General features: G+C 61.4%; 88 protein-coding genes (1 of these 88 running past the window's edge). 24 read left to right on the top strand and 64 right to left on the bottom strand.

What is annotated here, in order from left to right; all coding sequences use genetic code 11:
• Positions 1-730 carry the 5' portion of a pyruvate dehydrogenase (acetyl-transferring) E1 component subunit alpha gene (gene pdhA / locus J4G38_RS01255; RefSeq protein ID WP_226163095.1) on the bottom strand. 275 nt of this gene lie to the left of the window's left edge, so 730 of the gene's 1,005 nt are visible here — the first part of the coding sequence; the start codon lies at positions 728-730; the stop codon falls past the left edge of the window.
• A gap of 97 nt (positions 731-827) precedes the next feature.
• Between pdhA and J4G38_RS01250 the strand changes: the two genes are divergently transcribed.
• The 3 genes from J4G38_RS01250 to J4G38_RS01240 all read left to right on the top strand — a co-directional run bounded on the left by J4G38_RS01250 (position 828) and on the right by J4G38_RS01240 (position 2,484).
• On the top strand, positions 828-995 hold the full coding sequence (locus tag J4G38_RS01250; RefSeq protein WP_210514903.1) for a hypothetical protein: 168 nt from the start codon (positions 828-830) through the stop codon (positions 993-995).
• Positions 985-2,100, top strand: coding sequence for a DNA replication/repair protein RecF (gene recF / locus J4G38_RS01245; protein WP_210514415.1), 1,116 nt, complete (start codon positions 985-987; stop codon positions 2,098-2,100). Before J4G38_RS01250 ends, recF begins: the two co-directional genes overlap by 11 nt.
• 72 nt (positions 2,101-2,172) lie before the next feature.
• Entirely contained in the window at positions 2,173-2,484 is a 312-nt protein-coding gene (locus J4G38_RS01240; RefSeq protein WP_226163053.1) for a DUF721 domain-containing protein, read from the top strand.
• A gap of 373 nt (positions 2,485-2,857) precedes the next feature.
• Here J4G38_RS01240 and J4G38_RS01235 read toward each other — a convergent pair whose 3' ends face one another.
• Positions 2,858-3,301, bottom strand: coding sequence for a helix-turn-helix domain-containing protein (locus J4G38_RS01235; RefSeq protein WP_210514413.1), 444 nt, complete (start codon positions 3,299-3,301; stop codon positions 2,858-2,860).
• A 217-nt stretch (positions 3,302-3,518) separates the two neighbouring features.
• The gene (locus J4G38_RS01230) at positions 3,519-4,379 is read right to left on the bottom strand and encodes a glycerophosphodiester phosphodiesterase family protein (protein WP_210514411.1); all 861 of its coding nucleotides are present in this window, start codon (positions 4,377-4,379) and stop codon (positions 3,519-3,521) included.
• A gap of 147 nt (positions 4,380-4,526) precedes the next feature.
• Between J4G38_RS01230 and J4G38_RS01225 the strand changes: the two genes are divergently transcribed.
• Complete coding sequence (locus tag J4G38_RS01225; RefSeq protein ID WP_210514409.1) at positions 4,527-5,147, top strand: hypothetical protein; 621 nt, start codon at positions 4,527-4,529, stop codon at positions 5,145-5,147.
• 97 nt (positions 5,148-5,244) lie between these two features.
• Here J4G38_RS01225 and J4G38_RS01220 read toward each other — a convergent pair whose 3' ends face one another.
• The 12 genes from J4G38_RS01220 to J4G38_RS01165 all read right to left on the bottom strand — a co-directional run bounded on the left by J4G38_RS01220 (position 5,245) and on the right by J4G38_RS01165 (position 26,006).
• Positions 5,245-5,535 carry a PLD nuclease N-terminal domain-containing protein gene (locus J4G38_RS01220; protein WP_210514407.1) on the bottom strand — a complete coding sequence of 97 codons (291 nt, stop codon included), beginning with the start codon at positions 5,533-5,535 and terminating at the stop codon, positions 5,245-5,247.
• 103 nt (positions 5,536-5,638) lie between these two features.
• Complete coding sequence (locus J4G38_RS01215) at positions 5,639-6,304, bottom strand: rhomboid family intramembrane serine protease (protein WP_226163051.1); 666 nt, start codon at positions 6,302-6,304, stop codon at positions 5,639-5,641.
• 6 nt (positions 6,305-6,310) lie between these two features.
• Complete coding sequence (locus tag J4G38_RS01210) at positions 6,311-7,282, bottom strand: polyprenyl synthetase family protein (RefSeq protein WP_210514405.1); 972 nt, start codon at positions 7,280-7,282, stop codon at positions 6,311-6,313.
• 236 nt (positions 7,283-7,518) lie between these two features.
• Positions 7,519-10,008, bottom strand: a complete 2,490-nt coding sequence (gene rnr, locus J4G38_RS01205; protein WP_210514403.1) for a ribonuclease R — start codon at positions 10,006-10,008, stop codon at positions 7,519-7,521.
• Positions 10,009-10,244: 236 nt separating this feature from the next.
• Entirely contained in the window at positions 10,245-12,230 is a 1,986-nt protein-coding gene (locus J4G38_RS01200; protein ID WP_210514401.1) for an ABC transporter ATP-binding protein, read from the bottom strand.
• A gap of 150 nt (positions 12,231-12,380) precedes the next feature.
• A complete protein-coding gene (locus J4G38_RS01195; RefSeq protein ID WP_210514400.1) occupies positions 12,381-12,704 on the bottom strand; it encodes a hypothetical protein in 324 nt (107 codons plus the stop codon).
• Positions 12,705-12,813: 109 nt separating this feature from the next.
• A complete protein-coding gene (locus J4G38_RS01190) occupies positions 12,814-13,485 on the bottom strand; it encodes a lipoprotein signal peptidase (RefSeq protein WP_210514398.1) in 672 nt (223 codons plus the stop codon).
• Positions 13,486-13,764: 279 nt separating this feature from the next.
• Complete coding sequence (locus J4G38_RS01185) at positions 13,765-14,433, bottom strand: lipoprotein signal peptidase (RefSeq protein ID WP_210514396.1); 669 nt, start codon at positions 14,431-14,433, stop codon at positions 13,765-13,767.
• 301 nt (positions 14,434-14,734) lie between these two features.
• Complete coding sequence (ileS, locus tag J4G38_RS01180) at positions 14,735-18,220, bottom strand: isoleucine--tRNA ligase (protein WP_210514394.1); 3,486 nt, start codon at positions 18,218-18,220, stop codon at positions 14,735-14,737.
• Positions 18,221-18,370: 150 nt separating this feature from the next.
• Positions 18,371-20,812: an efflux RND transporter permease subunit gene (locus J4G38_RS01175; protein WP_210514392.1), complete on the bottom strand. Its 2,442-nt coding sequence runs from the start codon at positions 20,810-20,812 to the stop codon at positions 18,371-18,373.
• Positions 20,813-20,945: 133 nt separating this feature from the next.
• Entirely contained in the window at positions 20,946-24,371 is a 3,426-nt protein-coding gene (locus J4G38_RS01170; RefSeq protein WP_210514390.1) for a DUF7948 domain-containing protein, read from the bottom strand.
• Between the two features lie 132 nt (positions 24,372-24,503).
• Positions 24,504-26,006: a glycine--tRNA ligase gene (locus tag J4G38_RS01165; RefSeq protein WP_210514388.1), complete on the bottom strand. Its 1,503-nt coding sequence runs from the start codon at positions 26,004-26,006 to the stop codon at positions 24,504-24,506.
• Positions 26,007-26,180: 174 nt separating this feature from the next.
• Between J4G38_RS01165 and J4G38_RS01160 the strand changes: the two genes are divergently transcribed.
• Positions 26,181-27,584, top strand: a complete 1,404-nt coding sequence (locus tag J4G38_RS01160; protein WP_210514386.1) for an inorganic phosphate transporter — start codon at positions 26,181-26,183, stop codon at positions 27,582-27,584.
• A gap of 185 nt (positions 27,585-27,769) precedes the next feature.
• Here the strand turns inward: J4G38_RS01160 and J4G38_RS01155 are convergent, their stop codons facing one another.
• The 13 genes from J4G38_RS01155 to J4G38_RS01095 all read right to left on the bottom strand — a co-directional run bounded on the left by J4G38_RS01155 (position 27,770) and on the right by J4G38_RS01095 (position 42,485).
• Positions 27,770-28,255, bottom strand: a complete 486-nt coding sequence (locus J4G38_RS01155; protein ID WP_226163049.1) for a hypothetical protein — start codon at positions 28,253-28,255, stop codon at positions 27,770-27,772.
• Between the two features lie 115 nt (positions 28,256-28,370).
• The gene (locus tag J4G38_RS01150) at positions 28,371-28,865 is read right to left on the bottom strand and encodes a DUF4385 domain-containing protein (protein WP_210514384.1); all 495 of its coding nucleotides are present in this window, start codon (positions 28,863-28,865) and stop codon (positions 28,371-28,373) included.
• Between the two features lie 964 nt (positions 28,866-29,829).
• Entirely contained in the window at positions 29,830-31,464 is a 1,635-nt protein-coding gene (locus J4G38_RS01145; protein WP_210514382.1) for an Ig-like domain-containing protein, read from the bottom strand.
• The gene (locus tag J4G38_RS01140; RefSeq protein ID WP_210514380.1) at positions 31,448-31,753 is read right to left on the bottom strand and encodes a hypothetical protein; all 306 of its coding nucleotides are present in this window, start codon (positions 31,751-31,753) and stop codon (positions 31,448-31,450) included. Before J4G38_RS01140 ends, J4G38_RS01145 begins: the two co-directional genes overlap by 17 nt.
• Positions 31,753-32,658, bottom strand: a complete 906-nt coding sequence (locus J4G38_RS01135) for a class I SAM-dependent methyltransferase (protein ID WP_210514378.1) — start codon at positions 32,656-32,658, stop codon at positions 31,753-31,755. The genes J4G38_RS01140 and J4G38_RS01135 overlap by 1 nt, the downstream gene beginning before the upstream one ends.
• Before the next feature lie 482 nt (positions 32,659-33,140).
• On the bottom strand, positions 33,141-35,009 hold the full coding sequence (gene mnmG, locus J4G38_RS01130; RefSeq protein ID WP_210514376.1) for a tRNA uridine-5-carboxymethylaminomethyl(34) synthesis enzyme MnmG: 1,869 nt from the start codon (positions 35,007-35,009) through the stop codon (positions 33,141-33,143).
• Positions 35,010-35,221: 212 nt separating this feature from the next.
• A complete protein-coding gene (locus J4G38_RS01125) occupies positions 35,222-35,947 on the bottom strand; it encodes a GNAT family N-acetyltransferase (RefSeq protein WP_226163047.1) in 726 nt (241 codons plus the stop codon).
• Between the two features lie 112 nt (positions 35,948-36,059).
• Positions 36,060-36,557, bottom strand: coding sequence for an rRNA maturation RNase YbeY (gene ybeY, locus J4G38_RS01120; RefSeq protein WP_317198164.1), 498 nt, complete (start codon positions 36,555-36,557; stop codon positions 36,060-36,062).
• 5 nt (positions 36,558-36,562) lie between these two features.
• Positions 36,563-37,009 (bottom strand): ATP-binding protein, encoded by a 447-nt coding sequence (locus J4G38_RS01115; protein WP_210514375.1) that lies wholly within the window; start codon positions 37,007-37,009, stop codon positions 36,563-36,565.
• 164 nt (positions 37,010-37,173) lie between these two features.
• Positions 37,174-40,698 (bottom strand): DUF4175 family protein, encoded by a 3,525-nt coding sequence (locus J4G38_RS01110; RefSeq protein ID WP_226163046.1) that lies wholly within the window; start codon positions 40,696-40,698, stop codon positions 37,174-37,176.
• 151 nt (positions 40,699-40,849) lie between these two features.
• Complete coding sequence (locus J4G38_RS01105) at positions 40,850-41,617, bottom strand: exodeoxyribonuclease III (protein ID WP_210514373.1); 768 nt, start codon at positions 41,615-41,617, stop codon at positions 40,850-40,852.
• Positions 41,618-41,682: 65 nt separating this feature from the next.
• Positions 41,683-42,075: a hypothetical protein gene (locus tag J4G38_RS01100; protein ID WP_210514371.1), complete on the bottom strand. Its 393-nt coding sequence runs from the start codon at positions 42,073-42,075 to the stop codon at positions 41,683-41,685.
• Positions 42,072-42,485 (bottom strand): carboxymuconolactone decarboxylase family protein, encoded by a 414-nt coding sequence (locus tag J4G38_RS01095; RefSeq protein WP_210514369.1) that lies wholly within the window; start codon positions 42,483-42,485, stop codon positions 42,072-42,074. Before J4G38_RS01095 ends, J4G38_RS01100 begins: the two co-directional genes overlap by 4 nt.
• Positions 42,486-42,703: 218 nt before the next feature.
• On the opposite strand from J4G38_RS01095, the gene J4G38_RS01090 reads away from it, so the two are divergent.
• A complete protein-coding gene (locus J4G38_RS01090; protein WP_210514367.1) occupies positions 42,704-43,405 on the top strand; it encodes a ComF family protein in 702 nt (233 codons plus the stop codon).
• Between the two features lie 68 nt (positions 43,406-43,473).
• Here J4G38_RS01090 and J4G38_RS01085 read toward each other — a convergent pair whose 3' ends face one another.
• The 3 genes from J4G38_RS01085 to J4G38_RS01075 form a co-directional block, all read right to left on the bottom strand.
• Entirely contained in the window at positions 43,474-44,748 is a 1,275-nt protein-coding gene (locus tag J4G38_RS01085) for an SUMF1/EgtB/PvdO family nonheme iron enzyme (RefSeq protein ID WP_210514366.1), read from the bottom strand.
• A 68-nt stretch (positions 44,749-44,816) separates the two neighbouring features.
• Positions 44,817-45,845, bottom strand: a complete 1,029-nt coding sequence (locus tag J4G38_RS01080) for a PorP/SprF family type IX secretion system membrane protein (protein WP_210514364.1) — start codon at positions 45,843-45,845, stop codon at positions 44,817-44,819.
• 110 nt (positions 45,846-45,955) lie between these two features.
• Complete coding sequence (locus tag J4G38_RS01075; protein ID WP_210514362.1) at positions 45,956-47,047, bottom strand: OmpA family protein; 1,092 nt, start codon at positions 47,045-47,047, stop codon at positions 45,956-45,958.
• Positions 47,048-47,603: 556 nt separating this feature from the next.
• Between J4G38_RS01075 and J4G38_RS01070 the strand changes: the two genes are divergently transcribed.
• On the top strand, positions 47,604-50,636 hold the full coding sequence (locus J4G38_RS01070) for an AsmA family protein (protein WP_210514360.1): 3,033 nt from the start codon (positions 47,604-47,606) through the stop codon (positions 50,634-50,636).
• 112 nt (positions 50,637-50,748) lie between these two features.
• A complete protein-coding gene (locus J4G38_RS01065; RefSeq protein ID WP_210514358.1) occupies positions 50,749-51,591 on the top strand; it encodes a DUF4382 domain-containing protein in 843 nt (280 codons plus the stop codon).
• A 76-nt stretch (positions 51,592-51,667) separates the two neighbouring features.
• Here the strand turns inward: J4G38_RS01065 and J4G38_RS01060 are convergent, their stop codons facing one another.
• From J4G38_RS01060 to fumC, 6 genes are all read right to left on the bottom strand, one after another.
• Positions 51,668-52,195 (bottom strand): gluconokinase, encoded by a 528-nt coding sequence (locus tag J4G38_RS01060; protein WP_210514356.1) that lies wholly within the window; start codon positions 52,193-52,195, stop codon positions 51,668-51,670.
• A gap of 126 nt (positions 52,196-52,321) precedes the next feature.
• Complete coding sequence (locus tag J4G38_RS01055; protein ID WP_210514354.1) at positions 52,322-52,813, bottom strand: DinB family protein; 492 nt, start codon at positions 52,811-52,813, stop codon at positions 52,322-52,324.
• Positions 52,814-52,901: 88 nt separating this feature from the next.
• Positions 52,902-53,360, bottom strand: coding sequence for a DUF6970 domain-containing protein (locus tag J4G38_RS01050; RefSeq protein ID WP_226163045.1), 459 nt, complete (start codon positions 53,358-53,360; stop codon positions 52,902-52,904).
• Between the two features lie 113 nt (positions 53,361-53,473).
• Positions 53,474-53,875: a diacylglycerol kinase family protein gene (locus tag J4G38_RS01045; protein WP_226163093.1), complete on the bottom strand. Its 402-nt coding sequence runs from the start codon at positions 53,873-53,875 to the stop codon at positions 53,474-53,476.
• The gene (locus tag J4G38_RS01040) at positions 53,868-54,461 is read right to left on the bottom strand and encodes a GNAT family N-acetyltransferase (RefSeq protein ID WP_210514352.1); all 594 of its coding nucleotides are present in this window, start codon (positions 54,459-54,461) and stop codon (positions 53,868-53,870) included. The genes J4G38_RS01045 and J4G38_RS01040 overlap by 8 nt, the downstream gene beginning before the upstream one ends.
• 170 nt (positions 54,462-54,631) lie before the next feature.
• Entirely contained in the window at positions 54,632-56,026 is a 1,395-nt protein-coding gene (fumC, locus tag J4G38_RS01035) for a class II fumarate hydratase (RefSeq protein WP_210514350.1), read from the bottom strand.
• A gap of 211 nt (positions 56,027-56,237) precedes the next feature.
• On the opposite strand from fumC, the gene J4G38_RS01030 reads away from it, so the two are divergent.
• From J4G38_RS01030 to J4G38_RS01020, 3 genes are all read left to right on the top strand, one after another.
• Positions 56,238-56,621, top strand: coding sequence for a dodecin family protein (locus J4G38_RS01030; protein WP_210514348.1), 384 nt, complete (start codon positions 56,238-56,240; stop codon positions 56,619-56,621).
• A 120-nt stretch (positions 56,622-56,741) separates the two neighbouring features.
• A complete protein-coding gene (locus tag J4G38_RS01025; protein WP_210514347.1) occupies positions 56,742-59,015 on the top strand; it encodes a transferrin receptor-like dimerization domain-containing protein in 2,274 nt (757 codons plus the stop codon).
• 179 nt (positions 59,016-59,194) lie between these two features.
• On the top strand, positions 59,195-60,289 hold the full coding sequence (locus tag J4G38_RS01020; RefSeq protein ID WP_210514345.1) for a proline iminopeptidase-family hydrolase: 1,095 nt from the start codon (positions 59,195-59,197) through the stop codon (positions 60,287-60,289).
• 62 nt (positions 60,290-60,351) lie between these two features.
• On the opposite strand, the gene J4G38_RS01015 is transcribed toward J4G38_RS01020, so the two are convergent.
• The gene (locus tag J4G38_RS01015; RefSeq protein WP_210514343.1) at positions 60,352-61,563 is read right to left on the bottom strand and encodes an energy transducer TonB; all 1,212 of its coding nucleotides are present in this window, start codon (positions 61,561-61,563) and stop codon (positions 60,352-60,354) included.
• Entirely contained in the window at positions 61,550-62,236 is a 687-nt protein-coding gene (locus J4G38_RS01010; protein ID WP_210514341.1) for an RNA polymerase sigma factor, read from the bottom strand. The genes J4G38_RS01015 and J4G38_RS01010 overlap by 14 nt, the downstream gene beginning before the upstream one ends.
• 244 nt (positions 62,237-62,480) lie before the next feature.
• Here J4G38_RS01010 and J4G38_RS01005 point away from each other — a divergent pair, with 244 nt between their 5' ends.
• Positions 62,481-64,535 carry a vWA domain-containing protein gene (locus tag J4G38_RS01005; RefSeq protein WP_210514339.1) on the top strand — a complete coding sequence of 685 codons (2,055 nt, stop codon included), beginning with the start codon at positions 62,481-62,483 and terminating at the stop codon, positions 64,533-64,535.
• A 204-nt stretch (positions 64,536-64,739) separates the two neighbouring features.
• On the opposite strand, the gene J4G38_RS01000 is transcribed toward J4G38_RS01005, so the two are convergent.
• The 5 genes from J4G38_RS01000 to treA form a co-directional block, all read right to left on the bottom strand.
• On the bottom strand, positions 64,740-65,555 hold the full coding sequence (locus tag J4G38_RS01000; RefSeq protein ID WP_226163044.1) for a porin family protein: 816 nt from the start codon (positions 65,553-65,555) through the stop codon (positions 64,740-64,742).
• Positions 65,556-65,831: 276 nt separating this feature from the next.
• Complete coding sequence (locus tag J4G38_RS00995) at positions 65,832-68,429, bottom strand: T9SS type A sorting domain-containing protein (protein ID WP_210514337.1); 2,598 nt, start codon at positions 68,427-68,429, stop codon at positions 65,832-65,834.
• Positions 68,430-68,800: 371 nt separating this feature from the next.
• Positions 68,801-70,627, bottom strand: a complete 1,827-nt coding sequence (locus tag J4G38_RS00990; protein WP_210514335.1) for a hypothetical protein — start codon at positions 70,625-70,627, stop codon at positions 68,801-68,803.
• Positions 70,624-71,139 (bottom strand): RNA polymerase sigma factor, encoded by a 516-nt coding sequence (locus J4G38_RS00985; RefSeq protein ID WP_210514857.1) that lies wholly within the window; start codon positions 71,137-71,139, stop codon positions 70,624-70,626. The genes J4G38_RS00990 and J4G38_RS00985 overlap by 4 nt, the downstream gene beginning before the upstream one ends.
• A gap of 285 nt (positions 71,140-71,424) precedes the next feature.
• The gene (treA, locus tag J4G38_RS00980; RefSeq protein ID WP_210514333.1) at positions 71,425-73,107 is read right to left on the bottom strand and encodes an alpha,alpha-trehalase TreA; all 1,683 of its coding nucleotides are present in this window, start codon (positions 73,105-73,107) and stop codon (positions 71,425-71,427) included.
• Positions 73,108-73,321: 214 nt separating this feature from the next.
• Here treA and J4G38_RS00975 point away from each other — a divergent pair, with 214 nt between their 5' ends.
• The 3 genes from J4G38_RS00975 to J4G38_RS00965 all read left to right on the top strand — a co-directional run bounded on the left by J4G38_RS00975 (position 73,322) and on the right by J4G38_RS00965 (position 76,330).
• On the top strand, positions 73,322-73,732 hold the full coding sequence (locus tag J4G38_RS00975; RefSeq protein ID WP_226163043.1) for a BlaI/MecI/CopY family transcriptional regulator: 411 nt from the start codon (positions 73,322-73,324) through the stop codon (positions 73,730-73,732).
• On the top strand, positions 73,710-75,080 hold the full coding sequence (locus J4G38_RS00970) for a M56 family metallopeptidase (protein WP_210514329.1): 1,371 nt from the start codon (positions 73,710-73,712) through the stop codon (positions 75,078-75,080). Before J4G38_RS00975 ends, J4G38_RS00970 begins: the two co-directional genes overlap by 23 nt.
• Positions 75,081-75,331: 251 nt before the next feature.
• The gene (locus tag J4G38_RS00965; protein WP_226163042.1) at positions 75,332-76,330 is read left to right on the top strand and encodes a hypothetical protein; all 999 of its coding nucleotides are present in this window, start codon (positions 75,332-75,334) and stop codon (positions 76,328-76,330) included.
• A gap of 125 nt (positions 76,331-76,455) precedes the next feature.
• Here the strand turns inward: J4G38_RS00965 and J4G38_RS00960 are convergent, their stop codons facing one another.
• The 4 genes from J4G38_RS00960 to J4G38_RS00945 all read right to left on the bottom strand — a co-directional run bounded on the left by J4G38_RS00960 (position 76,456) and on the right by J4G38_RS00945 (position 81,206).
• The gene (locus J4G38_RS00960) at positions 76,456-78,027 is read right to left on the bottom strand and encodes a DHA2 family efflux MFS transporter permease subunit (protein WP_210514327.1); all 1,572 of its coding nucleotides are present in this window, start codon (positions 78,025-78,027) and stop codon (positions 76,456-76,458) included.
• A gap of 106 nt (positions 78,028-78,133) precedes the next feature.
• Positions 78,134-79,216, bottom strand: coding sequence for an HlyD family secretion protein (locus J4G38_RS00955; protein ID WP_226163041.1), 1,083 nt, complete (start codon positions 79,214-79,216; stop codon positions 78,134-78,136).
• A 92-nt stretch (positions 79,217-79,308) separates the two neighbouring features.
• Positions 79,309-79,758, bottom strand: a complete 450-nt coding sequence (locus tag J4G38_RS00950; RefSeq protein ID WP_210514323.1) for a universal stress protein — start codon at positions 79,756-79,758, stop codon at positions 79,309-79,311.
• 113 nt (positions 79,759-79,871) lie between these two features.
• A complete protein-coding gene (locus J4G38_RS00945; protein WP_210514321.1) occupies positions 79,872-81,206 on the bottom strand; it encodes a TolC family protein in 1,335 nt (444 codons plus the stop codon).
• A gap of 295 nt (positions 81,207-81,501) precedes the next feature.
• On the opposite strand from J4G38_RS00945, the gene J4G38_RS00940 reads away from it, so the two are divergent.
• Together J4G38_RS00940 and J4G38_RS00935 are read left to right on the top strand one after the other, a co-directional pair.
• Complete coding sequence (locus tag J4G38_RS00940) at positions 81,502-83,634, top strand: sigma-54-dependent Fis family transcriptional regulator (RefSeq protein ID WP_210514319.1); 2,133 nt, start codon at positions 81,502-81,504, stop codon at positions 83,632-83,634.
• 31 nt (positions 83,635-83,665) lie between these two features.
• Complete coding sequence (locus J4G38_RS00935) at positions 83,666-85,222, top strand: carboxylesterase/lipase family protein (protein WP_210514317.1); 1,557 nt, start codon at positions 83,666-83,668, stop codon at positions 85,220-85,222.
• 26 nt (positions 85,223-85,248) lie between these two features.
• Here the strand turns inward: J4G38_RS00935 and J4G38_RS00930 are convergent, their stop codons facing one another.
• A complete protein-coding gene (locus J4G38_RS00930; RefSeq protein ID WP_210514315.1) occupies positions 85,249-85,731 on the bottom strand; it encodes a DinB family protein in 483 nt (160 codons plus the stop codon).
• A gap of 124 nt (positions 85,732-85,855) precedes the next feature.
• On the opposite strand from J4G38_RS00930, the gene J4G38_RS28525 reads away from it, so the two are divergent.
• Positions 85,856-85,978, top strand: coding sequence for a hypothetical protein (locus J4G38_RS28525; RefSeq protein WP_262905870.1), 123 nt, complete (start codon positions 85,856-85,858; stop codon positions 85,976-85,978).
• A 13-nt stretch (positions 85,979-85,991) separates the two neighbouring features.
• Here the strand turns inward: J4G38_RS28525 and J4G38_RS00925 are convergent, their stop codons facing one another.
• The 8 genes from J4G38_RS00925 to J4G38_RS00890 form a co-directional block, all read right to left on the bottom strand.
• Positions 85,992-86,477 (bottom strand): DoxX family protein, encoded by a 486-nt coding sequence (locus tag J4G38_RS00925; RefSeq protein ID WP_226163040.1) that lies wholly within the window; start codon positions 86,475-86,477, stop codon positions 85,992-85,994.
• Positions 86,478-86,601: 124 nt separating this feature from the next.
• Positions 86,602-87,801: a hypothetical protein gene (locus J4G38_RS00920; protein ID WP_210514313.1), complete on the bottom strand. Its 1,200-nt coding sequence runs from the start codon at positions 87,799-87,801 to the stop codon at positions 86,602-86,604.
• Positions 87,802-87,867: 66 nt separating this feature from the next.
• A complete protein-coding gene (polA, locus tag J4G38_RS00915) occupies positions 87,868-90,750 on the bottom strand; it encodes a DNA polymerase I (protein ID WP_210514311.1) in 2,883 nt (960 codons plus the stop codon).
• A gap of 31 nt (positions 90,751-90,781) precedes the next feature.
• Complete coding sequence (locus J4G38_RS00910) at positions 90,782-92,137, bottom strand: Fic family protein (protein ID WP_210514309.1); 1,356 nt, start codon at positions 92,135-92,137, stop codon at positions 90,782-90,784.
• 142 nt (positions 92,138-92,279) lie between these two features.
• On the bottom strand, positions 92,280-94,655 hold the full coding sequence (locus tag J4G38_RS00905; RefSeq protein ID WP_210514307.1) for a hypothetical protein: 2,376 nt from the start codon (positions 94,653-94,655) through the stop codon (positions 92,280-92,282).
• Between the two features lie 76 nt (positions 94,656-94,731).
• The gene (locus J4G38_RS00900; RefSeq protein WP_210514305.1) at positions 94,732-95,916 is read right to left on the bottom strand and encodes a DUF4249 domain-containing protein; all 1,185 of its coding nucleotides are present in this window, start codon (positions 95,914-95,916) and stop codon (positions 94,732-94,734) included.
• Positions 95,917-98,643 carry a TonB-dependent receptor gene (locus J4G38_RS00895; RefSeq protein ID WP_226163039.1) on the bottom strand — a complete coding sequence of 909 codons (2,727 nt, stop codon included), beginning with the start codon at positions 98,641-98,643 and terminating at the stop codon, positions 95,917-95,919.
• A gap of 90 nt (positions 98,644-98,733) precedes the next feature.
• A complete protein-coding gene (locus tag J4G38_RS00890; RefSeq protein WP_210514301.1) occupies positions 98,734-99,486 on the bottom strand; it encodes a hypothetical protein in 753 nt (250 codons plus the stop codon).
• A gap of 479 nt (positions 99,487-99,965) precedes the next feature.
• Between J4G38_RS00890 and J4G38_RS00885 the strand changes: the two genes are divergently transcribed.
• On the top strand, positions 99,966-100,715 hold the full coding sequence (locus tag J4G38_RS00885) for a DUF4197 domain-containing protein (protein WP_210514299.1): 750 nt from the start codon (positions 99,966-99,968) through the stop codon (positions 100,713-100,715).
• Between the two features lie 71 nt (positions 100,716-100,786).
• Positions 100,787-101,401 carry a 3'-5' exonuclease family protein gene (locus J4G38_RS00880; RefSeq protein WP_210514298.1) on the top strand — a complete coding sequence of 205 codons (615 nt, stop codon included), beginning with the start codon at positions 100,787-100,789 and terminating at the stop codon, positions 101,399-101,401.
• Here the strand turns inward: J4G38_RS00880 and J4G38_RS00875 are convergent.
• Positions 101,398-102,117 (bottom strand): LytR/AlgR family response regulator transcription factor, encoded by a 720-nt coding sequence (locus J4G38_RS00875; protein ID WP_210514296.1) that lies wholly within the window; start codon positions 102,115-102,117, stop codon positions 101,398-101,400. The genes J4G38_RS00880 and J4G38_RS00875 overlap by 4 nt on opposite strands.
• A gap of 246 nt (positions 102,118-102,363) precedes the next feature.
• On the opposite strand from J4G38_RS00875, the gene J4G38_RS00870 reads away from it, so the two are divergent.
• Positions 102,364-102,738 (top strand): hypothetical protein, encoded by a 375-nt coding sequence (locus J4G38_RS00870; protein ID WP_210514295.1) that lies wholly within the window; start codon positions 102,364-102,366, stop codon positions 102,736-102,738.
• 20 nt (positions 102,739-102,758) lie between these two features.
• Here J4G38_RS00870 and J4G38_RS00865 read toward each other — a convergent pair whose 3' ends face one another.
• On the bottom strand, positions 102,759-104,147 hold the full coding sequence (locus tag J4G38_RS00865) for an FAD-dependent oxidoreductase (RefSeq protein ID WP_210514293.1): 1,389 nt from the start codon (positions 104,145-104,147) through the stop codon (positions 102,759-102,761).
• A gap of 223 nt (positions 104,148-104,370) precedes the next feature.
• Here J4G38_RS00865 and J4G38_RS00860 point away from each other — a divergent pair, with 223 nt between their 5' ends.
• Both J4G38_RS00860 and J4G38_RS00855 read left to right on the top strand, forming a co-directional pair.
• Positions 104,371-104,628, top strand: a complete 258-nt coding sequence (locus J4G38_RS00860) for a hypothetical protein (protein WP_210514292.1) — start codon at positions 104,371-104,373, stop codon at positions 104,626-104,628.
• 116 nt (positions 104,629-104,744) lie between these two features.
• Entirely contained in the window at positions 104,745-107,507 is a 2,763-nt protein-coding gene (locus tag J4G38_RS00855) for a TonB-dependent receptor (RefSeq protein ID WP_210514290.1), read from the top strand.
• A gap of 463 nt (positions 107,508-107,970) precedes the next feature.
• On the opposite strand, the gene J4G38_RS00850 is transcribed toward J4G38_RS00855, so the two are convergent.
• Positions 107,971-108,597: an alpha-ketoglutarate-dependent dioxygenase AlkB family protein gene (locus J4G38_RS00850; protein ID WP_210514289.1), complete on the bottom strand. Its 627-nt coding sequence runs from the start codon at positions 108,595-108,597 to the stop codon at positions 107,971-107,973.
• Positions 108,598-108,723: 126 nt separating this feature from the next.
• Between J4G38_RS00850 and J4G38_RS00845 the strand changes: the two genes are divergently transcribed.
• Complete coding sequence (locus J4G38_RS00845) at positions 108,724-110,352, top strand: ArnT family glycosyltransferase (protein WP_210514287.1); 1,629 nt, start codon at positions 108,724-108,726, stop codon at positions 110,350-110,352.
• On the opposite strand, the gene J4G38_RS00840 is transcribed toward J4G38_RS00845, so the two are convergent.
• The 4 genes from J4G38_RS00840 to J4G38_RS00825 form a co-directional block, all read right to left on the bottom strand.
• On the bottom strand, positions 110,349-111,032 hold the full coding sequence (locus tag J4G38_RS00840; RefSeq protein WP_210514285.1) for a hypothetical protein: 684 nt from the start codon (positions 111,030-111,032) through the stop codon (positions 110,349-110,351). The two genes, J4G38_RS00845 and J4G38_RS00840, sit on opposite strands and share 4 nt — an antisense overlap.
• Positions 111,033-111,106: 74 nt before the next feature.
• A complete protein-coding gene (kynU, locus tag J4G38_RS00835) occupies positions 111,107-112,402 on the bottom strand; it encodes a kynureninase (RefSeq protein ID WP_210514284.1) in 1,296 nt (431 codons plus the stop codon).
• Positions 112,403-112,468: 66 nt separating this feature from the next.
• Positions 112,469-113,509, bottom strand: coding sequence for an amidohydrolase family protein (locus J4G38_RS00830; protein WP_226163038.1), 1,041 nt, complete (start codon positions 113,507-113,509; stop codon positions 112,469-112,471).
• A 52-nt stretch (positions 113,510-113,561) separates the two neighbouring features.
• Positions 113,562-115,127, bottom strand: coding sequence for a DUF2079 domain-containing protein (locus J4G38_RS00825; protein WP_210514282.1), 1,566 nt, complete (start codon positions 115,125-115,127; stop codon positions 113,562-113,564).
• Between the last annotated feature and the right edge of the window lie 216 nt (positions 115,128-115,343).

Raw genomic sequence — 115,343 nt, 5'->3', positions numbered from 1 at the left:
AGGTTTTGAATTCGAGCAGCGTGGGGCCGTCGCCTTTACGGGCGCGCTCAGCGGCGCGGGCCACCGCCTCATGCACGTCTTCTACGCGCATGCCGTTCACCGGCTCCGAGGGCATGTCGTAGCTCAAACCAATCTTGTAGAGCTCCGTCACGTTCGACGTCCGGGCCACTGAGGTGCCCATGGCGTAGCCGTTGTTCTCAATCACGAAGATGACCGGCAGTTTCCACAGCATGGCCATGTTGAAGGCCTCGTGCAGGGCGCCCTGGCGCACCGCGCCGTCGCCCATGTAGCAAATGCAGAGCTTGCCCGTCTTGTTGTATTTCTCGGCAAAGGCAATGCCGGCGCCCATCGGCACCTGCCCGCCCACGATGCCGTGGCCGCCCATGAATCCAACCGACTTATCGAACATGTGCATCGAGCCGCCTTTGCCTTTCGAGCAACCGGTGGCTTTCGCAAACAACTCGGCCATCACCGCATTGGGCGACGTGCCCAGCGCCAGTGGGTGGGCGTGGTCACGGTAGGCCGTGATGTATTTATCGCCTACTTCCAGGGCCGACACCGCGCCCGCTACGCAGGCCTCTTGCCCGATGTAGAGGTGGCAGAAACCCTTGATTTTTTGCTGACCGTAGAGCTGCCCCGCCTTGTCCTCAAACTTGCGCATGAGTTGCATTTGCTCATACCACTGCAAATACGTTTCCTTAGGAAACGTTGCCGTGGAAGGCTCGGGCATGGGCGTGTCCGCTCCCGAAGCAGCCGCCGTGGGCTTATCGGTACCAGGCATGACGGGGTCGGGCTGGGGCGCAGTGGCCACGCCGCTGCTCTTTCCTTTGGCCGCTTTAGAAGCTGCACCATTGGAAGCCTTTGCGGCCGTCGTTTTTTTAGAAGCAGCTTTTACTTTCGTATCCGCCATAGCACGTTTAAGAAAAGAAATATTTCGCGTTGGGAGGGCGAAATTACGTAAAACTGCTGGCAATACCGAACCTTATGATGCTTGACTCTCTCCAGCTGCTTTTTTTTAAGAATTACGACGACGCGGCCCTACGCTTATCCCCCGGTCTGAACTGCTTCATAGGCGATAACGGCAGCGGCAAGACCAACCTGCTGGATGCGATTCACTATTTATCCCTGACCAAGAGCGCCATAACCGCTTCAGACGCGCTTTGCATCAAGCAAGGCGCTGATTTCTTTGTAGTTAAAGGGAATTTCTCCTCAGATTCAGTTCCCGAGCACGAAACCATACAAGTAAGCCTGCGCCTGGGCCAGAAAAAGACCGTAACGCACAACAAGCAACCTTATGAGCGAATGGCCGACCACATTGGCCGCTACCCTGCCGTACTCATTTCGCCTTACGATACCGACCTTATTCGCCAAGGCAGCGAGGAGCGCCGCAAGTATTTCGACAGCCTCATGGCTCAACTCGACCACGAGTTTCTGGAACTACTGATTTCTTATAACGCCTTGCTGCGCCAGCGCAACGCCGTGCTCAAGCAAGGCCCCGACCGCCAAACCCACGGCTTTGACCGCGATTATCTCTTGGCCCTCGACGAGCAGCTCGCTCCGCTTGGCCAGCAACTCACTTCCCTGCGCGAGGCTTTTCTCACCGAATACGTCCCCATCTTCCAGCGCCATTATCAGCAGCTGGCCGATGGCCGTGAAGCCGTCTTGCTCACCTACAAAAGCCAGCTGCTCGGGGCCGATTTTGCTCAGCTGCTTCGCAGCAACGAGCGGCGGGACTTTGCCTTGCAGCGCAGCACCACCGGTTCGCACCGCGACGACTTCGTGTTCCTGATGGATGAGTTGCCGGTTAAAAGCCATGCCTCTCAGGGCCAGCAGAAGTCTTTTGCCATCGCGCTCAAGTTGGCGCAGTTTGAACTCCTGGCTGCCAAGCAGCAGCACAAGCCCCTGCTCCTACTCGACGATATCTTTGACCGTCTCGACGACAAGCGCATTGCCCGCCTGCTGGAATTGGTTGCTGATGAAACCTTCGGTCAGGTTTTTTTGACCGATACCAACCTGGAACGGACCGACCAGGCCCTTGCGCGGGTCGCTGTTCCCATCCTTCGTTTCCGGGTGCAGAATGGCACCGTGGCGCCCGTTTAGGCCCCGCCCATCGTTACCTTTGTGGCCCATCAACTACCACGAAACGGCCAGTTGAATTCGCTCCGCCGCATCGTGAAAAAGCCTTCTTCCTCTTCCCGCTCCGGCGAAATCATCCCGCTTAAGGAAGGTCTTGAAGCACTCGTTCGCGCCTATCGTCTCCAAGGCAAGCTAAATGAAGTGACGGTAGTATCGAGCTGGGAAAGGGTAATGGGCAAAGCCGTTGCTTTGAAAACTCAGGAAGTGTACGTCAACAAAGGCCGGCTCTTTGTCCGCCTTAGTTCGGCTCCACTCAAGCACGAGCTTCTCATGGCCAAAACCCGCGTGGCCGAGCTTATCAATGCTGAGGTCGGCGAGGTGGTAGTTAAAGAAGTTATTTTTCTTTAGGCCTGCGCCCAACTTCTCTCCTTCCGGTTTTTACCCACTTTTTCGCGCTAAACCAGCTCGTCACGTTCCTTCGTGTGCTCAGCCTGTAAATCCCCATCCCCATGCCCGCTCAGCTGTTACCCGGGGATTGGATGGCATCCTGGATTTGAGGGGCTTAATTCAGATGCCCTAAACGCTCTTGTTTCCTCTCCTTTTGAATCAAGTGGAATGAGGGTCGATTACGCTCGAAGTGCGTTTGTGCCCTCGGCACCTCATCATTCCCGGTCATGGATTTGCTGTGACTACGTCTCGATACCGCCTCTTCCTCTCCTCAAATGCGTTACTGATACAATTCGCCGTGCAGTACAAAAATGTTTCACGTGGAACATTTTTGTTACTTTGGGCCATACACTTTCAGTAAAAGCTCATTGTAGGCCTCCAGAAGGGCAATATACTTGCCTTGAAGGGCTAAAAGCTGTTTAGAAGGGTCTGAATCGGCAGCAGAAGAAGGTGTAACGCGCGGTGTAACAGTATTTGTAACAACATGTTTAGTAGCAGACGTTACAAAAGGCAAAACAGATTGCTGAACACTTGTAAAATCGTCTGAAAAGTCGTGATTAATTATCTCTCCTATTCGCTTTACAAAGCTGTAATCAATTGTCTCTTCCTTGAATTTACGATAAATGGTTGGACGTGTAATACCCAATTCCTCTACGATACGCGTAATGGAAATACCACTGCTTTTAATGGCTTCTTGAAGGATTTCGCCCTGATGTGGCATATTCGAGTTGTTGCGTAACGCTGATGCAAATATGTTAAATACATCCTGATTAAACAAATTTGTTCGGACAATAAAGATACATTTTCGTCTGTCACAAGTGTGCGTTTACAATACACCGTCCGTTACAAATTACATTTTAACACTGAACAGATTAACGTTACAGCATCAATTGTTACGCGTTACACCGCAGCATTGTAACTACACGCTGCTGGTTAGAAGGGTGTTGGTCGCACTCACAGAAGGAGGGCAGGAGTACGAATGGCTATGCATGTGATTACTCCCTAGGGGAGAATAAGGCACAAAATCGGTCTGGATAGTCAGTAGTTATTCCATCAACGCCCAAAGCATATAGAGCTTGCATATCGCCCGGGTTGTTCACGGTCCACGGTACAAGGCGGAGGTTGGGAAAATCAACTCGCAACTGCTGGATGGCGGCGGCTGTAACGGACGTAAAATCGGGGCCGAAAGTAGTGGGCACAAAACCCAGCTGCTGGATGCTAGCCGTCCAGGGTTGATTGTCCTCGACCAGTAGGCAAGTCGCTAGGGTGGGGTGCTGCTGGTGGGCCAGCTGAAGCACTCGGGAATCGAAACACAACAGAGTTGTACGAGGCAAAATCTGCGCAGCGTTCACTTCGGCTAGCACCAAAGACAGGAAATCGGCAGGCGCTGGATGGTAAATAGTCTCTCCCTCTTGGCTGCTTTTTATTTCGATTGAATAGCCAACCGGACGCTGCCCCAGCTGGCGCGTGGCGGCTTCGACGGCGGTGAGGACTTCCCGCAGTAGTGGCTTGTAGGCTGGCCCAGAAACCTGCTCTGGAAAGGCCGGATTACGCCGTTGGCCGCAATCGCACCGGCGAATGGTGGCGTAAGGCATTTGGTAAAGATTGAAGCGTGGGATATGGCTGCTTTCGATGGGCTGGCCGTCCGGGTCGAGGCAAATTTGGGGATTGAGCCATGGTTCGTGCGAGACAACGACCTGCCCGTCGGCGGAGATGACAACGTCCATTTCCAGCACATCAACGCCAACTGCTAAGGCGTGGAGAAAGGCTGGCAACGTGTTTTCGGGACGCAGCCCCCGGCAGCCGCGGTGGCCGTGGACTTCCGGTCTATTAACAGCGGAACTGAATTGGGGCATTGCTTGAGAAGAAATGGTATGGAGGAGGACTCGACCGGGCTATGGGAGGATGAACCGGCTGCAATAAAAAGGCGGTGCAGTGGTCGTGATGTCGAAGCAATCTGGTTTGGGGTAATTTTACATCTCATCCTAACTGCTTTCGATTTCATGAAAAAACTACTGCTCCTTATTCTACTACTGGCCTTGGGAGCCGGGGGATATTATTACTATCGCAACTTAAGCCAGGGGCCGAGCGGGGCCCTGGTTTCGGCGGCAGCGGCGGTGCAGACACACGACATGGCCACCTTTGAGAAGTACGTAGACGTGAACAGCGTGAACACGCACCTAGTGGACGATGTGACGCAGCAGGGCTCGCTGCTAACGTCGCTGCTGCCCGGTGGCGGCCTCATGATGGGCGGAGCAATGCGCTTGCTGAAGCCGGCGCTGGCAAAAGCCGCCCACCAGGAAGTGCAGCGCTACGTAGAAACCGGCTCATTGGAGGCCGCAGCGGCGGCAGCGCCGAAACACGTCGTCAACATTTCGCTAACGGGACTGGCCAGCAAAATTGTGAGTCCGGATAGCGAGTTCAAGGGCATCAAGTACACCCGCGAGGAAGGCGATAATGCGTTTGTGGGGCTTGAGGTTTCGCAGCCGAAATACGATACCACGATAGTAGTGGAAGTGAAACTGCGCCGCCAGGGCGACCACTGGCAGATGACCCAAATCACGAACAGCAGCGAGTTGCTACGCGGCGTGGCACAGCTGGAAAAGAAGCGACTGTTGAATTAAGTTTGGTGCTAAAGCCGCAAATACACGAACGGCCTAAAAACGAAAAAGCCCCGACCAACGTCGGGGCTTTTTCGTTTTTAGGCCGTTGTTTGAGAAACTACATAATGCCGGTATTGGACTTGCCACGCCCAGCGAAGAGGTAGTAGATGATGAGGCCGGCAAACGGGAAAATGAAAATAATGACTGCCCAAAGAATCTTCTTACCAATGGTCCAGGGTTGGCGAAATACGTCGAACAAGGCCAGCACATCGAGGGCCAGCAGAACGTAGCCCCAGATGGCTAGGCTACCATCGTTGTTGAAGCGGCTGCACGAGGTGGCCAGCAGCAACAGCGGAAACAACAGAGCTGCGAGGGGCAGGCGGGATGCGTAATTGCGAAGGGTATGCATGACAGGGGAAGCAAAGTGAAAGAATGTATTCGCGTTTCCCTTACGCAACGTCTTTCAAATAAGATATGGAAATTATGCTTTTATTATACTAACAATTTGTTAATCAGATAATTGAATGAGTAAACCGGCCTATTTGCCGGACAAACTCAAGGCCGGAAGCGGGCATAAACACAAGGGTGAGTACCACCCCATAGATGGCGCCATAGAAATGGGCGTCGTGGTTGATGTTATCGCCCCGGCGACGGCCCTGGTAGTAGGAATAGGCCAGGTAGAGGAAGCCGAAGATGAAGCCGGGAATGCCATCACCAGGAATAAATATGAGTCCGATTTTGTTGAGGGGGGCGAAAATGACGCCGGCAAACAGCACGGCGGCCACCCCACCCGAGGCGCCCAGGCTGCCATAGTCGCGGTCGTCGCGGTGGCGGAAGTAGGTGGGGATGTCCGACACCACAATGCCACCCAGGTAGAGCAGCAGGAAGCGCCAGAGGCCGCCTACCGCGCCGAAGCCCTCCAGGCCGGGCGCGCCGGTGCCGTTGGCCAGCACCTGCAGCACCAGCTGGCCGAAGGAGAAGAAGGCAATCATGTTGAAGAGGAGGTGGCCCCAGTCGGCGTGCAGGAAGCCGGAAGTGAGGAAGCGGTACCACTGGCCATTGTCGCGAGCCATGACGTAAGGCCGGAGTATCCAGGACTCCATAAGGTCGTGGTTGGACCAGGCGTAAGCGGAAACGAGGACCGTGAGGCCGACGAGTATCAGGATGGGATTGAACACGGAGGATTAGTTTTCGCGGTCCATAAGCTGGAGCGCGAGGCGGTGAAGGGGTTCTTTGCGCACAGCGGGAGCCGCTACGCGCTCCAGATGCTGAAGGGCGGCCTGGAAGTAGGAGTTGATAAGAGCTTCCGTCTGAGGGCGAATTTCGAGCTCATCATAGATGGCGCGCACGGCCTGTACTTTGGCGTCGGCATCGGCCACGGGCTGGCCGATGTGTTGGGCCAGGATGGCTTGCTGGGCGGCGCTGGCCTGGGCCTGGGCGGAGAGCAGAAGGAAGGTTTTCTTGTCGGAGATGATGTCGCCGCCCACACGCTTGCCGAAGGTGGCGGCGTCGCCGTAGACATCGAGCAGGTCGTCGCGCAGCTGGAATGCCAGGCCGATGTCGGTGCCGAACTGACGGAGGTGCTCGGCATCTTCCTCCGAAGCGCCGGCGAGGCGGGCCCCCAGCTCCAGGCAGAAGCCGAGGAGGACGGCCGTTTTCAGGCGAATCATGTCCAGGTATTGGGCGATGCTGACCTGAGGCTCGGTTTCGAAATTCATGTCCCACTGCTGGCCTTCACACACCTCGGCGGCCGTCTGGCTGAAGCGGGCGAGGATGCGTGGGAGCAGCACGGGCGGCACGTCGAGGAACAGCTCGTAGGCCCGCACCAGCATCACGTCGCCGGAAAGAATGGCCACGTTGGGATTCCACTTTTCGTGCACGGTGGCCTGTCCCCGGCGCAGGGGGGCCTGGTCCATCAGGTCGTCGTGGAGGAGGGTGAAGTTGTGGAAGACTTCGGTGGCCAGCGCGGGCTTGATGATGCCGCTGAGGTCGTCGGTGAAAAGGTGGGCGCCAAGCAGCGTGAGCAGCGGGCGGATGCGTTTGCCGCCCAGGCCCATGATGTAGCGGATGGGGGCGTAGAGGGTATCGGGCTGCTCGCCGTAGCTGAGCTGCGCCAGGGCAGCGGTGAGGTTAGCGGGGAAGTCGGCTGGAGTCATAGGTGGTGCAAAGAACGGGGGCGTTGGGCATTGCGCGGGCGAACCCAGACTGGCAAACCTCACCCCTGGCCCCTCTCCAAAAGAGAGGGGAGCCAAGAGGCCTTTGATGGGCAAACTTGATTCTGTCGACATCAACAAAAAAGTCCCGACTCTGGGTTGAGTCGGGACTTTATAAATCGTCAGGCTCCCATTTCTTTTGGAGAGGGGCCCGCCCCGCAGGGGTCTCGTGAGGTCGGCTACCGCCGCTTCCCCTTGAAGCCACCGCCCTTGCTCCCACCCTTACCACCGCTACCCGAATAGTCGCGGTAGCCGCGGGGCTCGCTGCTGCGCTGTTTGCGCTCGTCGGCTTCGCGCTTTTTCACGGAGTCGGGGCGGTCGTCGACCAGCTCGAAGTCGATGGTGCGGTCGAGGAGGTTGGCGGATTTTACGACCACCATCATCTCGTCGCCGAACTGGATGATGCGCTTGTTATTCTTGCCCACGATGCGGTAGTTGTCCTTGTCGAGCTCGTAGAAGTCGCCGGGGATGTCGCTGATGCGGACCATGCCTTCGCACTTGTTCTCCTCAATTTCGATGTACATGCCGCGCTCCGTCAGGCCCGAAACCACGCCCTTGAAGGTGTTGCCGATTTCATTGGCCATGAACTCGACCTGCTTGAATTTGATGCTGGCGCGCTCGGCGTTGGCCGCCAGTTTTTCGCGGGCCGAGGAGTGCTTGCACTCTTCTTCCACGGGGTCGACGGGCACGTTCTTGCCACCGAGCAGGTAGTGCTCCAGCAGGCGGTGGGCCATCATATCGGGGTAGCGGCGGATGGGCGAGGTGAAGTGCGAGTAGTGCTCGAAGGCGAGGCCGAAGTGACCGAGCGGCTCGGTGGTGTAGATGGCCTTCGACATGGTGCGAATGGCCAGGCCCTGGAGCACGTTCTGCTCGGGCTTGCCCATCACCTCGGAGCTGAGGTTGTTGAGCTCGGTGCTGATTTTTTTGGGGTTGTCGAGCTTGAGCTTGTAGCCGAATTTCTGGGCGAAGAGGGCGAAGGTCTGCAGGCGTTCGGGCTCGGGCGCGTCGTGGGTGCGGTACACCATCGTGAAGCGCGGCTTGGTCTTTTTGAGGTTGAACACGAACTCGGCCACCTTGCGGTTGGCCAGCAGCATGAACTCCTCAATCATCTTGTGCGCATCCTTGCGCTCCTTCACGTACACGCCGAGGGGCTTGCCGTTGGCATCGAGCCGGAACTTCACTTCCTGGGTTTCGAAGGTGATGGCCCCCTGCTTGAAGCGCAGCGCACACAGCTTATGCGCCATGTCGTTCATCAGATTTATCTCCTCGGCGTACTCGCCCTCCTTGCTTTCGATGCGCTCCTGCGCCTCCTCGTAACTGAAGCGGCGGTCGGAGTGAATGATGGTTTTGCCGAACCACGACTCGTAGAGCTTGCCGTTTTCATCGAGCTCGAACACGGCCGAGAAGGTCAGCTTGTCCTCGTGCGGGCGCAACGAGCAGAGGCCGTTGGAGAGGCGCTCGGGCAGCATCGGAATCACGCGGTCGACGAGGTAGACCGAGGTGGCGCGGTGCTTGCCCTCGCGCTCCAACTCGGTGCCGGGGCGCACGTAATGGGTCACGTCGGCGATGTGGACGCCGATTTCCCAGTGACCGTTCTCCAGCTTCCGGATGCTCAGGGCATCATCGAAATCCTTGGCGTCGGCCGGGTCGATGGTGAAGGTGGTGATGTTGCGGAAGTCGCGGCGGCGGGCAATTTCATCCTCCGCAATCACCTCGCTGATGCCCTCCGATTCGGTCTGCACTTCCTCGGGGAATTCAAACGGCAGGCCGAACTCGGCCATGATGGCGTTTATCTCGGCCTCGTTGCCGCCGGCCGCGCCGAAGTTGCGGATGACCTCGCCTACCGGCTGGCGGCTGGTGTCCTCCGGGAACTCGTTGATGCGGACCAGCACCTTGTCGCCGTTGTGCGATTCGTGCAGCAAATGCGGCGGCACGAACACATCGAAATACACTTTGCGGTTATCCGGCTTCACGAAGCCGAGCGTACCCTGGATTTGAATACGGCCCACTATTTCGGGACGCACCCGCTTGAGCACTTCCACCACATCGCCCATCGGGCGGCCATCGCGCGAGCCGCTGCGCAGGCGCACCCGCACGACGTCGCCCTGCAGCGCAAACTTGAGCTGGTCGGTGAACACGCGGATGTCGTCGGAGTCGCCCGTGCCCTCCGGCACCACGAAGGCGAAGTTGGGTGTGGCCAAATCGACGGTGCCGATGACGGTGTTGGAGGGGGCGCGCTCGGGGCGGTCGTCGCCGTCCACGTAGTCGAAGCCAGCGGAGCGGCGGCGGTGCACAATGGGGTCCTGGCCGAACTCGGCCTGCACCGAACGGTTGCGGGGCGGGGCGATGGGCGAAGGTTCTTTTTTACCCGATTTACGGGCGCTGGACGGCATCAGGGCCGCTGCTACGGCGTCGGTATCGGCGAGGCGGTACTCGTCGTTTTGGAGCAGCGTAATGAGGCCGTTTTTGCGCAGCACTTTGATGTGGGCAAAAATCTCCTCGCGCTGGCCCTTGGTCGTGACGCCGAGGCGGCGCGAGAGCTGGCGGTAGGCGAGGACTTTGGTGGGGTTGTCGGCGAAGAGGCGCAGAACCTGGTCCTGGGTGATGGCCGAGGGTTCGGGCTTTTCGCGCTGGGCGCGGGGAGCCTTGGGGTTTTCGGGGGTATTCATGTAAATAAGTAGCCGCCGAAAAGTTGATTGGTCGCAGGCGGCGAGAGCGGAAAAATGGTGGCCGCAGTTAAGCGGCGCAGTTAGTAAAACGCGGCCGAAGCCGGTAGGTTGTAGCGCGGACTCTGTAGTCCGCGCGTGGTGGCGTCAGGGGCTAGCTGGATGCCGTTGAATCCGCGGGCGGCAGCGCAAGGTATCGTGCAGTCGCGGACTGCAAAGTCCGCGCTACGTTGTTCGTGCTATGCCCGGCTGGCCACGGCGGCTTCGATGTCGGCCAGGCTGTCCTTCGGGATGGCGGCCAGCAGGCCCTGGGTGTATTCGTGCTGCGGGTGGGCATAGATGGCCGCCGCCGGGCCGCTCTCCACGATGCGGCCCTGGTGCATGACCAGCAGCCGGTCGCTCATAAACCGGGCCACCGACAGGTCGTGGGTGATGAATAGATAGGTGATACCGAACTCACGTTTGAGGTCGTTGAGCAGGTTCAGGACCTGCGCCTGCACCGAGACGTCGAGGGCCGAAACCGACTCGTCGCAGACAATCAGCTTGGGCTGCAACGCCAGTGCCCGGGCAATGCAGATGCGCTGCCGCTGCCCGCCGCTGAACTCGTGCGGGTAGCGCTGGAAATGCTCGTCGCGCAGCCCCACGGTGCGCAGCAGTTCCAGCACTTTCGCCTTTTGCTGCTGGCGCGTGCCGCCCACGTTGTGCACCCGCATGGGCTCCCAAATAGCTTCGCCCACGGTCAGCATCGGGTTGAGGGCAGCGTAGGGGTCCTGAAACACCAACTGCAAATCGCGCCGACGGCGGCGCAAGTCCCCACTCGACAGCTTCGCCAAATCGGTCCCTTCAAACAGGATGCTGCCCGCCGTTGGTTCCGTGAGACGGAGCAGGGCCCGGCCCAGCGTGGTTTTGCCGCAGCCCGACTCGCCCACGAGGCCGATGGTTTCGCCGGGGTAGAGCGTGAAGCTGACGTTGTCGACGGCCCGGACGTAATCGGTGGCGCGGCGGAAAAAACCCTTGCGGAGCGGGAAGTAGACCTGGAGGTTCTGGACTTCTAGGAGGGGCGCGGCAGTCGGAAGTGGTGCCACGACTTTTTCGGTCGTGGCACCACTAGTCGTTGAACTGCTTTCCTGCGAATTGCCAGCGGTTTTCTCGCTTATGCCCTCTCCCGAACTAGTGGCACCACGACTGGAAAAAGTCGTGGTGCCACTTCGTGGAACATCCCCCAAAACGCCATGTTCCACGGGGAACGTTTTGGCGGTATCAGTTTTATCCCGTAACTGCTGGGCCTCGATTTCGGGCGAGGAATCCGTAAGCGCCTCATTTTCGAGCGGAAGCACCGGCGCGGGCTGGGCCAAAAGCTGGCCGCTGGCGTCTTCCCGCATGAAATCGGCCACCACGGGGAGGCGTTTTTTGCCCACCGAGAGGCGCGGACGGCACGCCAAAAGGCCTTTTGTGTACGGATGTTGCGGATTTGAAAAAATATCCAGCACCCTCCCCTGCTCCACGACCTTGCCCCGGTACATCACCAGAATGCGGTCGGCGATTTCCGCCACCACGCCGAGGTCGTGGGTGATGAAGAGGACGGCCGTGTTGTGCTGGCGGCGCAGGTCGTCGATGAGGCGCAGCATGCGGGCCTGTACCGTCACGTCGAGGGCCGTGGTGGGCTCGTCGGCGATGAGCAGAGCGGGGCGGCAGGCCATGGCCATGGCAATCATGACGCGCTGCTTCTGGCCGCCCGAGATTTCGTGCGGGTAGCTGCTGAAGATGCTCTCGGGGCGCGGCAGCTGCGCCTCGGTGAATAGCTCGATGGTGCGGGCCTTGGCGCCGGCTTCGCTGAGGTCGGTGTGGAGGCGCAGGGCTTCCACCACCTGGCTGCCGCAGGTGTACACGGGGTTCAGTGAGGTCATCGGCTCCTGGAAAATCATGCCGATGTCGTTGCCGCGCACCTGGCGCAGGTCGGTTTCGGAGAGTTTCAGCAGGTCGGTTTCGCCGAGTTTTTCGGACTGGAAGATGGATTGGCCGCTGGCAATGCGGCCGGGCGGCATCGGAATCAGCCCCAGCAGCGCCAGCGACGTCACCGACTTGCCGGAGCCCGACTCGCCCACAATGGCCAGCGTCTCGCCCCGATTCAGCTCAAACGACACGCCATTGACGGCCCGCACGTCGCCGCGGTGGCTGGAGAAATCAATGGTGAGGTCGCGGACGGAGAGCAGCGGGTTGGGCACGGAAGAAATTTAGGGCAGATTTAGGGGTGGTTTTGGATACGCAAGAACGGACAATAAACAGAACGTCATGCTGAGCGTAGCCGAAGCATCTCTACCGCTTCGTTGAGGTATCAAGACACGCTAAGCAGTTTTGGGTAATCGAGTGGAATATTACTTCTGCTTTTTCAGCCGATTCTGCCTAAATCGAGCTATCTGCTTAGGAGTTGGTGTCTTTCGATAGGCTAGGTTCACGAACATTTTTTCGAGTTCGTCCATGTCTTCGCCCTCCGCCAGTTCTCGATTGTATTTGCTAAAAAGTATACTTCGTACTTGTGAAGCTTCATTCACAAGTTTGGGAGTGAACATGTACAATAAACCCCAAGCTAAATCCTCGTCGTTATCATGATAATGCCCACCAAGGCTTGCCAAGCCTACAACCACTTTCTCTAAAAGCGCAGTCACTCGGTACGCTTCATCTTCAGTTAATTCTCTCATAGAAAACAGCAAAAACGAGGTTTATAGCATTAAAAGCAACGAGGCGGTAGAGATGCTTCGACTACGCTCAGCATGACGTACTGTTATTGTGGATGCGGCCTCTTCCCTACTACGCCAGCTTCTCAGCGTCTGGAGCGACTAAGGGCACACTTTCGTTGTGCGGGGCGGATACCGGCTGCGATTCATTGAAAAAGCGGCTCTGGTTGAGCAGAATCAGCGCGACGCCGATGAAGATGGAGGAATCGGCGATGTTGAAGATGGGGAAGCCGCCGCTGTAGGAGCCGCCGATGAGGGGCCAGGATTTGGGGAAATAACCCACGTACAGCGGCACGTAAATCATGTCGATGACCTGGCCGTAGAACCAGCGCGTGGGCGAGCCTACAGGGGCATTATTGTAGATAATTCCGTAGAAAATCGAGTCGATTAGGTTGCCGAGCGCACCGCCCAGAATCAGGGCCATGCAGGCGATGTAGCCGGCCGCCACACGCTGGCGGCACAGGCGGATGATGTAGTACACCAAACCCACCACGGCGAGGCTGCGGAAAGCCGTGAGCACCAGCTTGCCGTAGGGGGCGGGCAGCTGCGCGCCGAAGGCCATGCCGGGATTCAGGGTGTAGTTCAGCTTGGCGAATTGGCCGAGAACGGGGATTTCGCCGGCCGAACCGGGCTGCATGTAGGTGTGCACGGCCCACTTCGAGAGTTGGTCGAGCACGATGATACTTAAAGCCAGCAGGAAGAATTTGGCGGCGGAATGCTGGCGGGTGGTCAGGGTTGGGTGCATTGCAGGCGGGATGGAGCTGCAAAGAACGGTATGTCGGCACGGAATCGCCCTCCGCGTCAACCTGACCCCCTCTCCAAAAAAGAGGGGGCACCAGACCTGCTTCTAGCGAGTTTTGGCTCATAAAAAGAGCCCGACACAATGCGTCGGGCTCCTTAAGTTTCTGCGTTTGCTTCGAACCGGTGCCCCCTCTTTTTTGGAGAGGGGGGTCAGGGGGTGAGGTTGACGGCAGGCGGCGCGAGCGAGATGCCTCGGCTTCGCTCGGCATGACGTTCAATAAATCTAAGCCAGATTCTCCGAGTCAGGAGCTACCAGCGGCTCGCTATGATTCGCTGCTACAACTGGCTCTTCCTGCTTGAAAAAACGGCTCTGATTAAGCAAAATAACGGCTACACCGATGAAAATGGAGGAATCGGCGATGTTGAAGATGGGCCAGAGCGAGACGTACTTTCCTCCTAGCAGCGGCCAGTTTTGGGGCAGAAAGCCTTCGTAGATATCCACGTAGAGCATGTCGATGACCTGGCCGTAGAACCAGCGCGTGGGCGAGCCGAACGGCGCGTTGTCGTAGATGATGCCGTAGAAAACCGAGTCAATCAGGTTGCCGACGGCCCCGCCGAGGATGAGGGCCATGCAGGCGATGTAGCCGGCAGCAGCGCGTTGCTTGCAGAGGCGGATGATGTAGTAGCTCAAGCCAAACACGGCCAGCAGCCGGAACCCGCTAAGAACCAGCTTGCCATACGGCGCGGGCAATTCGGCCCCGAAGGCCATGCCGGGGTTCAGCGTGTAGTGCAGCTTGGCCCAGTGGCCGATGAGGGGGATTTCGCCCGCCATGCCGGGCTGCATGTAGGTGTGCACGGCCCACTTCGACAGCTGGTCGAGGGCAATGACGAACAGCGCCAGCAGGAAGAATTTGGCCGCCGTTTGCTGGCGATTGGTGAGGGTTGGGTGCATTCAGGCGAGCCGAAAGTGGCGAGGCAACTAGGGAAAATGAGGTCAGATATCAAAGACAAAAGAACGTCATGCAGAGCGCAGCGAAGCATCTTGCCCGCTTCGAATGAGCCGTTGAAACGAAGCGGTAAAGATGCTTCGCTACGCTCTGCATGACTGTTCAAAGCACAACGTTCTTATTGTCATGTTTTATGCTTTTTATACCTGAATATCTGGTGTTTTATACGATTAAAGACGAGCTTATAGGCCCTTTGTACGGCAGAAGACTTGCCGGGGATTTCAGCTCCCGGCGAGTCGTTCAGCATCAGGCAGTTGCGACTTCCAAGAGGACCGGCACGGAGTAGTCGTCGAATTCGAGTACCGAGCCGCCGTTTACGTCGGCGGCGAAGGTGAGGACGAGGGCCTGCGTTTCGGTGCGGATGTAGTCGCCGAACGCGGCCACGGCGGCCGTGAGTTCGGGCTGTTGGTCGGCCAGGGTGACGCGGATTTTGTCCTGTACTTCCAGGCCCGAGTCTTTGCGCAGATTCTGGAGGCGGTTCACCAGCTCGCGCGCGAGGCCTTCCTGGCGGAGCTCATCGGTCAGGGTCACGTCGAGGGCCACGGTGAGGGGGCCGTCGGTGGCCACGAGCCAGCCGGGCAGGTCGTCGGTGCGGATTTCCACGTCGTCGGGAGCCAGGGTAATGGGCTGGCCATCAACTTCTACGGCGAGGGTTCCCTCCTTCTCCAGCTTGCTGATTTCGGCGGCCGTCATGGCCTGGATGCGGGCACCCACGGCCTTCAGGCGCGGGCCGTATTGCTGGCCGAGGCGCTTAAAATTGGGCTTCACCGACTTCACCAGCACGCCGCTTTCATCGTCCAGAAACTCGATGTGCTTCACGTTGATTTCGGCGCAAATCAGGTCCTCCACGAGGCCGACTTGCTCCTTGGTCGTGTCGTTCAGCACCGGCACCAGGATGCGCTGCAGGGGCTGGCGCACCTTCAGCACCGATTTTTTGCGTAGCGAGTGCGCCAGCGAGCTGATGCGCTGGGCCAGCTCCATGCGCTCCTCCAGCTTGGTGTCGATGCGGGTGGCATCGGACTCGGCCATCAAAGTAAGATGCACGGATTCAGGTGCCAAAGGAGTGTTTTTATCCACGGCCTCGGCGCGCATGCCGTCGGTCATGTTCTTGTACAGCCAATCGCCGAAGAAGGGCGCGATGGGCGACATCAGCTGCGCCACCACCACGAGGCATTCCTGCAGGGTTTCGTAGGCGGCGCGCTTGTCGGTGGTCAGTTCGCCCTTCCAGAAGCGGCGGCGCGAGAGGCGCACGTACCAGTTCGAGAGCTGGTCGGTCACGAAATCCTGGATGGCGCGGGCGGCCTTCGTGGGGTCGTAGGCGTCGAGGTGGCCGCGCACCTCCCCTATCAGGGTGTGCAATTTGCTGAGCACCCAACGGTCGAGCTCGCTCAAATCTTCCAGCGGCACGCGGCCGAATTCGGCCGTGCGGTAGTCATCCAAATTGGCGTAAAGCGCAAAGAATGAGTACGTATTGAAGAGCGTGCCGAAGAAGCGGCGCTGCACTTCGGTCACGCCGGCGGGGTCGAACTTGAGGTTGTCCCACGGTGGCGCGTTGGCGATGAGGTACCAGCGGGTGGCATCGGGGCCGTACTGCTTGATGGTGGCAAACGGGTCGACGGCGTTGCCGAGGCGCTTGCTCATCTTCTGGCCGTCTTTGGCCAGCACGAGGCCGTTGGCGATGACGTTTTTGAAGGCCACGGAGTCTTCCAGCATCACGGCCAGGGCGTGCAGCGTGAAGAACCAGCCGCGGGTTTGGTCCACGCCTTCGGCGATGAAATCGGCGGGGAAATTCTTCTGGAATTTATCGGCGTTTTCAATCGGATAGTGCCACTGGGCGTAGGGCATGGCCCCGGAATCGAACCACACGTCGATGAGGTCGGGCTCGCGGTACATGGGCTGGCCGGTAGGGCTGACGAGGAAAATATCGTCGACATAGGGCCGGTGCAGGTCCACTTTTTCGCCGTTGGCGTAGGGGTTGTGGGTCATGACTTCGGCGGCTACGGCCTTGTCAATCTCCGCCTTCAGCTCGGCGATGCTGCCGATGCAGATTTCCTCCGTCCGGTCCTGCGTGCGCCAGATGGGCAGCGGCGTGCCCCAGTAGCGCGAGCGGCTTAAGTTCCAGTCTACCAGGTTCTCCAGCCAGTTGCCGAAGCGGCCGGTGCCGGTGCTTTCGGGCTTCCAGTTGATGGTTTTGTTGAGCTCGATGAGCCGGTCCTTCACCGCCGTAGTCTTGATGAACCAGGAGTCGAGCGGGTAGTAGAGCACGGGTTTGTCGGTGCGCCAGCAGTGCGGGTAGGTGTGCTCGTACTTCTCCACTTTGAAGGCCGTACCGTCGCCCTTCATCTTAATAACGATGCTCTCGTCCAGCGTCTTGTAGTCGGCCCCCGACTCGTCGTGGCCGTCGTAGTTCTTCACCCAGCGGCCCGCAAACTCGCCCATTTGGGGCACGTAGCGGCCCGTCCGGTCCACAATGGGTCCGAGCGTACCTTCGGCATCCGGCACCATCAGCGCCGGGATATCCGCCAGCTGCGCGGCCCGGAAGTCATCGGCGCCAAACGTGGGCGAGATGTGCACGATGCCGGTGCCGTCCTCCGTGGTCACGAAGTCGCCGTTGATAACGCGGAAAGCCCGCTCCTCGCCTTCAAACGGCGTGAAATCGAACAGCCGCTCGTACTTGATGTCGATGAGGTCAGCGCCGGTGAATTCACCAAGGATTTGCCAAGTAGCAATTTTACCCTTGCGGTAAATTAAGCTTCTATCAGATTCTGATAGATACTCAGGCAGAGAACTTTGCTCATCGTAGAGAGGAACAGTACGCTGCCAAGCCATTGAGCCAATTGATGTTTCATCAACATTCTTACCATCTAAATCGAAGTAAGAATCAAACCGGCTTTTAGCAAGGACAACTGCTTGCTTCTTGAATGTATATGGGTTGTAGCAGCCTACGACTAAGTATTTAATTTTAGCGCCTATTGCAAGACCAGTATTTGCAGGTAGCGTCCAAGGCGTAGTGGTCCAAGCTAGAATGAATGTATCCAAGCTTTGATTCAGTCCTGAAAAAAGCTTCTCAGAAACCTCGTCCCGTTTCACCTTGAACTGCGCCACCACGGTCGTGTCTTTCACGTCCTTGTAGGTGCCGGGCTGGTTCAGCTCGTGCGACGAAAGGCCGGTGCCGGCGGCGGGCGAGTAGGGCTGGATGGTGTAGCCTTTGTAGAGCAAGCCTTTGTCGTAGAGCTTCTTGAGCAGCGCCCAGCAGCTTTCGATGTACTCCGGCTCGAAGGTCACATAGGGGTCGTCGAGGTCGACCCAGTAGCCCATTTTCTCGGTCAGGTCGTCCCACTGCGCCTTGAAGCGCATGACGGTTTCCTTGCAGCGCTGGTTGTAGTCCTCGATGCTGATTTTCTTGCCGATGTCATCCTTCGTGATGCCCAGCTCCTTCTCCACCTGCAGCTCGATGGGCAGGCCGTGGGTGTCCCAGCCGCCTTTGCGGGGCACTTGCTTGCCCAGCAGCGTCTGGTAGCGGCCGAAAATGTCCTTCACCGTCCGCGCCATGACGTGGTGGATGCCGGGCGCGCCATTAGCGGAAGGCGGGCCTTCGTAAAACACGAACGTGGGCTGGCCTTCGCGGCTGCTCACGCTCTTCTCAAAGATGCCGTGCTCCTTCCACCAGGCGAGGATGTCCTCGCCGAGCTGGCCGTAGTTGAGCGGCTGCTTGTATTCGGGGTATTTCATTGGGTTACTCGGTCAGTAAGGCCGTCATGCAGAGTGCAGCGAAGCATCTCGCGTGGGGCAGTAATTCAATTGTTTTGGCGTCAATGGTTACTGCCACAAGCGAGATGCTTCGCTGCGCTCTGCATGACGTTCTGGTAGTGAATGACGTTCTTAAATCGTGTAGTCGCCTTCGTAATCAGCGGCTTTGTGCATTTCTTTCAGGTTCAAATCGGCGTCGTCGTCCTCTTCGTGGTACGACTCGTCGTAGTGCCGAATCGGGGCTTTTTCGCTGATGTAGTTGCCTTTGCCGTGCTCAAAGGTGACCAGCAAGCAAGGCAACAAAATCAGGTTGGAAAAATTCGTAATCAGCAGCGAGGCCGACATCAGCATGCCCAGGGCCTTGGTGCCGCCAAACTCGCTGAAAGCAAAGATGCTGAAGCCCACCAGCAACACGATGCTGGTGTAAATCATGCTGGTACCGGCTTCGCTGAGGGTAACCGACACCGCTTCGCGCACCCGGTTGCCGTTCAGCACCATTTCCTGCCGGAATTTGGCCAGCAGGTGAATGGAGTTGTCGCCATCGATGCCCAGGGCGATGACGAAGATGAGCGCCGTGCCCGGCTTGAGCGGCAGCCCAAAGTAGCCCATGATGCCGGCCGTGAGAATCAGCGTCACGGCGTTCGGAATCAAGGCAAAAAGCACCGTGCGGGCCGACCGGAACAGGAGCAGCACCACCAGGCCCACCAGCCCAAAGGCCAGGAACAGGCTGTCGCGCAGGGTGTGGATGATGTACTCGTTGCCTTTGGTGAACAGAATGGTGGTGCCGGTGGGCCGCACGTCCATGCCCGTGCCGTTGAAGACGCGGTGCATCTCGGGCAGGATTTTTTTGTTCATCAGCGTGTCCAGGTTGCGCGAGCCGATGTCGGCAATCTTCAGGCTGATGCGGGCGCGCTGGCCGTCTTTGTCCACAAACGAGCGGAGCAGCTTGCTGTCCATGCCTGCGCCGGAGCCTTTGGAATTGGCCAGGCTGGTGAGGATGAAGTTCTTCTCCGAATTATCGGGCAGGCGGTAGAACTGGGGGTCGCCGTTGTAGTAGGCCTGGGTGGTGGCTTTCAGAAAAGTGACGATGCTGATGGGCGACGTGACTTCGGGCTGGGTGCGCAGGTAGTTCTCAAACTGGTTGATTTTCTCCAGGTTTTTGAGTTTCAGCAGGCCCTGCTTCTTGTGGGTGTCGACTTCAAATTCGAGCGGCATCACGCCGTTGAAATGGCGCTCGAAAAAGCTCAAATCGGCGTTTACGGAGCTGTTTTTGGGCAGGTCGTCCACCATGAACGACACGGCTTCGATGCGCCGAATGCCGATGGCGGCCCCGATTACGAGTATCAGCGCGGTCACGTACACGGTGGGGCGGCGGTCCATCACGAGGTGGTCGAAAAACTCCAGCAGCTTGGTGAGCGGCGCGGCATCGAGGTGCTCCAGCTGCTTGGGCGTGGGCGGCGGCAGGTAGGTAAACACGGCCGGAATCAGGATGAAGCTGATGATGAAAGCCACGAAAATGTTGATGGTGGCCACCAGCCCGAACTGAAACAGGATGGCAATGTCGGTGAAGCAGAACACGAAAAAGCCGATGGCCGTGGTCGTGTTGTTCATGAGCGTGACGAGGCCGATTTTGCGGATTACCCGCGTCATGGCCAGCATCTGGTTGCCCGATTTGCGGTAGTCGTAGTGGTAGCGCGAGAGCAGGTAGGTGCAGTTCGGGATGCCGATAACGATAATCAAACTCGGGATGAGGCCGGTGAGCAGGTTGATTTTATACCCCAGCAGCACGATGGAGCCGATGGCCCAGATGGCCGTGACGGCCACCACCAGCAGCGGAAACACCACGGCGGCCCAGGTGCGGAAGAAAACCAGCAGCGTGATGCCCGTGACCACCAGCGCCAGCAGGGTGAAAAACGTCATTTCCGAGCCCACTTTGCTCGTCATCGTGTAGCGCACGTAGGGCAGGCCGGCGTAGTGCAGGCGGATATTGGTCTTCTGCTCGAAGGCTTTGGCGAAGCCCAGGATGTTCTTCATCACGGCCTGGCGGCGCGAGGAATTGAGGTAGCTGGGGTCCATGGTGAGGGCCAGCAGCGTGGCCCCGGTGCGCGGACTGATGAGCTGGCCCTTGTAGAACTCGACGCGGTTGACCTCGCGCATCAGGCTGTCGAGCTCGTGCTGGGTGCGCGGAAACGTCTTGAAAATGGGCGTGGCCCTGAACTGGTTGGTGGCCGTGTCCTTGCGGATGGCCAGCAGCTTGGTCACGCTCAGCACGCCGCTCACGCCTTCTACTTTGGCCAGCGTATCGGTGAGGGTGCGCAGCTCGTTGAAGTTGCCCAGGCGGTACACGGCGCTATCCTGCAGGCCCAGCACCAGCACGTTGGCATCTTCGCCGAACTTCTTTTTGAACTGCTGAAAGAAGACCATGTCCGGGTCGTTCGGACTCACCACCTGGGCGAAGTCGTAGGTCATTTCCACGTCCTTGGCCTTCCAGGCCATGAACACGGTGATGACGGCCAGCACCGCAATCAATGAGAGGCGAAACCGGATGATGAACAGCGCGATGTTTGACCACATAAAACCCTGCAAAAAGGCAAAGTTACGTACGCACGGCGCGGGGCGGCCAACGCGGCCGGCAGCGGCCCCAAAACGAAACTGCCCCCGGCGGTAAGCCGGGGGCAGTTGGGCAATCTAAAAAATTGGTGGAAAGCTACTTTACTACCTCAATCCAGCCCTTCCAGCTTTCGCCGCTGGCGTTCACCAGGCGGTAGTAATACACGCCGGGTGCGGTGCCGGCATCGCCCCAGCTGTCGGTGTAGTTTTTCTGCTCGAAAACCAGCCGGCCCCAGCGGTTAAAAATCTGGATATCGACGCTTTGCGTGGAAACGAACGGCCGGAAGGTGTCGTTCTGGCCATCATTGTTGGGGGTGATGATGTTCGGCAAATCGAAGCCGCGCACCTTCACCGGCACGATGAGGGACTCCTCGCAGCCGGGACCGTAAACGGCCGTCAGGCGCACCTGGTAGGGCACGGTGGGCGCGGCGGTGGCGTAGGTGTGCGTGGGGCTCACATCGGTGCTCACGGGCGTATTGTCGCCAAAATCCCAACGGTAGCTGGTGGCACCCGTGGTGGTGTTGGTGAATACCACCGGCTTGTTGACGAGGTTGGGCGAGCTGGCGGTGGCGGCCAGCACGGGGCGCGGGGCCACGTTCACCTGCACCGAGTCGCGGCCCTGGCAGCCGGTGGCGTTCACGATACGCACCAGGTAGCGGGTGCTGGCGGCGGGGCTCACCGTCACGTTTTGGCCGGTGAGGGTGGGCTGGCCGGGCGCCGTCCAGGTGTAGGTGGCGCCAGCACCAAAGTTGGCCACGCTGAGGGCCGCACTGGCACCGGGGCAAATGGTGCGGGCCGGACCCGCCGATACCACCAGGCGGGACAGCACTTTCACCGTCACGGTATCGGTGGCCGAGCACCCGCCGGCACTGGCCGGCGTGCTAATCGTGACCGTGTACCGGGTGGTGGCCGCGGGGCTCACCGTGATGGTGGGACCGGTGAGGGTGGGCTGGCCGGGGGCCGTCCAGGTATAGGTCACAGTGGGGGTGAGCGTGGCCTGGTTGGTGGCCGTGAGGGTGGCCTGCGAGCCCACGCAGATGGTTTGGCGGGCGCTGACGGCCACGCGGGGCTGCGGCACGGCGTACACCGTCACGGTATCAACCGACGTCACGCTTTGCAGGCAGCTATTGGTGTCGAACACCGTCAGCCGCACGGGGTATTTGCCGGGGGTCTGGTAGGTGGTGGTGGCGTTGTTGGCCTGGGTTGAGGTTTGGCCATTGCCGAAATTCCACAGCGTGCTGGTGCCGTTGGCCGAGGGCCGGTTGAAGTAAAACTGGGCCGGCGCGCAGAGGTTGGCCTGGCGCACGATGCTGGTGGGCGTGGTGGCCGGCACAAAGCTGGCGCTGAGCTGCAGCACGTCGATTTTGAAGGCGGCATTGTTCCAGCTGGAGCCGTTGCTGGCCGACCAGGCGTTCGGGGTGGTGGGCAGCACGCCGCTGCCCACGCACATTGACTGGTAGATGATGCCCTTTTTGTCGAAGCGCGACGTGCCGCCGTCCACGTGCGCCGAGCCGTTGCCGAAGAACGTGCCGTACACCAGCCGTTGCGCATCGCCGGAGAGCTGCGCGATGTAGAAGTAGCCAAAGCTGCTGGTGCCGCCGGTGCTGCGGATGGCGTCGGGCGTGACGGGCATGCCGGCGTTGTTGCCGCCCCAGCCCGAAATCATAATCTGCCCGCAGTTATCCACCAGGAAAGCCGTGGGCGAAATCTGGCCCAGCGTGCCGTTGCCGATGACCGTGGAGTACAGGCTGGTGTTGAGGCGGGCATTCAGCTTGTGAATGAACTGCCGGCTGTTGGCATTGCCGTACAGGCCCGTGCTGATGGGGTACGTGCCGTCGGTTTGGCCGTAGGCGTACACTTCGCCGCGCTTGTTGAGCTGCACGAAGTAGGTTTGGTCGTAGCTGGAAGTGCCGAGGTACGTGCTTTGCACCAGGTCGTCGCCGCTGCTCGAAATGCGGGCAATGAAGCCATCGGCCGTGCCCCCGGAAAACGTGGGCTTGAAGCCCCCAATAGCCCCCGGAAAGTTGGCGCTGACTGTGCCACCGCCCACAAACACGTTGTTCACGCTATCCAGCTGCACCGAATAGGCCGCGTCGGTGTTGTTGCCGCCCAGGTAGTTGCTCCACACCAGCGCCGTGAGGCCGGTGTTGAGCTTGGCCACCACCGCATCGGAAGCGCCCCCGCCGGAGGTCCGCTGGAATGCCTGCGCGGTGACGGGGAAGTTGGTGGATTGCGTGATGGAGGCAATGTAGATGTTGTTCTGCCGGTCGGTGGTCACGTCGCCGCGGTAGGCGTCGCCGTAGTTGTGGCTCAGGTTGCCGGTTACCTGGCCATCGGCGGCGGTGCCGCCCAGGAAGGTCGAGGCCAGCAGCGTGGTGCCGGTGGGGTTCAGCTTGCTCAGAATAATATCGGCCACGCCGTTGAAGGTGCGGTCGTAGGCCGTGGTGCTGGTGGGGTAGTTGCTGGAGCTGGTCGAGCCCAGAATGACCAGGTTGCCGGCGCGGTCCACCACCAGGCTGTGCGGGTGGTCGTCGGAGCTGCCGCCCAGGTACGTGGCGTACACGCGGCTGGTGGCCCCGGTAGTGGCCGAGGGGTTGTACTTGATGATGCCAATGTCCTGGCTACCGGCAAAGCTGGCGCTGTAGGCCCCCAGCGTGGTGGGGAAGCCCAGCGAGAACACCACTCCCCCGGCGTAGAGGTTGCCCAGCGAGTCGTAAGTGGCGGTGTAGCCGTAGTTGCTGGCCGTCGAGCCGCTGTAGCTCGAATACACGAGTATCGGGTCAATCACCAGCGGCAGGGCGTGGTTGTAGTCCTGCGGCAGGCTGAATTTCACGGTATTGCCGGCGCCCAGGGCGTATTCGCAGGCCACGCGCTGGCGGTGGCCGTCCACTACCTGGTAGGCGTAGGGGCGCTGCTCCACCACCGTGCCCACCGTGGTGCCGATGTGCAGGGCGCCGCCCACTACCGCCAGCTTGGTTTGGCCGGCGTAGCGCAGCGCGATGCGCTTGGCATCGGCCCCGGCGGCCAGCTCAAAATCGTATTCCAGCACCCGCTCTTTGCTGTAAAAATGCAGGTCGATGCCGGGGTAGAGGCCCTGGTAGCGCACTTCGCCGTAGCCGGGCACCTTGCTGGCCCAGCGGCTCTCGTCGTTGCCCAGGAAATAGCTGCTGTAGCCGGGCAGCTGCGCTTCACCTTTCACCAGGGCCTGGGCATTGGCGCCCACAAACGTGGTGGAATAGGCATGCGCCCGAATGCGCTGCTGGTCCGACGTTTCGGCCGAACGGTGGTGCAGCGCGTCCACCTGCTTGCCATCGTACAGGGCCTGCACCAGGCGGCCGCGCTCCAAAAACAGCCGGCCGGCGGGCACATCGGCCGCAAAAAGCACCGGCTTTTCCCATTGCCGCTGGTTGGCGATGAATTCGACGGTGGCCGCCGGAGCGGGCGCTACTGCCCTGGGTGGGCCTGCCAGCGCGGGTAATGCAACCAAGGCGAATCCTATCTTCAGAAAGGTAGTTGTGGGCATGAAAATGAATTATTGATGAAAAATAAAGCCAGGTGACGCGCCAAGCAAAAAGCTTACCGCATCACCTGGCTTCCCAGTTAAAAGTCAGTATAGTGAAACATTTTTCACTATACCGCTGCCAAAGCCGTCAAATCACAGCTTCTCAAAAATGCGCCGGAAGCTCACCGCCTCGCCGATGTAGGCGCGCAGGTCGGCGATGGGCATGCGGGTTTGCTCGCGGGTGTCGCGGTGGCGCACGGTCACGGTGTTGTCCTCCAGGGTCTGGCCGTCCACCACAATGCAGAAGGGCGTGCCGATGAGGTCCTGCCGGGTATAGCGCTTGCCGATGGCGTCGCGCTCCTCCAGCACGAGGCGGAAATCGAAGCGCAGCTCGTCGAAAATCTCCTGGGCTTTTTCGGGCATGCCGTCCTTGCGCACCAGCGGGAAAATGGCGGCCTTGATGGGGGCCACGGCGGGGTGCAGCTTCAGGAACGTGCGGGTTTTGGTCTGTTGGGCCTCGCCCTCCCCTTCCGTGATGGTTTCCTCGGTGAAGGCATTGCTGAGCGTGGCCAGAAACAGGCGGTCGGCGCCCACCGAGGTTTCGACCACGAAGGGCACGTAGTTGCCGTAGGCCTTGCCGGTGGCGGGGTCGAGGTCGTTGTCGAAATACTGCAGCTTCTTGCGGCTCAGGTTCTGGTGCTGCGTCAGGTCGTAGTCGGTGCGGGAGTGAATGCCCTCCATTTCCTTGAAGCCAAAGGGGAATTCGTATTCGATGTCCACGGCGGCATTGGCGTAGAAGGCCAGCTTGTCGTGGTCGTGGAAGCGCAGCTTGGCGGCGGGCAGGCCCAGGGCCTCGTGCCAGCGGCGGCGGGCGGCCTTCCAGGTTTCGTACCAGGCCATTTCGGTGCCGGGGCGAATGAAAAACTGCATTTCCATCTGCTCAAACTCGCGCATCCGGAAGATGAACTGCCGGGCCACAATCTCGTTCCGGAAGGCCTTGCCGATTTGGGCAATGCCGAAGGGGATTTTCATGCGGGCCGATTTCTGCACGTTCAGGAAGTTCACAAAAATGCCCTGAGCCGTTTCGGGGCGCAGGTACACGGGCGGCGCGTCGGCGTCCACCGACGAGCCCTGGGTCGAGAACATCAGGTTGAACTGGCGCACTTCGGTCCACTTGCCGGTGCCGGACACGGGGCACAGAATCTTCTCGTCGAGGATGAGCTGGCGCACGCCGGCCAGGTCGTTTTCCGTGAGCAGGCGGCCCATTTCGGCGGTGAGGGCGGCCCCGCGGGCGGGGTCGCCGGCGCGTTCGTACTCGGCGGCTTTGTCTTCGAGCAGCACGTCGGCACGGTAGCGCTTCTTGCTGTCGAGGTTGTCAATCATGGGGTCGTTGAACCCCGCGACGTGGCCGCTGGCTTCCCAGGTTTGCGGGGCCATAAAAATGGCGGCATCGATGCCCACCACGTTGTCGTGCAGTTGGGTCATCGACTCCCACCACAGGCGCTTGAGGTTGTTTTTCAGCTCCACGCCGTTGGGGCCGTAGTCGTACACGGCCTGCAGGCCGTCGTAGATTTCTGAGGACTGGAACACGAAGCCGTATTCCTTGGCGTGGGCCACAATATCCTTGAGTTGGGTGGTTTCGATTGCTGGGTTCATGCCCACAAAAGTAGGCCGATGCGGCAGAAGCTGAAACATCCCCGTAGAAGGCCCAAAAATCAGTTGCTCACCCAATAGCCGGCCGTGCGTCACAATTCGGTAACATACCCACGCCGGGCCATCTCCCTACCTTTGACGCATGATTCAACTTAAATACCCACCAATTTCCTGTTTATGTTTGGTTTAGAACCTCACGTGCTGCTGCTTCTCGGCGTGTGCCTGCTGGCCGCCTGCGCGTTCGAGTTCGTCAATGGTTTTCACGACACGGCCAACGCCGTGGCCACCGTCATTTACACCAACACGCTGCGCCCCTGGGTGGCGGTGGTGTGGTCGGCATTCTGGAACTTCATCGGCGTGTTTGCCGGCGGCATTGGCGTGGCCATGGGCATTATCTATTTGCTGCCCGTCGAAACGCTGGTCGACCAGAACGTGTACCACGGCATTGCCATGGTGGGCGCGCTCATTCTGGCCGCCATCATCTGGAACATTGGCACCTGGTACTACGGCATTCCGGCCTCCAGCTCGCACGCACTCATTGGCTCCATTCTGGGCGTCGGCATCGCGTTTTCGCTGCTGCCCGGCTCGCAGGGCGCGGCCGTGAACTGGAGCAAAGCCGGCGAAACCGGCATTGCGCTGCTGGTAGGGCCGCTGCTGGGCTTCGCGCTCACCATCGGCATGATGTTCCTGTTCAAGCGTTTCGTGCCCAGCAAAGCTATTTTCAAGGAGCCGCACAAGCGCAAGCCGCCACCGCTTTGGATTCGGCTGCTGCTCATCGTGACCTGCACGCTGGTCAGTTTCTTCCACGGCTCCAATGATGGCCAAAAAGGCGTGGGCCTGATTATGCTGATTCTAATCGGCATTGTGCCCTTCCGGTTTGCCCTCGACGAGAGCAAAAACCCCCTCGACCTGCGCGAGTCGCTGAGCAAAGTCGAATACGTTATCAGCCGCGTGAACCGCGCCGACCTTAGCCCCAACGACCAGAAAAGCCTGGCCGAAATTCAGGTTCAGACCGCCGACCTGGACCGGATTTTCGCCGGCAAAACCAACATCAAAGAACTGCCCCAGCAAACGCGCTTCGAAATCCGCCGCGACGTGCTGCTGCTCTCCAACCGGGCCAAAAAGCTCCTCGCCTCGCCCAACGTGAGCCTGAGTAGCCAGGACCGCAGCATCTACGACGCGGCCACGGCCAACATGAAAACCTTCACCGACTACGCCCCGTGGTGGGTGCTGCTGATGGTGAGCCTCTCGCTGGCCTGCGGCACCATGATTGGCTGGCAGCGCATCGTGAAAACCATCGGCGAGCGCATCGGCAAGGAGCACCTGAGCTACGCGCAGGGCGCCAGCTCGGAGCTCGTGGCGGCGGCCATGATTGGCATCAGCACGCAGTTCGGCCTGCCTTCCTCCACCACGCACGTGCTCACCTCTTCCATCGCCGGCAGCATGGTGGCCAGCCGCGGCGTCAAGAATATCAACCCGAGCATGGTGCGCAACATTGCCCTGGCGTGGGTGCTCACCCTGCCCGTGACCATGGTCCTGTCGGGGCTGCTCTTCCTGCTGTTCCGCGCCGTACTGGGCTAGCAGCCCCGGCTCCCTAAAACACAAAAAAGGCTGTCCTGTGCGGGGCAGCCTTTTTTTGTGAACGATTTTTCCGAAAGCCGGCCCATTCTGGGTTCGGCGTCCAAAAGCCGGAATTACCGGCCCATTGTCAGGCACTTATCCACTTATCCACAGGCAAAATCGCCGGAAATGTGGATAAACCTCGGCTACTTGGGCCATTGCACTTCCATGTCGTCGTTGATGAAGACGCCGAAATTGACGAACTGCAGCTCGCCATCTTCGAAGTATAAGTCAATCATCGACTTCTCGTAGGAGAGGCGCACCGCGCCTTCTTCCATGGTTTCGAGCTCGGGCGTGGGCTGGTTGTGGCGCTGCATGAGGGCCTTCACCTGGTCCACGCTCTGGCCGTGAATGGCCTCGCCGAAGAGGCGCATGCTGGGGTTGTCGGTTTCGATGCAGCTCAGACGGAAGTCGTCTTCGCGGTCAAAATAGAGCGAGAGCAAGTAGTCTTCTTCGTGGTAGTTCCAGGCCTGGTGCTCGAAGTCGTCGTCGTCGTCGGACTCGTCAATTTCCTCGGGCTCGCCGACCAGGGTGCGGACTTCGTCCATGGTGGCGCCGAAGCGCAGCGGGCCCATGCCGGTGCCCAGAATGATTTCGTTTTCCTCGATGCTGGAGGGTTGGGGGGTGCTCATGGGGTTGGGGTGAAGGGTAGTAGGCAAAGGTAGGCAGCGGGCTAGTTGTTCGTTGCTAGTTGTCAGGACTCCTCTCGCTCCGGACGACTGGCAACGAAGAACTGACAACGAAACCCTACTTCCCATACTTTTCCACAAACGCCGCCTTTTGGCGCAGGTATTCGGGGTTGGTTTTGGCCCGGTCCCAGGTGCGCTTGAAAATGGCAGCGGCTTCCACTTTATCCACATCGGGGTGGGGATTACGGGGCAGTTCGGCGCGGCCGTGGGCGCCGCTCTGGCCCTTCTTGTCGGCGGGCACGGGGCCGGCGTATTTTTTGCCGCCCTGATGGTTGGCGTAGCGCCGGGCACGGGTGAAGCCCATCTGGATGAATTTCCGGGCCATGTCGGCGCCCACAAAATCGTGGGCCTTCAAATACGCCTCAAACAGCCCGTAAATGGCCTCCGACGACTCGGTGGCCGCCGCCGCGTCTTTGAAGCGCCAGAGGGGCAGGATTTCGCCTTTGTAGGGCTGCACCAGCAGCACGCCCTGCTCACCCCGGCCCACCCGGTAGAGCTCGGGGTGCTGGCGAAAATCGAGGGTGACGAAATCGAGGGCGTAGTCGAACGGCATTGAGGACAGAAAAACCGGCTTGGGAAAACCGCTTCTACGCATTTCCGGAACAACCGGTAGCCGGCTTTTTTGAAGCGCGCTTTCCCAGCTGAGCGAAACGAAATCCCAAAATGCTTTCCCTAAGACAAAACCCTTGAGCCAAGACAAAACCCTTGAGCCGGGTTTTCCCCAGTTTTAATTTTTGATTAAATTTTTTTCTAAAAAACCTTTCTTGTTTCCACTCATTAGGTCGGTTGATAAGTGGATAAGCGCCGGGGGTTATCCCCAGCGTGGAAAACGTGGGGGTAAGCAAGGCCTTATCCACCCGCTATCCACCGGTATTGTGGAAAACAAAAAGCTGTTTATTAGAAAGTTGTATGATTTTTCAACATGTCCACCGGGTTTCCACATTTTTCTTTTCCCCCAGAAAGTGAGTATGTGGGAAGGCGTTTTGTGAGGGGAAAGTTATCCACGGTTATCCCCCGCTGCTTTCCCCTGTAGAAACGGGGGATTTGCCAAAAAAACTTCTACCCCACTTATCCCCGTTGGTCCGGTGTGTTTCCCCCAGGTTATCCCCGAAATCATCCCCACTGCTAAATCGATGTGGAAAACCCCGTGGAAAACCGGGGGATTACTCTAAAAAACCGCTCTCAGTAACTGGAAAAAGAGTTTAGTTATCCACTATTGTGGAAAATCGGGGGCTGTTCTGAGTGGTTTTGAGATGGTCGGAGGTGGGGCCGCTGCTGGAAGCACCAGCGCGCCCGTTGGGCAATTCGGAACGGCGGAAGTGCTGTTTTTGGCGGGGCTGCAGTAACACGGAGTAGCCGAAAGCGTGAGAAACAGGCCAGCCCTGACCGTCTGTAGCGGGTGCATGCGCAGATGGCAACACTCCCTTGCTGAGTTTGGGCAAAGCCAAACCGGCAATCCTACGCTTTGCGCTGGTCGGGCATGGTGCAGTGGGATTGCCGGCTGGCGGCGCTTAGAGTTAGAACTTCAGCGCCTCCACGATATCGAACCCGGCGCGGACTTGCTGGGGCCTGGGGTCGAGGTACACGGGTTCGGGCGGCAGCAGCAGGTTGGGGTCGCCGCCGCGCCAGTGGCCGTCGCCGTCGGCATCAATCAATACGCGCAGGTGGTAAGTGCCGGGGGCCATGTCCGAGAACAGGTACGTGCCTTTGGGCGAGGCCAGGCTGGCCACTACTTCAAGCCTGTCGTTGAGCAATTGCAGCTCGAAATTCTTCTCATTGGTGGTAATGGTGCCCGAGAGGCTGGTCGAAACGTCCTGCTCGCTGATGCCGAGGCGCAGGGTTTTCAGGCGCAGGTTCTGGCCGGTGATGGCGATGATGGCCGCGCTGTCGAGCAGGATTTCGAGCCGGGTTTTGGCCTTGGAGTTGAAACGCACGGCCAGTTGGGTGCGGTCGGGGCTGAGGGTGCCGTCGGCGGGCAGGCGCAGGGGGCGGCGCCTGGTCGAGTCCTCGATGAGGGTGCCAAAGGGCCGGTCTTTGGCCACGCGCACCGGCACGACAAACTGGAATTTCACCTGGCCTTCGCGGTATACCTGGCGCGGGGCATTTTCTACGGAGTACAGGGCCGGCGGCAACACCTTTTTGGCCGTGGCCGGCGGCACCGGGAATTTTACTTGCAGGGTATCGTGGCCGATGTTGCCGGTGCTGTCGGCCGTGGTGAGGAGGTAGCGGCCATCGCCCACGTCCGGCGTTTTGAAGATGGCCACGGTGCGGCCCCGGTCGGCCAGCTGCAGGGCTTCGGCCACCGCAGCCGCGTTTGCGGTGGTGCCGAGCGGGGCCAGGGCCGCCGTGCGCAGGCCTTCGTTGAAGCTAAAACGGAGCTGCGTGGGGCTAAGCTGCCGGTTGTTGAGGAAGGGGGCGCGCCGGTCGGGCTGGGTGAGCACAAGCGCAATGGGCGCGCCGGAAGTGCCGGCAATGGTGATGGGCGCGGGCAGGTAGGCGATTTTTTCGCCATCGTCGTAGTGGCCGTTGTTATTCTTGTCGGTCACAGCGTAAATCTTGTACGGGCCGGTCTTGAGAAAGCTCAGGCTGAATTTGCCGGCCTTGTCGGTGAGGACGGTATAGTAGGGGCGGCCCCGGCGCACGCCGGCGGTATCGGCCTCGCGGTAGAGCCCGACGCTGGCTTCAGCAATGGGTTTGGCCGTGAGCACATCGGTAACGGTACCGCTCACCTTACCAGAGTCGAGCACGGCGCCGGTGCTGAAGTTCAACACCGCGTTTTTGGCGGGCAGAGCCTCGGTGATGTCCACTACGCCATCCCGGAAATTGAAGCTGTAGGTGGTGTTTGCGTCCAGTGGCTTTTCGAAAAGCAGGGTGATGGAGTTGCGGTCTTCGCGCAGCTTGTAGGGGTTGTCGGCCGGGAGCTGGGGCGTAACGAGCAGGTTTTTGCTCAGCTCTTTAGTGATGACGGGCTCCGAAAAATTGAGGCGAATAAACTGCTGCTTCACGTTGCGGGCCGCGCTATCGGGCGAGCTGCTGATGCGGCGTGGGGGCGTGCGGTCGCGCGGGCCGCCCAGGGGCGGGGCCACGGCGGCGCAGCTTTCAAGCAAGGCAACCAGCGCCAGCAAAGCCAGCAGTTCAGCGCGAACGGACATTATACAACAACAACGTGGTGAGAGTAAGCACAACAATAACTGCCCCGATGCGCAGCCCCGTGCGGCGCGTCACGGCCGTGGTCGGCTCGGTGGAGTTAACGACCACAACGTGCCGGGCGGTATCGACCACAAAGGTCGGCGGCGGAGTTTTTACCGAATCGGGCCGGGGCGAAGCTACGGGGGCAGCCGGCGATGCGGCCGGCACGGGCACCGTCTGGGCGCGGGCGGCCGGCAGCAAACACGCCGTCATGGCCAGGCCCCACCCCCACCGGCGCACCACCCGCCGCATCAGGCCGCCGGAGTACGCCGGCCGGCCACGTACAGCAGGCTCGAATACTGGCCTTCGTGCTCCTCGGCGTATTGGTTGGACTTGTAGCCGGCCTTGAGCACGGTGAGCAGGCCGCCGGCGCGCTCGGCCTTGTGCTTCTCGCTGAGCATGCTCACGTAGTAGGCATCGAGCGGCATGGGCAGGGTCTGGCTGATGGTGAGCTTGTGCTTTTTGAGTAGCTGAGCCATGGTTTTGGGCGCAAAGTGGTAGAGGTGCCGGGGCACGTCATAAGCCGCCCACAGCTCGCGGTAGTGCTGGGCGTCGAGGCTTTCCACGTTGGGCACGGCAATGAGGATGACGCCATCGGGCTTGAGCAAAGCCGTGAGCTGGGCCAGGGTTTCGTTGAGCGTGTGCACGTGCTCCAGCACGTGCCACAGCGTGATGGCATCGAACGTACCCGGCTGAAACGAGGCCAGCCTCTCCTGCCCAATGGTCTGGCCCAGGCGCTGGCTGGCTTCCTCACGGGCGCGGGCGTTGGGCTCCAGGCCCGCCACCTGCCAGCCCGCCGATTTGGCAGCGGCCAGAAAATGCCCCGTTCCGCAGCCATAATCCAGCAGCTTGCCCCGGCGCGGCGCCAGCTTGTTCAGCAGGCCCACCTTGCGGCGCATCGTGAAAAACCGGGCCACTTTGTAGGCCTGATTCACGAAGCCCTGAGCCCCGCTGTTGTGCGACACGTAGGCATCCGACTCGTAATATTTGCCGATTTCGGCCTCGTTCGGCCGCGGGTTGGTGAACTGGAAGCTGCACGCCGCGCACTGCACAATGGCAAAACTCTCGTGGCTCACCGTGCGGTCTTCCACCACCAGCTTGTTCTTGAAGTCGGTTTTGCCGCAAACCGGGCAATTATCAATTCGTTCGTAGGACACGGATACTTCTAAAGGCAAAAGCCGGCCGACACAGGTGCGACGCGGTGTATTGGGTAGCCGGGCAAAGTTCGTAAGATTTTGGCAGGAACGCAGTCAGGCTGTTGTTGATGCTATCGGGCTTCTATACGAGCAGCCTCAGCTGGGCCCGGGTCGCCCATGGAGCCCATCATAATGATGCTAGTGGCTACCCATAAGACTATACTTGCGCCCAAGCCCAACCCGCATATTAGCAGCCATCCCAAGGCTGGCCTCCAAAGCTTACGCACCAAGTTGCGAAGCGTCATAAACAAGCCCACAATAAACCCGAGCAGCAACCCCAGCGCGGAAAACCGCCAAATGAGGAGTACCTTTTCGAAGTACTCTGCGCTATCGAACAGTTTGGGATACAGAAATTGAAATAGCAGCAAGCCAACTACTCCAGCTCCGGCGGCAAGCTCTAATAGCAAAAAGTAGCGTTTACGTAGCACCACACAAACACTCTCCTACCGCCCAAGGTACACCATCAGCACCGACACGTCAGCGGGCGAGATGCCGCTGATGCGCGAGGCCTGGCCAATGGTTTCGGGCTGAATCTTGAGCAGCTTTTCGCGGGCCTCGTGGCTGAGGGCAGGCATGGCCCGGTAGTCGAGCCGGCCCTGAATCACGAAGTTTTCCAACTCCTGCTGCCGGGCCGCCTGCTGGTTTTCCTTCTGCAAATACGTTTCGTACTTGATGTTGATGATGGCCTGCTCCAGGGCTTCCGCGTCGTAAGCGACCAGGGCTTCGTCAAGGGCGGACAGGGCGCGGCGCAGGTCAGCCAGCTCCACGTTGGGCCGGCGCAGCAGGTTCACGGCGCGGGTTTTTTCGTGGATTTCGGCCGAGCCCAGCTCCACCAGCAGCGGGTTGATTTCGGCGATTTCGATGGCAAATTTCTGGAGCAGCTCGGCGATTTCAGCCGTTTGCCCTTCCTTCATGCGAACTCGCTCCAGCCGCTCATCCGAAGCCAGGCCCAGCTCGTGGCCCAGCGGCGTAAGGCGCAAATCGGCGTTGTCCTGGCGCAGCAGAATGCGGTGCTCGGCGCGGCTCGTGAACATGCGGTAGGGCTCGTCGGTGCCCTTGTTCACCAGGTCATCAATGAGCACGCCGATGTACGCCTCGCTCCTTTTGAGCACGAAAGGCGCCTTGCCGTGCACCTTGTTGTGCGCGTTGATGCCCGCCATCAGGCCCTGGCAGGCGGCTTCCTCGTAGCCCGTGGTGCCGTTGATTTGACCCGCGAAATAGAGGCCTGCAATCAGCTTGGTTTCGAGTGTGAGCGCCAGCTGCGTGGGCGGGAAAAAGTCGTACTCGATGGCGTAGCCGGGGCGGAACATCTTCGCATTCTCAAAGCCCGCGATTTCGCGCAGGGCGCGGTACTGCACGTCCTCCGGCAGCGAGCTGCTGAAGCCGTTTACGTAGCATTCCACGGTGCTCCAGCCCTCGGGCTCCACAAAAATCTGGTGCCGGTCCTTGTCGGCGAAACGGTTGATTTTGTCCTCCACGCTGGGGCAGTAGCGCGGCCCCAGGCCCTTGATGCGGCCCTGGAACATGGGCGACTTCTCGAACCCCTCGCGCAGGATGTTGTGCACCCGCTCGTTGGTGTAGGTGATGTAGCAGGGGCGCTGCTGGGTGAGGCGCGGCGTGTCGAGGTAGGAGAATTTGCTGGGCACCTCGTCACCGCCCTGTACCTCCATTTTGGCGTAGTCGAGGCTGCGGCCGTCCACGCGGGGCGGGGTGCCGGTTTTCATGCGCCCGGCCTCAAAACCCAGCTCCAGCAATTGCTCGGTAATGCCGCGGCTGCCCTTCTCGGCCGCCCGGCCGCCACCAAAATTTTTCTCGCCGATGTGGATGAGGCCGTTCAGGAACGTGCCGTTCGTGAGCACCACGGACTTGCCCCGGAACTCGATGCCGAGAGCCGTTTTCACGCCTACCACGGTGTCGTTTTCCACCACCACGCCGGTCACGGCTTCCTGCCAGAAATCCACGTTGGCGATGCCTTCCAGGGTCAGGCGCCAGGCTTCGGCGAAGCGCATGCGGTCGCTCTGGGCGCGCGGGCTCCACATGGCGGGGCCTTTGGAGCGGTTCAGCATCCGGAACTGAATCATGGTCTGGTCGGTGATGATGCCCGACTGGCCGCCCAGCGCGTCGATTTCGCGCACAATCTGGCCCTTGGCCACGCCGCCCATGGCTGGGTTGCACGACATCTGGGCGATGGTGTTCATGTTCATCGTCACCAGCAGCACTTTCGAGCCGAGGTTGGCGGCAGCGGCGGCGGCCTCGCAGCCCGCGTGGCCCGCGCCCACTACAATGACGTCGTATTCGGAGGTTTGAAACATAATGGTAGGAACGCGCCACGGCGCGTTCAGTAGGCCGCGCCAATGCGACGAATAATAACAAATGGAATCGTGTAACGCCGAACGCGCCATGGCGCGTTCCTACAAAATTACGCAATCAAAAACCCGCAGCCAGTTTCACGTGAAACGAGTTGCGGGTTTCAGAATTTGGGTTAAGCAAAGCCGTAGCACTGGCCAGCGGACGCTTCGACGGTTTATTCAGCCACGCCACTCAGGTCCTCCGGCAGCCAATCGGCCAGCAGTTCGGACGAGTGAGCGGCCACGGCCTCCCAGGAAAAGGACTGCCATTGGCCACCAATGCTGTCGAACACCTCAGTGGCCGCCAGGCTGGGGTAGAGCTTGTAGTCGAACTTGGGGTAGTCGTACACCAGGTAGCCGGGGTAATAATAATCGAGTTCGAGGCGGCGGGCGTGGTCGGTTTTCAGCAGCATCAGGTACTTGCCGAGGCTGTGTTTGCGGTAGGCCGGGTCGTAGAAATTCAGGATGCCCGCCAGGCTACGTTGGCCGAGGTCGAAAATGCCGGCGGCTATCAAGCGTCCCCCATCGCGCAGCTCGATGCTGAAGGTGTTGAACACGTTGTGCGCCGCCCCGCCCAGCAGCACGGCGTCCACGGTGGGGGCGGCGTCGAAGGTGATGGCTGCCCGGTAGCGGAAGTACAGCGCCTCGTATTCGGGGGTGAGGCGAAACGGCCGGACGGTGGTGGAAAAGCGGGAGTTGAGCCGCAACAGCCGGCGCTGCTCGGGCCCCCACTGCACACGCGCCAGGTTCAAACGCAGCCAATGGGCGGAGTACAGGCGCCCATCGAAGGGCACGAACTGGCAGGTGAACAGGTCCTGCTGCATTCGGTAATAGCCCTGGCTAAGGTAAAAATCCAGGGCTTCGCCCCGAATAATGGGGAGCTCAGGTGAAGAGGCAGACATAAAACACGGTTGGGCAACGGCGGCGCAATTCCAGCGGCCGGCCAGGTTCGTCCACGCCAACGCCCGCAAGAAGCGGGCGTTGGTCGGTTTCAGAAGGAAACAGGTAAGCGCCTCAGAACGTGCGCAGCGCCAGACAATAGTCTTCCTTGGCGCGCATGGCCGTCTGGCTCAGCAAGTCCTTGTCGTGGTAGCCCAGCAGGTGCAGCACGCCGTGAATCATGACGCGGTGCAGCTCGTCGCGGAAGCTGATGCTCAGGTCCTGGGCATTGTCGCGCACGCGGTCCACGCTGATGAAAATGTCGCCTTCCAGTATGTCAGCGTCATCAGAATTGTCGAACGTGATGACGTCGGTGAGCGTGTCGTGGCCGAGGTATTCGACGTTGAGCTGGTGCAGGTAGTCGTCGGAGCAGAAGATGTAGGTGAGCTGCACGATGCGGTGCTCGTGCACCTTGGCCACGCGCTCCACCCACTCCAGAATGCCCTCGGCTTCGGACAGCTCGAACTCGGGCACGTCTTCCACCATGAATTCGATGCCGGGGGCTTCGTGGTGCAGCTCGCCGGGCGGGAAGTTTTCGTGGTGGGGCGGGCCCATCGGCGGGGTGCTCATCATAGCAATTAAGCGGCGATGTGGCCGGCAGTCGAGGTTTCGTCGGCGGGTGCGGGCGCTAGCTGAAAGGTGAGCAGCACGCGGCGGCCTTCCTTGCTGAACTCGACTTCATCGGCCAGGTGGCGAATGAGGAAAATGCCCCGGCCGCCCGGATTCTCCAGGTTTTCGGGCGCCGTGGGGTCGTCCAGGTTGTCGTAATTGAAGCCCATGCCCTCGTCCTCAATCTCAAATTTGAGCTGCTGAGGCTCTACGTAGAGCGACAGGTAGACATTCTTGTCCTTGTCGAACTTGTTGCCGTGACGGATGGCATTGTTCACCGCTTCGGTCACGGCAACCATGATGTTGCCGTAGATATCGTCTTCAATTTGAAAAGTATCCTTGGAGTTATCGATGAAACTCTCAACCACGCGGATGTTCTCAACGAGCGACGGAATCTGAATTTTTACCTGCTTCATAAGGCGGTTTAATAGGAAGGACGGCGGCGGGTTAGGGGCGGCAAAAATAGTGTTTTAACGGCAAAGCACCACCATAATTTATGTCGCTCGCAAGCGCTTGTTTCCGACAGAACAGTAATTGGTTAACGAAACTGCAGCCAGTTTGGATGGGTTATGGGGTACCGTTATTTATTTTTCTGAAAGTACTCACCCACTTCGCGTTGATAATACGGAGTCAGGGTTGGGGGAGTACTACGTAGCAATTCGGTCTGGCGTTCTTTGCTGACCTTGTATTTGTCGAAAGCCGGCGGGAAAACCGGGGGTTTAGTCTGGGCGGCCTGGGCCTCGCGCTTGGTGTCCTGGTCGCGCTCGCGGGCCGATTTTTCCACTTCCAGCAGGCGGGTCAGAATTTGCTGCTGGCGCATGATGGTTTCCTCGGTGAGGCGTTTGTTCACGAGGTCGGTTTCGGTTTGCTCCATCATTTTTTTGATGTCGCCGGTGCCGCCCCCGCCCTGTTCGCCTTTGCCGTCCTTGCCATTGGCGCCGCCTTCCTGGCCTTCTTTGCCACCTTCCTTTCCGTCTTTGCCCTGGCCGGCTTGCGAGCCGCCGGGCTTGCCGCCCTGCTGCAGTTTGTCGAGCTGCTGCATGGCCTGGCGCAGCATCTGCTGCTGGCCGGCCAGCTTGGCCAGCTCCTGCGACATGGCCCGGCCGGTTTTGCCACTCTTGGAAAGCTGCTGAATCTGCTCGTTGAGCTGCTGCTGCATCTTGCCCATGCTGCCGGGGCCGGGCTTGCTGCCCTGGCCCTGGCCTTTGCCCTTCCCCTTTTTCTTGCCGGGCTTGCCCTGGCCGTCTTTGGGGGCGCCTTTGCCTTCCTGCTGCTCCTGCTGCATCTGGTTGAGCGAGCTTTGGAGCATCAGGGCGAGGTTGTTCATGCTGGTCATGGCCTGCTGCTCGGTGGCGGTGGCGCGGCCCAGGTCGCGCTGCTGAATGTGGGTGAGCGACTCGTCCATGCGGCCGTTCATCTCGCCCACCTCGCGGGTCACGAAGCTCTGGATTTTGGGCTCTTTCTTGGCCAACGCATACAGCGAGTCCTGAATAATCTTGGCGTCGTCGCGCAGCTTGCGCTGGGTCTGGCCCAGCTGCACGAAGCGCGGGTCCGATTGGTCCACCTTGCGGAAATCCTTCATCAGGCCTTCCTGGTCGAAGCTGAGGGTGAGCAGGTTGTCCAGGATATCGCGCAGGTCGTCGATGTTCTGCTGGGCCTGGTCGCTCTCCTCCTCGCTCATCTGGTCGCGCATTTTCTTGGCCATCTGCTTCATGCGCGAGGCGGCGCTTTTCTGCTTGCTGGCGGCCTTTTTGTTTTGGTTTTTGCCCAGGTTCTGCTGGCTTTCCTGCATGTCCTGGTCGGTCTGCTCCTGCTCGGGCTTCTGCTCGTCCATGCCGTTCTGGTCGCCTAGCTCCTTGTCCATCTGCTTCAGCTCCTGAAGCTCTTTTTTCAGGTCTTCGAAGTCTTGCCGGTTGTTGGCCTGCTCCTGTTTCAGCTGTTCCTGCTTAGCTTTTTGCTCCTGGTTTGAGGCTTTGTTGTCGGGGTTCTCCTTGTCGTTCTGCTCGGTTTTCTCGGCCAGCTTATCTTCCTGTTTGGCCAGTTCATCCAGCTTGTTGGCGGTTTCCTCAGCCTTCTGCTCCAGCTGCATCTGCTTGAACATTTCGAGGGCGCGGTCCAGCTCCTTTTGTAGGGTGTCTTCCTTGTTTTCGAGCTGCTGAAGCAGCTTTTGCATCTCGGCATCGGGCTGTTTCTGCTGTTCCAGCAGCTTCTGGAGCTTGTCGTAAAGCTTCTTGGTTTCGGGGTCGAGCAGGTCGGCCATCAGCTTTTTCAGCTCCTCGGCCTTCTTCGCCAGCTCTTCGCTTTTGGGGCTGAGCTGGTCCTGCTTCTGCTGGAGCTGCTCAAACATCTTCTGCATCTGCTCCATCTGCTGGTTCATTTGCTCCTTCTGGTCGAGCATATTTTCCAGCTGCTTGCGGTCCTGAAAGCTCAGGTCGCGCTTGGTTTTGAGCTTGTCCTGGGTTTTGGCCAGCTCGCGCTCCAGCTTCTCGCTTTGCTTGGCGGCCTGGCTCATCTGGCTGGCCACGGACTGCGCCTGGGCCTGCATTTCCTGGCGCAATTCGCGCCGGCTGGGCAGGCGAAACTCGGCCGGCCGCGTGCGCGTGGCCTTGGGGCCGTGCACGCCGTCGTTGTCCCAAGCCTCCACAAAGTATTCGAGCCGGTCGCCGGGCTGCAGGTTCAGGCCATTGAGATTCCAGGTGTAGGCGTAAGTGCCGGCGCTCTCACTGGGCAAAGCCAGCGGCGTAGCGCCTTGCCGGCTCGGAGTCGCATTTGGCCCCTGCCCGGCGCGGCGCAGGGCATAATGCAGCTCCAGGCGGGTCAGCCCATAATCATCGCGCACGGTGCCGCCCAGGGCCAGGAAGCGCCGCGTCACCGTGTCCGAAAAGGCCTCCAGCGTGAGCGAGGGTGGCAAATCCGCCACGGCCGTGAGCTGGTAGGAAATGGGGTCGCGGTTCAGGCTGGCCGGGTTTTTCAGGCGCAGCAAATACGGCTGCGAGCGCAGCACCCGGCGCGTGGCCACGAAGGTTCCATCGTCGCCACTGGCCACCAGCGTCTCATCAGGGTTCTGGAATACGAGGGCCAGCTCGTCGGTAGCGGCCGTGGCAAACTCCCAGCGCACGGTGCTGCCCTCGGGCACCGTCAGGTTGCCGCCGTTCTCGATGGTTTCGGCCGGCTTGCCGGTGTAGGCCGGGTAGGTGACGTTGACCTTGAAATCGCGCAAATTGGGCCGTTCCAATACCGTCAATTGATATTCGGGTGAATTGAACCCGGCCCCCTTCAGCTGGAAAGCGACGTCGCCCTGCGGCTGCTCAAACGTGTAGCGGAACAGGTCGCCGTGCCCGGCCACTTTGCTCAGCCGCCGCTCGCCACCGTTGTAGTCGATGCTGACATCGGCCGGCAGGGCCGCGCCCGCCACGCCCACATCCAAGGTAAAATCTTCGCCCCGGAAAGCCGTCAGCTTAGGGTTCTTAATCAAAAACTGAAACGGCGCGGGCGGCGAATACGCCCGCCGGTAGTGCCAGATTCGCTCGGTGCCCTGCACCAGAAAGCTGGGGTAAAAAGCCAGCAGCGCCAGCAGCACCGCCACCGGAATGGCCGCGTATTTCCACAACGGCCGGTTCTGCTGCTGAATGTTGATGCCCTCGGCAAACGAAAACTTGCCCAGCTGCGCAGCCCGTTGCTCCAGGCTGGCGGCAATCAGGGCATTGTGCCGTGCCTGGCCCTGCAGCTGCAGGGCGTTCAACAGCCGGTCCTGCACTTCCGGGAACAGCTCCCCTACCCTACGCGCCGCCTGCTCATCACTCAGCAGCCGACGCAGGTTGGTGAGGGCCGCCAGCGGCTGCCAAATCCAGCGGGCAAAACTGTAAACCGTGAGGCCCATGAACCCAAACAGCAGCCCACCCCGCACCACCGTGGGCAGGTACAGGAAGTATTCGAGCCCGTTGAACACGACAAAAAAGGTGAGCAGCAGCCCACCGGCCACCAGCCCGCCCCGCACCAGCAGGTTCAGGTAAAACTTGCGCTTGAAGGCTTCCAGCTCCGTTCGTACCCGCGCCAGGGCGGGGTACTCGGCCGCCGCCGCATCGCGCTCCATCAGCATCGCCATAAATCAGGTCTTAGTCGGGAAAGATACATCAGGATGCGGTGCTTGGTTCAGCAGGGTAGGAACGCGCCACGGCACGTTCGGCGTGGGAGGCATATCCGGCCAGGCATTGCCGCAATTGCCGTTCTCGCACCGAACGCGCCGTGGCGCGTTCCTACTGCACTTCCACCCAGGCCGGGCAATGGTCCGAATGCACCACGTTGGGCAACAGACCCGCGCCGGCCAGTCGCGGTTGCAGCGCGGCGTCGGCCAGCCAATGGTCGAGGCGCCAGCCCACGTTGCGGCCGCGCGAGCCGGCCCGGTAGCTCCACCAGGAGTAGTGCCCGGTGGCCTCGCCGTGGTGGTGCCGGAAGGTATCCACCAGTCCATCGGCCAGAAAATCCTTGAACCACTGCCGTTCCTCCAGCGTGTAGCCGGGGCTGTTCTGATTGGCCTTGGGGTTGTGCAGGTCGATGGCCGTCTGGCAGCAGTTGAAGTCGCCACCAATGAGCAGCGGCGGCGTGGTTCCGGCCCGCAGCCCGGCCACGTAATCGCGGAAAAAGTGCAGCCATTCTATCTTGAAAGCCTGCCGCTCCGGCCCGCTCGTGCCCGAGGGCATGTAGGTGTTCAGCACCGACACGTTATCGAAATCGAGCCGCAGCACCCGGCCTTCGTCGTCGTAACAGCTCTGGCCGCAGCCGTGGATGACGGCGGTGGGCTCAATTTTCGAGAACGTGGCCACGCCGCTGTAGCCGGGCTTTTGGGCCGGGTGCAGGTAGGCGTGGTAGCCCAGCTTTTCAAAACCCGACACATCCATCGCCTCCCGGCTGGCCTTGATTTCCTGGAGGCACAGCACGTCGGGTGCGGCTTCGGCCACCCAGTCCAGCAGGCCCTTGCTTAGGGCCGAGCGCAGGCCATTCACGTTGTAAGAAACGATTTTCATTGAGTTGATATGGGGAATTCAGGTCGTCAGGTCGAGCGCAGCTGAGACCTGACGACCTGATTGGTTTACAGACTATCCCCCGGGTCCAGCGCGAAATACTCCAGCACGTGCCATTTCAGCATGCGTTCCTGCTCCTTCAGGTTGGCGAAGGGCACGGGGCGCAGCAGCTTGTAGTGCGGCCAGCCGTCCTCGTCCACATGCGTCTGCTCGTAGTGGCCGCTGAGGCTGAAGAGGCGGCAGGTGGCAATGTGCATCAGGTCCTGCTTCTGCTCCTTGGTGAAAGTGGTGATGCCCTGGTTCAGCTCCTGAATGCCGATGAGCAGCAGCAGCGCGTTCAAATCGGGCCGCTTGCCGAAACGCTCTTCCATCTCCAGCATCAGGGTTTCCCAGCGGGCTTCGAAGTCGGCTTCGGCTTCGGGGTGCTCGGCGGGGGCGGCGGGGTTCAGGTCCTCGCTCATGCGGCGGGGTGGCCGTCGTGGGCGGCCTTGTGGGCGGCCAGGGCCGCGCCGTCGTGGGCGCCGCTGCCGGCCTCCGATTTCAGGATTTCCCAGTATTCCACCGCCCGGCGGAAGTGCGGAATCACGATGCTGCCGCCGATGATGTTGGCAATGGCAAATACCTCGTAAATCTCCTCGTCGGTCAGCTTCTCCTCGAAGCACTTGCCCACGTGGTACTTGATGCAGTCGTCGCAGCGCAGCACCATGGAGCAGGCCAGGCCCAGCATTTCCTTGGTTTTTACGTCGAGCGCACCGGCCGCGTAGGTGTTGGTGTCGAGGTTGAAAAACCGCTTGATGACTTTATTATCGGCCGCCAGGATGGTGGCGTTCATCCGCTGGCGGTACTCGTTGAATTCGGTTACTTGAGACATTGATTTGAGGGCGAAGGGAAAAAAGCACGTCATGCTGAGCGTAGTCGAAGCATCTCGCGTGGGGTAGTAAACCACTCGTTCAGCGAATAGGATATGCTTGCTCAAACGAGATGCATCGGCAGCACTCAGCATGACGTACTTACGAAGAATTACTGCCAATAATCGGCTACATTGCTTCTTCAAAATTACTTCCTAAAACCTCGCCCTCCCCTTCTACCATGCTCCGCACCCTGTGGGCCGATTTTGTCGGCCTCATCTACCCCCGCCTGTGCCTGGCCTGCCAGGAGCCGCTGGTCACCGGCGAAAACCACCTCTGCACCGGTTGCCGCGCCGAGCTGCCCTACACCGATTTTCACCTGCTCCCGCCCGACCAAAACCCGCTCGGCCGTCGTTTCTGGGGCAAACTCCCCATCCGCCACGCCCTGAGCTACCTGCGCTTCGTGCGCCACGGCCGGGTGCAGCACTTGCTGCACGAGCTCAAGTACCAGGGCCAGCGCGACGTAGGTACCGCCCTGGGCCAGCTCTATGGGGCGGAGCTGCACGCGGCCGGTCTGGCCGCCGATTTCGACCTCATCGTGCCCGTGCCCCTGCACCCGCGCAAGCTGGCCAAGCGTGGCTATAACCAGGCCGCCGCTTTCGCCACTGGCCTCGCTGACGGCCTGAAAGTGCCCGCCAGCAACACCGCCCTACGCCGCACCGCCAACACCAAGACCCAGACTAAAAAGAACCGCGCCCAGCGCTGGGAGAACGTGGCCACGGTGTTCGAAGTCGAAAACCCCGCGCACATTATCGGCCGCCGCATCCTCGTGGTGGACGACGTGCTGACCACCGGAGCCACCCTCGAAGCCTGCGGCGCGGTGCTGCTGGCCGCCGGTGCCGCCGAAGTGAGCATCGCCACCATCGCCTGCGCCGACCGTTAAGGAAGGTCACGAACACAAAAAAGGGCCGCTCCTGATTCAGGAGCGGCCCTTTTGCTTTCTGCTGCCGGCTATTTGTTCGAGCCAGCGTTAATCATCGCGCAACGGAAACCGATGGTTGCCGTGGCCGAATCCTCGGCCATGAAGCGGCGGGTGCCGGGCGAGAGCCAGTAGGCCACATCGCGCCACGAACCGCCTTTGTACACCCGCACGTGGTCGTCAATCAGCGACTGGTAGCCTTTCTTGTCGTATTTGTCGGCCGGGTCACCCACGCCGTTGCGGCGGAAGGGGTTCAAATCCTCTACGTCCTGGAACGAGAGGGGGCGGTACACGTCCTGCACCCACTCGTTCACGTTGCCGGCCATGTTGTAGAGGCCATAGTCGTTGGGCGGATACGAGTAGATGTACTCCGTAATCATGGCGCCGTCGTTCAGGCTGCCGGCGATGCCGGCGTAGTCACCACGGCCGCGCTTGAAGTTAGCCAGGAACTGGCCCATTTTGCGGCCGTAAGCGTTGCGGGTCGATTTGCCATCCCAAGGGTAGATGCGCTTCTCTTCCTGGTTCTCGTTGCCCACTTCCTGGGTGCCGATAAGGGCCTGCGCGGCGTACTCCCACTCCGCCTCGGTGGGCAGGCGGTAGTTGGGCAGCGTGTTGCCGTTCTCGATGGAAGTAGTGCTTTTGCCGTTGCCCAAAGCGCCGGCAGTACCAGCAGTGCCTTCAGCACCGGCGGCGGCATCACCGCCTTTGTTTTTCTTCTTACCGAACAATCCGCCTTTGCTGGATTTGCTGTCGCCGCCCGCGGCCAGGCGCTCGTTCACTTTGGCAGTACGCCAGGTGCAATAATCATCGGCCTGCAGCCAGCTCACGCCCACCACGGGGAAGTAGCGGAAGCCAGGATAGCGCAAGTAGTACGTCACGTAGGGGTCGTTGAACGACAGGTCGCGGGCCCACACGGTGGTGTCGGGCAAAGCCGACTTATAAAACTCTTCGGCCGAGTCGGTGCGCACGAAGTGCAGGTACTCAAGCCAGTGGATGTTGGCTACTTCGGCTTCGTCCATGTAGAACGAGGCGATGGTTACCGTACGCTCGATGTTATCGTGCGTCATGGTCACGTCTTCCTCCTGCGAACCCAGCACGGTGCGGCCACCTTCAATAAACACGAGGCCGGGGCCTTCGGGGATTTTTTTGAAGTTGGCCACGGCCATGCCCTTCTCGGTGTTGTATTCAATACCCGTTGTAGAAGAATATTTACCTGGTTTAGAGGCCGTAGGCTGCCCATTTTTGCCACAGCCGGCTAGGGCTGTAAGGCCTACTGCGGCCAGGCATAAATAATTAGTAAATTTCATAACAAAGTTAAAATGAAGATGGGGCGGAGGGATTATCAAGGGCAATGAGAACGCAATAATACAAAAAATTAAAACGCGGGACAAGGGGCCAGTGGGTAAACACGTCTTTTTAAGCGTCGATGGGCATTTTCTAATTTATCAAAAGCGCGCAGGGCGAGGGTCAACTCGTGGGCACCACCTAAATCGGCACTCAGACGGCTCAGGCCCACGTCGTAGCTGTAGCCAATGCGCAGGCCGCCCGCCTGCACCCCCGCCACAATGGCGAGCACGTGCTGAGGATTAACGCTGCCGGGTACTGAAATATTGCGGTACACCGCGCCCAGTGTTATGGGCGATGCCGTGAGATACAAACCAGTTTCGATGCGCTGGGAACCGCCCTGCCGGGTGTAGGCCGCCACGGGCGTGTAGCTCACCTCGCGGGTGGCAATGCCAGTGGAAGGCTTGATGGCAAAGAACTTATAGCCGCCCGAGAGGCTGAGCAGGATGGGGAGCTGGCTTTGCTTCTGAAAGCCGAGGCTGGGCTGGTTGAGGTGCTGGCCGGCCAGGCTGAGCCAGCCTTGCTCGGAGTAGAGCACGGCGCCGGTGCCCAGGCTGAAGTAGTTGACGGGCGGAAAGTCCAGGGTTTCGGCCGAGGGGCCGGCCACGCTGCCGTCTTCCTGAATCTGGTCGCCAAACACGAAATTGTCATATCCCACCCGCTGGCGGCCGTAGCTGGCGCGCAGCCCACCGCTGAGGGCCAACTGCTCGGTGAGGCGGGTGTGGTAGGCGTAAAGCGCACCGATTTCGAGGCGGGTGTAGCCCACGGAGCCGGTTCGGTCCTGGTTGATGAGCAGGCCCAGGGCGTGGTGCTGGCCGGGGGTATTCAGGCGAATATCGGCGGCGGCCTGGGTGCTGACGAAGGAGCCGGCCAGGGTCGGAAACTGGTTGCGGTAGCTCAGCGTGACGCTATAATCGTCGACCAGGCCCGCAAAAGCCGGGTTGGTGTGCAGGCGCGTGGCAAACGGCTGGGAGAAGAAAACATCCTGCGCCCGCGCTCCGGAAACGGTGCCCAGCAACAGGCCGGCCGTGAGGGCCAGCCGCAGCCGGGCAAGCAACATAGGATAAAGCACTGGCATTGTGACCGGAATAACGCGGCGCCGGTGCCGTTTAGTACGCCCAGCTACGCGAATGTACGGCCGGGGAGAGGCAGGCCCGGATTATCCGGGGCCTACTTTTGCAACACTTTCACGCTCAGGCGGCGGTTTTTGGCCCGGCCTTCTTCCGTGTCGTTGGCCGAAATGGCGTAGTTGGGGCCGTAGCCGCGGGCATCCATGCGGCTGGGGCTCACGCCCATTTCAACCAGGCTGGCCCAGGCGGTGCGGGCGCGGGCTTCGCTGAGCTGCTTGTTTACTTTATAGGTGCCCGTGCTGTCGGTGTAGCCCCCGAGCTTGATGCGGGCCTTGGGATAGGCGTGCAGAATGGTGGCGATGTTGCGCAGCTGGCTAAGGGACTCGGGCGTCAGGTTGGCTTTGCCGGCTTCAAAATACACCCGGTCGAAATTGTACCAGCCGCGGGTGAGGTCCACGGTATCGACCTGCACCAGCGGGTCGGCCAGAAAATGGTGCAGGTAGCTTTCGGTGGAATTGGCCCCAACGCCGGAAATCACGCCTCCGTTGGCCAGCTTGAGCGTGGTGAGCTGGCCGGTGTCGTAGATGTAGTTGCCGGTTTTGGCGTCGTAATGGCCCGGCACAATGGGGTCGTCTACCCGGATGATGGGCCGGTAGGCACCGGTGCGGGCAGGGTACCGAGTGTAGCGCGGGGCCAGGGCGGTGGGCGGCTGCGTCACCTGGGCAACTGATGGCGTGGCTGCCGGCACAGCGGGCGCCCCGGCCGAAGCTACCGAAGCCGTACGGGCTGGTGCTGAATATGAGGGCGCCGCTGCCGCCGCGCGGGGCTTGCTCAGGGTCGTAATCAGGATGGGGCCGCCCACTACGGCTTCGGGGGCGAGGGCCAGGGTTTGCTCGGTTGCCCGGTTGTTGCGGTCTTTGCCCGGCTCTTCTCCCAGTTTGCTCAGGGTTACCTTGACGCTCGCGGTTTTACCGTTTTCCAGAAAGATGTTTTCAACGGTTTGCGACCGGTAGCCGCCCTCTCCTACTTTTATCAGGTACGGGCCGCCGACTGGGAGATTGGCCACCACAAAACGGCCCTCGCCGTCGGAGGCCACCGCGTGGCGCACCCCCGAAGGCAAATGAATGACCGTGATGGCGGCCCCGCGCAAGGGCGCTTTGGCCTCTGACTGCACGCTACCGACCAAGCTCATGGCGGGAGTTTGCGCCTGCGCGGGACGAGCTAAACCACCGAAGCAGCCCACAAAAGCCAACGGCAACACAGATAGAAAACGCTTCATATTAGGAGAAGTGTGCAGAGGAATAATGCGGTAGGTGAGCAGAGCGAGCAGGCGCGCCACTTAACTGGTTTAAAACGGAGCGGCATGGTGTAGCCAGGTCTGGCCGCTAAACCCCACAGGAGTCAAAACGGACCAATGCAGCCTGACCAGGCGATGGATGAGTAGCGCCAAAGATAATGCAAAAAATTTCCATGAAAATTTAGCAATAATTTGTGATTTATTCCCCTCGAAAAATGGCTTCGTGCCCAAAAACCAGAGGAAAGCGTAAGCCCTGCAAAATGGTTGTGGCTCAGCTTTGTGAAGTCGGCATGCCAGCACTCATCGCAATATTGGGGCGCGAGCGGGACCGGTAAGGTAGATTTTATGGTTGTCAGGAATCATTTGGCGCGGTTTTGACCGGGCGGTTGTGAGAATAAAGCGGCAGCCGGTCCGTTTTATCTTTGCTTGGAATAACTTATTAACTCTTGCTATGCGGAAAGTTCTGTTGGGTATTGCTGTGTTTTTAGTGGTGCTGGTGGCTGCCGCCGTAGCTGCGCCCTTTCTATTCAAAGACAAGCTGCGGGCCCTGGCCGACAAGCAGATTGCGCAGCGCGTGCGGGCCAAAGTGCAGTACGACCCTGCCAACATCGACGTGAGCGTGCTCCATTCCTTTCCGGACTTGACGCTGGATATTAAGGACCTGCGCGTGATTGGGCTGGACTCATTCAGTCGCGATACACTGGCCTACCTGCCCCGGTTGCGCATGGGCCTCGACGTCATGACCGTGATTAAGGGCCAGGAAATCAGGATTAATAACGTGGAGCTGGAGCGGCCCGACCTGAGCCTGCGCCGCCTGAAAAGCGGCCGTGCCAACTGGGACGTGGTGATTTCGGACTCGGCCGCCGCTGCCAAAGGCCAGGATACCAGCCAGGTAAGCCTGGCCATAAAAGGCTGGAAGCTGACCGATGCCCACCTGCGCTACGAGGACCTCACGCTGCCCGTGCGCATGGAAGCCCGCGGCGTAAACCACAGCGGCAGCGGCGACTTCGCCAGCAACGTGTTCGACATGACCTCGAAAACCACGGCCGCCGACCTGGATATGACCTACAACAACGTGGCCTACGTAACCGATAAGCAGCTCGACGCCGACGTGACCATGAACATGGATTTGAACAAGAACCTGTACACGTTCAAGGACAATAAGATTAAGCTCAACGACTTTCCGTTCAGCTTCGCGGGCGCTATCGGGCTGCCCAATGCCTCGGATATTACTTATGACATCACCTTTAAGGCGCTGGAAACGGACTTCAAAACCCTGCTGAGTTTGGTGCCGGGCGTGTTCACCGAGAAGTTTAAAAACATTGAAACCAGTGGCAAGGTGGCGTTCGATGGTTATGCGAAGGGCACGCAGACGGCCACGCGGCTGCCCGGCTACGGCGTGAACCTGACCGTAACCAACGGCCGGTTTAAGTACCCGGATTTGCCCCGCGAAGCCAAGAACATCAACCTGCAAATGAAGGTGGATAACCCCACGGGCGTGACCAACGACGTGAAAGTCAATGTCCCCAGGTTCCACCTTGACCTCGGCCCCGACCCGGTGGATGGCAACGTGACCATCGACGGGCTGGCGCCGATGAAGGTGGATGGCCGCGTGAAAGCCAACGTGGACCTGGCCGAGGCGCTGAAGGTGTACCCGGTGAAGGACTTGGCCATGCGCGGGCAATTGTTCGTGGATGGCACGGCCAAAGGCATTTATTCCAAAACCCAGATGCCGGTGGTGAACGCCGTCATGCGGCTAACGAACGGCTACGTGAAATCGGCTAAATTCCCGGCTCCGATTGAGAACATCAACCTCAACGGCACGGTGGTGAACACCACGGGCCAGGTGAATGACACCCAGGTTAACCTGCCGCAATTCCGGATGGTGCTGGAGGGCGAGCCGCTGGAAGGCCGGCTGTCGGCCCACAACATCGACAAGCCGGTGTTCGACACCAACGTGCGCGGCACGGTGGACTTGACCAAAATCACGAAGATTTTCCCCTTGCAGGGCATGACCGTGACGGGCCGCGTGGCCGGCGACATTGCCGCCAAGGGCAACATGGCCGACGTGGAAGCCGGCCGCTACCAGAACGTGGTAGCCAGCGGCACCGTGAAAGCTACCAACGTGACCTACAAGAGCAAAGACCTGCCGCAGGGCGTACGCATCAGCACCGGCACGGCCACGTTCAACAACAACCAGATTGCGCTGCAAAGCCTGAACGGCACGGCCGGCAGCTCCGATTTTGCCGCTTCGGGCACCATCAGCAACTACCTGGGCTACCTGTTTACGCCGGGGCAGGCGCTGAAAGGCGCTATGACGGTGAACTCGCACAATTTCAACGTGAACGAGTGGATGGTGGACGAGGTATCGGCCAAGCCGACGGCCACCGGCGGCAAGGCCCCGGCCAAAGCCAACGGCGTACTGCAAATCCCGAAATTTTTCGATTTGGTGCTGAACAGCCACGTTGATAACGTGACTTATGACAACCTGAAACTGACCGACGCCAACGGCACCGTGACCGTGCGCGACCAAACGGCTACGCTCAACAACATGACCTTTAACACGCTGGGCGGCAGCTTTGGCACCACTGGCAGCTACAGCAGCAAAAACCTGGCGCACCCCAGATTTGACTTTGGCCTGAACATCAAGAACCTGAATTTCCAGAGCGCTTTCGCGGCCTTCAACAGCATTAAGACGCTGGTGCCGCTGGCCAGCCAGGTGGAGGGCGTGTTCGGGACGAACTTCAACGTGAGCGGCGAGATGGGCCCCGACATGATGCCCAACCTGGCCACGCTGAGCGGCAAGGGCATTTTGGACGTGGTGCGGGCGGCCATCAACCAATCGGAGGTGATGAGCAAGATTGCCAGCCTGACCACGCTGCCGGAGCTGAAAACCCTGCTGGTGGTGGACAAGAAAATCCAGGCCAACATCGTGAACGGCAACCTGGTGGTGCAGCCGTTCGACCTGACCGTGGGCGATATAAAAATGACGCTGGGCGGCTCGAACAGCCTGACCGGGGCGCTGGCCTACGTTACGGCCCTGAACGTGCCCACCGGCAAGCTTGGCAGCGCGTTCAGCAGCAAGCTCACGCAGCTCACCGGCGTGAAGGACATCCAGGGCACCGACCGCGTGACGCTGGGCCTGAACATTGGCGGCACCGTGAAGGCGCCCAGCGTGAAGCTGACCAGCGGCAGCGTGAAGGACCAGGGCAAAGCCATTGTGACCAACGTGGTGAAAACCAAGCTCACCGATGCCCTGTTCAGCCTCACTCAGAAGAAAAAAGCGGCCCAGGACAGCACGCAAGTAACCGCCGATGCCGCCAACCAAACCGCCGAGGAGAAGGACCGCATCATCAAGGAAAAGGCCCGGCTGGAAGCCCAGGCCCGGCTCAAAAACCAGATTGGACAAGGACTGAACAGCCTGTTTGGCAAGCCCAAAGCCAAGGCCAGACCCGTGGAACCGGCTGATTCCACGAAGAACTAGGATTGAGCGGCTGAACAGCCTTTTTGGCAATATTATTGGGTGACGCGGCCCGGCAACCTCTTGGTTGGCCGGGCCGTTTCACGCCGTATTACTTACCTCCTCACTAGTTCTTATGCAGATTAATCGGATATTTCCTCTCGCGTGCGCGGCCCTGCTGGGCCTGGCCGGCTGCTCCAAAAGCTCCTCCGAAGACGCCAGTTCCTCCAAGCTCGAAGTGCGGCTGATGGACGCGCCCGGCGACTACCGTGGCGTGGTGCTGGACGTGCGCCAGATTGAAGTGCACCTGAAGGAAGAAAACGACCCCAACGGCTGGAAAACGCTCAACTTTTCACCGCAAGCCATCAACGTGCTCGACTACGTGAACGGCCACTCGGCCCTGCTGGTGAGCGACGATTTTGCCCCCGGCGACCTCAAAGAAATTCGCCTTATCCTCGGCCCCAACAGCTACGTCATTGGCCGCGACGGCCTGCAATACGACCTCAAAACCCCCAGCGGCCAAACCTCGGGCGTGAAGCTGAAGCTGGAAAAATGCACGCTGAAGCAGCGCGAAACCTTCCAGCTGCTGCTCGATTTCGACGTGGCCAAGTCCATTGTGGAGCGCGGCAACTGGCACGCCGGCAACGATAAAAAGGAGCGGTACCTGCTCAAGCCCGTTATTCGGGTGGTGGCCCAGGACATTCACGGCGGCCTGCGCGGCACGGTGACCCCGGCGGCCGCGCTGCCCCAGATTCTGGCCATTCGCGCCACCATTTTGGGCCCCGATACGGTGAGCACGGCGGCCGATGCGTCGGGCACTTACCAGATTGGGGGCCTGCCGGCCGGCACTTACCGGGTCGAATATTTCCCGAGCACCACGGCCCCGGCTGGCCAGCCCGGTTATCGCAACGCGGTTCGCACGGGTATCGTGGTTGTCAACGACCAGGTGACGGACCTCGGCCCGACTTCGCTGAACTAGGTAACGCCCGTCGCTCATTCAGCAAAAAGCCCCGGCCTGATAAGGTCGGGGCTTTTTGCTGGTCGCGGGTGAAGGGTTACTGCGGTGCAGTAGCAGCCGGTTTCGTTCCGACGGCGGCGTCTTTTTTGAGGGCCGCGAGTATCTGGCTGACTAGTTCGGCGGGCGCGGCCTCGATGGAAAGGCGCAGTGCGTAGGCCGGTTTTTCCAAAGTAGCCAGCTGCGAGTCGAGCATGTCCGGGTGCATGTAGTGGCCTTTGCGCGCGCCCATCCGCTCCAGGAGCAGGGCCTTGGGGCCGTCGAGGAAAACCCAGTGCAGGGGCTGCTGGACCCCGCTTTGCAGCGTGGTCCGGTAGGTTTCCTTCAGGGCTGAAGACGCCAGCACGGCGCCGCCCGCTTTTTCCCAGGTGCCAAGGTTGGCGGCCAGGGTAGCCAGCCAGTCGCGCCGGTCATCGTCGGTGAGCGGGGTGCCGTGGCTCATTTTTTCGATGTTGGCGGCCGAGTGGAAGTCGTCAGCATCGTAAAAAGGCAGGTGGAGCTGTTGCGCCAACTGCTGGCCGACGGTGGTTTTGCCGCTGCCCGAAACCCCCATGACAATGAAAACCATATGCACCGGATTGGATTAGTTGTGCGCAAGAAGCTTGCGGTGCAGCTTATACGGCAGCCACCAAAACAAGAACAAGCGGCCCGGCAAAATTTGCCGGATTGTCTGCCATCCTGCTTATAGCCAATGCTATAGCTGAGGCTGTACCTGCCCGCTCATTTCGCGGCAATAGGTGATAAAATCAGAGTTGATGGGCTCCAGGCCGCCTTCTCGCATCTTGGTGGCCACCTGGCCGCGGTGGTAGCTGGCGTGCATCACGGCGTGGGTGAGGATGTCGCTCACCTGCGAGTCGAAGGCATCGCCCTGCGAGTTGGTGTACTGAATGTGGCGCGTGAGCTCGGCTTCGTCGGTCGTTTCGCAGAGCTGGCGCAGGTGTTCCGACGTTTGCTTGTGCCAATGGTGCAGGCCGGCCAGGTCGTGCTCCTGCCACACTTTCACGGGGCTGTTAGTGCCGGTGAGGCGGGCAATCCAGATGGCTTGGGCATTGATAAGGTGACTGAAGATGCGCAGGGCCGGCTGAGGAGCTTCTTTGCCGGCGGCCACCGACGAATCGAAGCGGCGCAACAGGGTTTCATTGGCCCAGACGTTGAAAGCGCCGAGCTTGGCAATAGTGTTAATCATCTTGCTAATTATAAATTATGAGTTATGAATTATGAGTTCAAACCACGACTTGCCGAAAAGACAACTCATAACTCACAATTCACAATTCCTACCTCGGGTCTTGCCAGACCAGTTTCTCGTTGGTTTTGTTTTTGTCGAAGTGCGCGCATTTGCCGTCGCCCTTGCCGGTGATGCCGCCATCGGGCTGGCAAATCAGGTTGCCCTTGGTGTCAAATACCTGCGAAAACTGGTCGCAGCACGGCGCAGAGATGTAATAGACTTTCTGGCCGTCGTAGTCGTAGCGATAGATGCGCGTGATGGGGTAGCGCTTGCGTTCGGCCAGTACGGCCGCGATGCGCGCCTTCAGCCACTGCGGCCGGGCGGTGGTGTCCGATTCGGCGACGTGGGCATACACGGGGTCCACGGTGTTGGCGCTGGTGGGCGCGGGCGTGTCCTGGGTAGCCGCCTGGCCGCTGGGGGGCGGGGAAGTGGGCGTGGTCACGCTCACCTGTTGGTGGGCGCAGGCTGTGGTGAGCAAGAGGGCAGCGGCAAGAATCAACTTATTCATTTAACAGTTATCAATTAATATTTAACAGTTGGGTTGCCCCTGCTTTCCTCTTGCTTACGCCGGGCTTACGCAATGAGTTGGTTTTGCGTCCAATTGATTCCGCTTAACGGCTGTCAAAGGAGATGGGGCCCAAACACCAATGCGCCCACTACCAGCGCCCCCAGCGCAGCCAGCAGCACGGCCCCCGCCGCCACGTCCTTGGCCTTGCCCGCCAGCGGATGGTAGGCCGGCGAAGCCAAATCCGTCAGCGCTTCGATGGCGGTATTCACCAGCTCGGCGGCCCACACGCCGGCCACGGCCAGGGCCACCAGCGCCCATTCCAGGCGCGATATCGCGTAGTAAAATCCCAGGCCGATAACCACCACCGTCGCCGCCGCGTGAAAGCGCAGGTGCACTTCCGAGCGCAGCGCGGCCCACACGCCGCGCCCGGCGTGGCCGAAGCTGGCCACGCGCCGGCGCCACAGCCGCTCGGGCGGGCGCAGCCGGTCGGGGGCAGGTTGCGCGGGCTCAGCCACGGGGTCCAAACTCCTGAAAAACGGAGGTGCGCAGTGCCGGCCACTCCGGCCGGATAACGCTGAAAATGACCGTATCGCGCCGGATGCCGCCCTGCGTGAGGCGGTGGCTGCGCAGCGTGCCTTCCTCGGTGGCGCCCATGCGGGCCATGGCCGTGCGCGACTTGTGGTTGCGCGAGTCCGTTTCCAGCTCCACCCGCTCGCAGTTCAGCGTGTCGAACGCGTAGCTGAACAGCAGGTGCTTGCAGGCCCGGTTCAGGCCCGAGCGCTGGAACCGGGTGCCCACCCAGGTGTAGCCGATGCTGAGGCGCTGGTCGGCCTCGGCCACGCCGTAGTAGCTGGTGCTGCCGGCCAAGGCCCCGGTTTCGCGGTCGATGATGGCAAATGGGTAGCGCAGGCCCTGCTCGCGGGCTTCGAGGGCCTGGCGGATATACGCGGCGAGGCTCACCGCGTCGTCGGCGCGGGTGAGGGTGTATTTCCACAGCTCGGCGTCGAAAGCCACGGCTTTGAGGGCTTCAAAATCGGCGAGTTCCAGCGGGCGCAGGCGCACGCGGCTGTTTTCGAGAACGACGGGAGCAGAAAAATCCATAGGGGCAAAGATGCCGGGAAAAAAGAAAACCGCCCTTCCGGACCGGAAAGGCAGCTTGATTTGGAGCAGAACGTCATGCTGAGCTTGTCGCAGCATCTCTACCGCGTAAGTAATTTATTTACTATGACGGTAGAGATGCTGCGACAAGCTCAGCATGACGTTCATGAGGCTTACATGCCCACCATTTCCTCGGGCTTCAGCCACTCGTCGAACTCGGCTTCGGTCACGTAGCCCAGCTTGAGGGCGGTTTCCTTCAGCGTAGAGCCGTTTTTGTGGGCCGTTTGGGCAATTTCGGCCGCTTTGTAGTAGCCGATGTGCGGGTTGAGGGCCGTGACCAGCATCAGGGACGAATCGACGTGCTTCTTGATGTTGGGCAGGATGGCCGTGATGCCCACCGCGCACTTGTCGGTGAAGGACTGGCACACGTCGCCGATGAGGCGGGCCGAGTGCAGGAAATTGTAAATCATGACGGGCTTGAACACGTTCAGCTCGAACTGCCCGCTCATGCCGCCCACCGTGATGGCCACGTCGTTGCCCATCACCTGGGCGGCCACCATGGTCATGGCCTCGCACTGGGTGGGGTTCACCTTGCCGGGCATGATGCTGGAGCCGGGCTCGTTGTCGGGAATGTCGATTTCGCCGATGCCGGCGCGCGGGCCGGAGCTGAGCATCCGGATGTCGTTGGCGATTTTCATCAGGCTCACGGCCACGGTTTTGAGGGCGCCGTGGGCTTCCACAATGGCGTCGTGGGCGGCCAGGGCCTCAAACTTGTTTTCGGCCGTGACGAAGGGCAGGCCGGTGAGCTGGGCAATGTGCCTGGCCACGTTCACGGAGTAGCCGGGCGGCGTGTTGATGCCCGTGCCCACGGCCGTGCCGCCGAGCGCTAGTTCGCTCAGGTGCGCCAGCGTGTGGTTGATGGCCCGCAGGCCGTGGTCGAGCTGCGACACGTAGCCCGAAAACTCCTGGCCCAGCGTGAGCGGCGTGGCATCCATGAAGTGGGTGCGCCCGATTTTCACGATGTGCATGAACTCCTCCGACTTGGCTTTCAGCGCGTCGCGCAGCTTCGTGATGCCGGGGATGGTGGTTTCCATCAGGATTTTGTAGGCCGCGATGTGCATGGCCGTCGGGAACGTGTCGTTCGAGCTCTGGCTCTTGTTCACGTCGTCGTTGGGGGCCAGAAACTTCTTCTCGTCGGTGAGCTGGCCGCCGTGCAGCACGTGGCCGCGGTAGGCAATCACCTCATTCACGTTCATATTGCTCTGCGTGCCCGAGCCGGTTTGCCACACCACCAGGGGGAACGAGTCGGCGAGCTTGCCGGCCAGGATTTCGTCGGCCACTTGGCCAATCAGCGCGGCTTTTTCGGCCGACAGCACGCCCGCGTCGCGGTTGGTGAGGGCGGCGGCTTTCTTCAGGTAGGCGAAGGCGGCGATGATTTCCTTGGGCATCCGGTTGATGTCCTGCGCGATGGGGAAATTTTCGATGCTGCGCTGGGTTTGAGCGCCCCAGTACGCGGTAGCAGGCACCTGTACGGTGCCCATGGTGTCCTTTTCGGTGCGGAAAGCCATTCGTTGATGTGCTGATTGAGGGATGAGTTGCGGGGCTGGTGCGGCCAGCGCCGGGCGCAAAAGTACGCCACCGCCGAATGCTGACTTTTATGACAACCGAAATAGCCGCCAAATGGCTTCCCGCGTACAGAGAGAACGCGCTGACAAGGTGAAAATCGACCCGCGTGACTTTGTCAGCACCTGAGCACATCAACAAATCAATCCATCAGAAATGTCCTCCATCAAGCAAGTCATTGAAATTCTGGCCTCTTCCGACAAAAGCTTCGAAGATGCCCTGCAACGCGCCGTGGCGCAGCTCAGCACTTCGGTGCCCAATATTTCGTCCCTCTACATCAAAGACCAAAGCTGCAAAGTGCGCGACAACCGCATTGTGGAGTACCGCATCACGGCCAAGGTGAGCTTCGGCACGCCGGTCGAAGAATTTGACCTGTCCGATATAGAGCGCACTTTCGACGAAGCGCCGGTGGCCGGCGGCAACGGCGCGCCCGACTACAGCCACCTCGACCTGCACACCGCGCCCGACCTGCCCACGCCCGCCGAACCCGAAAACGGCAGCGCCACCGAGCCCGCCAGCGGCGGCGGCTACAGCGGCTAGGCAACATCCCCAAATGCCCACATATTTTCTTGCCTGAAACCAACCGCCAGGCGCTACCTTTCCCCGAATTACCGGGCGCGAAGGCATCGTGATTCCGGTTCATTTCTTTTGGCAAAAAGCATGAGGCAACTCCGCTACTCCCTTTTCGTTCTGGCCGGGCTGCTGGCCGGTGCGCCCGCTCGTGCCCAGACGGCCCCTACCGAAACCAAAGCGCTACTCGGCTTTGAAGCCGCCAGCGCCGCTCCCGAATACCAGCTCGAAGCCCGGTTTGATGCCCAGCTGAAGGCCGACAACCTGCGCCAGTGGATGAAGCGGCTCTCGGCCCACCCGCACCACGTGGGCTCGCCCTACGACAAGGACAACGCGGAGTTTATGGCCGGCCTGTTTCGCAGCTGGGGCTATGAAACGCGCATCGACGTGTCGTACGTGCTGTTTCCCACGCCCAAGCTGCGGGTGCTCGAGCTGGTGGCGCCCACCAAATACACGGCCGGCCTGGCCGAAAAACCGGTGGCCGAAGACGCCACCTCGGGCCAGACCGCCGAGCAGCTGCCCACCTACAACTGCTACTCGAAGGACGGCGACGTGACCGCCGAGCTGGTGTTTGTGAACTACGGCATCCCGAAGGATTACGAGGAGCTGGAGCGCCGCGGCATCGACGTGAAGGGCAAGATTGTGATTGCCAAGTACGGCGGCTCTTGGCGCGGCATCAAGCCCAAGGTGGCGGCCGAGAAAGGCGCCATCGGCTGCCTGATTTACTCCGACCCCAAGGACGACGGCTACGGCCAGGGCGACGTGTACCCCAAAGGCCCCTTCAAGCCCGAAACCGGGGCCCAGCGCGGCTCCGTGCTCGACATGCCCACCTACCCCGGCGACCCGCTCACGCCCGGCTACGGCTCGACCAAAACTGCCAAGCGCCTCGACTACAAAACGGCCCCCACGCTCACGCAAATCCCCGTTTTGCCCATTTCCTACGGCGATGCCCTGCCCCTGCTCACGGCCCTGGCCGGGCCCATGGCTCCGGCCGACTGGCGCGGGGCGCTGCCCATCCCCTACCACCTCGGGCCCGGCCCGGCCCGGGTGCACCTGCAGCTGGCTTTCAATTGGAAAACCGAGCCGGTCTACAACGTCATCGCTACCCTCAAAGGCAGCCAGTTTCCGGATGAGTGGATACTGCGCGGCAACCACCACGACGCCTGGGTGAACGGCGCCAGCGACCCACTCAGCGGCATGGTGGCCGAGCTGGAGGAGGCCCGCGCCCTGGGCGAGCTGGTGAAGACCGGCTGGCGCCCCAAGCGCACTCTCATGTTCTGCGCCTGGGACGGCGAGGAGCCCGGCCTGCTGGGCTCGACGGAATGGGCCGAAACCAACGCCAAACAGCTCCAGGAGCACGCGGTGGCCTACCTGAACACCGACAACAGCGACCGGGGCTTTCTGAACGTGGCCGGCTCGCACACGCTGGAAAAGTTCTTCAACCAGGTGGGCCGCGACGTGCCCGACCCCGAGAAAGCCGGCCTGTCCATTGCCGACCGCCGCCGGGCCTACGACCTGGTGAACGGCACCCCCGACGTGCAGAAAGACGCCCGTGAGCGCCCCGATTTGCGCATTGCCGCCCTGGGCGCGGGCTCCGATTATTCGCCCTACCTCCAGCACCTGGGCATTCCGGCTATGAACGTGGGCTTTGGCGGCGAAGGGCCGGGCGGCGAGTACCACTCGATTTATGATTCGTTCGACGACTACACCCGCTTCAAGGACCCCACGTTTGCCTACGGCGTGGCGCTGGCCCAAACCATGGGCCGCTGCGAGCTGCGCCTCCTCGATGCCGACGTGCTGCCCTTCGAGTTTCAGAACCTGTCGAACACCGTGGCCCGCTACGGCACCGAGGTGAAGCAGCTGGCCGACAACCTGCGCACCGACACCGAGCGCCAGAACAAGCTGCTGGCCGAGAAGCGCTACGAGGCCGTGGCCAACCCCACCGAGCCCCTGCTGCCGCCCAAGCCCCACGAGGCCGTGCCCTACCTCAACTTTGCGCCCCTCGACAACGCCCTGGCCAAGCTGGAACAAAGTGCCCAGGCCTACGCCCAGGCCCGTAAAGCCAACGCCGTCCTGCCCGCCAGTCGCCAGAAGGAGCTCGACCAGCTCCTCTACCAGGCCGAGCAGCAGTTTCTGAGCGCCGAAGGCCTCCCCCGCCGCCCCTGGTACCGGCACCAGCTTTACGCCCCCGGCTTCTACACCGGCTACGGCGTGAAAACCCTGCCCGGCATCCGCGAAGCCGTGGAGGAACGCAAGTGGGCCGAGGCCGACGAGCAGATTAAGCGCACGGCGGCGGCCATCGAGCGGTTTTCGGCCCAGGTGAGCCGGGCGGCCACGGTGGCCGGCCCGGCACCCGCGCAGTAGCGAGTTGCTTTGCCTGGAAGTTAGAACGTCATGCTGAGCGAAGTCGAAGCATCTCTACCGCTTCGTTGGGGCAGCATTGATTACTAGTGCAGTAGAGATGCTTCGGCAAGCTCAGCATGACGGGTATTCTCAGCATGACCGTCCTCATATTAAACTATCAACTCACTTTTTCTTCGCAAATGAAGACGTTTACCTTCTCCCGCGTAACCGCATCGTTCCTCCTCAGCGCCGCCCTCCTCACCGGCTGCAACCAACCCAAGAGCAGCGGCGAAGCGGCCGTTACCACGCCTCCCGGCGGAGCCGCTGGCACCGCAGCCAGCTACTTCGAAAACCCCGAAACCGGCGTGCAGGATGGGAATGTGCGCGTTATTCCCATCACCACGCCCAAGGGCACATTCAAGGTCTGGACCAAGCAGGTGGGCAATAACCCCAAAATCAAGGTGCTGCTGCTCAATGGTGGGCCGGGCGCTACGCATGAATATTTCGAGTGCATGGAGAATTTCCTGCCGCAGGAAGGCATCGAATTTATCTACTACGACCAGCTCGGCTGCGGCAATTCCGACAACCCCAAGGACACGTCCATGTGGAGCCTGCCGCGCTACGTGGAGGAAGTGGAGCAGGTGCGTCAGGCCCTCAAGCTGGACAACACCAACTTCTACCTGCTGGGCCACTCCTGGGGCGGCATCCTGGCCGCCGAGTACGCCTTCAAGTACCAGCAAAACCTCAAGGGCCTCATTATTTCGAACATGATGATGAGCTGCCCGGCTTATGGAAAATATGCTGCCGACGTGCTGGCCAAGCAGATGAAGCCCGAAGTGCTGGCCGAAATCCGGCAGCTTGAGGCCAAAAAAGACTTCAGCAACCCGCGCTACATGGGCCTGCTCGAACCCAATTTCTACGCCCAGCACCTGTGCCGCATCGTGCCCAACCCGGAGCCCGTGACCCGCTCGCTGGGCAAGCTGAACCAATCGCTCTACGTGACCATGCAGGGGCCCAGCGAGTTTGGCGTGGCCGGCAAGCTGCTGAACTGGGACCGGGTGGCCGACCTGCCCAAGCTCACCGTGCCCGTGCTCAGCATCGGTGGCAAGTACGATACCATGGACCCCGAGCACATGCGCATGATTGCCCAAAAGGTGCAAAAAGGCAACTCCCTCACCTGCCCCAACGGCAGCCACATGAGCCTCTACGACGACCAGCAAGTCTACTTCACCGGCCTCATCAAATTCCTGAAATCGGTGGACGAAGGCACCGTGAAGCCCGGTGCCACGCTGTAGCGCGGACGTTGTAGTCCGCGAGTTCAACGATTCCACTCGCGGACTACAACGTCCGCGCTACATCAGAACGACACAGTCACTTCCATCGGCAGCGCGGCGCGGCGGCCACCATAAATGCCGGGCTGCCAGGCCGGCCCCTCGCACACGATGCGCAGGGCCTCGGCGTCGTAATCGGCCCGCAGGCCGCGTACTACTTTCAGGTTGCTCACCTTGCCATCGGCCCCCACCACAAACCTGACGCGCACGGTGCCCGTCAGGCGCAGGTTGTTGATTTCGGGTTCGAAGTCGGTGGCTTCGCGGCGCAGGTAATCGCGCAGAGCCGGGGTGCCGCCCACGGGAGAGGGGCTGATGGCGGGCGCGGCGGGCATGGGCGTAGCGGGCACAATGGCCGTTGCCGCTTGGTCGGGGGCCGAAGCGGCCCGGCCCTCTTTCGCTTTGGCAAAGCGGCGGGCTTTTTTGGCGTTTGAATCGTCGGCCACGGTGTCGGCCGAGGTTCTTGCGGCCAGCTCCGCTTCGCTTTTGGCCGGGGCAGCTGCCACGGTTGCGCTGGTGAGTCCGGCGCTCCGGGCCGGCTGGCTTGGCGTGGCCTCATTGGAGCCGGCCACTTGCTCGGGTGAGACGATGCTGTCGGCGTTGGCCATATCGGCATCCGCCACAACAACCGGTTTTGCAGGGCGGCTGGTAGGTCGCTCCAGCCCGCGGCCGGTGGCCCGCTGTCGCGACCGGGACGGCACTACGGCCGCGTAATCTGCATTTCCTGCTTCGGCTTCCTTCGTTACTTCGGTGGCTTTAGGCGCTGGAGCAGTAGCGATTTCAGCGGCAGCTTCGGGGGCGGCGGGCGGTGTGCCGGGTGCGGGAAGCGGCTGGGTGGGAGCGGTCGGAGCCGCAGTCTCAAGGCGAGCGATGACCGGGGCCGTGGTCGAATCGTGCTGCTCCCAGCCCCAGATACCGCCGCCCACTACGCCTAATATGGCGGCCGCAGCGGCAATGCGCGGCCAGGCCCAGGGGGCCGCCACGGGCTCCGGCTCGGCGGTGCCGAGGCGGGCTTGCAGGCGGGTGCGCAGCTCGGCCACGGCCTGGTCGGTGGCGGCGGCGTCGCTCATCGAAAAGCCTTCGACCAGGTCGGCGCACCGCTCGCAGTCGAGGGTGTGGGCTTCGATGCGGTGCTCGTCGGCGGGGGCGAGGGTGCCGGCTGCGTAGGCGCGCAGCTCCGCCGTGGCCGGGTGCGGGCCGGGGGCGGGCAGCTGGGCAAAAGGCGAGTCAGCGGGCGACATGGCGCGGGTTGTTATTGGAAGCGGGCGGCGAGGGTTTGGGGGCGGCCGGTGGCGGGCCGGGCGGCTCCAGCTGGCGGCGCAGCATGCGCTTGCCGTTCTGCAAGTGGCTGCGCACCATGTTCAGGTCGAGGCCGGTTTCGGTGGCGATGTCGCGGTAGCATTTCTTTTCGAGGTAAAATAATTCGAGGCAGCGGCGCTGGGCCGGTGGGAGCTGCGCCAGGGCCGCTTCCATGCTTTGGAGGCGGGTTTCGGTTTCTGCGGCGTCCTCGGCGGCGGCCTCTTCGTCCAGCAGATGCCGGCCGGCGGCTGTTTCCACATCGCTGGCATCGGGAAAGCTGAGAATGAGCGGCCCGGCGCTGGGGCCGGCGCGCTTGCGGGCCCGCAGCTGCATGAGGCAGTGGTTGCGGGCGGTGGTGTGCAGCCAGGCCGGGAAGCTGTCGGGGGCGTGGGTGCGCAACACCTTCACGAGGTGCTCGAAAAGCTGCATGCTGGCGTCCTGGGCGTCCTCATCGGGCGGGGCGAGGTAGCGCCGGCACACGGCAAAGGCCTCGGGCAGGTACCGGTCGTAGAGCAGGCCGAGGTCGGCCACGGTGCCGTGCGCGCGGTAGCGGGCCAGCAGCTCCTGGTCGGAGAGCGGCGCGGTGGCGGGCGACGGGGAGCGGCGGAAGAACATTGGGGGAGGGAAGATAGGCAGCGCCCGGGATTTGGTGGCGGCTGAGGACGTAGTAGAAACGGTGGCAACAAGTGCCGTGGCAAGTTTCCAACGGCGACTTGGGTTGCCACAAGTGGGATGTAATGGGAGTAGCCGCGCCAACTGTAAGGCGATGCATCATACCCGCACTTTTTTTCAGCCCCGGTGTGCAATTGGCCCGGAGCCCGCATCAACAGGTCATTCCTCACCTAAACCCGCTGATGCCATGAGAAACCTGTTGCTGCTGCCGCTGCTCGCCGTGTTGCTGGGCCCCGCGCCCATTGCGGCCCAAACGGTGCCCTCCCCTGCCCCGGCCCGGCCGGCTGCGCCGAACACCACCAAAAACTGGGTGGTATCCGGTCTGGTGCGCGACCAGGCCAATAACCAGCCGCTGCCCGGCGTCACGGTGCTCGTCAAGGGCACCAACCTGGGCATCAGCACCGATGCGCAGGGCCGCTACTCGCTCCTGGTGCCGAATGCCGGCAAGGCCGTGCTGCTGTTCAACTTCATCGGCTACCTGCCCGTGGAGCGGCCCGTGGGCAAGGTGCACACCCTCAACGTGGCCCTGCGGGCCGATAACAAGCAATTGAACGAAGTGGTGGTGACGGGCTACGGCGTCCAGCGCAAAAGTGGAATTACCGGCTCCGTATCGCAGGTGATGGACGGCCGGGTGCCGGGCGTGCAGGTGCAGCGCGCGCCGGGCCTTCGCAAAGCCAAGCGGAGCCGTGACAAAATGATTGCCGCCGATTCACAGGCGGACTACGAAGCCCTACCCAACGCCGCCTATGCCCCGGCGCAGCCCCTGCCCACCCTGCCCGCCCGCGAAGAGGCCGGGGCCGGCGATACATACGCCCACGTGAAGGAAAACGCATTTTTCGCGGTGAAGAACGCCCCGCTCAGCACCTTCTCGCTCGATGTGGACAACGCCAGCTACACCAACGTGCGCCGCTTCCTGAACGAAGGGCAGCTGCCCCCGCGTGATGCCGTGCGGGTGGAGGAAATGCTGAACTACTTCCGCTACGACTACGCCGCGCCGCCCGCCACCTCGCCCGACCCCGTGCGCATCAGCACCGAGCTGGCCGTGTGCCCCTGGGAGACCACCCACCAGCTGGCCCGCATCGGCATTCAGGCCAGGCGCATTGAAACGGCCAAGCTCCCGCCCGCCAACCTGGTTTTCCTGGTCGATGTGTCGGGCTCGATGGACGAATCCGACAAGCTGCCCTTGGTGCAGGCCGGCCTGAAGCTGCTGGTGAAGCAGCTGCGGCCCCAGGACCACGTGGCGCTGGTGGCGTATGCCGGCGCGGCGGGGCTGGTGCTGCCGCCCACGCCCGGCTCACAGCCCCAGGTCATTCTCGATGCCATCGACCGGCTTCAGGCGGGCGGCTCCACGGCGGGCGGCGCGGGCCTGCGCCTGGCCTATTCCACGGCCAGGCAGAGCTTCAACAAGGAAGGCAACAACCGCGTGATTCTGGCCACCGACGGCGACTTTAACGTGGGCGAAAGCAGCGACCAGGCCATGGAGCAGCTCATCGTGGACCAGCGCGAAAGCGGCGTGTTCCTCACCGTGCTGGGCTGCGGGCGCGGCAACCTGCGCGACGCGCGCATGGAAACCCTGGCCGACAAAGGCAACGGCAACTACGCCTACCTCGACAACCTCGACGAGGCCGGCCGGGTGCTGGTGGCGCAGTTCGGCGGCACGCTCTTCACCGTGGCCAAGGACGTGAAGCTGCAAATCGAATTCAACCCCGCCCGCGTGGCCAACTACCGCCTCGTGGGCTACGAAAACCGCGTGCTCGAAGCCGAAGATTTCAACAACGACCGCAAGGATGCCGGCGAGCTCGGCGCGGGCCACACCGTGACGGCGCTCTACGAAATAGTGCCCGTGGGCGCATCCCAGCCCCTCATCGACAACCTCAAGTACCAGGCTGAAAAACCCGTGCCGGCCTCCATGCAGCAGTTCCTCACCAACGACGTGCTGACCGTGAAGCTGCGCTACAAAGAGCCGCAGGGCAACAGCAGCAAGCTGATGGCGCAAGCCCTCACCAGCGCGCCCGGCACCATCGCAACCGCTTCGCCCGACTTCCGCTTCGCCGCCGCCGTGGCGCAATTCGGCATGCTGCTGCGCCAGAGCGAACAGCGCGGCACCGCCACCTGGGCCGCCACCGAGCAGCTGGCTAACGGTGCGCGGGGAGCTGACGCCGACGGCTACCGCGCCGAATTCGTGCGATTGGTACGGCTGGCCGAGGGCCTGAGCGGCAGCGGCGCCGTGGGCCAGCGGTAGGCCAGTAGCGCGGACTGTGTAGTCCGCGTCCCCGCGCCATATCAACGACTGCACTTTGCGCGGGGACGCGGACTACAGAGTCCGCGCTACAACCAGAAAGGCCCCACTGAGCTATCAGTGGGGCCTTTTTATAACTTATTTCGGATGCTTACCCAAGCAATAATTCAACAGGAATAGATGGAATAGAATGGCCGTTAATCGGCTTTAGAAGGAATAGTTGAGGCCGACTTTGATGACCCGGTTGTAGGCGTTGAAGCGGTTGCCGGAGTCGATGGAAGCGAGGCCGTAGTCGTAGCCGGCGCTGAGGCCGAGGCCGTTGTCGAACTGGTAGCCCAGGCCGCCCACGGCGGCGAAGTCAACCTTGCGCATCTGGCTGGAGATGTCGAAATCCTGCTTGTAGGCCGAGAAACCGAGCACGCTGGCCTGGGCACGGGCCACGCCGCTCACCAGGAACGAGGCCTGGGGGCCGGCATAGATATAGAAGCCGGGCGTGATGAAGACCTTGGCGAGCACCGGCACGTCGATGTAAGACAGGCGGGCGGTGCCGGTGAGCTTGGTGTTCAGGAAATCGAGGGCCGGCACGGGGACGGTGCCTTGCAGCACGGTGCCTTTTTCGGAATACGTGATGCCGGGCTCAATGGCGAAGCCGGGGCCAAGGGGCAGCGTGGCGTACACGCCGGCATAGAAGCCGGGGCGCATCTGGCGGGTGACGGCGCCCTGGGCCAGGTCGGTGAGGCCGCTGAAGCTGGTCATGGCGTTGCCCTGCACGTCGGCCACGTTCAGGCCGGCCCGGAAGCCGAACCGCACGCCGGAGGTGCTGCTGGCCGAGGGCGACGTCGAGTTCGAAGGTTTGCTATAGGTAGTGGTGCGGCGCGGCGCGCCCATGGGCCGGGTAGGAGGCGCGGCCTTGGGGTTGCCATAGGCATCGCGGTACACCTGCTGGGCCGAGGCCGTGGTAGCCACCGCAGAAATCAAGAGGCAAGCCACGGCCAGGCCGCCCGAAAGGCGTGAGATTTTCATAACCAAAAAGGTTGGGGGAGTGAAAGAATTCGGCCATCAGGAGCCGGATTCCCGGCCCGGCTGGTGGGCCGATGAAAGGGTACATTACAAAATCGTGCCAAACCACCGGCCGCCCCTCAGCCCGGAAGTTGGCTGCGGCCGGTTTCGCAGATGAAGCCCCGCCGTTTCCGGATTAATTGCCCCACTAACTCGACCAACTCCCATTCGTCCGACCCCAAAAAAGCCGGGCCGCTCCACAGAGCAGCCCGGCTTGCTGGCTTGACAGCGGGGTAAACGCTATTCGCGCACCACCTGGCGGCTGGTAGCCGGGCCGGTGGGCGGGGTCAGGCGCAGCAAATACAGGCCCGAGGCCAGCCCGCGCAGGTCCACGGTCTGGCGCAGGGGGCCGGCGGGGGCGGTCAGGGTTTGCTGGCGCACGGGGCGGCCCAGCGCATCGAGCAGCTCAATTCGGACCGGGCCGGCGGTGGCCAGGTCGGCGGCCAGGGTGATGGCGTCGGTGGCGGGGTTGGGGTAGGCAGTCCAGGCAGCGGCTTCGTGGCTCGCCAGGGCGGCCGTGGCCAGGAATACGGTGGTGGTGGCCGTGTTGGTGTGCAAGGGGTTATTGTAATCAAACACAATGCTGGCGTGGTTGGGAATGACTTCGCCCACGGCCAGCGTGGTTTTGGGCTGGACCCGGAACCGCACGAAGCCCTGCGAGCGAATCACGTCCTGGTTGCGGTAGGGCAGCTTGATGTTGAGGAAGCGCACCGTAAGCTCGCCCCGCCCGGTGAGGCTCCAGATGCAGTTGTGCGACTGCGCCACCAGCTGCAGGCTGGTCAGGTTAAGCTTTTGAAAGTTGAGCGTGTCCTTCACCACCACCGTGAAGGCCGTATCCGTGCCCATGTTCTGGAAGCGAATGGTGTAGTCGAGCGGCAGCCCGGCAGCCACCTGGGCGGGCGTAATGCGCTGGTAGTTCACCTCAATGTCGTTGGGGTCGAAGGAGCCGGTCACGGTTTGCGGGGTGCTGGCGGTGTTGTCGGCGGGGGCTACGTCTGCCGCCAGCGGAGCCGTGGCGGTGGAAGTAAGCTGCGTGCCCAGGGCGGTATTCACGGGCAGGCTGAACAGGATGTCGAACTCCTGCTTAGAAAAAGGGGGCAGATTGGTGTAGGCCCAGGTCACGGTCTGACCCGTGCGGCTGCCGGCGGGGGTACTGCTGATGTAGGCCATCCGGCTATCCAGCGTAACGGTGGCGGTGCCGCTGGCCACGGTGGTCGTGCCCACGTTCTGCACCGTGAGGCGGTAGCGGGTGGTGAAGCCGGGCCGCGCCCCGCTGTAGGGCGTGAGGGTCACCCGCAGGTCGGCCTGGTTGGCCAGGGGGAAAAGGCCGAAGTGCCGCAGCGAATCCGTTCGCCCGTAGCCAGCCATTCGGCCCGCATAGGCCGCGCTGGCCGGCTGAACCAAGGTGTAATGTGCCGGGATATTAGGGGCCGAAAGCTGGTAATTACCCGAATCCGTGCACATCGTGAGGAGGCCACTGGCATCGGCGGTGCCCAGCGTAGTGAGGCTGGGCTGCACGGCTTGCAACACCAGCGGGAAGGGCAGCGGGCCCTCGCCGGTGTCACGCTGGCCGTTGCCGTTGGCATCGAGGTACACGCGGCCGATGAGCAAATCGTGGCGGGTGCCCACGCGGGCCACCACCACGCCGCGCCCAGCCAGGGTCTGGGCCCCCAGGCGCACCGCTGGCGGGCCGCTTCGATGCAAAACAGAGTCGAGTTCTACTACTTGCGAGGTGTAATAAATATTGCCGCGTCTATCCAAGCCCAGCGAACCTGCTTGGGCCAAGAAATAGGCATGGAGGCCACTGGTTCCAAACAAAACAATGGGCCCTGGCACGTCGCCCACGGCCCATTGTTCTTGGCCATCAGGACCAAAGCGGACCACGTTCAGGTGCGAGCGTAAAGTGACTGCGCCCAGAACATAGGGCGGAATAGCGGCCGGGCCAGTTTGAAAGTCGGCCCCGCACAGCACGGTGACGTTGCCCGCGCCGTCCACTACCAAGTGGGTACCCGCGCCATTGTAGCCGGGGCCGGGGCTTGCGGTATAGCGAACCCATTGCACGATGCCCGCCGCGTCGTATTTCACCACGCCCAGCCCGCCATTGCCAAACTGCCCGGTGCCGTAGCAATTGCCGGCCGCGTCCGCCGCCACGGCGTACGTGTCGCCCGGAGCCAGGTTTTGGAGGCTAAAAGCAGGCGTGGTGTGCCGCCACAGCAGATTGCCGGCAACGTCGATGTTGGCGATGAATGAATTGCCGTCGGCGGTACCTATCGCCGTATTCGCTGCGGGGCCGTAATACAGCGTACCAACGGGATTGGGAGTGCCCGCCACTGCCGCGAGTACACAGCCACCGCCGGGCTTCGGGCCAAGTCCAATAACTGCAATAGCCGCGTTGCGAGCGGGATTGGTGGTTCGGGATTGGAATTTGCGCACCCAGCTTATGTTGCCGCTGCCATCGGCCTGGAAGAGGAACGTGGATAGTGAATCCACGGCGACGCCGCCCACAGTGGCGGGGCTGCGTACCCGACTCATGAGGTAGCAGTTGCCCAAATCATCGGCGGTAAAACCTACGCCAAAATTGTTAGCAGCTGTCGTTGAAATTGCCGGTAGGGGCTTTACCCATACGATATTGCCGCTGCCCGACACCTTCGCGTAAAAAGCCGGCTGCCCGGCGGTGGCGACCGGAATGCCTCCCCACGTTGGGCTAGCCTGGGCACTGGCCAGCACAAAAACGTCGCCGCTGGTGGGCACTACAGCTACCCCTTGTTGCGCTACGATTAGGTTGCGCAGCTGCTTTACCCATTTTACCTGTCCGGTCGAATCATATTTGGCCAGCAATTGGCCGCCATTAGTTTGCCGAAATACTTGACTGCCGATGCGGACGCTGTCACTCAGTTCGATGACCGCATAAGTATTGCCGGTGGCATCGGTGGCACCGGCCCCAGTTGAAACGACATAATTGGGTAGAGTCCCTACTTCCCGGGCCAACTGAGCCCAATCGAATACTTGGGCATTCAGTCCAATAGGCCCTAATGCCATTCCCAATAACATCAGTAGTAAACGAAAGAACTTCATAGCAAACAACAGTTTAGAATGAGATGGGGAAAGGTGTCTTCGCCGCGCTCAGCTTCGGTCAATTGGCCACGGTGGGGCTGCTTGCATGCCAGACCAGCGCCACCCGCAAAAGGCTGCCGGCCCCCGGAAAATACTTACAGCCCGAAGCGCACCCCGAACATCAGGCCCGTGGCGGTGGGCTGCTGAATGAGGCCGGTTTCGGGCTTGTACACCGACAGGGCCTGCCAGCGCAGGCTGGGCGCTACGCTCACGCTGAGGCGGTTGGTGAGGGCGTAGTTGAGGGCCAGGGAGCCGGACAGGGCCAGGTTGAGGGGCCTAAACGGCCCGTTGCCGGCCGTGATGGTTTCGGTGCGGAAGTTCACGCCGTCCTCGGTGGCCACCTGGGTGCCGCCCAGGAAAAACTGGAACTGCGCGCCCGCCGCCACGTCGGCCCACCAGCGGCCGGGGCCCATGGTGAGGCGGTAGCGCAGCAGCACCGGCACCGTGAAGAAGCGGTAGGTGGGCTGCAAATGCTTCGTGACCAGGGTTTCCTTCTTGGTGATGTGCGGCGTGATGCTGTTGTTGGTGGTGTGGGTGGTGTCGTGCTGCACGGTGGTGGTGTACACCGTGTCCTGGCGCGGCACATACACCGTGTCGTAGCGAATCACCTGGCCGCTGGCGTTGAACACCGGCGAGAGCTGCGGCACCTGGATGATGCGAATAGAATGCGTCTGATTCACCGACGTGTACACGCTGGTGGTGCGCGTGACGGTGGTGTCGTAGCGCACGCGCACATCCGTGATTTTGTTGGTGATGCGCAGGTCGGCCCCGAAGCTGGTGTAGCCCACGCCGCCGCCCACGCTCAGGCGCGGCGTGAGCTTGTATTCGGCCGTGAGGGCGGCGCTGAGGCCGGCGCGGCCGGTTTCGTGGTTGCGGCGCAGAGCCGTGAGGGAGTCGGTTTCGGGGCCCTGCAGGTTGAGGGTATTCTGCTCGGGCGTGGCCGTGAGCAGCAGGCTCCAGCGGTGGGCCAGAGGGCGCGGCTTGGCGGTATCCGCGGCCGGCGCGGCGGCCACGGCAGGGGCGGCCAGCGGCACACCGGGCAGGTCGCCGAGGGCCAGCAGCAGGCTATCGGTGCGGCGCTGGAGGCGGAACAATTCGGCCCGCTCGGTGCGCAGGGTGGTCAGCAGGGCAGTGCGGCTGTCGGCGGGCAGGTAGCCGGGGGCCAGCGTGGCGATGCTGGGCAGCTGCCCCAGTGTCTGGCGCTCCAGGGCCGCGAGGGGGCGCAGGGTGGCGGGCACCGAATCGGCGGCCGGTGCGGGGTTGTCAGCCGGGCGGGCCAGCGGCTGCGCAAGCACTGCTTCGTGCGGCAAACCCGCAACGAGGGCAACTGCAGTTGGGTTTGCCAAAGCTGAGCTCGAATGGGGTGTTTTGGTGCTCAGCAGTGCCAGAGTCGAACTCGACTTTGCCGTTGTGGGGTTCGACTTTGCCAAAGTCGGGCCCGACTTTACCACATATGGGCTCGACTTTACCGAATTCGGGTTTGATTTGGCCAAAGTCGGACTCGACTTTACTGAATTCGGGCCCGACTTTGCCAAAGTCGGGTTCAACTTTGCCAGATACGGGTTCGATTTGGACGAATTACGGGTCGGTTCTACCACTTTGGCCTTATTGGTGGCCTGTGGCAGCTCAGCGGCAGTGGTCGAATTCCTGGCGGCGGCGCCATACCGTACCACTTTCGACGGCTCGACCATTGCCGCGCCGTGCGGCAGCAGCCAGCCGCCCAGCCCGGCCAGCAGCGCCGTGAGCCCAACCAGAAACGGCAGCGGCAACGGCCGCCGACGGCGACGTAGCGCAGGCGTGGGCTCGGCCACCAGGCGCTGCTCCACGCCGGCCCACACCCCGGCACTGGGCGTGAGGTCGAAATCCTCAAATTTATCGCGCAGCGACTGGTCCAGGCGGTTTTCTTCCGGTTCGGGCATCATAATCTCAGGTGGTTGGTCTGCCGCTGGTGCAGCAGGTGAAGTTGTTTGCGGGCCTTGCTGAGTTGGGCTTTGGAGGTGCTCTCCTGAATGCCCAGCAGCTCCGCGATTTCGCCGTGGGTGTAGCCGTCCACGGCGTAGAGGTTGAGCACCATGCGGCAGCCATCGGGCAGCTGCTCCATCAGGGCCAGCACCTCGGCCACGCCCAGGCGGTCGAAGGCGTCGGCGTCGGACGCGAAGGGCTCGGGCACGTCGTCGAGCAGCAGTTGCTGGCGGCGGTGCTGCCCGCTTTGCCAGTAGTTGAGGGCCGTGGTGACCACAATGCGGCGCACCCACCCTTCAAAAGAACCCTCGGCCCGAAACTCGCCCAGCCGGGTAAACACCTTCACGAAAGCATCCTGGAGGATGTCTTCGGCCTCGGCGACGGGCGCACGTAGCGGCGCGCCACGCCCAGCATGCGGCCGGCATACCGGGCATAGAGCAGCCGTTGGGCCGCCGGTTCGCGGCGGGTACAGCGGAGCAGTAGGTCAGCTAAGTCAGCGGGCGGGGCTGGCATGGAGGCAAGGATAAGCCCGCGCGCAACGGGCAGGTGCGGGGCAGACAAGGCCCGGCCCCAAAAGGCTGCCGAGGAAAGGGAAAATATTTTCGTCGGCCGGCAACCTCACCCCCTGACCCCCGAAAAATGCTTGATGCGCATTTCCAAAAAAGAAGGGGCACCGCTTACGTATCGTAAGGTAATCGTCAGGCTCCCCTCTCTTTTGGAGAGGGGCCGGGGTGAGGTTGCGGCGGGCGCGGATATCCTACAACGGCTCCTTGCGGTTCAGCAGGTGCAGCAGCACGCCGTTGGTCCACCCGAAGCCGTCCTGCAGCGGGTACTCGCCGCCGCCGGCCGGGCGGTTGATGTTCTGCACGTCGTACTTCTCCAGCAGCTTCCCGGTCTGGTCGAACACCCGGCTGTTGAGGCGCACCCAGCGGTCGGCGACGGTGTCGGCCAGGGGCAGCTGCTGGTAGCGGCCGAGGCCTTCCACGGCCAGGTATTGCAGCGGGGCCCAGGCGTTGGGGGCGTCCCACTGCTGGTGGCCGGCGGTGGCCAGCGTGGTCACCAGCCCGCCCGGTTTCAGGAAGCTGGTTTTCAGCCCCGCTCCTACCCTTTTGGCCTGCTCGGCCGAGGCCAGCCCGAACGAGAGCGGAAACACGCCCGCCAGCGAGCGCACCTGCGAGCGTTGGCGCAGCCGCCAGTTGTAGTCCTGAAACCAGCCGGCTTTGGGGTCCCAGCACACGGCCAGCAGGGCCGCTTTGCGCTTGGCGGCCCGGGCGTCGTACAGGCGGCCCTGGGCGGGCTGGCCGGCCACGCGGGCCGCTCGGGCCAGGGTCTGCTCCAGGTTATACAGCAGGCAATTGAGGTCGACGGGCACAATGTCGGTGGTTTGGATAGTGGGCAGCCCGCCGCCGGGCTTGAACCAGCGGCTGCTGAAATCCCAGCCTGAAGCCGCCGCCGCCCGCACGTTGCGGTAGAACTGCGCGGCTGGCTGCCTGCTCAGCTTGGCGGCCGCCACGTCCTCGGCGAAGGACTCTTCGCGGGGCTGGTCGCTGTCGTCCCAGTAGCGGTTGAGTAAGGCCCCGTTGGGCAGGCGCACCACGCGGCGGGTGGCAGTGCCGGGCTTCAGCTGCTCGGCCCCGCGCATCCAGTAGCGGTATTCGGCTTCCAGGGCGGTGCGGTAGCGCAGCAGCTCGCCGTTGCCGCGCTCCTTGGCCAGCAGCGTCACGATGTTGGCAAAAAACGGCGGCTGCGAGCGGGTGAGGTAGTAGGTGCGGTTGCCGTTGGGCACGAAGCCAAACCGGCCGATGAGGTAGGCGAAATTATCGGTAATGTCCTTCAGCAGCTGGCCTTTGCCGGCCTCGGCCAGCCCCAGCATCGTGAAGTATGAATCCCAGTAATACACCTCCCGGAAGCGCCCGCCGGGCACCAGGTAGGGCTTGGGCAGCGGCACCAGCGAGCGGAATTCGGCCAGTGAATCGGCGGGGTCTACCGCCGGCGCGGCGGGCCGGGCCAGCACCGTCCACAGCGTGTCGAGGTGGTGGCGCAGGCCGGCTTTGACATCGGTTTCAAACGGCACGGCGCCGCTGGTAGGCAGCGTGAAATGGGCTTCCACAAAGGCCTTCAGCTGGAAGCCGGGCTGGCCTTTTTCGCGCCGCCAGGCGGCCAGAATGGTAGCCGGGCGCTGCTTCGGCGCGGCATCCACAAAGGTCTTGTTGTCGGGGAAAATCCGGCCCAGCTGCACCGCCTCAAACAACCCCGGAAACAGCTGCCGGGGCGAAGCAGGCAGCGCAGCCGTAACGGCGGGTTTGATGGCGGGCGCCGGCGCTACGGCACGCGCTTCCGGTGTAGGCTTCGGGACGGAGGGGGCCGCATTTTCGGTCTGGGCGTGGCCGGGCTGGGCGCTCAGCAACCCGATGGTGAGGCAGAAAATAATTCGCAGCATGGGTGGGAATGGGAGAAGTTAGGCACTGGCAAATGAATTGGAGGCACTGGCTCAGGCGCTTACGTGGCCCGCCTGCTTTTCGCTTCACCAGTTGACAAATCTAGTCTAGTATGCTGTTTGTTAAGTCTGAACAAAAAACAACTAACATAATAGTTTTTAAACTAAAATATTAGTTATATGTTTGTATTACCTGAATATGCTTTCCCTCAATACCTTGAAAATTAACCCCGCTTTCCCCGAACTAACCCGCGCCGAAGAACAGGTAATGCAAGTGCTTTGGCGCCTGGGGCCCTCCTTCGTGAAGGACGTGCTGCCCGAGCTGCCCGCCCCGGCCCCGGCCTACAACACGGTTTCCACCATCATCCGCATCCTCGAAACCAAGGGCTTCGTGGCCCATGAGGCTTTCGGGCGCACGCACCGCTACTTCGTGCTGGTGGCCCAGGACGACTACCGCCGCTTCTCGCTGCGCAAGCTGCTGGGCGGCCACTTCGGCAACTCCTTCAGCCGGCTGGTGTCGTTTTTCGCCAAGGAAGAAAACCTCGACGCCGCCCAGCTCGACGAGCTGTTGCGCCACGCCGCCCACCCCCAAACTCCCGAAAACGATGAACCAACCCGGCCTGCTTAATTGGATGCTGCTCAGCACCGCCTTGCTGAGCGCGTGGTGGCTGTGCTACTGCCTGGCGCTGCGCAACGAGCGCGGCTTTGCCTACAACCGGGCCTTCCTGGTGCTGGGGCCGCTGCTGGCGGCGGGCCTGCCGCTGCTGCCGCTAGCGTGGCCAGTCAGTTGGGGTGAGAGCCCAATGGCCTTGCGCGGGATGGCGGTAATGCTGCCGGTGGTGCAGGCCGGCAAAGCAGCGGTGGCCACGCCGGTTGCGGCGGTGCCCTGGCCCGGCTGGCTGGGCGTGGCCTACGTGGCCGGCGTGGCCTTCGTGCTGGCCCGGCTGGCCTACGGGCTGGGTCGGCTCTGGCTGACGGCCCACGGGCTGCCCCGCTCACCACGGGCCGGCTACACGCTGCTCGAAACCCATGGCCGCCTGCCCACCAGCTCGTTCGGCCGCCTCGTGTTCTGGGATGAAACCCTGCCGCTGGGCCCGGCCGATGCCCGACAGGTAATGAGCCACGAGCTGGCGCACGTCCGGCAGGGCCACACCTACGACCGGCTGCTGCTGGAGCTGCTGCGGGCCGTGCTGTGGTTCAATCCCTTCGTGCACCTCTGCGGGCGGGCGCTGGTCCTCACCCACGAGTACCTGGCCGATGAAGCGGCCCTGCACGACGAAACCACCACGGGTCCTTCCCTTTCCACTTCCTATTCGCAGCTGCTGGCCCGGCAAGTGGCCCGCCGCCTCGGTTTCTCGGTTCCGCTTGCGCACTCCTTCTCCCATTCCCAAACCCTACGCCGCATTGCCATGATTCAGAAAAACCATCCCATTCGCCGCTGGAAACAGTGGCTCGCCCTGCCCCTGTTGGGGGCGCTGTTATTCACCGTGGCCTGCGAAAAAGCTGGTGCGCCGGCTGAGCCGGCAATAACCACAATCCAACTCGAAAAGGGCGTGGCGGCACCGCCCCCGCCGATTTACATTGGAAAGGTTGCGATTGCGCCGCCGCCCGGCACGGTCTACACCTACGTTGAGCAGATGCCCGAGCTGCCGGGTGGCGGGGGCAATAAAGCCATTGTAGAGGCTATTCAGCTGCACCTCACCTACCCGGAGGTGGCCCTGGCCAGCCGCAAAAACGGGCGGGTATTCGTATCGTTTGTCGTGACGGAGAAAGGCGACGTGCAGGCCATTAAAATCCTGAAAAGCCTCGGCCCCGAGTACGATGCCGCCGTGGAAGCCGCCGTTCGGAAGCTGCCCCGCTTTGAGCCCGGCCGGCAGGACGGCAAAGCCGTAAGCGTGTCGTACACCGTGCCGGTGCAGTTCGCCATTCCCTCGGTGTCGTACTATGGCACGTTCAACTTCGGCGGCAACTGCTGATGACGAAATGTTAATGCCGTGAGCAACCTGCTCATGGCCTTGCCGGCCGATGGCCAGCAGGTTAAAATAATTCAGTCAGCGCCCCCGCTGATAGAAGTAGATAAACTGCCCGAAAAGCTCTGGCCTTCGCCGGGGCCTTTCTGCGTTCAATCCAGTGGCAACCGTTCGAAAAGAGCTAACTTGCGAGCCGTATTGACCTTCTAAATCGTTTTTATTCAGTGTTGATTTCCTTCCTGCCTCGCCAAGCCGTTGTGGCCACCGCGCTAGGCTTGCTGGCCGCTGCCAGCTTTTCCGCCTGCTCCACCCGCCCCGCCGAGGGCGAAAAAGCCGGCACCGCCGCCGGCGATAGCGCCGCCGCCAAAGCTGCTCCCGTCGATACCATCAAACTCAGGATGCTGGCCATGCGCCGCGACTCGCTTCGGGCCGATTCCATCGTGAAGAAGAGCGGGCAGCTGCCGGGCGCTTTGCTGCCGGGCCACCGCATTGTGGCATTTTATGGCAACATCCGCTCGAAAGGCATGGGCATCCTGGGCCGCGAGCCCAAGGCCCAGATGATGCGCAAATTCGCCGGCGTAATCAAGGAATGGCAGGCCGCCGACCCCACCCTGCCCGTGATGCCCTGCATCCACAGCGTGACCATCACGGCCCAGGGCGCGGCCGGTAAAGACGGCAAATACCGCCTGATGAACTCCAAAAGCACCATCGAGGAAACCCGTTCCTGGGCCCGCGAGTTGAACGGCATCTTCTTTATGGACGTGCAGGTGGGCCTGAGCGACCTGGCCCACGAGCTGCCCAAGCTCACCGAATACCTCAAGGACCCGGCCACTCACCTGGGCATCGACCCCGAGTTTGCCATGGCCACCAAGGGCGTGCGCCCCGGCAAAAAAATCGGCACCTACGACGCCAAGGACGTGAACTTTGCCATCAACTTCCTGGCCCGCATCGTGAGCGAAAACCACCTGCCGCCCAAGATTCTGATGGTGCACCGCTTCACCCAGGGCATGGTGACGAACTACAAAAACATCAAGCTCGACCCCCGCGTGCAGGTCATCATGGACATGGACGGCTGGGGCGACCCGACCCTGAAAAAAGACTCCTACCACGATTACGTCCAGACCCAGCCCGTGCAGTACACCGGCTTCAAGCTGTTCTACGAGTACGACATCAAGCCCAAAGGCTCGCACCTGATGACGCCCACCGAAGTGCTGGCCTCGCTCAATCCCAAGCCGCTCTACATTCAGTACCAATAGACCAGCACCGGCGTTTCGCCACAAGAAAAAGGGCCTCCTGCCAGATGCAGGAAGCCCTTTTTCTTTGTCATAAATAAAATAACTATCACCTAATCAAGCCACATGCTATAGTCCGCGAGCAGGGATTAGTGGGCCGCGTTCAGGTCGATGGCCGCGCCGGGCTTGTTGCGCTTGATGAGCAGCACCAGCGGCAGGCAGGCGATGAAGAAGAACCCGAGGCCCGAGAACACCTGGGCGTAGGTGATGATGGAAACCTGCTTCATGAGCACGCCTTCGAGGGCGGCGTATGCCTGCTGGCGGGCCTGCTCCAGGGGGAAGCCTTTTGACATAAAGCTCTGGGTGAAGGCCTGGATGCGCTGCACGGTTTCGGAGTTGTAGAGCGAGATGTTGGGCAGCAGGGCCACGCGGTTGGCCGCGATGCTGCGCTCCAGGTAGGTGCCCACGATGGCCACGCCGAACGAGCCGCCGAGCTGGCGAATCATGCCGGTGAGGCCGGCCGCCTGGCCCGCGTCCTTGCCCTGCAAGCCGGCGAGGCTCATGGTGGTGATGGGCAGGAAAATCAGGCCCAGGCCCACGCCCCGCACGATGAGCGGCCAGAAGAAGTCGCTTTCGCCCGCCGTGGGCGAGATGCGCGAGGCAATCCAGAACGTGAAGAAGAAGAAGATGGTGAAGCCCAGCGGAATCATGATTTTCTGGGGCACGCCGGCCTGCAGGGCCTTCCCGATAACCGGCATCATGAAGCCCGAAGCCAGCGCGCCCGGCAGCAGCAGGTAGCCCGTTTGGGCGGCCGTGAAGCCGAGAATGCGCTGCGTGAAGATGGGGAACACGAACACCGAGGCGAACAGGCCAAAGCCCAGCACGAACGATAGAAACGCGCCCACCGCCAGGTTGCGGCTCTTGCCCAGCACGCGCAGGTCCACGATGGGCTTGTCGGCCGTGAGCTCGCGCCAGATGAAGCCGATGATGCCAATCGCCGACATGGCCGTGAAGAACAGGATGTACGTGCTATCGAACCAGTCCTCGGTCTCGCCCTGCTCCAGCACCAGCTGCAGCGAGCCCACGCCTAGAATCAGCAGGCCAATGCCGGCCCAGTCAATCTCGCGCAGGGGCCGGGGAATGGCGTTTTTGATGCGCTCCGGGTCGCGGATGAACAACCAGGTAAACAGCGCGGCCATGATGCCCACCGGCACGTTCACGTAAAAAATCCAGGGCCAGTCGTAGTTGTCCACGATGTAGCCGCCCAGGGTTGGGCCGATGGTGGGCCCGATAATCACGCCCATGCCGAACAGGGCCTGCCCCAGGGGCAGCTGCTTGGGCGGGAACGTGTCAATCAGAATGGCCTGCGAAGTGGCCATCAAAGCGCCCCCGCCCACGCCCTGAATGAAGCGGAAGGCCACCAGCTCCCACAGGTTGGTGCTCTGGCCGCAGGCCATGGAGGCCAGGGTGAAGAGAATCACCGAGAAGAAAAAGTAGTTTTTGCGCCCAAACTGCTCGGCCAGAAAGCCGGTCATCGGAATCACAATCACGTTGGCGATGCCGTAGGAGGCCACCACCCAGCTCACTTCCTGCTGCGTGGCCGAAAGGTTGCCCATCATCTGGGTCAGGGCCACGTTCACGATGCTGGTGTCAATCAGCTCCAGCAGCACGCAGAGGACCACCGTCACGACGATAATCCACTTGGTAAATCCGGTTTCCATAACGGTTGAGTTATGAATTATGAATTATGCGTTGTGAGTTCAGATGATGCAAACAGCAGAAGTGCCGCAATTCCTAACTCATAATTCATAACTCATAATTCGTTCATTATTTCACCTGCACCACGGCGTTCACGCTCATGCCGGCGCGCAGCGGGTGCTGGGGGTCTTCGTGGTCGAGCACGATTTTCACGGGCACGCGCTGGGTCACTTTCACGAAGTTGCCGCTGGCGTTGTCGGGGGGCAGCAGGGCGAAGCGGGCGCCCGTAGCGGCCGACAGCGACTCAATGTGGCCCTGGAACTCCTCATGCGGGTAAGCGTCCACTTCCAGCTTCACGGGCTGGTTCACTTTCATGTCTTCCAGCTGGGTTTCCTTGAAGTTGGCGATGACCCAGGTTTTGTTGCTCGAAACCAGGCCCATGAGCTGCTGGCCGGGCCCTACCACCTGGCCGGGCTGCACGTTTTTCTTGCTCACGATGCCGTCGCCGGGGGCTACCAGCGTGGTGTAGCTCAGCTGGAGCTTGGCGTTGTCGAGGTCGGCCTGGCGCTGCTTCACCACGGCCTGGGCCACGGCAATCTGCTGCTGGGCAGCTGCCACTTGCTGGCGGGCCACGCTCACCTGGTCGGTGGCGGTGGCGCGCTGGGCGGCGGTCGATTTCAGGTTGGCCTGCACGGCGTCATACTCGCTCTGCGGAATGATATCCTGTTGGCGCAGGAAAGTGCTGCGCTTGAGGTCTTTCTGGAGGCGCTCCTGGTTGGCCTCGCTCACGCCAATGCCGGTTTGGGCGGTGCGGACGTTGGCCTGGGCCGTAGATACGCCGGCGCGGGCGGCCGTCACCTGGGCCTGGGCGGCGAAGAGGGCGGCTTCGGCGGCGTTCACGCGCTGCTGGTAGTCGGCCGGGTCGATGGTGACGAGGACTTCCCCTTTTTTCACGGTCTGGTTGTCCACCACTTTCACGTCGACCACCGGGCCGCCCACGCGGGGCAGAATCGGGTACACGTCGCCTTCTACCTGGGCGTCGTCGGTGCTTTCGTGGGCTTTGCCATACTGGTAGCGCGTGAAGCCATAGTAGCCACCAGCCAGCAGCACAATGGCCAGGATGATGAGAACAAGCGGGTTACGCTTCTTGGGCTCCTCCAGCGGCTCGGCTTCGGCGGCCGCGTTGGGGAAAGGAGCAGGGGCAGTTTGCACAGCGGGGGAAGTTTCGGTCTGGGCCATCTTAGTAAGTATTCAGGTGTCGATTTTGAAGGAAAAGAGAAGTGGAAACGCGGCCATGCAGCCGGTTAGCCAGGCGTGTCGCCGGTTTCGGGGCGCAGGGGAGCCCGCACAAGCAGGGTGGCGCAGCAGGCCGTGCGCAATACAATTTCGGCCGTATTGCCCATCAGGAAGCGGGTGAGGCCCGTTTGGCCATGCGCTCCAATAACAATTAAGTCGGTGCGTTGGCGACGGGCTTCGGCCACAATTTCCGGTGCCGCCTCGCCCCGCACCACGCCGGTGTGCACGCGGGCCACGCCGGCTTGCTCGGCCGTGGTCCGCAGGCCGTTCAGCCGTTCGGCGCAGGGCGCAAACACGGCCGCGTCGGGCCGCTGGCCGCTGGGGTCTTCCTGTGGCTCGCATACGTGCAGCAGCCGCAGTTCAGCCCCCGTGGCCACGGCCAGCGCCGCCGCGTACGCCACCAGCCCTGCCGATGCGGCCGAGAAATCGAGCGGACAAAGGATGGAGGTGAGGTTCATGTTGATGTGTCGATGGGTTGATGTGCTGGCGATAGCCTGATTTTTTAAGATGCTAATGGCTTTACAATTCTTTAAGAAGCACATTAACACGTTATAAAATTCAGCAAATCAACCTACTTCCAGATTTGCTCGCCGGTGGCGCGCTTGAGCTGGTACTGGCCGAGGGTGTAGTTGTACATGGCCTGCGCACGGGCCAGGCGGGCCTGGGCCAGCTGGGTTTCGGCGTCGAGCACGTCGAGGTTCTGGCCCACGCCGTAGCGGTAGCGGCCCTGGGCGCGGGTGAGGGCGTCGGTGGCCTGGGCAATTTGCTGCTGCGAGTTGTCGTAACGGGCCTGGCTGAATTCCATGTTGTTGGCCGCCTGGCGCACATCGGAGCGGATTTGCTCCTGCGTGTCCTGGGTGCGGGCCACGGCGCTGCGGGCGTTGGCGGCGGCTTCCACGCGCTGGTTCTTGTTCTTGTTGCCGTCGTAAATCGGCACCGAGAGCTGTATCACGCCCACCGTGTTGGGCTTGATTTGGTTGAGGTTGGGCAGGTAGCCGTTTTTGGCTCCCACTTGCGCGCCCACGCCCAGGCTGGGCATGTTGCTGCGCTCGATGAGGCGGGCCTGCAGGTTGGCCGAAGTTTCGGCGTCGTGGGCCAGCTTGATTTCGGGGCGGTTTTCGAAGGCTTTGGCCAGCTCGGCGTTCAGGTCCACGGGCTGGGGCTGGAAGGCCAGCCGGCCTTTCACCGGAATGTCGGCCTGGCCGGGCTTGTGCAGCAGGCGGGCCAGCTGCACCTGTTGGTTGCGGAGCTGGTTCTGCAGGTCAATCTTGGTGTTCTGGGCCTGCGTGATGCGCACGTCGGTAGTCGTCACGTCGAATTTGGTGCTCACGCCGCCTTCCACGCGCTTCTGCATTTCGTTGCGGTGCGCTTGCAGCGAGGCAATCTGCTCGTCCTGCACCTTAATGCTTTCGCGCATGAACAGGATGTTGTAGTATACCTGGGCAGCGTTGAAGGCCAGGTCGCGGCGGCTCACGGTCACGTTGTCCCTGGCCGTTTGCACCTGCGACTCGGCCACCTTCACGGTCGCGTCGCTCTTGCCAAAATCCAGCAGCAGGTACTGCGCCGTGATGTGGGCGTCGTAGTTATTGTTCGGGGCCAGCTGAAATATTTCGCCGGCCAGGGGCAGTTTCACCACCGGGTCGATGCGCGTGTAAGTGGCCGTGCCCGTAATCTGGGGCAGGAAACCGGTGTGCGCCTGCGCCAACCGGCCGCTGGCGGCGTTGGCCAGCTCATCGAGCGTGGTGATGGCCGGGTTGGAGTCCAGCACCGAGCGCACGGTGCCGTCCAGGGTTAGCGAATCAGTGATGACGTCGATGCCCGGCGCGGTCTGCGCCTGGGCCGAGCCGGCACCCAGCACGGCCAGGGTTAGGGCAACGGCGGCGGGGGTTGAAAATCGAGAGAACATAATCAAATGCATACGTGAAGTACATCGTGCTTACCGAATGTTGTGCCAAGGGTTGCAGACGGGCTTTCATTATCCACAAATTGTCGGTTTCCTGCTTATATCGAAGCTTTTATGGAAAGTTTCAGTCGTGCCAGAACTTTCACCCGCGCCGATTGTATTCCTTAAATAATAGGAATCCCTTTAAATAAACTCCTGATATTTCGGGAAAATAGCAACTCCTCGATTTCGACTGCTTCCTAAAAGGCCGGTATGCCGAGCCAGTAAAGCCGGCCGAAAGAAAACAACCCCACGATTCATGCCCGACCAGGACGAAACCCTGCTGCTGCACCTCAACGAAGCCATTGCCACGATTCGGGACAAGGACTCGCTGTTTAAAGTTGTAACTACCAAGTTGCGGCTCATCTTCCCGTTCGACTTTATTGGCATCAACGTCTTTGATGAAGAGCTGAAACTCAAGCGGTTGTTTCTGCGGGACTACTACGGTGCCGACGAGGCGCCGGCCATTCCGGCCGGTGCCGACCAGTTCAGCCCCATTGCCGGCACGCCCCTCGAAATGCTGGTGGCCGACCCGCGCGTGCAGCAGTTCACGCCCCGGCAATACCTCGCCGACTATCCCAATTACGCGCCGTTCAATAAGTTCACAAATCTGGGGGTTACCCAGCTCACCGCCGTGCCGCTGCACATCGGCGGGCGCCTCACGGGCTTTCTCACGCTGGCCTCGCGCCGCACCCCCAACCTCACGCCGGCCGACGTGAAGCTGCTGGAAAAGCTCGGCTCCCTCATTGCCGTGGCCGTGACCAACACCCTGGCCTTCGAGGAAGTAGCCCGCCGCGAGCAGGAGCGCACCCTGCAGCTCAACATCACCAACGCCCTGCTCAGCATCAAGCAGCGCGAGCCCCTGTTCCGGGCCGTGGCCGAGGCGCTGAGCCAAGTGGTGCGGTTCGATTATTTTGGCATTCGGGTGCAGCGGGCGGGCCGGCAGGAGCCCTTCGAGGGCTTTGCCGAATTTTCGCGCCCCAATGACGGCTCCAATGCCCCGCTGCTGGCCCTTGACCCCAACCGCCAGCACGGCCTGAACCAGCTTGATATGTCGGCCATGTATCAGCAGCTGAACGATTTGCTGCAAACCCCTAGCCTGTACGCCGCCGATGAATTTCGGGACCTGGCCCGGCGCTACCCGCTGATGCGCCGCGTGTACGAGGAGTATGGTACCCGGGCCATGCTCATCGTGCCCATCTGGCAGCGCTCCGACGGCGCGGCCGTGCTCATCCTGTCCTCGTCGACGCCCACGGCGTTTCGCTCTGAAGACCTGGCCACCGTGCTGGCCCTCACGCCCCAGATTGCCCTGGCCCTGGAGAACCTCTTCGCCTTCGAACAGATTGAGGAACTGAAGGCCCAGGTGGAGCAGGAGCGCACCTATCTGGTCGATGAAATCAATACCTCCGCCCGTTTTGGGGCCGATTCCGGCGCATTCATCGGCAAGGGCCCGGCCTTGCAGCAAGTGCAGCTGCGCATCAGCCAAGTGGCACCCACGGATACCACGGTGCTGATTTCGGGCGAAACCGGCACCGGCAAGGAGCTGGTGGCCCGTGAGCTGCACAATGCCTCGCCCCGCCACGCCCGCGCCCTCATCAAGCTCAACTGCGCCGCGCTGCCGGCCAGTCTGATTGAAAGCGAGCTGTTTGGCCACGAAAAAGGGGCCTTCACCGGGGCCGTGGAGCGACGCGTAGGCAAGTTTGAGCTGGCCAACGGCGGCACCATTTTCCTCGATGAAATTGGAGAGCTGCCCCTCGACCTGCAGGCCAAGCTGCTGCGCGTGCTGCAGGAGCGGGAGTTTGAGCGCCTGGGCGGCACCAAAGTCCTGCATTCCGACGCCCGCGTGATAGCAGCCACCAACCGCGTACTGGCCGACGAAGTAGCCGCCGGCCGTTTCCGGGCCGATTTGTACTACCGGCTCAACGTGTTTCCCATTCAGCTGGCGCCCCTGCGCGAGCGCCGCGAAGACATTGAGCCCTTGCTGCGCCACTTCATTCAACGCCTGAGCAAGCGCCTCGGCAAGCCCGTGCGGCAGGTGCGCCCGGCCGATTTGGCGGCGCTGCAAGCCTACCCCTGGCCCGGCAATATCCGCGAGCTGGAGCACGTGCTGGAACAGGCCATTATCGTGAGCCAGGGGGCTTATTTGGAATTCGCGGGCTTTGCGGCCGCGCCGCTGGTATTGGCGGCTGGCGCCGGCTTGGTTCCTGGCTTTGCGCCGCTCAAGACGCTGAAGGAGCAGGAGCGCGACCACATTCTGGCCGCGCTAAACCGCACCGGCGGCCGCGTGAGCGGGGCACAAGGCGCGGCATTAATGCTCGATATCAATCCCAAAACCCTGGAAGCGCGCATGAAAAAACTGGGCATCCGCCGCACGGTGGGCGTGGAGGCCTGATACAATGCCGGCGCTAATCCGAATTTACAGCATGATTTACCAACCCCTAAGCCACCGCCTCCGGCCCTGTTGCGTGCGGCTATTGCTGCTGATTCTCGGCACCGCATCAACCCGCGGATACGCTCAACCCCCGGCCGGCCCTGTGGTCAAAACCCACCAGGGCAAGGTGCAGGGCGTGCAGGAAGGTGCATTGCGCGTGTTTCGGGGCATTGCCTACGCCCAAGCGCCAGTGGGGACACTGCGTTTCCAGCCACCGCAGCCGCTGCCCAGGCGCAAGGGCGTGAGGGCGGCAGTGGCCTTTGGGGCCCGGGCGCTGCAGGCGGGCGGCGCGGCAGGGGTGCAGGGCGGCGAGGACTGCCTGTACCTGAACGTGTGGGCCCCGGCATTGCCCAAAAAGGCGCGCCGGCCGGTGGTGGTGTGGGTGCATGGCGGGGCCTTCACCGGGGGCTCGGGGCAGGATAACGACACCTGGACCTTTGCCGCCCAGGACACCATTGTGGCGGTGAGTTTCAACTACCGATTGGGGGCGTTGGGGTTTCTACAGCTCGGCAATCGCGTGGGGGCCGCCTATGCTCAGGCGGGCAACTGCGGCCTGCTGGATGCCGTGGCCGCGCTGCGCTGGGTGCATGACAACATCCAGGCTTTCGGCGGCGACCCCGACCGGGTGACGGTGATGGGCGAGTCGGCCGGGGCTAAGCTCATTGGCGGGCTGCTGGCCACGCCGGCCGCCCGGCCCTTGTTTCGGCAGGTGATTCTGGAAAGCGGGGCCGTGCAGGCTGTGCGCGACACGGCCACCGCCAGCGCCGTGACGCGCCAGCTGCTGCAGGAGCTGCACCTCCCCAGCGCCCGCGCCTTGCTCACGCTACCGGCCGAAGACATTATCCGGGCCCAGGGCCGGTTCACGGCCAACAATAGCGGCCTGCAAGCATTTGGCCCGGTGCTCGATGGCGCCATCATTCCCGCGCCGCCGCTCGATTACCTGCGCCGCACCGCGCTGGCTCCGCTTCGCGTGCTGCTGGGCAGTAATCTGGAGGAAGCCGGTGCATTTACCGGCCCCGGCTCGGTGATGCACGAGCCCAGCGAAAGTGCGCTGCAACAAGTGTTTGGCACTCAAAATAGCCGCTATGTGTGGCGCGCCTACCAGCAGCGCCTGGCCCAGGCCGACCCAGCGGCCTGGCGCAACACCCTCACCGACTATCTCTACCGAATGGCCACCTACCGCTTGGCCAATGCGCTGGCCGCCCGGCAGGTGCCCGTCTGGCTATACCGCTTCGACTGGAGCAACGCCACCACCCGGCCCACGCACGCCCAGGAGCTGGCTTTCGTGTGGGATGCGCCGCAAGGAACTACCGCCGCCGCTACCGTGGCCGCACCGGGTGCCCCGCGCAAAGCCGCCGACCCCGCCCTGGCCGCGGCCATGCACGCCCATTGGGCTCGTTTCATCAAAACCGGGCAGCCCGGCCCAACGTGGCCAGCCTACACCGAAGCCGAAAAGCGGGTACTGATTTTCGATGCCAACAGCCGCAGCGAGTCCATACCGGCCCCGTATGAGGACCCCGCGTTTCCGGTGCAGGGCTACGCCCGCTAAATTGAGGCTAAACACCCCTGCGCGGCTCATTTCCAGGCGTGGAGCAGGCGCCGCACCATGATGATTTCGCCGGTATGGTAGGCCGTGTGGTCGCCAATGAGGAAGGCTTCGCGCAGAATGGTTTGGCCGGTGCCGTGGGGCAGGGGCGTGAGCAAATCCGTGGCCGGGTTTTGCAGCAGCTCGGTGAAGCGCTGGCGGTCCTGCCCGATGTGCGCCAGCGTGGCCTGCCAGGCTTTCGCGTCGGCCGTGGCGTCTTTTTTCGGCCAGTAGGCATCCGGCCATTTCGGCGATTTATGGTCGGGGTCAAGGCAGAATTCTACGATGTCCCACTGCGCAATGCGGATGTGCTCGGCCAGTTGCCAGATGGTGTAAGGCACGTCGGGAACGTGCTGGTTCCAAACCTGGGCCGTCAAACCTGCGCAGGCGTCTTCGAACGTGGCGTGGGCGCTGCCCTCGCTGAGCAGACTGACTAATTCGGCGACGAGCTTTTCCCGGGTGTGTTTTTCCATCGGAATGGTTGGTTTAAAGGCAATAATAAAAGCACGTGAAGGCGAAACCCGGCCTCCGCATCAGCCGGCATACGATGCCAGCCGTACAAGGAGCTATTCCATCCACCAATTTCCTTCTCACGCCATGGCCAATACCACCAGCACGCCGAAACACACCGACCCGGCTACCAAAAACAAGGAAAAGCAGAACGAAGAGGTTATCAAGGACAAGCCTTCCGGCAAAGCCGTGAAAACCCAGAAAAAGTAGTTTCGCAGAAACGTCAAAGAGCCCGGAGCGTAAGTCGCTCCGGGCTCTTTGACAATTTAAGGGGGGTAGCGGCGGGGTGCTGTTTCTTCCGTTGCAGCGCCTGCCAGGCCCCGGTCGAATACAGCGCCGCACCCATCAGCACGGGCTGGAAAAACAGCCGGGCCAGCCGTTTCTTATCGGTGTCGAGGCCAAAGGCGGAAAGGTGGTGGGTGTATTGGTGAATGTTGCCGGGAAACACCGCCGCGTAGAATGCCGCCAGGCCCAGTCCCATGGCCACCCGGCGGCGCTTCCAGAGCAGCAGCGCCAGCCCCAGGCCAATTTCCACTACTCCCGATTGCAGCACGACGGTATCCTTATCCAGCGGCACAAAATCGGGCACCTGCGCCTGAAAATCCTGCCGGGCAAAGGTGAGGTGGCCGGTGCCGGCCACCACCATAAAAGTGCCCAGCAGCCCACGGGCTACGTTTTGGAGGGTTGTCGTGTGGGGTTGGTGCGGCATGGCTTTCGGAGTAGATTGGTCGAAAGCCTGGGTATACGGCGAGTAGGTGGTGAAGGTGCAGTATTTAGTGCACCTCCCGCCAGTCCTGGGCAGTTCCCATTTTCACTTCCAGTGGCATACTCGCCTAATATGGAAGCTTCTGCCGCGCACTCCATTCTACTTGTAGGGCGAGCCCATTGTGTATTAGCAAACACGCAGCCTCTTTATCTTTTGAGTAAAAGCGAGGAATAGTAGTCAAGGCAGTATTATCTGGATAGTTGGTCGTGACGGCGTGATGGGTATCCAACGAGTTGCTGAACAGCGGGTCAACAATGGTAATTTGCCGGTCTTTAATGGTGGCCACAAAGGTGGCATTCCGCCAATCAACCAAGTAAAAAGTTTGATTATTCCAGCGGAAGGCACCAGGCATGAGCACCATGATAAAGCTGAAAACGCGTTTTACGGTGGGGTCGGGAAGCACATCTGACAAGTCGTATTCCCAGGTTTTCGCTGGATTCCGTGGTAGTGAAGCCGCGGCTAATGATTCCGGTGATTGAATGGCTCCTCTGCGGGCATGGCCCAGCATATGGGGCAAAGAAGCCAGCACCTGATACCGTCCATCCTGCTTCCATACAGCAGTGGCGCAGGTAGCATCGGTGCGCGTAACGCGCTTCGTCTGCTTGTTGAAGAAATACAGGCTGCCACCAAATTCGCCCTGGCAATCCTTTGTACACACATAAAGCTCGTCTTCAAATAGCGTGGGCCACTGGTTGAACGGGAGCACATCGGTATCGGGCTGCCAGGCACGGCGGGAATTATCGAAATAGTAAGCCCGGCCTTGATGCCAGCCAATAAGCTGTTGGTTGAGGGTCTGATGACGTTCAAATAATTGAACGTTCAGCTGCTGTTCCATCTGGGTATCTCGTTCGAGGCCGGGCAGTCGGAAGCAGGCGAATTGTCCTGGCGAGAAGAGGGCAATCAGATGATTCTGATAAACTATTGAGTTTGCGAGGGGGAAAGCATCGGGGCCAAAGGGATTGCGAAGCTGGATGGTTTGGCAGCGTAGACCAAGTGGCCGCTCCGCTAGCCGCAATTCATATTCCAGCACTCGCTTGTAGTGATGCTCATCGGTATAGACGTTATTGCTATCGCGAAAAATCACTGGAAGCGCGCCGAGTTGCTCGCTACACATTGCCTGATGCAGGTGGCGCAGTAGTTTCGCAAAACCAGCATTGGGTGCTGTCGGCACCGGGTTTTTTTTGCTTCGTGACTCGCAGGAAGCACCGACTAACAGATAGCCGAGCAATAAAAAGCACAGGAGTTGCGAGTATAGCTGAAGGCGCATCAGAAGAAAATATGGGTTTCAAGCTCGGTCAGATTCATTAAAACTTGAAACCCGTATTTCGTATTTCTAGTGTGCCTCCAGCCAGTTGCGGCCGGTGCCCACTTCCACTTCCAGCGGCACGCCGTGGGGCAGCAGCAGCGCGGTGGTCATCAGCTGCTTGATTTTGGGGGTGATGTAGGCCACTTCCTCCCGCACGGCGTCGAACACGAGTTCGTCGTGCACCTGCAGAATCATGCGGGTCTGGAGTTTCTCCTCGCGCAGCCAGTGGTAGATGTTAATCATGGCCATCTTGATGATGTCGGCGGCCGTGCCCTGGATGGGGGCGTTGATGGCGTTGCGCTCGGTGTAGCCGCGCAGCGTGGCGTTGCGCGAGTTGATGTCGCGCAGGTAGCGGCGGCGCTTGAGCAGGGTTTCGGCGTATTCCAGCTCGCGGGCCCGGTTGATGCTGTCGTCCATAAAGGCCTTCACCGACGGGAATTCCTGGAAATACGTGTCGATAATATCCGTGGCCTCCTTGCGGCTGATGCCGATGCGCTGGGCCAGCCCGAAGGCCGAAATGCCGTAGATGATGCCAAAATTGACGGTTTTGGCCTTGCGGCGCATCTCGCTGTCCACGGCTTCGATGGGTACGCGAAACACCTTGCTGGCCGTGCTGGCGTGCACGTCGATGCCCTGGCGGAATGCCTCAATCATGGTTTTATCGCCCGAGAAATCGGCCATGATGCGCAGCTCCACCTGCGAATAGTCGGCGGCGAGGAGCACGTGCTGGTCGTCGCGCGGCACGAAGGCTTTGCGGATTTCCCGGCCCTTTTCCGTGCGAATGGGAATGTTCTGGAGGTTGGGATTGGTCGAGGAAAGGCGGCCGGTGGCGGCCACGGCCTGGTTGAAATTGGTGTGTACGCGGCCGTCCACGGGGCTCACCAGCTGGGGCAGGGCCTCCACGTAGGTGCTGCGCAGCTTGGTGAGCTGGCGGTATTCGAGGATGAGGGCGGCAATGGGGTTGTCGGCCGCGAGCAGGCTCAGGACCTCCTCGCCGGTGGCGTACTGGCCGGTTTTGGTCTTCTTGATTTTGCCCTTGCCGATGTCCATTTTGTCGAACAGCACCTCGCCCAGCTGCTTCGGCGAGCCGATGTTGAACTCCTGCCCGGCCTCGCGGAAAATCTGGGTTTCCAGCTCCTTGATGTAGCCCTGCAGCTCGGCCGAATACTCGTTCATGGCCCCGGAATCAATCCGAATGCCCTCGTACTCAATGCTGGACAGCACGGGCACCAGCGGGTTTTCCACGTCGTTCAGCAGGCCCAGCAGGCCCAACTCCTGCAGCATGGGCTCGAAAACGTGCTTGAGCTGCAGGGTCACGTCGGCGTCTTCGCAGGCGTAGTCTTTCACCTGGGCGGGCGGCACGTCGGCCATCGTGATTTGCTTTTTGCCCTTGGGGCCGATGAGCTCGATGATGGACACCGGCGAGTAGTGCAGGTAGGTTTCGGCCAGCACGTCCATGTTGTGGCGCATGTCGGGCTCGATGAGGTAGTGGGCCAGCATGGTGTCGAACAGCGGCCCGCTCACCTCCACGCCGTAGTGGCGCAGAATGGTGAGGTCGTACTTGATGTTCTGGCCGATTTTCAGGATGTTCTCAGCCTCGAAAAACGGGCAGAACTCGTCCACGATGGCCTGCACTGCCGCCTGGTCGTCGGTCGGCACGGGCACGTAGTAGGCTTCGCCCGCCAGCCAGCAAAAGCTCAGGCCCACCAGCCGCGCCGTCATGATATCAAGCCCGGTGGTTTCGGTGTCGACGCTGACTTCGGTTTGCTGCAACAGGAACGAGAGCAGCGACTGGCGCAGCTCCGGCGTATCAATCATGTGGTAGTTGTAGGGCACGTCTTCCAGGCGCTTGCGCGGGCCGGCGGGCGCGCCCAGGCCGGCGGTTTCGCCTTCCTCCGCGCTGATGGCCACGGCCTCATCGCCGGGGTTGCCAAAGAGCGAAGCCTGGCCGCCGGCCACCAGTTTGGGCCGGCGCGTGGGCGTGGAGCCGGGCGCGGCCACGCTGGCCGGCGTGCGCTGCGGCCCGCCGCCGCTCAGGATGCGCGCAGCCAGCTGGCGGAATTCCAGCTCGTCAAACAACTCGCGTAGCGTGGCTTCGTCGGGCGCGTCGAGCACCAGCTTGTCGGCCTCAAACTCCAGCGGGACGTTGACGTGGATGGTGGCCAGCTCCTTGCTCATCAGGCCCTGCTCGGCGAAGTTGCGCACGTTTTCCTGCTGCTTGCCCTTCAGCTCGTCCACATTAGCCAGCAGGTTTTCGACCGAACCGTACTTCTGAATGAGCGTTTTGGCCGTCTTCTCGCCGATGCCGGGGATGCCGGGGATATTGTCGCTGGCGTCGCCCTGCAGGCCCAGAATGTCAATCACCTGCTCCACGCGCTCAATCTCGAAGCGGGCCAGGACGTGGGCCACGTCCAGAATCTCGGCCGCGTTGCCCATGAAGGCGGGGCGGTAGATTTTGATGTGCTCCGTCACCAACTGGCAGTAGTCCTTGTCGGGCGTCATCATAAACACCTCGAAGCCCTCCTTCTCGGCCTTCTGGGCCAGCGTGCCGATGACGTCGTCGGCCTCGAAACCGTCCAGCATCAGAATGGGGATGTGGAAGCCCTGGATAATCTTCTTGATGTAGGGCAGGGCGATGCCGATGTCCTCGGGCATGGCCTGGCGCTGGGCCTTGTAGGCGGCAAACTGCTCGTGGCGGAAGGTCTTTTTCGGCCCATCGAAGCACACGCCGATGTGGGTGGGCTTTTCCTTTTGCAGCACCTCCACCAGCGTGTTGGTAAAGCCCAGCACGGCGCCCGTGTTCATGCCCTTGGAGTTGATGCGCGGGTTTTTGCTGAACGCGAAATGCGAGCGGTAGATGAGGGCAAAGGCGTCGAGCAGGAAGAGCTTTTTGGGGGCGGTGTCAGACATAAGGGCGAAGGTAGGGGTGTCGTATTGTACATCAATTGGTGGGACGTAGCCGAGTTATAGCTTCGTCAAAGCCCTCTGCGCGCATATACAACAAGCGTAATTTGCCTTCGCGGCGTTTGGTGAGAAGACCTAATTGTTCCAGGTGCATCAAATCAGTGCGAGCCGTTTCGTATACCAGACCAAACTTGGTTTGCACTTCCCTGATTGTCCAGATAGCATCCGGGTCGTTCATTAGCTCATGAACCAGTGTCATTTGCCGCTCATTAAGTCCATCTAATTGCCTGAAACTACGCAGTTGTTTTTTCTCAGCCACCTTGCGAGCGATATATTGTTGCAGACTGGTGAATGCAAGGTCTAAGGTCTTTACTTGGTAATTAATGAAATAGGTTAAATCGTTATCGTCGTTTTCTGTATGCAGATAGGCTTTGGCATACTGGGTCATTGACTTATGAATGATGCGCGAGATGGACATGTATTCTAACAGCCAATACCCTTTGCGCAGTAAATACCAATAGAAAACGGCACGTGCTGTCCGTCCGTTGCCATCGGCAAACGGATGGATGTAGCCGATAAAAAAATGGAGCATTGAAGCCCGAATAATTGGGTGGATGAATGCCCCTGGGGCATCCACACGAGCAGGTATTTCTTCGTTGGCAAATGCGCAAAACCAATCCAATAATCGGGATAGATGTTGCTGGTCTGGCGGAATGTGCACAACCTCGCCGGTAGTAAAATCCGTTACCCGCACCTCATCATTCAATCGGAACCGTCCTTCCTGGCCGGGGGCGTCCAGGGTGCCCTGGGTCATGCGGGCTTGTATCTGACAAAGAAGCGCAGGGGTTAGTAATTGGTCTTTTTGCTCTAGAATGAACTGAATTGTTTGGTAATTATTCACAATCATCTGTTCAGATTGATTGCGGGGCTTACGCTTTTTTCTAAGCATGTCCTTCGCCACTTCACGAGTAGTAGCGGCACCTTCCAATTGACTCGAAGCAATTGCTTCTTCCATAATGGAGCCTACCAGATAACGGTTTTTGTCGGCGGCCGGAATCAGACTATCGGCTCGCAGAATGCCTCCCATGTACAGGTCAAACCGATGTAGTTTCTCTACGGTTGGCTCAGTAATTTGATAGTGAAACCGGCAGCCGGGCACTCCAGAGATATCAAGCTCTCTTAAAGAACTGCGCCGAGTAAGCTTGAGGATAGTCCAAACTGGTTCCGGACTCAAACCGTCCGGTAACGGTTTTCTTTTTAATTCTGACCAGTACAGATACTCATAGTTAGCTTTCCGAATCAGTTGATTAACTGATTCATTAGAAAGGTATTGGCTTATCTTGTCGAAGCCGATTGCATCCAACGAAACTATTGGGGGTTGTTCAATATTCATACATTCACCAGAAGTTACAGATTATGACAGTTTCTGTAACTTCTGGTGAATGTATGATTTCTTTCCGGCATTCCCAAAACTTACAGAAACAAACAGTTTCTGTAAGTTTTGGGAATGGTCAACTTACGACGTAATAGCGCTTCTACAGCGCCGGCTTCACTTCCAGCACGAAGCTGGTGCTGCCCGCCAGCCCGGTGGCGGCCAGGCCCTGGAGCACTACCAGGTAGCGGCCGGCCTGGTCGCCGGTGTAGAAGTCCAGCGTGCTGGCCCCGGCGGCGGTCATGATTTCCGGGTTCCAGTACAGCAGGTTGCGCAGGTCGGGCAGGCGGCTTTGGGTGGCGGCGGGCGAGTCGTAGCGCGGGGCGTAGAACTCGCGCTGCCGCTGCACGCCCTCGTACTGCTGCACCAGCACCCGCGGGTCGAGCGGGAAGCCTTCCAGGTCGCCTTTGTACGTCGTAAAGTTCACAATGCCGTTGTAGACGGCCAGGCCGTGAAAGTAGCGGGCATCAATCACCTCCAGCTTCTGAATCTTCAACGGATTCATGGCCATCATTTTATTGATGTTGAACACCGGCACGCCGTCCAGCAGCACCATGGGGTTTTCCTGCAACACCGTTTTGTTAATCCTATCCACGACCAGCAGGTGAAAGCCGTCTTTGCGAATCCGGACAATTACGCCCGGTACGTATTCGCGCAGTACTTCTTCCAGCACTTTAAACCGAGTGTACTTGTCCAGCAAATACGTCTCGTCGGGCTTGCCGTAGAAGGCCATGCTGTCCGCCACCTCCGGCGTGTACCGGTTGCGGTACTTGCCGGCAAACACGTTCTGCACCTGGGCCTGCAAGTGCCGCTTCGCGTAGTCGCTCTGGAAGCGCGGCGTGAGGCCGAAAGAGGGCCGGGGCGCACTGGCAAAGCGCGGCGAGAACGGGTCGAGCACCGTCAGCTGGCAGGTGCTGTCCTGCGCGGGGTCGGTTTGCAGCATGATTTCCCGGGGGCCGGTTAAGGAACCCAGCTCAAACCGGACCATGCCCTGGGCATCACTCTGGGAATTGGTGAGCCGGGTAATGCGGCTGGGCGACGCCAGGTACGTCATCAGGGCCGGCCGGGGCTGGTGGGTGCTGGCGCTCGTTAGCTGGGCCTGTAGCACGGGGCCGTTGGGCTCCGGCAGGAAGTCGAACGGCTTGGGCGCCGCCAGCACGTCTTCCCACCGAAACCGGCTCCAGCCCTGCGTCAGCAGCAGGTTTTCGGTGGCTTCTTCGGCCTCGGGGCCGGTGGCGGTGAAGTAATAGTCGGGGTTCTCGACGTGACCCTTCAGGTCGGCCGTGAGCGCCAGGTAGCGGTCGATGGCCACCGCGGGCGCCGTGTTGAGCGAGTCGAGCCGGTACACGGCCATCGACAGGTTGGCCGCCAGCGGCGCCTGCTGGTGGGCGGTGCTCACCTGCACACTCACCTTGTCGCGCAGGGCATACTGTGGCTTATCGGCGCGGGCCGTAATGGCGAGCTGCTGCGTGGGCGGCCGGAAATACAGCCGCTCGCACACCGGCTTGTGGTCGGCCGTGAAGACGGTGAAGTGCGAAACGCCCTCCAGCAGCGTGGCTTTGTTGACGACGCAGGTGGCCTTGCCGCCCACGAGCTGCAGCCGGGTGGCCACGGCAATTTTCTGGCGCGCGTGGCCGAGCACGTACACGGTTTCGGGCTGCGTGCCGGTGGCGGTTACCGTCAGGGTCAGCTGGTCGGGGCTGGTGGTTTCCAGGTGCAGCACGTAGCCCTGCTCGTAAACGCGGGGCAGCGGCCGGGTCACCACCCGGTTTTTGCCTAGCGTGACCACCGCCGTGTAGATGTCCGGGCCCGGGGCCGGGGTCAGCAGGAAGCTGCCCAGGCCCAGCCGCAGCGTGCGGAAAGTGGCCACCACCGCACCGTTTTGGTTCAGCACCTTGCCTTCGGCGGCTACGCCCCGGCCGGCCTTGTCGGTGATTTTGAACGCCACCCGGCTGCGCAGCCCCCGAACGAGGTTGCCGCCTTCCGGGAAAAACTGGGCGTCGAACGCGGCCGAGTCCTTGCTGCCCGCGCCCGAAGCCACCGACGCATTAATCACCGTCACGGTGCTGTGGAAGTAGGCGTCGGGGCCGAAGTTTTTCATCCAGCTGGTGTAGGCCCGCACGGTGTAGCTGCCCGCCGCCAGCGCCCCCGGCAGCACAAACGAGCCCTGCCCGGTGGCGTGCTTCAGCGCCACTTTGCCTTGCAATACGGGTTGGTTGGCGGCATCCAGCACTTCCACGTAGGCCACGCTGCTCAGGGCGAGCGGCCGCGAGTGGGTGCCCTCCACGGCGTACACCTTGAACCACATGGTTTCGCCGCTCAGGTACACGGGCCGGTCGAGGTGCAGGAACAGCTTTTCGTGCGGGTCGCGCCGCTCGTGCTGCGCAAACTTGCGGGTGATGCCGTCCAGCGAATCGAGCGGCGCGGTCTGGCCCGCAACGGGGCCGGCGGCCAGCCACAGGCCTAAAAGCAGCCCCATGCAAGTTCCGGGTCCGGCTGAGCCCTGGCGCTGAAACGCCGCCATGTTGTTATAACGCATGATATTCACCAAAAAACTAAGGCCAGAAGCTCGGCTTAACCGAAGTGCCGCGCGTGCGGCAATCGATGCAGTCGCGCGACTTTGCGGTGTAGCCCTGAAGGTTGCCGGTCTGGCCGTATATGGGGTCGATGGGCAGAAAGGCACCCCCCGTAAAATGACTTTGCAGTATCGCCGCCGGGTTGGGCGTGGGAGGTTTGGGCCGGTCTATAAAAACGCTGTCGGGCGGCAGGCAGCTCTCGTAGCCATTCGGAACACGCCACGCGGCCGGCAAATCTGAGCGCCGAATAAAAATGCGTTGTTCCGTGAGCGAATGCGCCCCGATGAAGCCCAGGGCCAGGTCGCTGGGGGTGCTGAAACTGTGCACGTTGCCGGTAAGCTGGGCCGGTTGTGGGTCAAACAGCGTGCCGATGCTTTCCGTGTTTTTGCGCAGCAGTTCCCAGTAGGCGTATTCTTCCTTGGTCAGGGCATGTTGCTGCACCAGGATGCTGTATTGGCGGGACAAGCGGTCCGATGTAATTGGCAGCTGCCGCACCCGGTAATTGGCTACTACGTCCTGGCTTAGGGCCGTCGTCTTGTCAATTTGTACGATGGTGGAAGGCGCATTGCCCCAGCAGGTGGTCGGGAACGGCACCACGATGTCGCGCATCCGGTTGTTGACGTACTCCACCGAAGGGCTGTAAATCGGGTGAATCTCCCAGGTTTCAACGTATTCCCAGCGGTAGTACTGGGTGGCGCCGGTGGCGTCGTGGGCATTGACGTAAATATTCACCCCCGCATTGTCGGCCCGCCAGCTCACGTTGTCGATGGGTGGCGTCGTCTTCACGGGCACAAAATCCGAAACGTATTCTTTGCCCGTCAGCGTGTTGATGTGCAGCCGGTAGTTCCTGGTCGTATTCAGCGTGAGGGCTGCCGAGGCGTAGGTGCCGTTCACGCCTTCGCGCAGGGCGTAGCGCGTGCCCGCCTCGTCCTCAATGTTGAGCGTGGCCTTGGTTTCAACCGGCGGGGTGGCCCCCGAGGCAATGGCGTAGGTGTGCGAGAGCCGAATGGTGGTCACGCCCTGGCTGTTGAGGAAGCCGTCAACCACCAGGTAGTTCGGCGGCGAGGTGATGGCCGGGGGCAGGTACGGGTCCGTGCAGCCGGCCAGCAGCAGCGCCAGGCACCACAGCAAGGCTCGGCGGGCGGGGAAAAAGGGCGCGCTCATTTAGAATTTAAAATTATAAGTGACGGTCGGAATGGGGTTGCCAAAAATGGACAGCTGGTAGCCCTTGATTTGCCCGTTCACGGATTTGAAGTAGATGGAATAGGGGTTGCGGCGGCCGGTGAGGTTGTACACGCCCACCGTCCAGGAACTGTGGGCCAGCTTTTTCACCTTGTGGCTGCCCTCGATGTTCAGGGCCAGGTCGACGCGGTAGTAGTCGGGCACCCGGTACTCGTTGCGGTCCGAATAAAACACGCGCAGCGAGTTGCCCACGTAGTATTTGGCCAGCGGCAGCGTGATGGGCCGGCCGGTGCTGTAGGCCACGTTCAGCGAGGTGCTGAAGCGCCGGCTGAAGCGGTAGTTGCCCACCAGCGTGAAGTCGTGGGGCTTGTCGAAGTTGCTGGGGTAGTAGTTGCCGCCGTTCACCATGTCGGCGGTGGTGGCCGCGTTCACCTGCACCAGCGAGCGCGAGTAGGTGTAGCCCACCCAGCCGTTGAGCTTGCCGGTGAGCTTCTTCACGAAAAACTCCACGCCGTAGGCCCGGCCTTCAGCGTTGATGATGTCCGTCTCGATGTGGTGGTTGAGGACCAGCGTGGCGCCGCTTTTGTAGTCCACGAAGTCGTACAGCTTTTTATAGTAGGTCTCAACCGACGCCTCAATAGTATTGGATTTGAAATTGCGGTAGTAGCCCACCGACACCTGGTCACCGATTTGGGGCCGGATGTTGGCGTCGCTCAGTTTCCAGACATCGGTCGGCGACACGGAAGCCGTGTTCGACAGCTGGTGGATGTACTGGCGGGTGCGGGTGTAGCTGGCCTTCACCGACGACCTATCGTTCAGTGAATACCGCGCCGACAAGCGGTATTCCGGGCCGTGGTACGTGGCCAGCACCTTGTTGGAACCGTACTTAACCGTGTCGATAATGGTGGCTTCCGAGCGCGACTCGCCCGGCGCGTACTGGTACACCGAGCGCGGCCCCAGCGCCTGAAACAGCGAGTAGCGCAAGCCCGCCGACACCGAAAAGCGGGGCGTAATATCGAACCGGTCCGACACGTACAGGGCGCTTTCCAGGGCTTTTTCCTGGGGCAGAATGTCGGTTTTTACCAGCGAGGCGGTACCCAGCGGCGTGAAGCTGCCGGGCGAGATATTATACAGCAGCGAGCTCACCCCAAAGTCCACGGTGTGCCGCGAATTGGGGAAATAGCTGAAGTCCGCCTTCAGGCCCTCCTGATTGATGGCGTATTTCAGCTGCGAGGCCGTCACCTCGTTTTGCTGGCTCGTCACGTCGTAGTCGTAGTGGCTGTAGGTGCCCGTGAGCACGCCGTAGAACTGGTTGGTGAAATTGTGCCGCCACTTCACGCTGGCGTTTTGATTGGTGTAGTGGTAGGTGGTGTCGCTGGCCAGCCGGAACTTATCCGAGCTGAAATACCCGGTGGCGTAGATGGAATTCTTCTCGTTGATTTCGTGGCTGATGTGGGCCGTGATGTCGTAGAAAGCGGCCGAGCTTTGCGAGAAGTTCTTGTCGGACAGCTGCTTCAGAATCCAGTCGGAGTAGCTGGCGCGGCCGCTTATAATGAAGGAGCTTTTGTCCTTCACCAGCGGCCCTTCCAGCGTGAGGCGGCTGGTGAGCGGCCCGATGCCGCCCGCGCCGCCAAACTTTTTCTTGTTGCCCTCCCGCGTGGTAATGTCCAGCACCGACGACAGCCGCCCGCCGTACTTGGCCGGAATGGCGCTTTTGTACAGCTCCACGCCCTGCAGGATGTCGGGGTTGAACGCCGAAAAGAAGCCAAACAAGTGCGCCGGATTGTAAATAGTGGCGTCGTTAAACAGAATCAGGTTCTGGTCCGTCGCGCCGCCGCGCACGTTGAGGCCGGTGCTGCCTTCGCCCACCGTTTTCACGCCCGGCAGCGTCATGATAACCCGCAGAATATCGGTCTCGCCAAAGGCCGTGGGCACCTGGCGCATGGTCTTGATATCCAGCTTCTCCAGGCCCATTTGCATGCCCGACACGTTCTTGTCCTTCTCGGCCTCAATCACCACCTCCTTCAGCGTCACGATGTCCTCTTCCACCTCAATCTCCAGCTTGCCATCGCCCCGTAGCACCACCTGGCGCCTGGTGTTTTTGATGCCCAGGCCCCGGATTTTCAGGTCGTAGCGTCCCGCCGGCAGGGTGAGCGAAAAGTAGCCAAACTGGTCGGTGGTGGCCCCAATGTTGGGCGACTCGCTGTAGATGGAGGCGCCAATCACCGGCTCGCCGGATTTTTGCTCGCGGATGTGGCCGGCCAGCGTGGCCCGCCCGCTGCCGCTGCCCGCCCCAATGTCATAGATTTTATACTCCGAAGCACTCACGTAGCGCGAGCGGCCCACCGGCCCGGTAGCAGTGGGCTCGTCGGCCTGCGCCACCGCGGGGCCGTCCGCCCGGGGCTGGAAAAAATCGTTGGGCAAGGCCGTGTTCGGGGCCAGCCCCGCCGACACGAACACGCGGTGCTCGTCGTCAATGGCGAAGCGGAACGCCGTGTTGCGCAGCGCCTGGTACAGCACCGTGGCCACTGGCTGCTCCTGCACCTGCAGCGTCACGAAAAGGCTGTCCACGGCGGCAGGGTCAAAGTAGAGCCGGTAGCTCGATTGGGCCTCCAGCTGGCGGGCAAACTCCTCGAAAGGCAAGTGGGAAAACGTGCCGCTGATGGTTTTCTCGGCCTGCTGCCCGGCGCTGGTAAGGCACAGCAGCATGAAAAACAACGCACAAAAAGCGGTATAAGCCTGCTTCATATAGTGGAAAGGACGACGGAAAGGATATCGGAACCCGAGAGCGGCAGGCCTTTAGCGCGGGGGCAGGCTGCAATAATAAGTAGCCAGCTGGACAATGGAAGCCTCCCGTTTAGCCTTATTAAATTTCAATTTGCGCTCCTGAAGATACTTCTGCATCTCCTTGCTGCGGTCGGCCAGCAGGTGCAGGGCCGAGGATTTGCTGGCCACGGGATAATACCGGCCCTCCTTTTTGATAAACAGCCTGTCGTTTGGCACGAATTCGACCGCAATGTACTGCTGAACAATGTGTTCCTGCAGGCGCTTGGCGCGCTTGGCTACCACCTGCACGGTGCTGTCGAGCAGGAGTTCATAAAAGCCCGTGCCAATAACATTACTCGTCGACCTATCGGCTACCAGCCGGACAAAGCGGTGGTCGGCGATGGAAAAAGCGCGCACCCGCTCGTTGATGAGCCGCAACGCCAGCGGACTGTTCGCGGGCGAAAGCACCACTTGGTCGAGCACCACATCATAGGCCAGGCGCACTCCGGGGAAGGTATAGCCGTTGTAATCCACGCTGCCAAGCTGCTTCTCGGGCCACATAAAAAACTGGAATCCGTTGCGTTCCCGATAATTCTTGGCGTAGTCGGCGTATTCGGGGCCGTTGAACAACTGCGGGAGCCCGTTGAAGGAACGCCCGTACTGCTGCTGCGCCGCCACCACGGCTACCGATACGTCGGCCTCCGGCGCGGCCAATTGGCTAAAAGCAGACGGACTAAGCGCGAGCAGGCAAAACAAAACAGCCGCAACAGTGCGCAAAAATTTCATGGCGGTAGAAATACTTCGGACAATAATAATTCGCTAATCTAAGCCTTGCACTTAAATAAGTTAGAAAAGTGCTGGCTTAGGTGGCCGATTAACGCTCGTTCCCAGGAAAACAATACGTGAGTTCTTGATGAAGGCGAAGGGCGCGCAATAAGTGCATTGTGGGGTGAGCGCGGCCGTGAGGCGGTTACAATAAGCAAAAATGGCACCGCCAGTCTGCGCTCACGCGGCTTGCTAAGCAAGCAGTGCAGACCCCGATGCGGCCGTGTAGCCGCCGGTGCTGCCCAGCCGATGAATGAGGACTGCCGGTCGCCGGGTGCCACCCGGTGGTCGATAACGTTGGGCGGGAAAGGGCCTCGCGGCTAGGTTTGCGCAGAGCTGGCCCCGCATTTGCCTATAGTGGGGCCTGGGCCCCGCGCCGGCCGAAGCGGCGTTTGCGTCGCGGGCCCCGCAATCTTCCTGCTAACCCTTGATTTTACGTGATGACTAAGCGCTTTCTCCTGATTTTACTGACCCTGTCGGCCTTCTCGCTGTCCGCCTCCGCGCAGTTTACGTTGCCGAAAATTGGCAACATCAAGCTGCCAACGTTGGGCAAAACGGCTACTGGCAGCACCACGACCCCCAGCGGCGTGAGCAACACCGAAGCCACTAACGGCCTCAAAGAAGCACTCATCCAAGGCATCAGCAAAGGGGCCGACCAGGCCTCGCAGAAGGACGGCTTCAACCTGAACTCCTTTATCCACATTCCTTTTCCGCCTGATGCCCAGCGCGTGGCCACTACGCTGCGCAGCATTGGGCTGGGCAGCCAGGTCGATGCCTTTGAGCTGTCGCTGAACCGGGGGGCCGAGGACGCGGCGAAGAGCGCCAAGCCCATTTTTCTGAACGCCATCAAAAGCCTCACGTTCACGGATGTGTGGAATATTCTGACCGGCCAGAAGGATGCCGCCACTCAGTACCTGAAGCGCACCACCACCGGCCAGCTCAGCACCGCGTTTCAGCCCATCATCCAGCAAAGCCTCGATAAAGTGGGGGCCACGCGCTACTACACCACCCTCAGCAGCAGCTACAACCGCATTCCGCTGGTGCAGCCCGTGCAAACCGACCTGAACCAGTACGCCACCGGCAAAGCCATCGACGGGCTGTTCACGCTCATCGCCCAGGAGGAAGCCAACATTCGCGAGAACCCCGTGGCCCGCACCACCGCGCTGCTGAAAAAAGTGTTTGGCGGCTGAGTTGAGCCGGCGCGAGGCCGGTCGGTTGGCTCGACGCGGCGGTGTGTGGCGCCCGCCCGTACACTCGTTCCATGCGCTACCTTTCTCTCGACCTCGAAACCTCCGGCTCCAACCCGCTCCGCCACCAGATTCTGGAGCTGGCGGCCGTCATCGAAGACTCCCGCCACCCGCTGCCGCTGGCCGAGCTGCCCGCTTTCCGGCGCGTGGTGCGCCACCCGGAGTATGCCGGCACGGCCGGCGCCATTGCTCTCAATGCGCGGTTATTTCAGGAGCTGGCCCAAAAAACGCCCAACCCCGAGCTGTGCGGCCCGGCCGAGCTGCTGCCCCAGCTACGCGAATTCCTGCTGGCCCACCACTTCCGGCCCGATAAAAAAGACTGCGTGGCCGTGACCATGGCCGGCAAGAACATCGCCGTCTTCGACCTGGGCTTTCTTCAGCAATTGCCCGGCTACGGCACCCTCGTGCGCGCCGAGCCCGCCATGCTCGACCCGGCCGCGTTCTACCTCAACTGGCGCAAAGACTCGCGCCTGCCCACCATGAGCATCTGCAAGGCCCGCGCCCGTTTCGACGACCGCGAAGTGGCGCACGAAGCCCTGGCCGATGCCCTGGACGTAGTGCGCCTGCTGCGGCCGTTCTACGAGCTGCCGGTTTACCAACAGGTGAACGAGGCCGGCCCCGAGCGCTAAATCCGCTGCAGGCTCTTGTAAAATCCGTCCTGGTACGACTTCCCAATGGGCACAAAATGGCCGCCTTGCAGGTTGGCCGTGTTGTCTTCGATGGACTCGATGTGCTGGGTATTGAGCAGGTAGCTGCGGTGCACCCGCACGAAATTCGGGAACAGGCTAAGGCGGTTTTCCAGGGCCTTGAGCGTGGTGTACACGATGTATTTGTGCTTGGGCGTGACGATGTTGACGTAGTCCGACAGGGCCTCGACGTACAGCACTTCGTCGAAATTGATGCGCACCATCCGGCTGTTCACCTTCACGAACAGGTCGGCATTGACGGGGGCGTCGGCGGGGCTGGGCGCGGCCGGAGCAGCCGCGGCGGGCCGGCGGGACTGCACCCGTTGCACGGCCTGCGTGAAGCGGGCAAAATCGAAGGGCTTGACCAGGTAATCGGTCACGCGCAGCTCAAAGGCGTCGACGGCAAAATCCTGGCGGGCCGTGGTGATAATAACTTCGGGCGGGTTCGTGAGCACCCGCAGCAGCTCCAGGCCGCTGAGGTGGGGCATCTCAATATCCAGAAACAGAATATCAACCTTGTTGCCTTCGCGGAAAAACGTAAGGCCGGCAATGCCATCAGCCAGCGAGGCCATCAGCTTGAGGTTGGGCGTCAGCTCAACGTAGTGTTCCAGAGTCAGACGATTAATCTCGTCATCATCGATAATGGCACAAGTTAACATAGTAAAATAGCGAGCGTGAGTAGTGTGCGAAGGAGAATAGCAAATAGGTTTTTCATTCGCCGGTATAAAGTAACCACTCGCGGGGCAAAACACGACAGTCAGCCAAAAAATATCATTTCTCGAAGAAGTGCCAATTAGCTTTCAGGTGCGTAAAACCCCTATTATTTAACTGTTTTAAAGGCTTCTGCTTCTGCTGCTCGAATAATGGCAGTGGCTTGGTTTCCTGTAGTGGCAATATGGCTGCTTTTGAGTGCTTTAGGTGCGCAGGCCCGTTCTGGCCCCAAGCCCCTGACGGCTGCCCAGGCGGAAGCTCGCAACGAAACCGCCGCCCCCGGCTTTTCCGGGCGAGTGCGCGAAGCCTGGCGCATCACCAGCTTTCTGGCCGATGCCCCGGTGCTCAGCAACGTTCAGTGGCATGCCGTGCAAGCCCATGCCGTGGCCCAGCACCAAGCCTTAGCGCTGGCCATCACCGCAGCAGATGCTGCCCAGGCACAGCGCCAGTACCTGAAAGTCGTGCAAAATGTGCTGGCCACCAGTCAGTTGGCGGATTATGGCGCTCTGCGCCGGCAACTGGCCGGCACCATGCTGCCGCTCGGCGGTTTTGAGCTAGCCGCGCGTTAGCAAGCGGGCTTGGACGCGCCTCACGCCGCCGTGGCAGCTCCCGCCATTTCCTGTTGCACCAACTCCTGCACAGCGGGCTGGTCGAAATCGGCTTCGGTTTGAATGTGAGGCATGAGGCGGGCCATGATGGCATCCTGGCGTTGGCCGGCGGCCCAGGCCTCGGCGTAGGGCGTGTGCGAGAACGTGACCTGCGAGTACAGCGGCGTCCAGCGGCCGGGAAACTGGGCCGCGATTTTGGCCTCAATCTTCTTCTGGAGCAGGAAGCGCGGGTCGGCCACGCGGTCGCGCATCTCGGTAAAGTTGTAGAGCGCGAGGTCGGCCATGGCGTCGGTGTTGGGCTTGCGCTGGGTTTGGAACTCGGCAAAGATGGCGGGCCAGTTTGCGTCGCCGTGCTGGTCGAGCAGCTCGTTGAGCACGCTGCAATCTTCGAAGCCGGCATTCATGCCCTGCCCGTAGAACGGCACGATGGCGTGCGAGGCATCGCCGAGCAGCAGCACGTCATCATCGTACTTCCAGGGGAAGCACTTGATGGTGACGAGCGAGCCCGTGGGATGCGCGAAAAACTCCTCCGTCAGGGCGGGCATCAGCGGCACGGCATCGGGAAAGACGCGGGTGAAAAAAGCCGTGACATCGGCCGGCGTTGGCAGCGCGGCAAAGCTCTCCTCGCCTTCATACGGGAAAAACAGCGTGCAGTTGAACGAGCCGTCGAGGTTGGGCAGCGCAATCATCAGGTACTGCCCGCGCGGCCAGATGTGCAGGGCGTTTTTCTCCAGCTGCCACGCGCCCCCGGGCCCGGCCGCGATGGTCAACTCCTTATAGCCGTACTCCAGGTAGTCCTGCGAGTAGTCGTAGCGGTCGGTTTTCTGCAAGGCTCCGCGCACGGCCGAAAAGGCGCCATCGGTACCAAACAGGCGGGTGTAAGGCTCGGTATGCTCCTGGTGAGTGGCCGAATCGAGCAGGTGCAGGTGCTGCTTGCGCAGGTCGATGCCCAGGCACTGCCGGCCAAAGTGGAGGCGCACGTTGGGCTGGGCCTCGGCCAGGTCGAGCAGGCGGCGGTTGAGGTGGCCGCGGTTGACGGAGTAGATGGCCTGGTCGGCCTGGCCGTAGGGTTGGCGGGTGAGGTTGCCGTGCACATCGTGCATCACGCGGCCGGTCATCGCAATGCCCACCTGGCGGATGTCATCGCCCACCCCCACACCTTCCAGCGCTCGCCAGCCGCGGTCCGACAGGGCTAAGTTGATGGAGCGGCCTTCCTGAAAACCGGCCCGCCGTGGGTCGGCGCGCCGCTCAAAAACCTGCACGGAATGCCCGCGTCGGGCCAGGTACAACGACAGGAGGGAGCCGACCAGGCCGGCGCCCATTACGGTCAGCGGTGCATCGGTGGGCGAAGGAAGGGCAGTTGTTGGCATGAGGCGTAAGCGGGGAAACGGGAATCGGAGCACACAGCCGCGAAGCTACTACTGCGCTTAGGGATTAGCTGCCGTCGCAAAAAAGTCTAGCCACGTCCATTCAAAATCTCATGAGGGCATACGTTTGCACTTATCGAGTAATTTGTATAATTAGTCGTGAAAAAAGCGAGTAAGGCAACCGCTACCGGACCTTTGACGAATTAGAACTAAACTACTTTTAGCCATGACCCATTTTCGATTTCGCTACAAACAAATTGGCTACATGCGGTGGCGCTGCCGTGCTGCCCGCCGACGTGCTACCCTGCTGGTGCTGCCCATGGCCGCCGCTGCCCGGTACGCGTCTGCTATGGCGCCCTGGCGTCGCACGGCACCGGTATTCGTATCCATCATGCCGGTGGCCGCCGTGTTGCGAGTCGGCGATTTTGTGGTGAGTGAAGAAGGTGACTCCCAGCTGTCAGGCCACCCGGGTATTAGATACTAACTAATTATTATTCAATAAATTTCATTGCACTAGAATATGTAGCTTAACGGCTGAGTGTTTCGCAGAATGCGGAGAAAAAATAGTAGGTTTGCAGACTATTTTTTACTCTTTAGCGTATGCGTCACATTTACATCTGCATTATTTTATGCCTGCTGCTGCCGTTGAGCAGCTGGGCGCAGGGCCCTCAAACCATCAGCGGAACCGTGCAGACGGAGGCTGGTATGCCGCTGCCGGGAGCCACCGTATTCTTTAAAGGAACCTACACGGGCGGCAGCACCAACGAAGAAGGACAGTTTCAGATAAAATCGGATTTTTCCAAGGGTGCACTGGTTTTATCCGTGTCGTTTATTGGGTATGAAACCCAGGAGCTGCCGTTGAGCCAGCCCGATAATGCCCTCATTGTCACGCTCCGTCCCAGTGCCGTGCTCGACCAGGTGGTGGTGGCAGCCTCCCGCGTGGAGGAAAGTATTGGCCAGGTGCCCGTGACGGTGGAAAAGCTCAGCCAGCGCCAGGTGGAGCAAATCACCACGCCCGACCTGGTGGCCGGCCTGGGCCGCTTCAAAGGCATCGACGTGAGCAGCTCCAGCATGCTCACCACCAGCTTCAGCACGCGCGGCTTCAACTCCTCGCGCTCGGAGCGGGTCATTCAGCTGGCCGATTACATGGACACACAGATTCCCAGCCTGAGCAGCTACTTTGGTAACCTGCTGGGTACGCCGGTGCTGGACGTGGCGAGCGTGGAAATCGTGCACGGTCCGGCCTCGGCCCTCTACGGGGCCAACGCTTTTAACGGCGTGCTGCTCACCAACTCGAAAGACCCCTTCAAAGACCCCGGCCTGACGGTGCGCCTGCGCGGCGGCAACCGCAACCTGCTGGACGGCCAGCTGCGCTACGCCACAAAAATCGGCGAGCGGGTGGCCTTCAAAATCTCCGGCGGCGCCACGGTGGCCAACGATTTCATTGCCGATAATAAGGACGCAACTTCTAGCCTGATTGAGCCCGGCAATAATGCCGCCGGCTCGAACCTGGGCTACGACGCGGTGAGCCGCTACGGCGACGTGGGAGCCTTCACCTTTGGGACAACTTTTACCAACCCGGCCACCGGCGCAACGGTACAGACGCCGAGTTCTTTGGTGGGCAAAACCCTGTTTCTGCCCGGCTACACGGAGCAGGACCTGATTGCCACCGACAATAAAACCCACTCCTATAAGGTTGCGCCAAGCCTGGCCGTGCTGCTCACCAGCAGTATCAAAGCAACGGTAGACTACAAGTACACTCAGGCCAACACGACGTACCAAAGCGCCAGCCGCTACCGGTTTGTGAACAGTGGCGCCCACCAGGGTCGCGTGCAGGTGGAAGGCCGCAACTGGTTTGTGCGTGCCTTCACCACCCATGACTTTTCGGGGGGGCGCGACCCGCAGACGGACGGTTCCTACAACCTGGGTTTCCTGGGCGGTTTTCTGCAAAACCAGCTGGTGCCGGGTTCCGCTACCACCACCTACGGCCAGCGCTACGTGGGTACTTACCTGGGCACTCTGGCCGGCAACCTGAACGCCGGCCAGCCGGTGGATGCGGCCACGCAGGCCGCCCTCACCGCCGCCGCCCCAATGCAGCTGCAGCCCGGCACGGCGGATTTTGACGTGGCCCGCAACCAGCTCATTCACAACCCGACGCCGGGCCAGGGCGCCCGTCTGATTATCCGCTCCATTCTGAACGAAGGCAGCGGCCAGTACACCTATAATAACAACTTCGCCGACCTGACCGTGGGCGGGGCCTACCGCCAGTTTCTGCTGGGCTCCGACGGCAGCCTGTTTGAAGACACCAGGGACGGCGGCCGCATTACGAACTACGAGTACGGCGCCTACGCCCAGGCCAGCAAAACCCTGCTCGACGACCACCTGAAACTGGCGGCCGCCGGCCGCGTCGACCGGTTCCAGAACTTCGGCACGGCGTTTTCGCCCCGCGCCTCGGTCGTGTACTCGCTGGGGCCGGACAAGCTTCAGAACTTCCGCGCCAGTTTCAGCCGCGCTTTCCGCGCCCCTACCCAGAACGACCAGTACATCAAGCTCGACGTAGGCCGGGCCATTCTGCTGGGCAACGTGCGCGGCGGCTTCCAGGGCTACTCACCGGCCCTGGCCAGCCAGCTGCCGGGCATTCTGGCGCCCACCCGCACCACTGACCTCGCTGGCTATGAGTATAATGCCGCTTCGCTCAAGCTGGAAGAAGTGAATAGCTACGAAGTGGGCTACCGCGCCCAGCTGGTCAAGAAGTTGTACGTCGACATCGACTACTTCTATAACGTGTACAACAACTTCATCGCCACCCAAAACTTCATCGGCAACACCGACGGCAGCCGCCCCACTGCTTCGCAAATTGGGGCCGCAGCTGGCGGGCGCTTTCAGAGCGCGGCTTTCCCCACCCGCGTTATCCAGATTGCGGCCAACGTCGACCAGCGCGTGCAGAGCCAGGGCGCGGGCATCACGCTGAGCTACGCCTTCGCGCCGGCCCTCACGGTGAGCGCCAACTACAGCTACAACGACCTGGTCACGAAGGATTTCAAAACCGGCACGCAGTCGTTCTTCAACACGCCGCGCCACAAGTTCAACCTCGGCCTCGACGGCCTGCTCCTGGACCGCACGCTGAGCTACAACCTTAACTACCGCTGGGTCGATGCCTTCCTCTACGAGTCGACCTTTGCCACCGGCACCGTGCCCACGGCCCAAACCCTGGATGCGCAGGTGGGCTACACGCTCAAAAGCCTGCACACCACGCTGCAAGCTGGCGCTACCAACCTCTTCGACTCGCCCAACCTGCAAGTGTACGGCGCGCCCAGCTACGGCCGCCTCGGCTACTTCGGCCTGTTGTTCGACATCAAGTAAACAGAGAAAAACGACCACCAAGAATCCCCGGCCAGCAGGTGGCCGGGGATTTTTTTGTGCCCTGAATACCAGGCCTGTTACCTTTGATAATGGCTCCGATGCGGGTGAAAAACTCCGGAGCGGACGTACAGGATTTCCGCAGAAACGGGGCGCGGTCTGCCTTGGTACGCTACTTGTAATTGGGTAACTGCCGTGGCTTCAAAGCGCTGGCTGCCGTTGAGTTAACCTTAGCCATTTTTCTATTCATGTTTCGAATCGCCCGCTTTCGTCGGCCTAAACAACCGCCCATCTCGCCCCTGCCGGAGCAGCCCCCAGCCGAAGGGCCTCCGGCAGCCGAGCATACACTGATGGAGCTGACAAACAGACTTCCCGAGTACGTAACCGTGGCGAATTTCCGGGTGGGTAGCTACGAAGTGGGCGCGGGTTTCTGTCCTCACTTACACGGTCATCCCGGCATTTGCTACTAGCGGGCGGGCCCGCCGCTCGCGGCCGCCACCCACCGGAACGTTAGGTTGAGCCGGGCCCCCACGGGCCGCGCAGTTTTGGGCAGGGCGTGCTGCCAGTGCCGCTGGGTAGGGCCCCGCATGAGCAGCAGGCTGCCGCTGGGCAAGTCGAGGCCGAACGGTGGGTGGACCAGCCCGGCGCCGGGCCGGGCCCGACAGGGCCGCAGCCGAAAGCGCCGCGTAGCCCCGAGGCTGAGCGATGCAATTGCGGGAGCCGGCCCCAGCTCCGGCTCGTCGTCCGAATGCCAGCCCATGCTGTCGCGGCCGTCGCGGTAGTAGTTCAGCAGCACGCTATTGAACCGGGCGCTGGTGGCGGTTTCGATGCGCTGGCGCAGGATGAGCAGCAGGGGCGTCCAGGGCTGCGGCTCCCAGGCCAGGCCGGAGTAGGCATAGCGCGCCGCCGGGTCGCCGTGCCACGCCGTCAGGCGGGGCTGGGGAATTTCCTGCCCAAAAATGCGGATGGCCCGCTGCTCCCAGGCAATGCCGGCGATGAGCTGCGCGAGGATGATATCCGCTTCGGGAGCTGATAAAAAAACGGGGTCGAACAGCAAGTCGGCCTGGGGCAGGAGCAGGGGCTGAAGCGGCATAAAGCGCGGGATAGTAGTTGCCGAAGGCGGCCGGTACCAGCTAATACCCCACCGGCGCGGCTTGGTTTACCTTTGCGCCCGCGGCTGGGCCGCCCCACCGTGAGCCGCGCAATGCCCTTTCCCCGTTTGCGAACCTATTTAGGCGAGTTTTTTTCAGGCCGCCAGCGCGCCTTCTACGTCCGCGGCTACTTCGCCCTGCTGCTGCTCGTGGGCTTGCTGTGTTTTCGGGATTACGGCGTGTCGTGGGACGAGGAGGTGCTGCGAAGCAATGCCATGGTAAGTGCCAAGTACATTGCCGGCATGGTGGCCCCGGCCTGGACGGCCCGGCAGCCCAAGTTCGCCACCGTGCACGCCATCGAAGGCAACCGCGACAACGACCACGGCGTGCTGTTTGAGCTGCCAGTGGTGGTGCTGGCCAAAGTGCTGGGCGTGAACGACTCGCGAGACTATTATCTGCTGCGCCATTTGGCGGTTTTTCTGGTTTTTGCCGGAGGCGTATGGGCGCTCTATCGGCTGGGCAGCCGCTACCTGCGCAGCTGGCGCTGGGGCCTGCTGGTCAGTTTCGGGCTGGTGCTTTCGCCCAGGTTCTTTGCCGAATCCTTTTACAACGGCACCGACATCGTGTTTCTGGCGCTGTTCACGCTCGGAGCTTACACCCTGACGCGGCTGCTGCGCCGGCCCTCCCTGGCGCGGGCGGCGGTGCACGGCCTGGCCACGGCTGCCGCCGTAGATGTACGGATTCTGGGGGTATTGCTGGTGGCTTTAACCGTCGGAATGCTGCTGCTGGAAAGCGGTTTTGGCGCGACTGGCCGACCACGCCGCTGGTTGCTTGCGCGCGCGCTGGCAGTGTATCTGACCGTGCTGCCGGTGGCCGTAGTAGCGGGCTGGCCCTACCTATGGGCCGCGCCGGTGCAGCACTTCGGCGATGCATTGTTGCGCTTCAGCCGCTATACCGCCTGGGATGGCCACATGCTGTACCTGGGCCGCATTATTGCCGCCCGGCAGCTGCCGTGGCACTACGCGCCGGTCTGGATTTTTGTCACCACGCCCCTGGCGTACACGGCGGCGTTTTTGCTGGGCGTGGGCGGCGTGCTGGTGGCACTGCTGCGGCGGCCAATTGCGCACCTGCGCACGTTCGAGGGCCGGCTCGACGTGCTGATATTGGGCTGGTTTAGCTTGCCCATTTTGCTGGTAATCGGGCTGCATTCGGTGATTTACGACGGCTGGCGGCACCTGTACTTCGTGTATCCGGCGCTGCTGCTGCTGGCGGGCCGGGGGGCGCAGCTGCTGTGGCACGCGGGCCGGCGCGGGGTTCTGTTGCGCCGGCTGGCCGTCGCCGCTGCCGTGGTGGCGGGCCTCGAAATGGCTTACACCGCCGGGCGCATGGTGGGCGCGCACCCGCAGGAGCAAGTGTACTTCTCATTTTTGCCACCGGGCACGGCCGGGCGGCTGTTTGAGTGCGACTACTGGGGCCTGTCGTACCGCCAGGGCCTGGAGTGGATTGCCCGGCATGATTCTGCGCCGGTGCTCGGCGTGGCCGCCCCCAACGACGGGCTGATTGAAAAGAACCTGGCCCTCGTGAGGCGGCCCGATCGGCTGCGGTTCCGGTTGGTGGGCGCGGCCAGGGCCCGCTATTATCTCAGCGCCTACCGCACCCATCCGGCACCGTACCCGGACAGCATCGGCCGCGAGATATACCGCGTGCGGGCCTATGGCCTGCGCGTGCTCTCGGTGTTTCGGCGGCCCGGCCGCTAGCGCGGCATCATCTTCTCAAACTGCTGCTGAACTTCTTTCGGCTGCTGCTTCAACAGGTTGGGCTGCTGCTTCAGTAGGTACTGCACGCTCCAGATAATGAGCATGCAGATTACTACGGGCACCAGGATGCTGCGACTCCGGAAAGCCGTGGTCCCGATGTAGCGCGGCCAGACCCACAGCACGTAAATCAGCGCGGCCGAGAGGTTGAGCAGCATGGCTCCCCAAATCGGGTTGAGCCCCACCCACGTCACCAGGGCTGACCCCAAAAAGGAGTACGCGAGAATAAAAACGGCCAGCCCCAGGGTGGCCTGCTTTTTCCCGAGCCGGTACAGGTTCATGCACATCAGCACGCCCCCAATCACCATCGTCAGGATGGAAAACAGCACGACGGTGACGGGCGAATAGAGCGCCGGGCCCGCGGCAGCTACCGCGACGGGGTCGGCGGCCAGGGAGGTTTGCTGGCGCTCGGCTTCGGCGGCATCGTCGAGGGTGCGCTGGGCGGCGGCGGCTACCTCCAGGTCGGGGCGCAGGGTGGCTTCTTCGGGGGCGGGCTGCCCACGGCGGCGCAGCTCGTCGAAGGCGGCCAGCACGGCAGCCTCGCGGTACTGAATATGGCCGGTCACGTATTCGCGCAGGGCCGCGTCCGTCTTGAGCAGCATCTTGGCGGCGTAATCTTCCATTGGGCAGGTCAGTTAACAGTTAACAGTGAGCAGTGAGCAACAGGTAGTTGGGAAAGGTCGTTAGCAAGTGGTTGCTAGCTGTTAACTACTAACTGCTCACTGAAGAAACGCGCCAGTGCCTCGCCCACCCGCTGCACATCCCCAAACGAGTTATATAGCGGTACGGGGGCCAGGCGGATGACGTTTGGCTCGCGCCAGTCGGCGATGATGCCCTGGGCGGCCAGGTAGTCGAACAGCTCGCGGCCGCGCTGGTGCACCAGCACCGACAGCTGGCAGCCGCGCTGGGCCGGGTCCGCCGGGGTGATGATTTCCAGTTGCGTAGAGGGCAACGCCAACGCGCGAACAAGGGTTTCGAGGTGGGCCGTGAGCTGCTTGCTCTTGCGGCGCAGCGCGGCCATGCCGCCGGCCCGGTCCACGAGTTCGAGGCTGGCGCGATGGATGGCCATGGGGAAAATCTGGGCATTGGAAAGCTGCCAGCCGGCCGCGCCGGGCATGGGCCGGAAGCCTTTTTTCATCTGAAACCGCTCGGAAGGGTCGTGGCCCCACCAGCCGGCCAGGCGCACGAGGTCGGGCCGGTGGGCAAACCGCTCGTGCACGAACGCGCCCGACGTGCCGCCGGGCCCCGAATTGAGGTACTTGTAGGAGCACCAGCAGGCAAAATCCACGTCCCAGTCGTGCAGGTGCATTTCGAGGTTGCCGGCCGCGTGGGCCAGGTCGAAGCCCACCAACGCGCCCACCGCGTGGCCCGCCCGCGTGATGGCGGCCATGTCGAACGCCTGCCCGGTGTAGTAGTTCACCCCGCCAATGAGGATGGTGGCCAGCGAGTCGCCCAACTCCGCGATTTTGGCTTCGATGTCGGCCGTGCGCAGGGTGTATTCGCCGGGGCGCGGCACCAGCTCCACAATGGCTTCGGCGGGGTCGAGGCCGTGCAGGCGGGCCTGGCTTTCGATGGCATACTGGTCGGACGGAAACGCGCCGCCTTCCATCAAAATCCTGTAGCGGGAGCCCGTGGGGCGATAAAACGACACCAGCAGCAGGTGCAGGTTCACGGTCAGGCTGTTCATCACCACCACCTCAATGGGCAGCGCGCCCACCACGCGGGCGGCGGCTTCGGTGAGGGTGTCGTGGTAGTTCATCCAGAACGACGGGGCCTGAAAATGGCCTTCCACGCCGAATCTTTCCCAGGCTTCAAATTCCTGCTCGACGGCGGCGCGGGCGGTTTTGGGCTGCAAGCCCAGCGAGTTGCCGCAGAAGTAGGCGCAGGGCTGCCCATCGGGGCCGGGCGGCAGGTGAAACTCCTGGCGGAAAGCAGCCAACGGGTCGGCAGCGTCGAGCTGGGCAGCGGTAGCGGGGGCAAGCTGAGCAATCATAATCGCAAAGGTCGGCGCAAAGCCCCCGCCAATGCTAACAAAAGGTTATGGCCTTCGCCGCAGCCATTACTGTGCCCGGCTGGCCGTGCCCAACAGCGAGTGGCCAAACCGCTCGGGCGTTAGCCCCAGCCAGTCGAGCGCGTTCTGCCCCAGCATCTGCGCTTTAATGTCAGTCGAAAACGGCATGGACTTGATGAGCTGGCCCGGCTCCAGCTCGCCCAGCGGAAACGGGTAGTCGGTGCCGAGCGTGATTTTATCGGCCCCCAGCGTTTTGATGAGGTATTCGAGCATCAGCGGGTCGTGCACCAAGGAATCAACCCAGAATTTGCCCAGGTACTTGCGCGGGTTGTGGGGGTTGTCAATGGCGCAGAGGTCGGGCCGCACCTGCCAGCCGTGCTCGATGCGGCCAATGGTGCTGGCAAACGAGCCCCCGCCGTGGGCCACCGCCACGCGCAGGTTGGGCAGCCGCTCCAGCACCCCGCCGAAGATTAGCGAGCAGAGCGCCAGCGTACTTTCGGCGGGCATGCCCACCAGCCAGGGCAGCCAGTACTTGGGCATTTTCTGCTGGGCCATCATGTCCCAGGGGTGCACAAACACGCAGGCGCCCAACTCCTCGGCCGCGGCAAAAACCTCGAACAGCTCGGGCTGGTCGAGGTTCCAGTCGTTGATGTGGGAGCCAATCTGCACGCCGGCCAGGCCGATTTTCATGCAGCGCTCCAGCTCCTTGATGGCCAGCTTGGGGGCCTGCATGGGCAGCGTGCCCAGGCCCACGTAGCGGGTGGGGTAGCGGGCCACCACGTCGGCAATGTGGTCGTTCAGCAGCTGGCTGAGGTCGAGGCAGTCGAGTGGCTGGGCCCAGTAGCTGAACATGACGGGCACCGTGCTCAGCACCTGCACCTGCACCCCAAACTGGTCGTACTCGCGCAGGCGCACGGCGGGGTCCCAGCAGTTATCCTGCACTTCGCGGAAGAACTTGTCGTCCTGCATCATGCGGGCGCAGCAGGGCTTGTGGTGGTCGAGCCGGATGAAGCCCCCGTAGCCGTAGCGCTCGGCCAAATCGGGCCAGCGCTCGGGCAAAATGTGGGTATGAATGTCGATGGAAAGCACGGGGTGGGGGAGGGGTGGGCGGAAACAGGCACGGGTGGTTGCCGCTGCTAAGCTACTGCCGGGCTCCCGGCCCGCGGGTGCTGTCGTCTTCCACCAGCGCGCGGCGGGCAAAAAAGCGCGTGGTGGGCAGGGGCAGCGGGTGCAGCCGCCGGAGCACCATCAGCGGGGCCTGGTCGAGAACTATGCGCCAGTGGCCATTGGCTTGGTATTCAGCCAGCTGGACCTCCAGCTTGGCGTCGGACAGCGGGTAGGCATTGGCGTGCCGCAGGGCCACGATGAAGTCGGCATCGGCCACGTAGGGAAACTGGTAAATGAACGGCCGCGCCGCCAGGTGGGGCACCAGCGGCGAGGAGGCACTCACCCGCGCATCGGCCGGAACCAGGGCCAGGCCCCGGTGCACGGCCCCCGCGTCGAAATCGCGCTGGTAGTGGCGGCCGCGAAAAAATTGCGCCGTGCTTTTGTCGTAGTACGGTGACCGGCGCACCTGCATCGACACAATGGTGGCCGCCAGGCAGAGCACCGCCGCGCCCGCCGCCACCTGCGCCGCCCGGCGCGGGGCCAGCCGCACCAGCCACTGGCTCAGGGCCGCGTGCAGCACCGGCACAAACTCAATCGAATAATGGTAGTTGATGCCCCAGTACATGACGTTGTCCGACAGCAGCTTCTGCCCGTAGATGGGCGCCAGCATGAGCAGATACCCCGGCCGGCGCAGCAGGGCCAGCCCCCCCGACAGCAGCACCATGCTGTGCAGCTCCACCTTCACGTAGTCGCCATCGAGCGCAGCAAAATGGTTGGTAAACAGCAGGCTGAGCACGTAGAACGGGCGCGTGAGCAGGGTTTGCACCATCTGGCCCGGCGTGCTGCCCAGCGCCGCGTACACGCCCTGATAGCGGTAAGCCAGCCCGCCGCTGAAGAAGGGAATGACGAACCCGGCCACCACCACGAAATAAACCGCCGCTCCCGCCGCCACGCCCAGCGCCCAGCGCCGCCGGGCCGGCTCGCGCCAGTGCAGCACCACCAGCCCCAGCGCCACAAAAACCAGCCACAGCGCCATGTTTTCCTTGCTGAGCGCCAGCAGCACGGCCACCACGGTGGCCCGGCCGCGCCGGTCAGCTTCCAGCCAATAGAACAGCCAGGGCAGCAGCATGGCCCCCACCACGTTGTCGTGGTAATCGAACGCCAGCGCCGAATAGATGCCCCAGGTACTCAGAAAAAGTACCAGCAGGCCCAGCGCCGCGCCCGGCTGGCTGCCCTGCGTGCGCAACAGGTGCAGGCGGTAGGCCCCGTAGCCACCCCCCAGAATGGCCGCAATCTGGACCAGCAGCAGTGTATAAGAGCCAAATAACCAGAATAATGGGGCCCACAGCGGCTGCAGCAAAGTGACGTGGTCACCAAACATGTTGTTGTAGCGTATCACCGAGCTAGGCGCGATGCGCAGGTGCGAGTAGTCCCACAGTACCTGGTTGAAAATGCCCAGGTCGAACGCGTAGGTCCGGAACAGGTAATGATTAACCAGAGAAAGCAGCCCGTAGGCCACGCCAAAAATGGCCAACACCAGCATCACTCGCCGGTCAAAAGGCTTTTTGGGCGAAAATAACACGGGGCGGAGTGGGGGCATACGATGATAGAAAGTGCAGAAAACGCTTCAAATTTCTGAATGCCCGTGCCCGGTAGCGTTGTCCATAATGCCGTGAGCGGCTGGTTGGCAGCATGGGCTGCCGTGCTGCCTCAGTACCCTTAATAGAGCTAATTGCCGAGCCAGGCACACTCCATACCCCTGCCCGCGCACAACCGCAACTCACTGCCAATTATCCACTTGAATAGTATATGCCCA

The organism is Hymenobacter terricola (genome assembly GCF_017921975.2).
GTDB lineage: Bacteria > Bacteroidota > Bacteroidia > Cytophagales > Hymenobacteraceae > Hymenobacter > Hymenobacter terricola.
Note: the sequence above shows the minus strand (reverse complement) of the source record. Positions and strands in the feature narration are given on the sequence as shown.

What these genes read in the sequence shown, in the direction of transcription:
- J4G38_RS00890 (WP_210514301.1), bottom strand. Translation starts at nt 99,486, where the DNA reads ATGAAATTTTTGCGCACTGTTGCGGCTGTTTTGTTTTGCCTGCTCGCG.
- J4G38_RS01020 (WP_210514345.1), top strand. Translation starts at nt 59,195, where the DNA reads ATGAAGACGTTTACCTTCTCCCGCGTAACCGCATCGTTCCTCCTCAGC.
- J4G38_RS00925 (WP_226163040.1), bottom strand. Translation starts at nt 86,477, where the DNA reads ATGCCGCACCAACCCCACACGACAACCCTCCAAAACGTAGCCCGTGGG.
- J4G38_RS01160 (WP_210514386.1), top strand. Translation starts at nt 26,181, where the DNA reads ATGTTTGGTTTAGAACCTCACGTGCTGCTGCTTCTCGGCGTGTGCCTG.
- J4G38_RS00940 (WP_210514319.1), top strand. Translation starts at nt 81,502, where the DNA reads ATGCCCGACCAGGACGAAACCCTGCTGCTGCACCTCAACGAAGCCATT.
- J4G38_RS00850 (WP_210514289.1), bottom strand. Translation starts at nt 108,597, where the DNA reads ATGCCGCTTCAGCCCCTGCTCCTGCCCCAGGCCGACTTGCTGTTCGAC.
- J4G38_RS00900 (WP_210514305.1), bottom strand. Translation starts at nt 95,916, where the DNA reads ATGAGCGCGCCCTTTTTCCCCGCCCGCCGAGCCTTGCTGTGGTGCCTG.
- J4G38_RS01040 (WP_210514352.1), bottom strand. Translation starts at nt 54,461, where the DNA reads ATGGATTTTTCTGCTCCCGTCGTTCTCGAAAACAGCCGCGTGCGCCTG.
- polA (WP_210514311.1), bottom strand. Translation starts at nt 90,750, where the DNA reads ATGTCTGACACCGCCCCCAAAAAGCTCTTCCTGCTCGACGCCTTTGCC.
- J4G38_RS00990 (WP_210514335.1), bottom strand. Translation starts at nt 70,627, where the DNA reads ATGATGCCCGAACCGGAAGAAAACCGCCTGGACCAGTCGCTGCGCGAT.
- J4G38_RS01055 (WP_210514354.1), bottom strand. Translation starts at nt 52,813, where the DNA reads ATGATTAACACTATTGCCAAGCTCGGCGCTTTCAACGTCTGGGCCAAT.
- J4G38_RS28525 (WP_262905870.1), top strand. Translation starts at nt 85,856, where the DNA reads ATGGCCAATACCACCAGCACGCCGAAACACACCGACCCGGCTACCAAA.
- J4G38_RS00865 (WP_210514293.1), bottom strand. Translation starts at nt 104,147, where the DNA reads ATGCCAACAACTGCCCTTCCTTCGCCCACCGATGCACCGCTGACCGTA.
- J4G38_RS00905 (WP_210514307.1), bottom strand. Translation starts at nt 94,655, where the DNA reads ATGGGGCTGCTTTTAGGCCTGTGGCTGGCCGCCGGCCCCGTTGCGGGC.
- J4G38_RS01225 (WP_210514409.1), top strand. Translation starts at nt 4,527, where the DNA reads ATGAAAAAACTACTGCTCCTTATTCTACTACTGGCCTTGGGAGCCGGG.
- recF (WP_210514415.1), top strand. Translation starts at nt 985, where the DNA reads ATGATGCTTGACTCTCTCCAGCTGCTTTTTTTTAAGAATTACGACGAC.
- J4G38_RS01025 (WP_210514347.1), top strand. Translation starts at nt 56,742, where the DNA reads ATGAGGCAACTCCGCTACTCCCTTTTCGTTCTGGCCGGGCTGCTGGCC.
- J4G38_RS01010 (WP_210514341.1), bottom strand. Translation starts at nt 62,236, where the DNA reads ATGTTCTTCCGCCGCTCCCCGTCGCCCGCCACCGCGCCGCTCTCCGAC.
- ileS (WP_210514394.1), bottom strand. Translation starts at nt 18,220, where the DNA reads ATGAAATACCCCGAATACAAGCAGCCGCTCAACTACGGCCAGCTCGGC.
- J4G38_RS01060 (WP_210514356.1), bottom strand. Translation starts at nt 52,195, where the DNA reads ATGGTTTTCATTGTCATGGGGGTTTCGGGCAGCGGCAAAACCACCGTC.
- J4G38_RS00875 (WP_210514296.1), bottom strand. Translation starts at nt 102,117, where the DNA reads ATGTTAACTTGTGCCATTATCGATGATGACGAGATTAATCGTCTGACT.
- treA (WP_210514333.1), bottom strand. Translation starts at nt 73,107, where the DNA reads ATGCTGCGAATTATTTTCTGCCTCACCATCGGGTTGCTGAGCGCCCAG.
- J4G38_RS01140 (WP_210514380.1), bottom strand. Translation starts at nt 31,753, where the DNA reads ATGCGGCGGGTGGTGCGCCGGTGGGGGTGGGGCCTGGCCATGACGGCG.
- J4G38_RS01125 (WP_226163047.1), bottom strand. Translation starts at nt 35,947, where the DNA reads ATGTCTGCCTCTTCACCTGAGCTCCCCATTATTCGGGGCGAAGCCCTG.
- J4G38_RS00945 (WP_210514321.1), bottom strand. Translation starts at nt 81,206, where the DNA reads ATGTTCTCTCGATTTTCAACCCCCGCCGCCGTTGCCCTAACCCTGGCC.
- J4G38_RS00930 (WP_210514315.1), bottom strand. Translation starts at nt 85,731, where the DNA reads ATGGAAAAACACACCCGGGAAAAGCTCGTCGCCGAATTAGTCAGTCTG.
- J4G38_RS00970 (WP_210514329.1), top strand. Translation starts at nt 73,710, where the DNA reads ATGAACCAACCCGGCCTGCTTAATTGGATGCTGCTCAGCACCGCCTTG.
- J4G38_RS01155 (WP_226163049.1), bottom strand. Translation starts at nt 28,255, where the DNA reads ATGAGCACCCCCCAACCCTCCAGCATCGAGGAAAACGAAATCATTCTG.
- J4G38_RS01095 (WP_210514369.1), bottom strand. Translation starts at nt 42,485, where the DNA reads ATGTCTCAAGTAACCGAATTCAACGAGTACCGCCAGCGGATGAACGCC.
- J4G38_RS00885 (WP_210514299.1), top strand. Translation starts at nt 99,966, where the DNA reads ATGACTAAGCGCTTTCTCCTGATTTTACTGACCCTGTCGGCCTTCTCG.
- J4G38_RS01110 (WP_226163046.1), bottom strand. Translation starts at nt 40,698, where the DNA reads ATGGCGATGCTGATGGAGCGCGATGCGGCGGCGGCCGAGTACCCCGCC.
- J4G38_RS01015 (WP_210514343.1), bottom strand. Translation starts at nt 61,563, where the DNA reads ATGTCGCCCGCTGACTCGCCTTTTGCCCAGCTGCCCGCCCCCGGCCCG.
- J4G38_RS00880 (WP_210514298.1), top strand. Translation starts at nt 100,787, where the DNA reads ATGCGCTACCTTTCTCTCGACCTCGAAACCTCCGGCTCCAACCCGCTC.
- J4G38_RS00855 (WP_210514290.1), top strand. Translation starts at nt 104,745, where the DNA reads ATGCGTCACATTTACATCTGCATTATTTTATGCCTGCTGCTGCCGTTG.
- J4G38_RS01115 (WP_210514375.1), bottom strand. Translation starts at nt 37,009, where the DNA reads ATGAAGCAGGTAAAAATTCAGATTCCGTCGCTCGTTGAGAACATCCGC.
- ybeY (WP_317198164.1), bottom strand. Translation starts at nt 36,557, where the DNA reads ATGATGAGCACCCCGCCGATGGGCCCGCCCCACCACGAAAACTTCCCG.
- J4G38_RS01220 (WP_210514407.1), bottom strand. Translation starts at nt 5,535, where the DNA reads ATGCATACCCTTCGCAATTACGCATCCCGCCTGCCCCTCGCAGCTCTG.
- J4G38_RS01230 (WP_210514411.1), bottom strand. Translation starts at nt 4,379, where the DNA reads ATGCCCCAATTCAGTTCCGCTGTTAATAGACCGGAAGTCCACGGCCAC.
- J4G38_RS00860 (WP_210514292.1), top strand. Translation starts at nt 104,371, where the DNA reads ATGACCCATTTTCGATTTCGCTACAAACAAATTGGCTACATGCGGTGG.
- J4G38_RS01005 (WP_210514339.1), top strand. Translation starts at nt 62,481, where the DNA reads ATGAGAAACCTGTTGCTGCTGCCGCTGCTCGCCGTGTTGCTGGGCCCC.
- J4G38_RS00950 (WP_210514323.1), bottom strand. Translation starts at nt 79,758, where the DNA reads ATGAACCTCACCTCCATCCTTTGTCCGCTCGATTTCTCGGCCGCATCG.
- J4G38_RS01090 (WP_210514367.1), top strand. Translation starts at nt 42,704, where the DNA reads ATGCTCCGCACCCTGTGGGCCGATTTTGTCGGCCTCATCTACCCCCGC.
- J4G38_RS01150 (WP_210514384.1), bottom strand. Translation starts at nt 28,865, where the DNA reads ATGCCGTTCGACTACGCCCTCGATTTCGTCACCCTCGATTTTCGCCAG.
- J4G38_RS01175 (WP_210514392.1), bottom strand. Translation starts at nt 20,812, where the DNA reads ATGTGGTCAAACATCGCGCTGTTCATCATCCGGTTTCGCCTCTCATTG.
- J4G38_RS01105 (WP_210514373.1), bottom strand. Translation starts at nt 41,617, where the DNA reads ATGAAAATCGTTTCTTACAACGTGAATGGCCTGCGCTCGGCCCTAAGC.
- J4G38_RS01190 (WP_210514398.1), bottom strand. Translation starts at nt 13,485, where the DNA reads ATGCACCCAACCCTGACCACCCGCCAGCATTCCGCCGCCAAATTCTTC.
- J4G38_RS01145 (WP_210514382.1), bottom strand. Translation starts at nt 31,464, where the DNA reads ATGTCCGTTCGCGCTGAACTGCTGGCTTTGCTGGCGCTGGTTGCCTTG.
- kynU (WP_210514284.1), bottom strand. Translation starts at nt 112,402, where the DNA reads ATGATTGCTCAGCTTGCCCCCGCTACCGCTGCCCAGCTCGACGCTGCC.
- J4G38_RS00825 (WP_210514282.1), bottom strand. Translation starts at nt 115,127, where the DNA reads ATGCCCCCACTCCGCCCCGTGTTATTTTCGCCCAAAAAGCCTTTTGAC.
- fumC (WP_210514350.1), bottom strand. Translation starts at nt 56,026, where the DNA reads ATGGCTTTCCGCACCGAAAAGGACACCATGGGCACCGTACAGGTGCCT.
- mnmG (WP_210514376.1), bottom strand. Translation starts at nt 35,009, where the DNA reads ATGTTTCAAACCTCCGAATACGACGTCATTGTAGTGGGCGCGGGCCAC.
- J4G38_RS00840 (WP_210514285.1), bottom strand. Translation starts at nt 111,032, where the DNA reads ATGGAAGATTACGCCGCCAAGATGCTGCTCAAGACGGACGCGGCCCTG.
- J4G38_RS01075 (WP_210514362.1), bottom strand. Translation starts at nt 47,047, where the DNA reads ATGAGCTTGGTCGGTAGCGTGCAGTCAGAGGCCAAAGCGCCCTTGCGC.
- J4G38_RS01000 (WP_226163044.1), bottom strand. Translation starts at nt 65,555, where the DNA reads ATGAAAATCTCACGCCTTTCGGGCGGCCTGGCCGTGGCTTGCCTCTTG.
- J4G38_RS01185 (WP_210514396.1), bottom strand. Translation starts at nt 14,433, where the DNA reads ATGCACCCAACCCTCACCAATCGCCAGCAAACGGCGGCCAAATTCTTC.
- J4G38_RS01085 (WP_210514366.1), bottom strand. Translation starts at nt 44,748, where the DNA reads ATGAAATTTACTAATTATTTATGCCTGGCCGCAGTAGGCCTTACAGCC.
- J4G38_RS01070 (WP_210514360.1), top strand. Translation starts at nt 47,604, where the DNA reads ATGCGGAAAGTTCTGTTGGGTATTGCTGTGTTTTTAGTGGTGCTGGTG.
- J4G38_RS01100 (WP_210514371.1), bottom strand. Translation starts at nt 42,075, where the DNA reads ATGAGCGAGGACCTGAACCCCGCCGCCCCCGCCGAGCACCCCGAAGCC.
- rnr (WP_210514403.1), bottom strand. Translation starts at nt 10,008, where the DNA reads ATGAATACCCCCGAAAACCCCAAGGCTCCCCGCGCCCAGCGCGAAAAG.
- J4G38_RS01165 (WP_210514388.1), bottom strand. Translation starts at nt 26,006, where the DNA reads ATGAACCCAGCAATCGAAACCACCCAACTCAAGGATATTGTGGCCCAC.
- J4G38_RS01170 (WP_210514390.1), bottom strand. Translation starts at nt 24,371, where the DNA reads ATGCCCACAACTACCTTTCTGAAGATAGGATTCGCCTTGGTTGCATTA.
- J4G38_RS00935 (WP_210514317.1), top strand. Translation starts at nt 83,666, where the DNA reads ATGATTTACCAACCCCTAAGCCACCGCCTCCGGCCCTGTTGCGTGCGG.
- J4G38_RS01065 (WP_210514358.1), top strand. Translation starts at nt 50,749, where the DNA reads ATGCAGATTAATCGGATATTTCCTCTCGCGTGCGCGGCCCTGCTGGGC.
- J4G38_RS01210 (WP_210514405.1), bottom strand. Translation starts at nt 7,282, where the DNA reads ATGACTCCAGCCGACTTCCCCGCTAACCTCACCGCTGCCCTGGCGCAG.
- J4G38_RS00960 (WP_210514327.1), bottom strand. Translation starts at nt 78,027, where the DNA reads ATGGAAACCGGATTTACCAAGTGGATTATCGTCGTGACGGTGGTCCTC.
- J4G38_RS01030 (WP_210514348.1), top strand. Translation starts at nt 56,238, where the DNA reads ATGTCCTCCATCAAGCAAGTCATTGAAATTCTGGCCTCTTCCGACAAA.
- J4G38_RS01195 (WP_210514400.1), bottom strand. Translation starts at nt 12,704, where the DNA reads ATGAGAGAATTAACTGAAGATGAAGCGTACCGAGTGACTGCGCTTTTA.
- J4G38_RS01050 (WP_226163045.1), bottom strand. Translation starts at nt 53,360, where the DNA reads ATGAATAAGTTGATTCTTGCCGCTGCCCTCTTGCTCACCACAGCCTGC.
- J4G38_RS01080 (WP_210514364.1), bottom strand. Translation starts at nt 45,845, where the DNA reads ATGTTGCTTGCCCGGCTGCGGCTGGCCCTCACGGCCGGCCTGTTGCTG.
- J4G38_RS00910 (WP_210514309.1), bottom strand. Translation starts at nt 92,137, where the DNA reads ATGAATATTGAACAACCCCCAATAGTTTCGTTGGATGCAATCGGCTTC.
- J4G38_RS00920 (WP_210514313.1), bottom strand. Translation starts at nt 87,801, where the DNA reads ATGCGCCTTCAGCTATACTCGCAACTCCTGTGCTTTTTATTGCTCGGC.
- J4G38_RS00895 (WP_226163039.1), bottom strand. Translation starts at nt 98,643, where the DNA reads ATGCTGCTGTGCCTTACCAGCGCCGGGCAGCAGGCCGAGAAAACCATC.